This is a genomic window from Lysobacter sp. ESA13C (assembly GCF_019970005.1).
GTDB lineage: Bacteria > Pseudomonadota > Gammaproteobacteria > Xanthomonadales > Xanthomonadaceae > Lysobacter > Lysobacter antibioticus_B.
In genome coordinates, this window is the sequence record NZ_JAHXYK010000008.1 from 1 (window position 1) to 115,343 (window position 115,343).

The 115,343-nt window shown below is 66.8% G+C and carries 100 protein-coding genes, 1 tRNA gene, 1 pseudogene and 1 riboswitch (1 of these 103 running past the window's edge); of the genes and pseudogenes, 64 read left to right on the top strand and 38 right to left on the bottom strand.

Features of this window, described 5'->3' with window-relative positions; genetic code table 11:
* Window positions 1–510, bottom strand: a pseudogene (locus tag LC490_RS16410) (hypothetical protein); the annotation flags it as partial.
* 10 nt (window positions 511–520) lie between these two features.
* Here LC490_RS16410 and LC490_RS16415 point away from each other — a divergent pair.
* From LC490_RS16415 to LC490_RS16445, 7 genes are all read left to right on the top strand, one after another.
* A complete protein-coding gene (locus LC490_RS16415) occupies window positions 521–907 on the top strand; it encodes a hypothetical protein (RefSeq protein ID WP_223620888.1) in 387 nt (128 codons plus the stop codon).
* Window positions 908–988: 81 nt separating this feature from the next.
* Window positions 989–3,244, top strand: a complete 2,256-nt coding sequence (locus tag LC490_RS16420; RefSeq protein ID WP_223620889.1) for a hypothetical protein — start codon at window positions 989–991, stop codon at window positions 3,242–3,244.
* A 48-nt stretch (window positions 3,245–3,292) separates the two neighbouring features.
* Window positions 3,293–3,694, top strand: coding sequence for a hypothetical protein (locus tag LC490_RS16425; protein ID WP_031371090.1), 402 nt, complete (start codon window positions 3,293–3,295; stop codon window positions 3,692–3,694).
* Window positions 3,694–4,428: a hypothetical protein gene (locus tag LC490_RS16430; protein ID WP_223620890.1), complete on the top strand. Its 735-nt coding sequence runs from the start codon at window positions 3,694–3,696 to the stop codon at window positions 4,426–4,428. The genes LC490_RS16425 and LC490_RS16430 overlap by 1 nt, the downstream gene beginning before the upstream one ends.
* 104 nt (window positions 4,429–4,532) lie before the next feature.
* Window positions 4,533–4,856 (top strand): RebB family R body protein, encoded by a 324-nt coding sequence (locus LC490_RS16435; protein ID WP_031371092.1) that lies wholly within the window; start codon window positions 4,533–4,535, stop codon window positions 4,854–4,856.
* A gap of 140 nt (window positions 4,857–4,996) precedes the next feature.
* On the top strand, window positions 4,997–5,332 hold the full coding sequence (locus tag LC490_RS16440; RefSeq protein WP_031371093.1) for a RebB family R body protein: 336 nt from the start codon (window positions 4,997–4,999) through the stop codon (window positions 5,330–5,332).
* Window positions 5,333–5,601: 269 nt separating this feature from the next.
* A complete protein-coding gene (locus LC490_RS16445) occupies window positions 5,602–6,375 on the top strand; it encodes a Crp/Fnr family transcriptional regulator (RefSeq protein WP_081930655.1) in 774 nt (257 codons plus the stop codon).
* Window positions 6,376–6,408: 33 nt separating this feature from the next.
* On the opposite strand, the gene LC490_RS16450 is transcribed toward LC490_RS16445, so the two are convergent.
* Window positions 6,409–7,248 (bottom strand): arylesterase, encoded by an 840-nt coding sequence (locus LC490_RS16450; RefSeq protein ID WP_223620891.1) that lies wholly within the window; start codon window positions 7,246–7,248, stop codon window positions 6,409–6,411.
* 48 nt (window positions 7,249–7,296) lie between these two features.
* Here LC490_RS16450 and LC490_RS16455 point away from each other — a divergent pair, with 48 nt between their 5' ends.
* Window positions 7,297–8,058, top strand: coding sequence for an ABC transporter ATP-binding protein (locus LC490_RS16455; protein ID WP_223620892.1), 762 nt, complete (start codon window positions 7,297–7,299; stop codon window positions 8,056–8,058).
* Window positions 8,059–8,063: 5 nt separating this feature from the next.
* Window positions 8,064–10,568: an FtsX-like permease family protein gene (locus LC490_RS16460; protein WP_223620893.1), complete on the top strand. Its 2,505-nt coding sequence runs from the start codon at window positions 8,064–8,066 to the stop codon at window positions 10,566–10,568.
* 98 nt (window positions 10,569–10,666) lie between these two features.
* Here the strand turns inward: LC490_RS16460 and LC490_RS16465 are convergent, their stop codons facing one another.
* Together LC490_RS16465 and LC490_RS16470 are read right to left on the bottom strand one after the other, a co-directional pair.
* Complete coding sequence (locus tag LC490_RS16465; protein WP_031371098.1) at window positions 10,667–10,924, bottom strand: hypothetical protein; 258 nt, start codon at window positions 10,922–10,924, stop codon at window positions 10,667–10,669.
* A 117-nt stretch (window positions 10,925–11,041) separates the two neighbouring features.
* Window positions 11,042–11,818 (bottom strand): hypothetical protein, encoded by a 777-nt coding sequence (locus LC490_RS16470; RefSeq protein WP_223620894.1) that lies wholly within the window; start codon window positions 11,816–11,818, stop codon window positions 11,042–11,044.
* Between the two features lie 89 nt (window positions 11,819–11,907).
* On the opposite strand from LC490_RS16470, the gene LC490_RS16475 reads away from it, so the two are divergent.
* The 3 genes from LC490_RS16475 to LC490_RS16485 are packed head-to-tail and all read left to right on the top strand — an operon-like array spanning window position 11,908 to window position 14,382.
* Window positions 11,908–12,987, top strand: coding sequence for a class I SAM-dependent methyltransferase (locus tag LC490_RS16475; RefSeq protein ID WP_223620895.1), 1,080 nt, complete (start codon window positions 11,908–11,910; stop codon window positions 12,985–12,987).
* Window positions 12,984–13,685: a pseudouridine synthase gene (locus LC490_RS16480; RefSeq protein ID WP_223620896.1), complete on the top strand. Its 702-nt coding sequence runs from the start codon at window positions 12,984–12,986 to the stop codon at window positions 13,683–13,685. Before LC490_RS16475 ends, LC490_RS16480 begins: the two co-directional genes overlap by 4 nt.
* Window positions 13,678–14,382 carry an HAD family phosphatase gene (locus tag LC490_RS16485; protein ID WP_223620897.1) on the top strand — a complete coding sequence of 235 codons (705 nt, stop codon included), beginning with the start codon at window positions 13,678–13,680 and terminating at the stop codon, window positions 14,380–14,382. Before LC490_RS16480 ends, LC490_RS16485 begins: the two co-directional genes overlap by 8 nt.
* A 293-nt stretch (window positions 14,383–14,675) precedes the next feature.
* Here LC490_RS16485 and LC490_RS16490 read toward each other — a convergent pair whose 3' ends face one another.
* The gene (locus tag LC490_RS16490; RefSeq protein ID WP_223620898.1) at window positions 14,676–15,230 is read right to left on the bottom strand and encodes a DUF1415 domain-containing protein; all 555 of its coding nucleotides are present in this window, start codon (window positions 15,228–15,230) and stop codon (window positions 14,676–14,678) included.
* Window position 15,231: 1 nt separating this feature from the next.
* The gene (locus tag LC490_RS16495) at window positions 15,232–15,714 is read right to left on the bottom strand and encodes a YajQ family cyclic di-GMP-binding protein (RefSeq protein ID WP_031371104.1); all 483 of its coding nucleotides are present in this window, start codon (window positions 15,712–15,714) and stop codon (window positions 15,232–15,234) included.
* A 134-nt stretch (window positions 15,715–15,848) separates the two neighbouring features.
* Between LC490_RS16495 and LC490_RS16500 the strand changes: the two genes are divergently transcribed.
* The 4 genes from LC490_RS16500 (at window position 15,849) to LC490_RS16515 (ending at window position 19,873) form a co-directional block, all read left to right on the top strand.
* Window positions 15,849–16,904, top strand: coding sequence for an NAD(P)-dependent alcohol dehydrogenase (locus LC490_RS16500; protein ID WP_223620899.1), 1,056 nt, complete (start codon window positions 15,849–15,851; stop codon window positions 16,902–16,904).
* Between the two features lie 412 nt (window positions 16,905–17,316).
* Window positions 17,317–17,838, top strand: a complete 522-nt coding sequence (locus tag LC490_RS16505; protein WP_031371106.1) for a hypothetical protein — start codon at window positions 17,317–17,319, stop codon at window positions 17,836–17,838.
* Between the two features lie 206 nt (window positions 17,839–18,044).
* Window positions 18,045–18,929, top strand: a complete 885-nt coding sequence (locus LC490_RS16510; protein ID WP_036148157.1) for a DMT family transporter — start codon at window positions 18,045–18,047, stop codon at window positions 18,927–18,929.
* Window positions 18,930–19,072: 143 nt separating this feature from the next.
* The gene (locus LC490_RS16515; RefSeq protein ID WP_223620900.1) at window positions 19,073–19,873 is read left to right on the top strand and encodes a VOC family protein; all 801 of its coding nucleotides are present in this window, start codon (window positions 19,073–19,075) and stop codon (window positions 19,871–19,873) included.
* Between the two features lie 112 nt (window positions 19,874–19,985).
* On the opposite strand, the gene LC490_RS16520 is transcribed toward LC490_RS16515, so the two are convergent.
* A complete protein-coding gene (locus LC490_RS16520) occupies window positions 19,986–20,618 on the bottom strand; it encodes an OmpW family outer membrane protein (RefSeq protein ID WP_031371109.1) in 633 nt (210 codons plus the stop codon).
* Between the two features lie 192 nt (window positions 20,619–20,810).
* Window positions 20,811–21,197 (bottom strand): hypothetical protein, encoded by a 387-nt coding sequence (locus LC490_RS16525; protein ID WP_223620901.1) that lies wholly within the window; start codon window positions 21,195–21,197, stop codon window positions 20,811–20,813.
* 73 nt (window positions 21,198–21,270) lie between these two features.
* Here LC490_RS16525 and LC490_RS16530 point away from each other — a divergent pair, with 73 nt between their 5' ends.
* From LC490_RS16530 to LC490_RS16550, 5 genes are all read left to right on the top strand, one after another.
* Window positions 21,271–22,053: a DUF2884 family protein gene (locus LC490_RS16530; protein ID WP_223620902.1), complete on the top strand. Its 783-nt coding sequence runs from the start codon at window positions 21,271–21,273 to the stop codon at window positions 22,051–22,053.
* 120 nt (window positions 22,054–22,173) lie between these two features.
* On the top strand, window positions 22,174–23,616 hold the full coding sequence (locus LC490_RS16535; protein WP_268745595.1) for a dihydrolipoyllysine-residue acetyltransferase: 1,443 nt from the start codon (window positions 22,174–22,176) through the stop codon (window positions 23,614–23,616).
* Between the two features lie 242 nt (window positions 23,617–23,858).
* A complete protein-coding gene (locus tag LC490_RS16540; RefSeq protein WP_223620903.1) occupies window positions 23,859–24,542 on the top strand; it encodes a hypothetical protein in 684 nt (227 codons plus the stop codon).
* A gap of 109 nt (window positions 24,543–24,651) precedes the next feature.
* Complete coding sequence (gene lpdA / locus LC490_RS16545) at window positions 24,652–26,475, top strand: dihydrolipoyl dehydrogenase (RefSeq protein ID WP_223620904.1); 1,824 nt, start codon at window positions 24,652–24,654, stop codon at window positions 26,473–26,475.
* Window positions 26,475–26,984 carry a hypothetical protein gene (locus tag LC490_RS16550; RefSeq protein ID WP_223620905.1) on the top strand — a complete coding sequence of 170 codons (510 nt, stop codon included), beginning with the start codon at window positions 26,475–26,477 and terminating at the stop codon, window positions 26,982–26,984. The genes lpdA and LC490_RS16550 overlap by 1 nt, the downstream gene beginning before the upstream one ends.
* Before the next feature lie 204 nt (window positions 26,985–27,188).
* On the opposite strand, the gene LC490_RS16555 is transcribed toward LC490_RS16550, so the two are convergent.
* Both LC490_RS16555 and LC490_RS16560 read right to left on the bottom strand, forming a co-directional pair.
* Window positions 27,189–27,995, bottom strand: coding sequence for a hypothetical protein (locus LC490_RS16555; RefSeq protein WP_031371114.1), 807 nt, complete (start codon window positions 27,993–27,995; stop codon window positions 27,189–27,191).
* 294 nt (window positions 27,996–28,289) lie between these two features.
* Window positions 28,290–28,496, bottom strand: a complete 207-nt coding sequence (locus LC490_RS16560; protein WP_031371115.1) for a DUF2061 domain-containing protein — start codon at window positions 28,494–28,496, stop codon at window positions 28,290–28,292.
* Window positions 28,497–28,818: 322 nt separating this feature from the next.
* Between LC490_RS16560 and LC490_RS16565 the strand changes: the two genes are divergently transcribed.
* From LC490_RS16565 to LC490_RS16605, 9 genes are all read left to right on the top strand, one after another.
* Window positions 28,819–29,187, top strand: a complete 369-nt coding sequence (locus LC490_RS16565) for a hypothetical protein (RefSeq protein WP_031371116.1) — start codon at window positions 28,819–28,821, stop codon at window positions 29,185–29,187.
* Window positions 29,188–29,197: 10 nt separating this feature from the next.
* Complete coding sequence (atpB, locus tag LC490_RS16570) at window positions 29,198–30,034, top strand: F0F1 ATP synthase subunit A (RefSeq protein WP_223620906.1); 837 nt, start codon at window positions 29,198–29,200, stop codon at window positions 30,032–30,034.
* Window positions 30,035–30,110: 76 nt separating this feature from the next.
* Window positions 30,111–30,392: a F0F1 ATP synthase subunit C gene (gene atpE / locus LC490_RS16575; protein ID WP_223620907.1), complete on the top strand. Its 282-nt coding sequence runs from the start codon at window positions 30,111–30,113 to the stop codon at window positions 30,390–30,392.
* Between the two features lie 89 nt (window positions 30,393–30,481).
* Window positions 30,482–30,952, top strand: a complete 471-nt coding sequence (locus LC490_RS16580) for a F0F1 ATP synthase subunit B (RefSeq protein WP_031371119.1) — start codon at window positions 30,482–30,484, stop codon at window positions 30,950–30,952.
* Between the two features lie 17 nt (window positions 30,953–30,969).
* Window positions 30,970–31,497: a F0F1 ATP synthase subunit delta gene (locus LC490_RS16585; protein WP_031371120.1), complete on the top strand. Its 528-nt coding sequence runs from the start codon at window positions 30,970–30,972 to the stop codon at window positions 31,495–31,497.
* A gap of 138 nt (window positions 31,498–31,635) precedes the next feature.
* Entirely contained in the window at window positions 31,636–33,186 is a 1,551-nt protein-coding gene (atpA, locus tag LC490_RS16590) for a F0F1 ATP synthase subunit alpha (protein ID WP_031371121.1), read from the top strand.
* Between the two features lie 110 nt (window positions 33,187–33,296).
* Entirely contained in the window at window positions 33,297–34,160 is an 864-nt protein-coding gene (gene atpG, locus LC490_RS16595; protein ID WP_031371122.1) for a F0F1 ATP synthase subunit gamma, read from the top strand.
* Between the two features lie 68 nt (window positions 34,161–34,228).
* Window positions 34,229–35,659, top strand: a complete 1,431-nt coding sequence (gene atpD / locus LC490_RS16600) for a F0F1 ATP synthase subunit beta (protein ID WP_031371123.1) — start codon at window positions 34,229–34,231, stop codon at window positions 35,657–35,659.
* Window positions 35,660–35,796: 137 nt separating this feature from the next.
* Window positions 35,797–36,222: a F0F1 ATP synthase subunit epsilon gene (locus LC490_RS16605; protein WP_031371124.1), complete on the top strand. Its 426-nt coding sequence runs from the start codon at window positions 35,797–35,799 to the stop codon at window positions 36,220–36,222.
* Window positions 36,223–36,683: 461 nt separating this feature from the next.
* On the opposite strand, the gene LC490_RS16610 is transcribed toward LC490_RS16605, so the two are convergent.
* Complete coding sequence (locus LC490_RS16610; RefSeq protein ID WP_031371125.1) at window positions 36,684–37,067, bottom strand: GtrA family protein; 384 nt, start codon at window positions 37,065–37,067, stop codon at window positions 36,684–36,686.
* A 146-nt stretch (window positions 37,068–37,213) separates the two neighbouring features.
* Here LC490_RS16610 and LC490_RS16615 point away from each other — a divergent pair, with 146 nt between their 5' ends.
* A complete protein-coding gene (locus LC490_RS16615; RefSeq protein WP_223620908.1) occupies window positions 37,214–38,137 on the top strand; it encodes a glycosyltransferase in 924 nt (307 codons plus the stop codon).
* Here LC490_RS16615 and LC490_RS16620 read toward each other — a convergent pair.
* Window positions 38,103–39,704: a glycosyltransferase 87 family protein gene (locus tag LC490_RS16620; protein WP_223620909.1), complete on the bottom strand. Its 1,602-nt coding sequence runs from the start codon at window positions 39,702–39,704 to the stop codon at window positions 38,103–38,105. The genes LC490_RS16615 and LC490_RS16620 overlap by 35 nt on opposite strands.
* Window positions 39,705–39,791: 87 nt before the next feature.
* Between LC490_RS16620 and glmU the strand changes: the two genes are divergently transcribed.
* Complete coding sequence (gene glmU / locus LC490_RS16625) at window positions 39,792–41,156, top strand: bifunctional UDP-N-acetylglucosamine diphosphorylase/glucosamine-1-phosphate N-acetyltransferase GlmU (protein WP_031371128.1); 1,365 nt, start codon at window positions 39,792–39,794, stop codon at window positions 41,154–41,156.
* Between the two features lie 224 nt (window positions 41,157–41,380).
* Here the strand turns inward: glmU and LC490_RS16630 are convergent, their stop codons facing one another.
* The 10 genes from LC490_RS16630 to LC490_RS16675 form a co-directional block, all read right to left on the bottom strand.
* Window positions 41,381–42,166 (bottom strand): hypothetical protein, encoded by a 786-nt coding sequence (locus LC490_RS16630; RefSeq protein ID WP_031371129.1) that lies wholly within the window; start codon window positions 42,164–42,166, stop codon window positions 41,381–41,383.
* Between the two features lie 201 nt (window positions 42,167–42,367).
* Window positions 42,368–42,658, bottom strand: a complete 291-nt coding sequence (locus LC490_RS16635; protein ID WP_223620910.1) for a hypothetical protein — start codon at window positions 42,656–42,658, stop codon at window positions 42,368–42,370.
* Between the two features lie 86 nt (window positions 42,659–42,744).
* Window positions 42,745–44,052: an ATP-binding protein gene (locus tag LC490_RS16640; RefSeq protein ID WP_223620911.1), complete on the bottom strand. Its 1,308-nt coding sequence runs from the start codon at window positions 44,050–44,052 to the stop codon at window positions 42,745–42,747.
* A gap of 9 nt (window positions 44,053–44,061) precedes the next feature.
* Window positions 44,062–45,417: a sigma-54 dependent transcriptional regulator gene (locus tag LC490_RS16645; RefSeq protein ID WP_031371131.1), complete on the bottom strand. Its 1,356-nt coding sequence runs from the start codon at window positions 45,415–45,417 to the stop codon at window positions 44,062–44,064.
* Between the two features lie 271 nt (window positions 45,418–45,688).
* Window positions 45,689–47,566 (bottom strand): DUF885 family protein, encoded by a 1,878-nt coding sequence (locus LC490_RS16650; protein WP_081930658.1) that lies wholly within the window; start codon window positions 47,564–47,566, stop codon window positions 45,689–45,691.
* 149 nt (window positions 47,567–47,715) lie between these two features.
* The gene (locus LC490_RS16655) at window positions 47,716–48,942 is read right to left on the bottom strand and encodes an FtsX-like permease family protein (RefSeq protein WP_223620912.1); all 1,227 of its coding nucleotides are present in this window, start codon (window positions 48,940–48,942) and stop codon (window positions 47,716–47,718) included.
* Between the two features lie 23 nt (window positions 48,943–48,965).
* Window positions 48,966–50,294: an ABC transporter permease gene (locus LC490_RS16660; RefSeq protein WP_223620913.1), complete on the bottom strand. Its 1,329-nt coding sequence runs from the start codon at window positions 50,292–50,294 to the stop codon at window positions 48,966–48,968.
* Window positions 50,295–50,304: 10 nt separating this feature from the next.
* Complete coding sequence (locus LC490_RS16665) at window positions 50,305–51,039, bottom strand: ABC transporter ATP-binding protein (RefSeq protein WP_223620914.1); 735 nt, start codon at window positions 51,037–51,039, stop codon at window positions 50,305–50,307.
* A gap of 25 nt (window positions 51,040–51,064) precedes the next feature.
* Window positions 51,065–51,286, bottom strand: a complete 222-nt coding sequence (locus tag LC490_RS16670) for a hypothetical protein (RefSeq protein ID WP_152566121.1) — start codon at window positions 51,284–51,286, stop codon at window positions 51,065–51,067.
* A gap of 2 nt (window positions 51,287–51,288) precedes the next feature.
* Window positions 51,289–52,572 carry an efflux RND transporter periplasmic adaptor subunit gene (locus LC490_RS16675; protein ID WP_223620915.1) on the bottom strand — a complete coding sequence of 428 codons (1,284 nt, stop codon included), beginning with the start codon at window positions 52,570–52,572 and terminating at the stop codon, window positions 51,289–51,291.
* Between the two features lie 187 nt (window positions 52,573–52,759).
* On the opposite strand from LC490_RS16675, the gene glmS reads away from it, so the two are divergent.
* From glmS to LC490_RS16710, 7 genes are all read left to right on the top strand, one after another.
* Window positions 52,760–54,592: a glutamine--fructose-6-phosphate transaminase (isomerizing) gene (glmS, locus tag LC490_RS16680; protein WP_223620916.1), complete on the top strand. Its 1,833-nt coding sequence runs from the start codon at window positions 52,760–52,762 to the stop codon at window positions 54,590–54,592.
* A gap of 555 nt (window positions 54,593–55,147) precedes the next feature.
* The gene (locus LC490_RS16685) at window positions 55,148–56,749 is read left to right on the top strand and encodes a class I SAM-dependent DNA methyltransferase (protein ID WP_223620917.1); all 1,602 of its coding nucleotides are present in this window, start codon (window positions 55,148–55,150) and stop codon (window positions 56,747–56,749) included.
* On the top strand, window positions 56,739–58,085 hold the full coding sequence (locus LC490_RS16690) for a restriction endonuclease subunit S (RefSeq protein WP_223620918.1): 1,347 nt from the start codon (window positions 56,739–56,741) through the stop codon (window positions 58,083–58,085). The genes LC490_RS16685 and LC490_RS16690 overlap by 11 nt, the downstream gene beginning before the upstream one ends.
* A 258-nt stretch (window positions 58,086–58,343) precedes the next feature.
* Window positions 58,344–60,950, top strand: coding sequence for a DUF4268 domain-containing protein (locus LC490_RS16695; protein WP_223620919.1), 2,607 nt, complete (start codon window positions 58,344–58,346; stop codon window positions 60,948–60,950).
* 37 nt (window positions 60,951–60,987) lie between these two features.
* The gene (dinD, locus tag LC490_RS16700) at window positions 60,988–61,845 is read left to right on the top strand and encodes a DNA damage-inducible protein D (RefSeq protein ID WP_223620920.1); all 858 of its coding nucleotides are present in this window, start codon (window positions 60,988–60,990) and stop codon (window positions 61,843–61,845) included.
* 100 nt (window positions 61,846–61,945) lie between these two features.
* The gene (locus LC490_RS16705; RefSeq protein ID WP_223620921.1) at window positions 61,946–65,065 is read left to right on the top strand and encodes a type I restriction endonuclease subunit R; all 3,120 of its coding nucleotides are present in this window, start codon (window positions 61,946–61,948) and stop codon (window positions 65,063–65,065) included.
* A gap of 307 nt (window positions 65,066–65,372) precedes the next feature.
* Window positions 65,373–66,767 (top strand): aspartate aminotransferase family protein, encoded by a 1,395-nt coding sequence (locus LC490_RS16710; protein WP_223620922.1) that lies wholly within the window; start codon window positions 65,373–65,375, stop codon window positions 66,765–66,767.
* Between the two features lie 106 nt (window positions 66,768–66,873).
* On the opposite strand, the gene LC490_RS16715 is transcribed toward LC490_RS16710, so the two are convergent.
* A complete protein-coding gene (locus LC490_RS16715; protein WP_223620923.1) occupies window positions 66,874–68,184 on the bottom strand; it encodes an iron-containing redox enzyme family protein in 1,311 nt (436 codons plus the stop codon).
* Between the two features lie 719 nt (window positions 68,185–68,903).
* Here LC490_RS16715 and LC490_RS16720 point away from each other — a divergent pair.
* The 8 genes from LC490_RS16720 (at window position 68,904) to LC490_RS16755 (ending at window position 84,776) form a co-directional block, all read left to right on the top strand.
* Window positions 68,904–70,091, top strand: coding sequence for a S1 family peptidase (locus LC490_RS16720; protein ID WP_161786080.1), 1,188 nt, complete (start codon window positions 68,904–68,906; stop codon window positions 70,089–70,091).
* 343 nt (window positions 70,092–70,434) lie between these two features.
* Window positions 70,435–72,879, top strand: coding sequence for a hypothetical protein (locus LC490_RS16725; protein WP_223620924.1), 2,445 nt, complete (start codon window positions 70,435–70,437; stop codon window positions 72,877–72,879).
* A 33-nt stretch (window positions 72,880–72,912) separates the two neighbouring features.
* Window positions 72,913–74,697: a hypothetical protein gene (locus LC490_RS16730; protein WP_223620925.1), complete on the top strand. Its 1,785-nt coding sequence runs from the start codon at window positions 72,913–72,915 to the stop codon at window positions 74,695–74,697.
* Window positions 74,694–75,377 (top strand): hypothetical protein, encoded by a 684-nt coding sequence (locus LC490_RS16735; RefSeq protein ID WP_223620926.1) that lies wholly within the window; start codon window positions 74,694–74,696, stop codon window positions 75,375–75,377. The genes LC490_RS16730 and LC490_RS16735 overlap by 4 nt, the downstream gene beginning before the upstream one ends.
* 455 nt (window positions 75,378–75,832) lie before the next feature.
* Entirely contained in the window at window positions 75,833–77,989 is a 2,157-nt protein-coding gene (locus LC490_RS16740; protein WP_031371145.1) for a hypothetical protein, read from the top strand.
* A 94-nt stretch (window positions 77,990–78,083) separates the two neighbouring features.
* Window positions 78,084–80,363, top strand: coding sequence for a hypothetical protein (locus tag LC490_RS16745; RefSeq protein WP_223620927.1), 2,280 nt, complete (start codon window positions 78,084–78,086; stop codon window positions 80,361–80,363).
* 263 nt (window positions 80,364–80,626) lie between these two features.
* Window positions 80,627–83,809 (top strand): hypothetical protein, encoded by a 3,183-nt coding sequence (locus LC490_RS16750; RefSeq protein ID WP_223620928.1) that lies wholly within the window; start codon window positions 80,627–80,629, stop codon window positions 83,807–83,809.
* Window position 83,810: 1 nt separating this feature from the next.
* Window positions 83,811–84,776: a hypothetical protein gene (locus tag LC490_RS16755; RefSeq protein ID WP_223620929.1), complete on the top strand. Its 966-nt coding sequence runs from the start codon at window positions 83,811–83,813 to the stop codon at window positions 84,774–84,776.
* A gap of 102 nt (window positions 84,777–84,878) precedes the next feature.
* Here LC490_RS16755 and btuB read toward each other — a convergent pair whose 3' ends face one another.
* The 3 genes from btuB to LC490_RS16770 all read right to left on the bottom strand — a co-directional run bounded on the left by btuB (window position 84,879) and on the right by LC490_RS16770 (window position 88,082).
* A complete protein-coding gene (btuB, locus tag LC490_RS16760; RefSeq protein WP_223620930.1) occupies window positions 84,879–86,741 on the bottom strand; it encodes a TonB-dependent vitamin B12 receptor in 1,863 nt (620 codons plus the stop codon).
* Window positions 86,742–86,861: 120 nt separating this feature from the next.
* Window positions 86,862–87,109: riboswitch (cobalamin riboswitch) on the bottom strand.
* Window positions 87,110–87,189: 80 nt separating this feature from the next.
* On the bottom strand, window positions 87,190–87,603 hold the full coding sequence (locus LC490_RS16765; protein ID WP_223620931.1) for a TfoX/Sxy family protein: 414 nt from the start codon (window positions 87,601–87,603) through the stop codon (window positions 87,190–87,192).
* Window positions 87,600–88,082, bottom strand: coding sequence for a GAF domain-containing protein (locus tag LC490_RS16770; RefSeq protein ID WP_031371151.1), 483 nt, complete (start codon window positions 88,080–88,082; stop codon window positions 87,600–87,602). The genes LC490_RS16765 and LC490_RS16770 overlap by 4 nt, the downstream gene beginning before the upstream one ends.
* Before the next feature lie 70 nt (window positions 88,083–88,152).
* Between LC490_RS16770 and bioD the strand changes: the two genes are divergently transcribed.
* A complete protein-coding gene (gene bioD, locus LC490_RS16775; protein ID WP_223620932.1) occupies window positions 88,153–88,884 on the top strand; it encodes a dethiobiotin synthase in 732 nt (243 codons plus the stop codon).
* Window positions 88,885–89,020: 136 nt separating this feature from the next.
* Here the strand turns inward: bioD and LC490_RS16780 are convergent, their stop codons facing one another.
* The 3 genes from LC490_RS16780 to LC490_RS16790 form a co-directional block, all read right to left on the bottom strand.
* Entirely contained in the window at window positions 89,021–89,440 is a 420-nt protein-coding gene (locus LC490_RS16780; RefSeq protein ID WP_031371153.1) for a phasin family protein, read from the bottom strand.
* A 254-nt stretch (window positions 89,441–89,694) separates the two neighbouring features.
* Window positions 89,695–90,048, bottom strand: coding sequence for a 6-carboxytetrahydropterin synthase QueD (gene queD / locus LC490_RS16785; protein ID WP_031371154.1), 354 nt, complete (start codon window positions 90,046–90,048; stop codon window positions 89,695–89,697).
* A 182-nt stretch (window positions 90,049–90,230) separates the two neighbouring features.
* Window positions 90,231–90,307, bottom strand: a tRNA-Met gene (locus LC490_RS16790).
* A gap of 137 nt (window positions 90,308–90,444) precedes the next feature.
* Between LC490_RS16790 and LC490_RS16795 the strand changes: the two genes are divergently transcribed.
* The 3 genes from LC490_RS16795 (at window position 90,445) to bfr (ending at window position 92,190) form a co-directional block, all read left to right on the top strand.
* Window positions 90,445–91,062, top strand: a complete 618-nt coding sequence (locus tag LC490_RS16795) for an RNA pyrophosphohydrolase (protein WP_051884608.1) — start codon at window positions 90,445–90,447, stop codon at window positions 91,060–91,062.
* 190 nt (window positions 91,063–91,252) lie between these two features.
* The gene (locus LC490_RS16800) at window positions 91,253–91,456 is read left to right on the top strand and encodes a (2Fe-2S)-binding protein (protein ID WP_031371156.1); all 204 of its coding nucleotides are present in this window, start codon (window positions 91,253–91,255) and stop codon (window positions 91,454–91,456) included.
* A gap of 260 nt (window positions 91,457–91,716) precedes the next feature.
* Window positions 91,717–92,190, top strand: coding sequence for a bacterioferritin (gene bfr, locus LC490_RS16805; RefSeq protein WP_031371157.1), 474 nt, complete (start codon window positions 91,717–91,719; stop codon window positions 92,188–92,190).
* 229 nt (window positions 92,191–92,419) lie between these two features.
* Here the strand turns inward: bfr and LC490_RS16810 are convergent, their stop codons facing one another.
* Window positions 92,420–93,004: a DUF4126 domain-containing protein gene (locus tag LC490_RS16810; RefSeq protein ID WP_031371158.1), complete on the bottom strand. Its 585-nt coding sequence runs from the start codon at window positions 93,002–93,004 to the stop codon at window positions 92,420–92,422.
* Between the two features lie 70 nt (window positions 93,005–93,074).
* On the opposite strand from LC490_RS16810, the gene LC490_RS16815 reads away from it, so the two are divergent.
* From LC490_RS16815 to LC490_RS16855, 9 genes are all read left to right on the top strand, one after another.
* Window positions 93,075–93,809, top strand: coding sequence for a DUF6776 family protein (locus tag LC490_RS16815; RefSeq protein ID WP_031371159.1), 735 nt, complete (start codon window positions 93,075–93,077; stop codon window positions 93,807–93,809).
* Between the two features lie 3 nt (window positions 93,810–93,812).
* Entirely contained in the window at window positions 93,813–94,238 is a 426-nt protein-coding gene (locus tag LC490_RS16820) for a polymer-forming cytoskeletal protein (protein WP_223620933.1), read from the top strand.
* Window positions 94,239–94,270: 32 nt separating this feature from the next.
* Window positions 94,271–95,083 (top strand): DUF6776 family protein, encoded by an 813-nt coding sequence (locus LC490_RS16825; protein ID WP_223620934.1) that lies wholly within the window; start codon window positions 94,271–94,273, stop codon window positions 95,081–95,083.
* Between the two features lie 58 nt (window positions 95,084–95,141).
* Window positions 95,142–95,516: an iron-sulfur cluster insertion protein ErpA gene (erpA, locus tag LC490_RS16830; protein ID WP_031371162.1), complete on the top strand. Its 375-nt coding sequence runs from the start codon at window positions 95,142–95,144 to the stop codon at window positions 95,514–95,516.
* 83 nt (window positions 95,517–95,599) lie between these two features.
* Window positions 95,600–96,562, top strand: a complete 963-nt coding sequence (gene nudC / locus LC490_RS16835) for an NAD(+) diphosphatase (protein ID WP_223620935.1) — start codon at window positions 95,600–95,602, stop codon at window positions 96,560–96,562.
* 176 nt (window positions 96,563–96,738) lie between these two features.
* Complete coding sequence (ampE, locus tag LC490_RS16840; RefSeq protein WP_223620936.1) at window positions 96,739–97,650, top strand: regulatory signaling modulator protein AmpE; 912 nt, start codon at window positions 96,739–96,741, stop codon at window positions 97,648–97,650.
* A 393-nt stretch (window positions 97,651–98,043) separates the two neighbouring features.
* Complete coding sequence (locus tag LC490_RS16845; RefSeq protein ID WP_318025797.1) at window positions 98,044–98,754, top strand: RNA polymerase sigma factor; 711 nt, start codon at window positions 98,044–98,046, stop codon at window positions 98,752–98,754.
* On the top strand, window positions 98,751–99,761 hold the full coding sequence (locus tag LC490_RS16850) for a FecR domain-containing protein (protein WP_223620937.1): 1,011 nt from the start codon (window positions 98,751–98,753) through the stop codon (window positions 99,759–99,761). Before LC490_RS16845 ends, LC490_RS16850 begins: the two co-directional genes overlap by 4 nt.
* Window positions 99,762–99,856: 95 nt before the next feature.
* Window positions 99,857–102,697 carry a TonB-dependent receptor gene (locus LC490_RS16855; RefSeq protein ID WP_223620938.1) on the top strand — a complete coding sequence of 947 codons (2,841 nt, stop codon included), beginning with the start codon at window positions 99,857–99,859 and terminating at the stop codon, window positions 102,695–102,697.
* 19 nt (window positions 102,698–102,716) lie between these two features.
* Here LC490_RS16855 and LC490_RS16860 read toward each other — a convergent pair whose 3' ends face one another.
* The 3 genes from LC490_RS16860 to LC490_RS16870 all read right to left on the bottom strand — a co-directional run bounded on the left by LC490_RS16860 (window position 102,717) and on the right by LC490_RS16870 (window position 105,539).
* Complete coding sequence (locus tag LC490_RS16860) at window positions 102,717–103,136, bottom strand: DUF2752 domain-containing protein (RefSeq protein WP_031371168.1); 420 nt, start codon at window positions 103,134–103,136, stop codon at window positions 102,717–102,719.
* A 28-nt stretch (window positions 103,137–103,164) separates the two neighbouring features.
* Window positions 103,165–103,503, bottom strand: a complete 339-nt coding sequence (locus LC490_RS16865; RefSeq protein WP_031371169.1) for a CD225/dispanin family protein — start codon at window positions 103,501–103,503, stop codon at window positions 103,165–103,167.
* 137 nt (window positions 103,504–103,640) lie between these two features.
* Window positions 103,641–105,539, bottom strand: coding sequence for an MFS transporter (locus LC490_RS16870; protein ID WP_223620939.1), 1,899 nt, complete (start codon window positions 105,537–105,539; stop codon window positions 103,641–103,643).
* A 536-nt stretch (window positions 105,540–106,075) separates the two neighbouring features.
* Between LC490_RS16870 and LC490_RS16875 the strand changes: the two genes are divergently transcribed.
* Window positions 106,076–107,833, top strand: coding sequence for a CocE/NonD family hydrolase (locus tag LC490_RS16875; protein WP_223620940.1), 1,758 nt, complete (start codon window positions 106,076–106,078; stop codon window positions 107,831–107,833).
* Between the two features lie 231 nt (window positions 107,834–108,064).
* Here the strand turns inward: LC490_RS16875 and LC490_RS16880 are convergent, their stop codons facing one another.
* Window positions 108,065–108,634 carry a mechanosensitive ion channel family protein gene (locus LC490_RS16880; protein ID WP_223621010.1) on the bottom strand — a complete coding sequence of 190 codons (570 nt, stop codon included), beginning with the start codon at window positions 108,632–108,634 and terminating at the stop codon, window positions 108,065–108,067.
* A gap of 99 nt (window positions 108,635–108,733) precedes the next feature.
* Between LC490_RS16880 and LC490_RS16885 the strand changes: the two genes are divergently transcribed.
* Window positions 108,734–109,006 carry a hypothetical protein gene (locus LC490_RS16885; protein ID WP_223620941.1) on the top strand — a complete coding sequence of 91 codons (273 nt, stop codon included), beginning with the start codon at window positions 108,734–108,736 and terminating at the stop codon, window positions 109,004–109,006.
* 52 nt (window positions 109,007–109,058) lie between these two features.
* On the opposite strand, the gene LC490_RS16890 is transcribed toward LC490_RS16885, so the two are convergent.
* On the bottom strand, window positions 109,059–109,310 hold the full coding sequence (locus LC490_RS16890) for a hypothetical protein (protein ID WP_223620942.1): 252 nt from the start codon (window positions 109,308–109,310) through the stop codon (window positions 109,059–109,061).
* A gap of 136 nt (window positions 109,311–109,446) precedes the next feature.
* On the opposite strand from LC490_RS16890, the gene LC490_RS16895 reads away from it, so the two are divergent.
* Window positions 109,447–109,719, top strand: a complete 273-nt coding sequence (locus LC490_RS16895; protein ID WP_031371175.1) for a hypothetical protein — start codon at window positions 109,447–109,449, stop codon at window positions 109,717–109,719.
* A 375-nt stretch (window positions 109,720–110,094) separates the two neighbouring features.
* Window positions 110,095–111,690, top strand: a complete 1,596-nt coding sequence (locus tag LC490_RS16900) for an FAD-dependent monooxygenase (protein ID WP_223620943.1) — start codon at window positions 110,095–110,097, stop codon at window positions 111,688–111,690.
* A 266-nt stretch (window positions 111,691–111,956) separates the two neighbouring features.
* Here LC490_RS16900 and purD read toward each other — a convergent pair whose 3' ends face one another.
* From purD to purH, 3 genes are all read right to left on the bottom strand, one after another.
* The gene (gene purD / locus LC490_RS16905) at window positions 111,957–113,255 is read right to left on the bottom strand and encodes a phosphoribosylamine--glycine ligase (protein WP_223620944.1); all 1,299 of its coding nucleotides are present in this window, start codon (window positions 113,253–113,255) and stop codon (window positions 111,957–111,959) included.
* 278 nt (window positions 113,256–113,533) lie between these two features.
* Window positions 113,534–114,217, bottom strand: a complete 684-nt coding sequence (locus LC490_RS16910; protein WP_223620945.1) for a hypothetical protein — start codon at window positions 114,215–114,217, stop codon at window positions 113,534–113,536.
* 84 nt (window positions 114,218–114,301) lie between these two features.
* Window positions 114,302–115,343, bottom strand: the 3' portion of a protein-coding gene (gene purH, locus LC490_RS16915) for a bifunctional phosphoribosylaminoimidazolecarboxamide formyltransferase/IMP cyclohydrolase (RefSeq protein WP_223620946.1). Its footprint extends 545 nt past the window's final position; only the last 1,042 of its 1,587 coding nucleotides appear in the window; the start codon falls outside the window, past its right edge; it ends in the stop codon at window positions 114,302–114,304.

Genomic DNA, 115,343 nt, shown 5'->3' on the forward strand with positions numbered 1-115,343 from the left:
GCCTGCGCCTGCGGTGTCCGCGGCGCCGGCCGCGCCCGACCCGGCGAATACGCCGGCCGCGACCGCGGCAGCGGCCACCGCTGCGCCGCCGCCGAGCGACGCGCCGACGGCTCCCGCGGCTGCCGCAGATACGCCTGCAACGACGCCCGCAACGACGCCGGCCGACGCGAGCGCAAGTGCGAGTCCGACGACGTCCGCTACGCCGGCTGCGCCTGTCGATCCGAGCGCGCCGGCGGCTACGGCAACGCCCGCCGCTGCCGCACCCGCGGCATCGACGGCACCCGCAGCACCCGCAGCAGCGGGTGCCACGTCGCCGAGCGATGCCGCCGCGACGTCGCCTGCCAGCGCCGCCGCGGCACCGTCCTCGGCCGCTGCCGCGGGCACGCCGCCGTCGACTCCTGCGACTCCTGCGACGCCACCGCCCTCGCCGCTGGCCGCGGCGCGCAGCCTGGCGGTCGCCAAGAGCGTCGATCCGCCGACGCCGGCTCCGCCGCCGACCGACGCGCTCAATCAGCAGATCGTGCAGGCGGTCCAATTCACCAACGCCGAGACCGCGTCGTATGCGCCGTCGCAGATCGCGACCGGGCCGGACATGATGATCAGCCAGGCCGCCGGCCTGGTGGCGCAATCGGCCGCGGCCTATTTCGACGGTGTCAGCAAGATCGCGCTGGCCAGCCAAGGCATCCTGATGCGGCAAATGACCCAGGACCTGGTCGACAACCACCTCGAGAAAGCCGCCGAGGACGCGTTGGGCATTCTCGCCACCGACATCCTCATGGGCGCGGCCGCCGCCGTTGCCGCCGCTGCCGGTGCGATGGAAGCCGAGTCGGCGAGCTTCGCCATCGACCGCATCGATTCAAGCATCGCCAAGTACTCCTCGCTGCTGCAGAACCGCAAGGGCAGTTGACCGCCGCGCCGTCCCGCGCGGGCGTGAACGCACGCCCGCGTCGGCCCGCCGTCGCCGCACCGCACCCACAGGACCCGGGCCATGGCTTATTTCGCCTTGCCGTCGCTGACATTGCCGAGCTATCGCTTCGACTACCACAGCCGTTTCGCCGGCATCCTGCCGGTCGAAGATGCGGCGTCGGTGGCCGGCGACTCGCTGCAATTGCCGGTCGCGTACAAGGTGCAGGGCCGCGACGGCACGGTCGAAGTGCAGGCCACGGTCGCCATCGCCAAGGGCCAGCAACTGTCGTTGGCCGCGGCCTTCGGCGGTGGCGAAGCCGACGACGCCCAGGCCGGTCGCGGCGCGGTGTCCTTGTTTCTCAAGGCGCTGTCGTGGATGGAGGAGAGCAATCCGCTCGCCAGCCTGGCCGCCAGCGGCAACCGCGCGCGCTACGAGCGCGGCGAATGCATCGCCGAGAATCTCTACATCGCCTGCGTCTGCTTGACCCGTTGGTTAGGCCTGAACCTGCGCCGCGGCATCGCCGCCACCGACCCGGTGCTGTACAAGACCGTGCGCGGCGCGCTCGAGGCCCTGGTCAAGGGCGCGAAGCCGAACGCCTCGACGACGCTCGACCAGTTGATGCCGGCCTTGCGTTACTTCAACCGCAAGATCTACAGCGCCGGCCAGTACACGCCGTTCGACGATGCCTGCTGCGCGCGCTCGTTCGCGATCAGACGGCTGCGCGCCGAGCCCGATGGCGAAACACGCTATCTGCAGTGGATGGCGATGAGCCTGCGCTATCTCGAACAGCAGGGCGTCGCCCATGTGCAGACGGCCATCGGCGAGGACGAGATCCGCGCGGCCAATGCTGTCGTCGCGAGCTACAACCGAGCCCGCCAGACCCAGTACAAGCTGCTGGCGCGGACCTCGGCGGTCTACGCCGGCGCGCAGGCGCTCGAACGCGATCTGAGCGCCAGGATCCTGCCCCTGTTCGAAGATCCGAGCCTCGGCGAGGTAATCGGCATCGACCTGCCCGGCAGCGGGAACAGGGGCGGCCACTACGCCGAGTTGTTCGCGTTTCTGACTGCGCAGCAGCAGGTTCAACCGAGCCCGGAGCTGACCCGTTTCTTCGGTGCCGGCGCGGGCGCGCGTGCCTTGCAACTGACCAACCACATCCAGTGTGGAGAAGACGCGGGTCTGTCTTCGGACAATCGCTCGGCGATCGGCTATGCCATGGCCTATTCGTTGCGGTTGCCGGCGACGGGTTTCTATCGCGCCTATTCGGACTATGTCTTCGCCTGCCTGGCCGCGGCCAAAGGGCGCCAGGCCGAGGAGGCGCGCGACAGCGCGGGCACGCCGCCGCATCGGACCTACGACGTCTCGGGATTGTTCGACGAGATGTTCCGCAACGACAGCCTGACCTGCGACGGCCTGACCTTGCGCCGCTACGACGTCGCCAGCGCGCGCACGCGCGAGCGGGTCGACTCCGCCGGCAAACGCAACACGATGGCCTTGTGCGAATCGCTGGATCTGCCGTCGTCGGAGCAGGGCCCGAGCTATTACGAGCTGTTGACGGCGAACGCCAGCCTGCTGGGGTTCCGACTCGGCCACGCCTGCCACTACCGCAGCTTCGTCGCTGCGAAGTACCCCTTCATCGCCTTCGACACCCATCTGGGGGGGCATGCGGTCACCGGCGCTCCGGGATGGTTCGCTTCGATCCAGGGTGGCCTCGACGGCTATGTCGACACCGACCTGCTGCGCGTCGCGAGCGACAGGCTGATGTTCACCGGCCTGCAGGCCCTGAGCGCCGCCCAGATCGCCCAACTCCTGAGCCTGGTGCGCGATGCCGCGACGCTGACCGATCTGTTCGTCGCCGGCAAGCCGGTGATCCAGGAGCAATTGGCCGCGGCGATGGCGCTGATCGCGAGCGTCGCCAACCTCGACCGCGCCTATGCCGCATTCCAGGCCTTGGTCGAAGCCCTGGCCGGCGACAGCGGCGTGCGCAGCGTCTGGTTCGCGGCGCTGTGCCGGGCCCTGAACCTGTTCATCAACTGGCGTTCCTACCTGCTCGGCTCGGATGCGCAAGGCCTCGAACACAGCGATATCCAGGACGAATTCCTGCGCACGATCGTGCTGCTGGCCTACGACCTGGTGCCTTTCGAGGCCTCCGCGTCGAGCCAGGGCAACGTCGGCGCGCAGTTGCAACAACTGGTCGCCAGCGTCTCGGCCGCCTACTGGCAGGCCACGGTCGGCCCACTCGCGGCTTTTGCCGGCACGCGGCAAATCACTGCGTCGATCGCCGGATACAAGGCGCCGGCGTCCGTCGTCACCGTCACGCGCAAGCCCAGCCCGGCCTGATCGGCGACCGCATTGCGTATCGCATCCCTTGTAAGACCGGAGTTCGCAATGGACGAGAATCTGCATTACCTGCTGCACGAGGAACTGGAAGGTCTGTTCGATCTGCCGGCGGTCAAAGCTGCGCAAGCGGCGTCGCAACAGGCGGTGGAGCAGGCCGTATCGGCGGCGCACGCCGCATCGAGCGAGGCGATGGAGCACGCGCTCGCGCCGGCATCGGCGCCGCCGGTGGCGCCGGCGACCGCACCGGTAGCGGATCCGGCGCCGCCGGCTGAGCCGGCCGCGGACGGCGACGAGCTGATCGAGCGCTTCCTGCGCCCGGACGTACTCGAAGCGCTGACGAAACTGGCCGGGGTGTCGCCCGAGCAGGTCCTGACGGCCTTGGCCAAGCTGGTCGGCGTGCAGCCCCAGCAGGTGCTGAGCGCGTTGCTGAAGCAGTTGGGAGCGCGCTGATGTCCGCCGCCCCTCCCGATGCAAGCTTCGCCAGCGCAGCGGCCGTCAACGGCGCCGCGCTCAATGGCGCCTCGAATGGTGCCTCGATGAGCCGAACCGCCGCCGATCCGATCCGCACCGAACTGGACCATCACGTCGGCCTGTTGGCCTTGCACGTGCTCGGCCGCGAACTCAGCGACGGAGAACGCGTGCAGGTGAGCGCGGCGCTGGATGCGATCGACGCCGATTCCAAGGCGCGCGCAGCGGCGCCGGCCGGCGCGCCGACGGTCGGACAGCTCGGCCGTTCGCAGGCCGGCAACCTCATCGAATCCGGCCGTCAGCGCATCGAGGACGTGATCGAGCAAAGCCTGCGCCGTACCCAGGCGACGGTGCGCAAGGATGCGCGCGCCGAGCGCGAAGCCGAGGCGGCGGTGCTCGGCGCGGTCGAGCGCGCCACCTCGCTCGACGATCTGCGTCCGCCCAAGCCGCCGCCGGGCAACGCAGGCGCCGCCGGCGAGCGGCCGATGATCGCGCAGATCGCCGATCAACTCGCGCACCTGGTCCAGCTCGAAGTCGAGGCCTGCTTCGACAAACAGTTCGGGCCGCTCGCCAAACAACTGCAAAGCGTGATCGACGCCGCGAAGGACAACGGCCTGATCCCGAAGACCCAGAATTCCGCGCCATCGGACGAGTCGCGTGCCGATGCGGAAAACAGCGGAAATTCCGCTGCAAAACCCGATCGGGACAACAACTAAAACACGCCGCCAAGGCGCCAGCATCGGCTTCACAACGCGATAGATGACTCGTTCTTCCAACACGTACGGCATCGGCCGTACTTCATCCCTCCAAGGAGTTCAACATGGCTTTCCCTACCGCCGTCAACGATCAAATCACCGATGCCGTCACCCAGTCCAACGTCAAGGTCATCGGCGAGGCGCCTGCCTTCGCGATGGGCTCGATCTACCAGTCGATGGCCCACTCGACCGGCATCCTGTTCGAAAACGCCGTGTCCGCGCAGCAGCAGCAGAACACGCTGGCGCAGGCGGCGGCCAACCAGGGCGTGATGCAGATCTACAGCCTCGACACCACCGCCGCCGCCGGCGCGACCGAAAAGATCGCCCAGACCGGCGTGTCGGACAACCTGACCAGCCTGCTGACCGTGCTGCGCGCGTTCAAGCCGTAATCGGTTCGATTCGCATACCTCGCAGCCGTTCGGGCCTGACCGCGACGGTCAGGCCGCAGATGCCGGTCCGCGCTCGCGCTGAGCCGGGCCGGCATCCGGGCTCATTCGCTTTCCAGTAATCGCCAACCGAGGATTTCTTCATGGCCTTTCCCACCGCAGTCAACAATCAGATCACCGACGCCGTCACCCAGTCCAACGTCAAGGTCATCGGCGAAGCGCCGGCCTTCGCCATGGGCTCGATCTTCCAGGCCGCCGCGCACTCCACCGGCATCCTGTTCGAGAACGCGGTTTCCTCGCAGCAGCAGCAGAATTCGTTGTCGCTGGCCGCCGCCAACCAGGGCGTGATGCAGATCTACAGCGTCGACACCACCGCCGCCGCAGGCGCCACCGAGAAGGTCGCTCAGACCGGCGTGGCGGACAACCTGACCAGCCTGTTGACCGTGCTCACCTCGTTCAAGCCGTCGCCGTACGCGTAATCCGCAAGGGACACGATGCCGGGCCGCTGCTGGCGCCGGCATCGTACCGGCTCCTGCGTGCCGGGTTCGCGCTGGCGGCGCCGCAACGGCGCCGCACCTCCGACACAGCTCGATCGACGGATCTCGCCGCTCGCCGCAGGCTCCGAACGCAGACGATCCACAGGGGGCGTTATGCAACGTGCCATCGGCCGCATGCGCGGCCACCATGATCGCGGCCTCGTCGCCGCCCGGACTTACGCAACCGCCAGCTCGGGCACGCGGCCGCCCGTATGTGCGTGACACTCGAAGACAACATCGCCGTGCGCCGGCGCCGCTGGGGCCTGGATCGCTGCAACCTCCTGCGCGGTTTGCCGGCGACGCTGCTGGAACACATCGCCCGTCATTCCACCGAACTCAACCTCGAAGAAGGCGATGCGCTGTTCTTCAAGAACGATTCCAGCGACTTCCTCGCCTTCGTCATTCACGGGCGGATCTATAAGCTGCTGTACGGTCCCGATGGCCAGGAGCTCATCGTCGACACCATCGAAAGCGGCGAAACGGTCGACGAAACGCCGTTGCTCGACAATCACTCGCATACCTTCACCGCGGTGGCCTACAGTCCGACCCGCGTGCTGTTGCTGTCGCGCCGCCACTTCCCGAGCCTGACCGCGGACCCGGCGGTCATCGAACGCGCCCATGCCTCGTTGTGCATGCGCTTGCGGCAAGCGGTGGAAAGCCTGGAGACGATGTGCCTGCATCGCCTCGAGTCGCGTCTGGCGAGGTATCTGTTGTCGCTGATGCGCTCGCAGACGCGTCCGCGCGAGGACAGTTTCGAGGTCGCCCTGCCGCCGACCCAGAGCATCCTGGCGGCGATGGTTAACGCCAGCCGGCCCAAGTTGAACGCGCAGTTGCAGACCTGGCACCGCAGCGGCCTGGTCAGCCGCAAGCGCAACATCCTGCGGATCAACGATATCGACCAGTTCCGCTGCAAGGCCTATCTCGGACGCGATGCCGAGAAGCCGCACGCACGGGCCCGTTCTACCGCGGCCCGCCACAGCGCCTGAAGCGGACGCCTTCGCGCCCGTTTCGATTCGCAGCTATTTCAACATCGGCCCGAGCCGAGTCCACACGTGATCGCGCAGCTTCGGCTGCGCGCTCGCGATCGGATGCAGGTTGTCGGCCTGGAACGCGGCGCGGTCGAGGGCGATCGGTTCGAGCAGGAACGGTAGCAGGGCGGTGCCGTGCTGGTTCGCCAGTTCGCGGAAGTTGCGCTCGAAGCCCTGGGTGTACTCCTTGCCGAGGTTCGGCGGCATGCGCATGCCGATCAGCAGCACCTGTGCCTTGGCCGCCTTGGCCGCGGCGATCATGCGTTCGAGGTTGGCCCGGCTCTGCGCCAGTTGCAGTCCGCGCAGGCCGTCGTTGGCGCCCAGTTCGATCACCACGACGGCCGGACGGTTGCGCTGCAGTTCGCCGGCGATGCGCGAGGCGCCGCCGGCGGTGGTTTCGCCGCTGATGCTGGCATTGACCACCTTCCAGCCGGGCTTGGTCTTGGCGATGCGCTCGGCGGTCAGCGCCACCCAGCCCTGCGAAGCGGCCAGGCCGTAGCCGGCCGACAGCGAGTCGCCCATGAACAGCACGGTGCGCGCCGCCTTGGCCGCCGGTGCGGCGACCGCAGGCTTGGCCGAGGCTCGTGGGGCGGTCGCCGGTTGCGCCTGCAGCGGCGCCCAAGCGCTCAGCAGCACGGCCGCGGCCAGCAGCGCGGAGCGGGCGCCACGACCAACGGCCCATTGAACGCGGCCCGGCGATGCCGCATATCGTTCTTTCCGGGCCGCGATATCGCCGGCCGGGCCGCAGGCGCGGTCCGGGGCGATGCTGGCGCTCGCGCCGTCGCGATCCCCGAAATCGAAGCCCTCGCGGTTGCAGTTCTTAAAACTCATTTAATAACGTCTCCCGAAGATACGGCGAGGCAAGCAGATAGGACGATCATGGCAGCTTCCAACCTGGCCGATTCGATCATGGCCGATTCCATCGTGAAGGGGCGCGACGGGACGCACGCTGAAGCGGTATCGCGTGCGGCGGTGCCGACCCTCGAGGTCGACCGGCTGAGCAAGCGTGTGGCGTTGCCGTCCGGCGAACTCACGATCCTCGATGGGGTCGGATTTTCGATCGCCAAGGGCGACACGGTCGCGATCGTCGGGGCCTCCGGCTCGGGCAAGAGCACCCTGCTGTCGTTGATGGCGGGCCTGGACTCGCCGAGCAGCGGCACGGTCGTGCTCGACGGTGAACCGATTTCCTCGCTCGACGAGGACGGTCGCGCGCGCGTGCGCAGCGAGAAAGTCGGCTTCGTGTTCCAGAGCTTCCAACTGTTGCCATCGCTGACCGCGTTGGAAAACGTGATGTTGCCGCTGGAACTGCGCGGCGACCGCGATGCCTTCGCGCCGGCGCAAGCGATCCTGGCCAAAGTCGGCCTGGGCCAGCGCCTGGATCATTACCCGCGCCAGTTGTCCGGCGGCGAGCAGCAGCGCGTCGCGCTCGCGCGCGCCTTCGTGACCCGGCCGTCGTTGTTGTTCGCCGATGAGCCCACCGGCAATCTCGACACCCACACCGGCCAGGCGATCATCGAATTGCTGTTCGAACTCAACGCCGATGCCGGCACGACCTTGGTACTGGTGACCCACGACGAGCACTTGGCCGAGCGCTGCCATCGCCGCATCCGCCTCGACAGCGGCCGCCTGGTGCAGGAGTGAGCGGCATGCCCCGCACCGTGTCGTTGGCGTGGCGGCAGCTGCGCCGCGACCTCAAGGCCGGCGACGTGCGCATCCTGCTCGCGGCGCTGGTATTGGCCGTGTTGGCGGTGACCGCGGTCGGCTTCGTCACCGATCGCGCCGAACGCGCGTTGACCATCGAAGCCAATCGCCTGCTCGGCGGCGATGCAGTGATCCGCGCCGATCACCCGATCGAAGGCGCCCTGCGCCGGGCGGCGTCGGTGCCGGCGCTGCGCCGCGCCGAAGCCACCGAACTGCAGACCATGATCCGGGTCGGCGAACGCCTGCAACTCGGCGATCTGCGCGCGCTCGGCGAAGGCTTTCCCTTGCGCGGCAGTTTCCGCATCGTCGATCGCGCCGGTGGCGCCGAACGCGATGCGCAGGGCGTGCCGGCGAAGGGCACGGTGTGGATGAGCCGCGCCGGCGCCGACACGCTCGGCGCGCAGATCGGCCAGAGCATCGCGATCGGCGATTCCAGCCTGCGCCTGGCCGCGCTGGTGGTGCAGGAACCGGATGCCTCGCTCGACTATTTCAACATCGCGCCGAAGGTGTTTCTCAACGCTGGCGATCTGCCCGCGACCGGGCTGGTCCAGCCCGGCAGCCGCATCCGCTATCGCCTCGTCGTCGCCGGTGCGCCCGGTGCGGTCGAGCGTTTCGTCGCCGCGGCCAAGCCCGCGCTGCAACGCGGCCAGCGCCTGGAAACCATTTCCGACGCGCGTCCGGAAGTGCGTTCGGCGCTCGACCGCGCCGGGCGTTTCCTCGGTTTGGCCGCGCTGGTCTCGGTGGTGTTGGCGGCGGTCGCGGTGGCGATGGCCGCACGCCGCCATAGCGAGCGCCATTTGTCCGGCACCGCGGTGATGCGCTGCCTTGGCGCCAGCCAGCGCACCCTGGTCGGCATTCACGTCGGCGAGATGGTGCTGCTGGGTTTGATCGCGAGCGCGATCGGTGTCGCGCTCGCCTTCGGCCTGCAATGGCTGATCGGCGGTTGGCTGGAACAGGCCTTGAAGATGTCGATCCCGGGCGCGGGCTGGTTGCCGGCGGTGCAAGGCTTCGGTGTCGGCATGGTGGTGTTGCTCGCTTTCGGCGCGCCGCCGGTGCTCGCGCTGCGGCGCGTGCCGGCCCTGCGCGTGCTGCGCCGCGATCTCGACCCGACCGAGCCCAGCGCCTGGGTGGTCGCGATCGTCGGCCTGCTCGGCCTCGGCGCCTTGTTGTGGTGGAAGGCCGGTTCGGTCGCGCTCGGCGCGGCCATGCTCGGCGGCATCGCCGCGACTCTGGCGGTGCTCGCTTTGCTGGCCTGGGGTTTGATCGTGGTGGTGCGTCGCCTGCGTTCGCGCTTGCGCGGCAGCCTGCGCTACGGCCTGGCCAACGTCAGCCGCCGCGCCGGCACCAGCATCGCCCAGGTCTCGGCGCTCGGCCTGGGCCTGATGGCCTTGCTGCTGCTGACCTTCGTGCGCACCGATCTGCTCGATCGCTGGCAGCTGTCGTTGTCGGCCGATGCGCCAAACCGCTTCATCATCAACGTGCAGCAGGACCAGATCGCCGACGTGCGCCGTTTCATCGGCGAGCAAGGCCTGCCGGCGCCGACCCTGTTTCCGATGATCCGCGGGCGCCTGGTCGCGCACAACGGCAAGGCCGTCACCGGCGCCGACTATGCCGAGCGCGGCGAGCGCGCCAAGCAATTGGCCGAGCGCGAATTCAATCTGTCGGTTGCCGACAGCCTGCGCTCGGACAACAAGATCGTCGACGGCACGTTCTGGGCCGCGCGAAAGCTCGCCCGGCCAGAGGTTTCGGTCGAAGAAGGTTTCGCCGAGGAGCTGGGCTGGAAGCTCGGCGACCAGGTCGGCTTCGACATCGCCGGGCAGAACTTCCAGGCCACCGTCACCAGCCTGCGTAAGGTCGATTGGGAAAGTTTCCGCCCGAACTTCTTCGTCATCGCTTCGCCCGGTTCGCTCGACGGTTATGCGGCGAGCTACATCACCGCGATGAACGTGCCGGCCGAGCGCACGCGTTTCACCTCGCAGTTGGTCGAACGCTTCCCGAACCTGTCGGTGATCGACATCGACCAGGTGCTCAAGCAAGTGCGCAGCACCGCCGACCAGGTCTCGACCGTGGTCGAGGTGGTGTTCTATTTCTCCCTGGTCGCCGGCGTGCTGGTGTTGATGGCGGCGGTCAGCGCGAGCCAGGACGAACGCTTGCTCGAAGGCGGGGTGATGCGCGTGCTCGGCGGCAGCCGGCGCCAGTTGCGCCTGGCCCAGGCCTCGGAGTTCGCCGCGATCGGTTTGCTGTCGGGTTTGACCGCCGCCATCGCCGCTTCGGTGCTGGCCGGCGTGGTCGCGGTGCAAGTGTTCGATCTGCCTTGGGAATTCGACGCGCGCATGGCCGCGTTCGGCGCCGCCGCCGGCGTGCTGGCGGCCTTGGCGGCCGGCATGTTCGCTACTCGCCGGGTGCTGGACGCACCGCCGTCGGTGACCTTGCGCGAATTGCAGGGCTGAGTTCGGCGAGCCGACCTCACTGAACTTCGGCTTCGATAAGCCCCTCTCCCGCGTGCGGGAGAGGGGCGCGCGCAGCGGTGAGGCTCACCGATCTTGGGTCACTCGCTGACCTGCGGCTCCGCCTGGAACCGGCGCGCATAGCCGCGCTCCTGCGCGACCCGCTCGACCTCACCGTCGGCAAGGTCCGGTGCCGCATACACCGCATAGACCGTATCGTTCTGCCGCAAGCCGACGTGGTGCAAGCGGTAACGCGAGTGGCCGCTGCCGGTGTCGGGCGGGTAATGGCGCGGCGGCGTGCCGTCGTCGAGATCGAGTTCGCTGTTGTCGACGGTGCCGCCGATGAAAAGGGCTCGCATCGTGGGTCGCTCCTTGGGCTGGACGATGTTCCATCCTCGCGGTCGCGGCGTTGCGTGGCGATGAAGCCGCTGTTGCGCAGCCGCAACGACGCCGCAGCGCGAACGCGCCGACGACGATCACTCGCCCGGCGAGAGGTGGCCGGAAAACACCCGGTGCCGCGGGTGCAGGCGCAACCATAAGGTCTGCGCCAGCAACAACACGGCGATCGCCACCGCGCCCCAGGCGGCGATCTGCGCGCCATGCAAGACCGACCCGGATTGTTCGACGTAGACGCCGGCCAGGCCCCATAGCGCGGCGATCGTATAGCCGGCGTTGCCGCGCATGCGCGCGTTCAACAGCAACAGCAGCGCGGCGGCTGCGGCCAGCAGCACCAGGCTCCAGGCCAGCATGTCGTCGGTCGGCAACAGGCGATAGGCGACGATCACCTGGGCAGTGTTCAGGAACGCGGCCAGGCTGAGCCAGCCGGCATGTAAGGAGATCGGGAACTTGGCCCAGGCGATCTGCCCGGGCAGGGGGTGGCTGTCGCGCGACAGCAGCACCGCGCAGCGGGCCAGGCAGGCCAGCGCCAGCCAGATCACCGCCAAGGCCAGCCAGAACCACTGTTGGGAGAAGATCGGCATCCACAGCGCGGTCAGGGTGAAGCCGGCGGCCGCGGCCGGGCGCAGCCGGCGCAGGCTGTCGGCGCCGCGATAGCGCCCGCGCAGCTGCCAGAAGGCGAAGATCAGGTCGCCGAGGAAGATCGGGCCCCAGATCGCGAAGGCGTAGCCGGCCGCGACCAGCAGGGTGGGGTAGCGGTCGGAGATCGTGCCGTTGTCGGGGCCGAACACGCCCTGTTGGGAAAACCAGGCCACCGCGGGCATCAACAGGGCCGCAATCAGGACGGGCAGGCGCATGAGGCATGCATTCCGTTGGATGCGATGCCGCCACCCTAGCGCGGTCGCGCGTAAAATCCGTGCGATGACCGCCATTCAGAATTACCCGCATGCGCGTTGACCGCTCCGACGACGCGCTCGACACCCTCTTCCAGCCCCTCGCCGACGGCGTGCTGCGCTGGCCCGAACAGGGCGGCGCGCTGTTCCTGCACGCGCGCGACGGCATCGGCCTGCGTCAGCAGCCGCGCCCCGGCCTGGTCTGCGAACAGGGCTTCAAGCCCGAAGTCGACGCCTTGCACCGCGCCGGCCTGGACACGGTCGACCTGGACACGCTCGACCCGGCCCGGCGCTTCCCGCTGGTGCTGGTGCTGCCGCCGCGCCAGCGCGACGAGGCACGAGCGCTGTTCGCCCAGGCGATCGCGCGCACCGCACCCGGCGGGCGCGTGCTCGCCTGCATGCGCAACGACGAGGGCGCGCGTTCCGGCGAGACCGACCTGGGGCGCATCGCCGGCCCGGTCGGCAGCCTGTCCAAGCGCAAATGCCGCGCGTTCTGGACCGCACCGCTGGACGGCGCGGCCGATCCTGCCCAGGCCGCGGCCTGGGCGGCGTTCGACGCGCCGCGCGAGATCCTCGGCGGCCGCTTCGTCAGCCGCCCCGGGGTGTTCGCCTGGGACCGCATCGACACCGCATCGGCCTTGCTCGCGGCGCACCTGCCGAGCGATCTGCGCGGCCATGCGGCCGATCTCGGCGCCGGCTACGGCTATCTTTCGGCCGAATTGTTGGCGCGTTGCCCCGGCGTCGTCGCCGTGGACCTGTACGAAGCGCAGGCGCGCGCGCTGGAACTGGCGCGAACCAATCTGTCGCGCGTGGCGACGACGGCCGAGCTCGAGTTCCACTGGCACGACGTCACCGCCGGCCTCGACCGCGGTTACGACGTGATCGTCAGCAACCCGCCGTTCCACGGCCAGGGCCGCGACGAACGCCCCGACCTGGGCCGCCGCTTCATCGCCGTCGCCGCCGAGGCCTTGAACCCCGGTGGTCGCCTGTGGCTGGTGGCGAACCGCCATCTGCCCTACGAATCGGTGCTCGACGAACGCTTCGGCCAGGTTCGCATCGTCGCCCAGCGCGGCGGCTTCAAGGTCGTCGAAGCGATCAAGCATTCGAAGGCTCCGGGCAGGGCGCGCGCATGAAACTGGTCAAGCTGATCGCCAATCTGGGCTATGGCAGCCGCAAGGACGTCACCGCGATGTTCCGCTCGGGCCGCATCACCGATGCGCAGGGCGAGGTGCTGTACGCCGACGACAAGGTCGCCCACGAGGCGATCCGCCTCGACGGCGAGCCGCTCGATCCGCCGGCCGGCCTGACCCTGCTGTTGCACAAGCCGGTCGGTTACACCTGCTCGACCAAGGACCCCGGACGCATCGTCTACGACTTGCTGCCGCCGCGTTTTCGCGCGCGTTCGCCGTTGTTGTCCTCGGTCGGCCGGCTCGACCGCGAGACCAGCGGCCTGCTGTTGTTCACCGACGACGGCGGTCTGCTGCATCGGATCGTGTCGCCGAAGGCGCAGCTGGCCAAGGTCTACGAGGCCACGCTGGCCGCCGATCTGCGCGGCGACGAGGGCGCGATCTTCGCCAGCGGCGAGCTGATGCTGGAGTCGGAACAGACGCCGTTGGCACCGGCCGCGCTCGACGTGGTCGCCCCACGCCAGGCTCGCCTGACTCTGACCGAAGGCCGCTATCACCAGGTGCGGCGCATGTTCGCCGCGGTCGGCAACCACGTCGAAGCCCTGCACCGCAGCCGCATCGGCGGCTTGTCGCTGGGCGATCTGCCGAGCGGGCAATGGCGCCGGCTCGACGCGTCCGATATCGAGACCTTGTTCCGTGGTTGAGTCCGGATTGCCGCCGATCGATTTCGTCCCCGATGCGGTGTTGTTCGACATGGACGGCCTGATGCTGGACAGCGAGCGCGCGATGCTCGAGACCTGGCGCGCCGCCGCGGTGGAGGAGTCGATCGAAGCCGACGACGCGCTGTGGCTGAGCATGGTCGGCATGCACGATCGCGCCAGCCACGCGATGCTCGCCGAGCGCCTCGGCGCCGACACGGCCTTGCGCCTGCGCGACGCCGGCGACCGCCTCTACGACGCGCGCGTCGCCGTCGGCCTGCCGCTCAAGAGCGGTTTGATCGACTTGCTGGACCTGCTCGATGCGCACGGTATCCCGAAGGCGGTCGCGACCTCGACCCGCCGCGAACGCGCGCTGGCGAAGCTGACTTCGAGCGGCCTGATCGAGCGGTTCGCGGTGATCGTCACCGGCAGCGACGTCGAGCATGCGAAGCCGGCGCCGGACATTTATTTGTTGGCTGCACGGCAGCTCGGCGTCGATCCGCGCCGTTGCCTGGTGCTGGAAGATTCCGAGCCCGGCGTGCGCGCTGCGCTCGCCGCCGGCGCAACGCCGATCCAGGTGCCCGACCTGGTTCCGCCGCGTGCGGAATTGCGCGGCCTGGGGCACCGCATTGCCGATTCGCTGGTGCAGGCGCGCACTTTGTTGGATAGGGCGCTGGGTGCGCGCGCGGCGGCTGCGGGCTAAGCGCGGGCTGGTCGGGCTGGCGTAGGGCAAGAGCAACTCCCGCCCTGGCCCCCCTTTGCAAAAGGGGGGAAGTGCTTCCGGGCAGGTGCTCTTCGCCATCGGATGTATCCGTCGCTCGCGGACTTTCAAGCCGATGCGAACGTGCTAGCCGTGGCGAGCGGCCCCGAGTCTGCAACCTGCCAGCGAATCCATACATCAAGTCGCGCTGGCTGTTCCTCCTTTTTGGAAAAGGGGGAAAGGGGGATTTGCTCTGCTCTGCCCGTCGCCCCTGCCGTCCACCGAGCGTTAGCCAATCAACCCGCCATCAGCTTGCGCCAGCCCTCCAGGCCGAGCTTTTCCAAGGTCGCCAGATTGCGTTCGACGATCACGTCCGGATCGGGGAAGGCCGCGACCGCGCGTTCTACGCTGGCTTCGCGCAACAGATGCAAGGTCGGGTAGGGCGAGCGGTTGGTGCAGTTGCCGACGTCGTCGTAGGCGGTGTCGGCGAACTGATAGTCCGGGTGGAAGCTGGCGACCTGGATCTCGCCTTCCAGGTCCAGCGCGGCGACCGCGCCGTCGGCGAGTTCCAGGAAGTCGTTGAAGTCCAGGAACTCGTTCAAGACGTGCGGATGGATCAGCACGGTGGTGTCGATCAGCTCCGGGTCGCTCTGCTCCAGCAGCACCAGCTCCGAGGCCAGCTCTTCCAGCAGGGCTTCGGTCGTCGTGGCCTCGCTGAGGACGAAACGCACCTGGCCCTTGGCCAGCACCGCCTTAGCGAAGGGGCACAGGTTCAGGCCGATCACTGCGCGCTCCAGCCAGCGCCGGGTCGCCGCGATCGGGTCGTCGCCGGACGGGGCCATCGCGCTCATCTCAGTCGCGGAAGTTGTCGAATTGCAGCGGGCGCTCGAATTCGCCGCCCTTGAGCAGTGCCATCACCGCCTGTAGGTCGTCGCGCTTCTTGCCGGTGACGCGCAGCTTGTCGCCGTTGATCTGGGTCTCGACCTTGAGCTTGGCGTCCTTGATGGTCGCGGCGATCTTCTTCGCCAGCTTTTGCTCGATGCCCTGCTGGACGGTGATCTTCTGGCGCGCGCGGGCCAGGTTGGTCTCGACGTCGCCGAATTCCAGGCAACGGGCGTCGATGTTGCGCGCGATCAGGCGCGCACGCAGGATCTGGGTCATCTGCTCGAGCTGGAATTCGCTCGGCGCCGACTGGGTGATGCTCTTGTCGTCGAGGACGAACTCGGCATCGACGCCCTTGAAATCGAAACGGTTGCCGAGTTCGCGGTTGGCTTGGTCGACCGCATTGGTGAGTTCGTGGGTGTCGACTTCGGACACGACGTCGAAGGAAGGCATGGCACACTCGCTGGGGGGAGAACCGGCAAAGGGTAACGCAAGCGCGGGGGCGATATGCACTGTTGCGGCGGGCCGACGCCCCGCTCATCGGGGCGCCGATAAACTCCGTTCACCCGTTTCCAGGATCCGACCTCATGCACAAAACCGCCGCCTACGCCGCCGTCGATGCGCGCACGCCGCTGGCTCCGTTCTCGATCGAGCGCCGCGAGCCGGGCCCGAACGAGGTCCTGATCGACATTCTCTATTGCGGCGTCTGCCATTCCGACATTCACCAGGCCCGCGACGAGTGGGGCGGTTCGGCCTTCCCGATGGTGCCGGGCCACGAAATCGTCGGCCGGGTCGCCCGACTCGGCGCCAACGTCAAGAGCTTCCAGCTCGGCGACGCGGTCGGCGTCGGCTGTTTCGTCGATTCGTGCCGCGAATGCCCGCAGTGCCGGGCCGGCGAGGAGCAGTACTGCGACCAGGGCATGACCGGCACCTACAACTCGCGCGAGCGCGGCACCGGGGCGCCGACCTACGGCGGCTATTCGACCCGCATCACCGTCGACCAGGACTACGTGCTGCGCATTCCCGAGTCGATTCCGCTGGATCGCGCCGCGCCGCTGTTGTGCGCCGGCATCACCACCTACTCGCCGTTGAAGCATTACGGGGTCAAGGCCGGCGACGAAGTCGCGGTCGTCGGCCTCGGCGGCCTGGGCCATATGGCGGTCAAGATCGCGGTGGCGATGGGCGCGCGGGTGACCGTGCTGAGCACCTCCGAGTCCAAGCGCGAGGCGGCGCTGGCGCTGGGAGCGCAGGCCTTCGCCGCCACCCGCGACAAGGCGACCTTCAAGACGCTGTCGCGTTCCTTCGATTTCATCATCGACTCGGTGTCCGGCGATCACGATTACAACGCCTACCTGGGCCTGTTGAAGTTCGACGGCACCATGGTCCTGCTGGGCATTCCGGAAACGCCGTCGACGGTCGCCGCGGGCGCGCTGATCATGCAGCGGCGCAAGCTCGGCGGTTCGCTGATAGGCGGCATCCGCGAAACCCAGGAAATGCTGGATTTCTGCGCCGAACACGGCGTGGCCTCGGACATCGAGCTGATCGACATCGCCCAGATCAACGAGGCCTACGAACGCATGATCAAGGGCGATGTGCGCTACCGCTTCGTCATCGACATCGCCAGTCTGGGCCAGGCGGCCTGAGGCGAGTCCGGGACGGCCGCCGAACCGCGGCCGTCGTTCTCGACTTCGTCGTCCCCAGCACGGCCGCCTTCCCGATTCCGTCATCCCGGGCGCGACTGTTGTCCTCGATTCGGCCCTTCCCGCGCAGGGCGTTTCCTCGATTTCGTCATCCCCGCGAAGGCGGGGATCCAGGGCTCGTCCGAGTAGAGCGCTGAAGTCTCTACGTCTGCGGCCCGGCCAGGGCGCATCGCACCCTGGCGTTCACGGCCGTGCGAGCCGGTGGCTCGCACCCACGTCCGCTCACCCCCGCCTATGCGGGGATGACGGGCAAAAAGTGAGCGCTCCAAGCCTCATGGGGTTACGAGGTGAGGTCGCCATCCCCATGCCGCCTCCTTCGCGCGGCCTTGGCCCGGCCTGCCGCTAAGCTGCGGCCATGCCCCTGTTGCTGCTGATTCCGCTGGCCTTGCTCCTCCTGCTGATGCTGTGGGCGGTGCTGTTGCCGCTCGGGCTGATCCAGCGCTATCGCTACGGCAAGGCCCGGCGCCGGGCCCTGCCGTGGGCGGTGCGGCTGGCGGCGGCCTTGTCGCTGCTGTCGCTGCTGATCTTCTTCGTCAGCGCCTGGCTGGTCGGCTACTGGATCGCCGATGCGCCGCTGTATGCCGCGCTCGGCTGGGGCGCAGGCCTGTTGCTCGGTCTGCTTGGCGTCTGCCTGACCCGCTTCGAGTACGAGGCCCAGAGCCTGTACTACACGCCGAACCGCTGGCTGATCCTGGGCCTGACCCTGGTGGTCGCAGCGCGGATCGTGTTCGGCCTGTGGCAGGCCGCGCATGGCTGGAGCGACCATGCCAGTTGGTTGCCGCGGCAAGGCAGCCTGCTCGCGGTGGGCGGCCTGCTGCTCGGCTACTACCAGGCCTACAGCGTGGGGCTCGGACGCCGGCTGCGTCGGCGCGGCTGATCCTGCTCTGCCGCGGCTGGCTCTGTCGGCGCCGGCCCGGGCGGCATCGTCCCGGTCTCATCGCGTCCGCCGTCGGCCGGATGACGCGCGCAGGCGCGGCGGGCAAGATAGACGGTCCCGCTTCGATCGGCCGACATGTCCTTCTCGTCACACCACCGCTTCCTGTCCTGCGCCCGGCACGCCGCTTGCGCCGGCCAGCGCTCGTCATGAGCGTGGCGCATCCGCATCGCCGTCGCGCGATGGCGACCATGCTGGTCGCGGTGGTGATGTTCTCGATCATGGACGCGCTGCTGAAGCTGCTGTCGGCGCACTACCAACCCTTCCAGGTCGCCGCGCTGCGCGGCGCGTCCTCGCTGCCGTTCGTGCTGACCTGGGCGTTGGCCAGCGGCGGGCTGAAGCCTCTGTTGCGGGTGCGCTGGTCGCTGCATCTGCTGCGCGGCGTGCTCGGCATCGGCATGATGGCGACCTTCGTCTACGGCGTGCATCGGTTGCCGCTGTCGACGACGTATTCGATCTTCTTCATCGCGCCTTTGCTGATCACCGCGCTGTCCGGGCCGATCCTCGGCGAACGGGTCGGGCCGCGGCGCTGGGTCGCGATCGGCATCGGCTTGATCGGCGTATTGGTACTGCTGCGGCCGAGCGGCGAGGGCATGCTGAGTCTGGCCGCGCTGGCGGTGTTGGCCGCGGCGTTGGGCTATGCGGTCAGCGCTATTACCGTGCGCCTGTTGTCGCGCACCGACAGCACCCAGGCGATGATGGTCTGGCTGATGGTGATGTTGACCCTCGGCGCCGGCGCCCTGGCCTTGCCTGCGTGGGCGCCGATCCGCGGCGAAGACCTGTGGCTGATCGCCGGCCTCGGCGTCGCCGGTTCGATCGGGCAATACGCGGTCACCGAAGCCTTCCGCCTCGGCGAGGCCTCGCTGATCGCGCCGCTGGAGTACACGGCCTTGATCTGGGGCGTATTGCTCGACCTCAGCTTGTGGGGCGTATTGCCCGATTCGACGACCTGGATCGGCGCCGCCATCATCGTCGCCAGCGGGCTGTATTTGCTGCGCCGCGAACGCGTCCACGTCGAGGCCGAACATCCCTGAGCGCGGTGCCGTTCTGGCCGAGGCTCACCGAAACTCCTGCTGTCTCACCCAAGGCACCGCAGCGCAGCGCTTTCGCCGCAGCGCGCCATGACGATTTCTTCGCCACGGCGTAGTGTCGAGGGGTAGTCAGGGGGAGAGCCACGATGACCTCGCTCGTCCACGCGCCGGGAGCGCCGTGTTGGTTCGAGTTGGCGACCGACGGCCAGGTCGCGGCCGAGGCGTTCTATTGTGCTTTGTTCGGTTGGACCATCGAACGCACCCCGATGCCGGACAGCAGTCCGTACACGATCTTCAAGCTCGACGGCCACGACGTCGCCGGCGCCTACAGCCTGGTGCCCGGCGCCTGGCCGGGGCCGGACGGCAGCAGCGTGCCGCATTGGGGCGTGTATTTCCGCGCCGCCGACTGCGACACCGTCGCCAAGCGCGCCGTCGCGCTGGGCGGGCGTTTGATCGCCGCGCCGTTCGAGCTCATGGAGCATGTACGCATGGCGGTGTGCAGCGATCCGGAAGGCGTCGCCTTCCTGCTCGCCCAGCAGCGCGCGCATCCCGGCGTCGACCGCCTCGGCGTCGACAACGCCGTGTGCTGGGCCGAACTGGCCACGCGCGACCTCGACCGCGCCGAAGCCTATTACCGGCGCTTGTTCGGTTGGCGCATGCAGGCGCAGCCGGCCGCGGCGAGCGGCTACCGGGTGTTTTCCGACGATCGGCGCAGGCTCGGCGGCCTGATGCAGATGGGACCGGAGTGGGGCGACATGGCACCGCATTGGTCGATCTATCTGCAGGTGCGCGATGTCGATGCCTGCGTCGCGCGCGCGGTGGCGCTCGGCGGCCGCGTCCTGCTGGCGCCGTTCGACGCCGGCGCCGACCGCATCGCGCGCCTGAGCGATCCGAGCGGGGCCGCGTTCTATCTGATCCGCGTGGCCGATCCGCGCGCGTTCGCCTGAGCGCCGGCGACGACGGCGCACTGAACGACGCCAATCGAAATGACAGCGGGCGAAACGACAACGGGCTCCCGAAGGAGCCCGTTGGGTGTTGCGTAACGATGCGATCAGGCGATCAGAAGCGTGCGCCGACGCCGATACCGACGGTCACCGGGTTCAGCTCGGCTTCGCCGACCTTGAGGCCGTTGAGCTTCACGTCCGACTTGCCCTGCATGTAGCGCACGTCGGCGCGGGCGAACCAGGTCGGGGTGATGTTGAGGTCGACGCCGGCGGTCGCCATCGCGCCCTTGGCGTTCTCGACGCCCAGGCGCTGGCCGGCGATCGGGGTTTCGTTGCTGTAGTTGGCTTCGTAGTAGCCCAGGCCCAGGAACGGACGCACGGTGCTGTCGGCGGTACGGAAGTGGTACTGGCCGCTCAGCGCGATGGGCTGCGAATCGACGCTGCCGATCTTGCCGCCGCCGGCGTTGACGCGGTGACCGAACTTGTCGGCCGAACCCCACGCCTCGATGGCGATGTTGTCGTTGATGTAGTAGCTGGCGCTGAGCGTGGCCGCGCCTTCACCGTCGAGATCGGTGCGTACGCCGCCGATCAGCGGGTTCTTGGTCGGCTGGCTGAGCGCGTAACCGCCGACGACGGCGAAGCGCTTGCCGCTCGCGGTGTCGGTGGTGGTGGAATCCTGAGCGAAGGCGGCCGGGGCAAAGGCCATGGCGCCCATCAGGGCAAGGGTCAAATGACGAAAGCGCATCATGGAGATATCTCCTGTTGTTGTGTTGTGTCGATGCCTTGGGGGAGGCGATGCGCAAGATAGCCATGCACGCATGAACCGAACTTGCCGCGCGAACGCGGGTGAAGGAACTTTCACGCGAGCATCGTGTTAGACACGTGTTTTCAAGGGAAAAATGAACAAAATGAACCGCGCGCGACTTGCATGAACCTGCGTTCATCTCGTAATGCATGCACGCGAAAAATCGTCGCTTGCGAGCGCTGTCCATGCACAGGGATTCATCGCAGATCGCACGCGCCACAAGGGTTTCGCGTGTTCGTCGCGACCGATGAACGATGTCGCGCGGCGCTGGCGCGTTCGTTGTCGACGCGGGCGCCGAGCGATCGGATTGCGCAAAGCCGCCGCATCGCCATGCCATGCCTGCTTCTCTGCATGAGCGATCGGCGAACCGGTGCGTTCCATGCCGGGAACGCAATGCACACCCGTATCGGTGCATTTGCGCGGCGATCGGCCTGGATCGGCCTGGATCGGCGCAGAGCAGGCGACCCGTCCGTCGACCCAACCGCCACAGCCGGCAAGGCCAACGGCCATGACGAAGGTCACGCCGCCCATCGGCACGGGCCGGCGCGGCGGCGCTGCGGCATCCTGAACGCACTCCACCGTCGAGGACCCGACGATGCGCCCGTCCCACACGTTCCGACTGACCGCCCTGGCCGCACTGACGCTGGCCTGCGGTTCGAGTTTCGCCTCCAACATCCATGTCGACGCCAGTTGCGAAATCGACAGCGGCTATTTCCTGACCCTCAACGAGCGCAGCCTGATCCTGACCCGCGAGAGCGGCGAGCCGAAGGCCATCGTGATGCGCCAGGGGCGTTTGTTCGTCGACGACCGCTGGATCGCGCTCGACGCCGCCGACGCGCGCCGCCTGGCCGAGTTCGAACGCGGCACCCGCGCGGCCATGCCGGAAGCGCAGCTGATCGGCCGGGAAGCGGCGGGCATCGCCTTCACCGCGCTCGGTGAGGTCGCCGCGGCGTTGGGCAACCATCCCGAGCGCACCCGCGCCCACGTCGAGAAGGCGCGCCAGCAGCTCGACGCCCGTCTGAGCCGGGTGATCACCCCGACCCACTTCAGTGGCAAGGCGCTCGGCGACGGCATCGGCGATGCACTCGGCGACACCCTGCCGACGGTGATCGGTGAGGTCGTCGGCGGTGCGGTCACCGCCGCCTTCAGCGGCGATGTCGGCCGTCTGCAGAAGCTCGACGACCTGGATGCCAGGATCGAAGCCGCGGTGCAGCCGCGCGCCGACGCGCTCGGACGCCGCGCCGAAGGCCTGTGCCGGCAGATGCGCGCGCTCGATGTACTCGAGGACGCACTGGAATACCGCTACCAGGGCCAGCCGCTGGATCTGTTGCAGGTCGAGTCGACGCCGGGCAAGTCGGGCAAATCCGCCAAGCCGTGACCGGCGCACGGCAGTACTGGGGCGTACGCTGGCACCGCCGGTGTGCGTCCCGGTGCTGCTTAGCCCTTTAGTGGGTATTGGCCGGCAACGCGGTTGGCGTGACCGCCTGCAACCGCCACAATAGGGTTTTCGCGCATTGCGGAGCCCCACGAAATGGCTGAGCTGAAGGAAGCACGCGTCCCCGACATCGGCGACTACGACGGCGTACCCGTCATCGAACTGCTGGTCGCGGTCGGCGACACGGTCACCCAGGACCAGGGACTGGTGACGCTGGAATCGGACAAGGCCACGATGGAAGTGCCGGCACCGTTCGCCGGCGTGGTGCGCGAGCTCAAGGTCAAGATCGGCGACCAACTCGCCGAAGGCAGCGTGGTCGCGCTGATCGAACCCACCGAAGGGGAAGCCAAAGCAGCGCCTGCTTCGCCGCAAGAGCCGGCAAAACCCGCCGCGCCCGCAGCTGCGGCACCCGCTCCTGCCAAAGCCGAAGCCCCGGTCGCAGCGAAGGCCGAAGCCCCGGCCGCGCCTGCCGCAACCCCTGCAGCGATCCCCGGCGCCAACGCCGGCACCGACCCCGAAGCGATGCCGCCGCGCACCCCGCCGGTGGCGTTCACCGCCGACGAACTCATGCCCGACAAGGTGCCGTACGCGAGCCCGGCGGTGCGTCTGTTCGCACGCGAGCTCGGCGTCGACCTGGGTCGAGTCAGCGGCAGCGCACGCGGCGGCCGCATCAGCAAGGAAGACGTGCAGTCCTTCGTCAAGGGCGTGATGCAGGGCGGCGGCGCGGTCGCCGCGACCGGCGGCGCGCCGGCCTCGAACGGCGGCGGCCTCAACCTGTTGCCGTGGCCGAAGGTCGACTTCAGCAAGTTCGGCGAGACCGAGACGGTCGCGCTGTCGCGCATCAAGAAGCTTTCCGGCGCCAACCTCGCGCGCAACTGGGCGATGATCCCGCACGTCACCCAGCACGACGATGCCGACATCACCGAGCTCGAAGCGCTGCGCGTCGCGCTCAACAAGGAGAACGAGAAGTCGGGCATGAAGCTGACCATGCTCGCCTTCCTGATGAAGGCCAGCGTGGCCGCGCTGAAGAAGTACCCCGACTTCAACGCCTCGCTCGATGCCTCCGGCGAAAACCTGACCCTCAAGAAGTATTTCCACATCGGCTTCGCCGCCGACACCCCGAACGGCCTGGTGGTTCCGGTGGTGCGCGACTGCGACAAGAAGGGTGTGCTGCAGATCGCCAAGGAAACCGGCGAGCTCGCCGCCAAGGCGCGCGACGGCAAGCTGGGGCCGGCCGACATGAGCGGCGGTTGCTTCTCGATCAGCTCGCTCGGCGGCATCGGCGGCACCTCGTTCACGCCGATCGTCAACGCGCCGGAAGTCGCCATCCTCGGCGTGTCCAAGTCGGCGACCAAGCCGGTCTGGGACGGCAAGCAGTTCGTGCCGCGCCTGCTGCTGCCGCTGTCGCTGTCCTACGACCACCGCGTCATCGACGGCGCCGCCGCCGCGCGCTTCACCGCCTACCTGGCGCAGTTGCTGGCCGATCTGCGCCGCGTGCTGTTGTAAGCGCGGCACGCGTCGGCGATGGCTTCCCGTTTAGGTTCCGTAGTGCGTATCGCGTCGCTGCCGTCATCGGCGGCGGCGCGGAGCAGGCTACCGTGCCAGGCCGCCATGCCGATTTCGCCCGACGCCGGCGATGCCGCCGCGATGCGCTCCGGTCCACGACCGGGACACGTCATTGCGGCCGCGCCGGCCTCGCAAGCTCCACGCCCCGACGCCCGCTGTTCTCCATAGGATTGCCCGCCGTAATGAGCCGCATACCGAACGTCTCCGCTCCACGCCGTCTTGGCCGCATCGGCCTGATCGCCTTGCTGCTGGCCGCTCCGTTGGCTCACGCCGCCGATGGCTGCCAAGTGTCCCTGGGCCGCGGTTGGCCGCCGGCTACCGAAAACCATGGCTCGGCGGTCGAGCAACTGCTCGCGGCCAAGGCCGAGCCCGGCCTGCGCCTGACCTATCTGCCGGCGCGCGGTGTCGAGAGCGGCCTGATGCTGATTCCGGGCGAGAGCGATTGGACCCTGCGCCACGCCACCGCCAGCGAGCGCGTGGCGGCCTGGAGCTCCTCGCGCCGCAGCTCGGCGCTGGAACTGCGGGTGGACCAGGAAGTCGAGAACGAAGAGGCGCCGATGCCGGCGGTCCTGGCCCAGCGCCTGGTCGCGAGCTGGAAGCGCGCGCTGTCCACGCTGGCGCCGGAAGGCAAGGCCGCCGAGTTCCACGAACAGGACCAGTTGATCTTCGTCGTCGACGGCCTGCGCATCAGCGGTGTGCGCCCCGATTGCGGGCCGGGCGAATCGATCATGGAACAGGTCGGCCTGATGACCGAGGCGGCGAACGAAAGCGAGTCCAAGCGCGAGCGCCGCTGGCGCGCGCTGGAAGAATCGCTGGACGAATTGGACAAGCGTCTGGCCGAAGCCGCATCGGCGCCGGCGAGCTGATCCGGCGTACGCGCCGCCCCATGCCAGGCCGTCGCGCTGCGATGGCCGCCCCCACGACGGACGCTTCGAGCGCGCCGTCGGCCCGAGATAGAACAAAGGACGCAGCGTCATGGCCAACAACATCGAAGTGAAGGTTCCCGACATCGGCGGCTACGACGACGTGCCGGTGATCGAATTGCTGGTCGCCGTCGGCGATACGGTGAAGAAAGACCAGGGCCTGGTCACGCTGGAATCGGACAAGGCGACGATGGAAGTGCCCTCGTCGGCCGACGGCGTGGTCAAGTCGATCAGCGTCAAGATCGGCGACAAGGTCTCCGAGGGCGCGGTGATCGCGATCCTCGAAGCCGAAGGCGCAGGCGAGGCGCCGAAGCCGGCCGCGGACAACAGCGCAGCGGCGCCGGCCGAAGCGCCGAAGCCCGCTGCCGCTGCGGCTCCCGCTGCGGCAGCAACGGCAACGGCAAGCAGCGCACCCGCGCCGGCCGCCGCCGCGGCGAGCGGCCGCAAGGCCGACGTCGAATGCCGCATGCTCGTGCTCGGCTCCGGCCCCGGCGGCTACACCGCCGCGTTCCGCGCCGCCGACCTCGGCCTCGACACGGTGCTGGTCGAGCGCTACGCCAGCCTCGGCGGCGTCTGCCTCAACGTCGGCTGCATTCCGTCCAAGGCGCTGCTGCATGCGGCCGCGGTCATCGACGAGGCCGAGCACGCCAGCGATTACGGCGTCAGCTTCGGCAAGCCGAGCATCGACCTGGACGCGTTGCGCAAGTACAAGGAAAAAGTGGTCGGCCAGTTGACCAAGGGCCTGGCCGGCATGGCCAAGCAGCGCAAAGTGCGCGTGGTCTCCGGTACCGGCAGCTTCGTCTCGCCCAACGAGCTGGAAGTGGCGGGCGAGGGCGGCACTCAGTTGATCCGCTTCGAGCAATGCATCATCGCCGCCGGCTCGCAGGCGGTGAAGCTCGGCAATTTCCCGTGGGACGACCAGCGCGTGATGGATTCCACCGACGCGCTGGAGCTGGCCGAGATTCCGCAGAAACTGCTGGTCGTCGGCGGCGGCATCATCGGCCTGGAAATGGCCACGGTGTACCGCGCGCTGGGCAGCGAAGTCACCGTGGTCGAGTTCATGGACCAGCTGATGCCGGGCGCCGATCCCGATCTGGTCAAGCCGCTCGCCGACCGCCTGAAGAAGCAGGGCGTGGCGGTGCATCTGAAGACCAAGGCCGCGGCCACCGAGGCGCTGAAGGAAGGCATCAAGGTGTCCTTCGAAAGCGCCGAGGCCGGCAAGGCCGCCGCGCTCGAGGCGACCGTCTATGACCGCGTGCTGGTCGCGGTGGGCCGCGCGCCGAACGGCGGCAAGATCGGCGCCGACAAGGCCGGCGTCAGCGTCACCGAACGCGGCTTCATTCCGGCCGACCGGCAGATGCGCACCAACGTGCCGCACATCTTCGCCATCGGCGATCTGGTCGGTAACCCGATGCTGGCCCACAAGGCCACCCACGAAGGCAAGCTCGCCGCCGAAGTGGCGGCCGGCGAGAAGAAAGAGTGGGTGGCGCGGGTGATTCCGTCGGTGGCCTACACCGATCCGGAAATCGCCTGGGTCGGCGTCACCGAGAGCGAGGCCAAGGCCAAGGGCCTCAAGGTCGGCATCGGCAAGTTCCCGTGGGCCGCCAGCGGCCGCGCGATCGGCATCGGCCGCACCGAGGGCTTCACCAAGCTGATCTTCGACGAAGCCACCCACCGCATCGTCGGCGGCGGCATCGTCGGCGTGCACGCCGGCGACCTGATCGCCGAGATCGGCCTGGCGATCGAGATGGGCTGCGAGGTCGCGGACATCGGCCACACCATCCACCCGCACCCGACCCTGAGCGAATCGGTCGGCATGGCCGCCGAGGTGTTCGACGGCACCATCACCGATTTGTATATCCCCAAGAAGAAGTAATGCAGCGTTTGCTTGTCGGGATGCTGCTCGCGCTGTCGCCCGCTTGGGCGATGGCGTGCTCTTGCACGAAGGTTAAGGACGGTTTGCAGGGGGTGATCGACCGAGCCCGCGTGGTCGCGGTCGTGCGTGTGGTATCGGCGGAGGTCGTGGCCGCGCCGAACCCGACCCCATGGCGGAAGACCATGGTGGTGGCTAAGTTCGCTGCGGTGCGCAGCCTGAAAGGCGACGTGGCTTCCGTATCGCACTTGGAGGCGAGCAACGGCAGCTGCGGTTTGCCGGTGACCTTGGGCCACGATTATCTGGTGTTCGTATCCGGCTCCGATCGGGTGGGATCGCTGGAGTATTGCGACAACGGCCGTCACCTCGGCGAAGGTTGGGATGGGCGTAAAGACTCGCAATTGGATGCCATCGCCCGTTATGCCAAGGCGGCGACGCCCATTCCCAACGCGGACGATTGGTTGAGAGTGCGGCCACCTCCGTCGCCTTCGTCGTCGTCGGGCTGCGAATAGGCTGGCGCATTCGCAACGACCAGCGTAGTTATTGCCCCAGGGTAGGAGCGGCGCAAGCCGCGACCGCGAACCGGCGGCGACCGGCGCGACCATCATGGGGCTGCGTTGTCGCGGCTTGCGCCGCTCCTGCCTTGGTCGCATCACGGCGTTCCAGATCGCTGCGCGTGCGGCGCGAATGCGCCGCACGCATGAGCAAACGCGGCCTCAGAACGAGAACGTCACGCCGGCCATCGGTCCCTTGAATCGCTGGTCCAGGCCGATGACGCCGTCGTTGCCTGCGCGCCGGGCGTCGATCTTGAACCAGTCGTAGCCGACGAAGGCGCCGATCGCCGGGGTGAAGCGGTATTCGACCAGGGCGTTGGCGCGGCTGATGTCGCCTTCGTAATCGCCGAAATCGCCCCAATCGGCGTCGAGGTACTGGCCCTGGACGACGAAGCGCCAGCGGTCGTTCGGCGACAGGGTCAGGCGCGTGCCGACCACCGGCGCATAGCCGTCTTCGCTGGAACTGGTGCGGTAGTTGTCGGCGCCGGCCTCGGCACGCAGCTTGCCTTCGAGCTTGGCGTACTCCACGCCGATCTGCAGACCCCAGCTCACCGTCTCGGTCTCGACCACGGCGTAGTCGTACATCACGCTGGCCAGTTCGAACTTGGCCTTGGCCTCGGCGAAACTGCCGGCCGGAATGGTGGTGTCGTCGTAGGAAATCGCCTCGCCGAGGGTGGCGCGTTTGCTCTTGTCGTAGCCGAAGTAGTTGAACAGCAGGCGGTTGCGCTCGCTGAAGCGGAACACGCCCTCGATGCGCGGCACGGTTTCGCGGCTGCCGAAATCGAAGTCCTGGCTGAATCGGTAGGGTTCGCCGCGGAAGGTGGTGCCGGCGCTGAGTTCGCCGCTGCCTTCGACCGACATGGCGCCCAAACGTACGGTGAAGCGATCGTCTTCGGCATGCGCGGATTGCGCGAACAAAGCGCTCGTCGCGGCCAACGCGAGCGTCAGTGGCAAAAGTTTCGGGTTCACGGGATCACTCCGTTGCGGGGGAAGCGCAGTACGGTTTGATGTACTGGCGGGTCCATGAATGCCGCGCAAGAAGTGCAGTGACGGTGAAAAAAAGCGGTGCCGACCGTTGCGGCAAAGTCGCAATGCCTCGAACGTGACCCTTGCCGCAAAAAGGCGAAGCCCCGGCGGGTCATGCCGGGGCTTCGGGGGAGCCCGCCGCTGCTTTGCCATTGACGAGGAGAGAGAGGCGGCGGGCGTTCACAGATACTGACCGGTGCTTTCGCGAAAGGTTCCGAACTTCGTCAAAGATTTCGATCAAGTCGCCAGGGCGCCCGGCGAAGCCGCGGCGCGGCGGCGTTCGATCCGCTTCCAGATCTTCTCGTGAAAGTGGAAGGCCACCGTGTTGCAGGCCGGTTCGACCAGGGCCAGCGCGCCGCCGACCCAGACGCTGCCGGTCATCAGGTAGCCGACGAGGAACGCGACCGAGAAATGCACGCAGGCAAAGCTGAGGGTCTTGCTCATGCGGATGACCTAAATGAGAATTGTTCTCAACAATACGCCTTCGCCCTGAAAAATCAAATCGACCTTTATGCTCGTTACGATAGATCCAGGCTATCGAGATGAGGCTCCGCGCCGGGCGCTTTACCTCCCGGGTAATTCAACGGCCGCGCAGTGCGGGCCATAGTCGCGGCCATGAAGTTCTCCGCCGCCGCCATAGATGCCGTGTACTACCGGGCGCTCCGCACAGGTATGACCGACGGCGGTTGCCGCAACTGCGCCCGCGTTCTATACTTTTGCGGCTCTACCGGGCGCTTTGCGCCAACCCCATACCGACGAGTCCCGCGTGCACGATCCTTTGTCCGCAGGTCGCCGGTTGGCGTCGCGCGCGATTGCCTGGCAATTCGGCGCGATGGCGCTGGCTGCGCTGGCCTTCTACCCCTTCGGTGCGTCCCACGCATTGGCGGCGGCGGTCGGCGGCGGCGCGACGGTCGCTGGCAGCCTCGTGGCCGCCAGGATGGCATTGGGGGGAGGCGTGCAACCGGCCGGGATGGTAGTGGGTCGGTTGTTGGCCGGAGTCATATTCAAATGGGTGGTGGTACTGGCGGTGCTCGGGCTCGGAATGGCCTGGTGGCGTCTACCTCCGCTTCCAATGCTGGTGGGGCTGCTGGCGGCGACGCTGGCCTTCGTACTGGCCAATCTTTTGAAACGATAAGGTGTCTTTCGTGAGTGAACAGACCGGTTCGGGCGGCCTGAACGAATACATCAAGCACCATTTGACCCACAACACCAGTGAGGTCTTTGGCAGTGAAGCGTTGTCGAAGTTCAATTTCGACTCGTGGATCGTCGCTTTGGTGCTCGGCCTGCTCTTCATCCTGTGGTTCGGTCTGGCGGCACGCAAGGCCACCGCGGGCGTCCCGAGCAAGGGCCAGGCTTTCGTCGAGATCATTCTCGAGTTCATCGACGGCCAGGTGAAGGACACCTTCCACGGCGACCGCCGTTCGGTGACCCCGCTGGCGCTGACCATCTTCATGTGGGTCGTGTTCATGAACACGATGGACCTGCTGCCGCTCGACCTGTTCGGTTGGCTGGTCCATGTCACCGCCGGTCCGGAAGCGGCGCACCACACGTATTTCCGCGCCGTTCCGACCGCCGACCTCAATACCACGTTCGCGATCTCGGTCTCGGTGTTCTTCATCCTGATCGGCCACGCGGTTTCGGCCAAAGGCGTCGGCGGCTTCGGCAAGGAACTGGTCACCGCGCCGTTCCACGCGCACGGTCCGATGAAGCTCGCGCTGGTGCCGGTCAACCTGGTCATGAACATCATCGAGTGGCTGGTCAAGCCGGTTTCGCTCGCGATGCGACTGTTCGGCAACATGTACGGCGGCGAGCTGGTGTTCATGCTCATCGCCGGTCTGATGGGAAGCATCTACACCATCGTGCCCGGCGTGCTCGCCAACGCGGCCTGGGCGATCTTCCACATCCTGATCATCCTGTTGCAGGCCTTCATTTTCATGATCCTCACGGTCGTCTACATCGCCGGCGCCCGCGAAAGTCATTGATCCATCGCTCGACGCGCACCATCCCTCATTCGTTTTCCCTTCACCGTTTAGCACTACCTCTACCAGGAGAAGCACCATGGAGTTCATCGCCAACGTTCAGGGTCTGACCGCCATCGCGATCGGCATCATCATCGGCCTCGGCGCGCTCGGCGCTTGCCTGGGCATCGCGATCATGGGTTCGAAGTTCCTCGAATCCGCCGCACGTCAGCCGGAGCTGGTCCCGATGCTGCAGGGCCGCATGTTCCTGCTCGCCGGCCTGATCGACGCCGCGTTCATCATCGGCCTCGCCGTTGCCCTGTTCTTCGCGTTCACCAACCCGCTGATCGAAGCCGTCAAGCTCGCTGGCGCCGCTGGCTGATCAGGCAGAATCGTGCCCCGTCCGGGGCACGATTCGGCAACCCGGGCCGGCGCTAGCCGGCCCAACGTAAGCAACGTCGAGGACCCGTCATGAATCCCAACATGACTTTCTTCGGTCAGATGCTCTCCTTCGCGATCCTCGTATGGTTCACGATGAAGTTCATTTGGCCGCCGCTGAACGCAGCGATCGAAGAGCGCCAGAAGAAAATCGCCGAAGGTCTTGCGGCTGCCGAACGCAGCCAGAAAGACCTTGCGCAGGCGCAGGAAAGCGTCGACGCGGCGCTGCGTGAAGCCCGTACCAAGGCCAACGAGATCATCGATCAGGCGCATCAGCGCGCCAATCAGATCATCGACCAGGCCAAGACCGACGCCGTCGTCGAAGGCACGCGCCTGAAAGCGCTGGCCGACGCCGAAATCGCCGCGGCCACCGATCGCGCTCGCGAGGATCTGCGCAAGCAGGTGTCCACGCTGGCCGTGAGCGGCGCCGAAAAGCTGCTCAAGCGCGAAATCGACGCCAACGCCCATAAGGCGCTGCTCGACGAGCTGGCCGCAGAAATCTGATCGGATAGCCCAACGCGATGAGCCAGAACCTTACCCTCGCACGTCCGTACGCCCGCGCCGCTTTTGCGGCCGCGAACGACGCCGGCCGCTCCGCCGAATGGTCCCAGGCGCTCGCCTTCGCGGCGCGCGTCGCCGGCGATCCGCAGGTGCAGGGGCTGCTCGGTCATCCGCAGCTGACCCTGGCCGACGCGGTCGGCCTGGTCGCGATCGACGGCGCGGACGAAGCCTTCCAGCGCTTTCTCGCGCTGTTGGCCGACAACCGCCGTCTGGCGCTGCTGCCGGAGATCTCCGGTCAGTTCGAGGAGCTGCGCGCCGAAGCCGACCGCGTGGTCAAGGCCAAGGTCACCTCCGCCAGCGATCTGCCCGCGGCCGAACTCGAATCGATCACGGCCGCGCTGGTGAAGCGCTTCGGCCGCAAGGTCGAAGTCGAGACGGCCGTCGACGCGTCGCTGATCGGCGGCGCGGTGATCGATGCCGGCGACGTGGTGATCGATGGCTCGCTCAAGGGCAAGCTCGCGCGCCTGCAGACGGCGCTGGCCGGTTAAGCCGGGAATAGAGAATAGGGAATAGAGAATCGTCGAAGCAGTAGCTCTTCCGATTCCCGATTCCCCATTCCCGACTCCCGAACCAAAAGAAAGCACCCGCGCGTCGCCCCATCGCGATGCAGGACCAAGGAAACGACAATGGCAAGCACCCAGCTCAACCCGTCCGAAATCAGCGAACTGATCAAGACCCGCATCGAGAAGGTCAAGCTGGCCGCCGAAGCGCGCAATGAAGGCACGGTCACCTCGGTGTCCGACGGCATCGTGCGCATCCACGGCCTGGCCGACGTGATGCAGGGCGAAATGATCGAACTGCCGAACAACACCTTCGCCCTGGCGTTGAACCTGGAGCGCGACTCGGTCGGCGCCGTGGTGCTGGGCGATTACGAACACCTGCGCGAAGGCGACATCGCCAAGACCACCGCACGCATCCTGGAAGTGCCGGTCGGCCGCGAACTGCTCGGCCGCGTGGTCAACGCCCTCGGCGAGCCGATCGACGGCAAGGGCCCGATCGCCGCGACCATGACCGCTCCGGTGGAGCGCGTGGCCCCGGGCGTGATCTGGCGCAAGTCGGTCGACCAGCCGGTGCAGACCGGCTACAAGACCGTCGACGCGATGATCCCGATCGGCCGCGGCCAGCGTGAGCTGATCATCGGCGACCGCCAGACCGGCAAGACCGCCCTGGCGATCGACGCGATCATCAACCAGAAGGGCACCGGCATTAAGTGCGTGTACGTCGCTATCGGCCAGAAGGCCAGCTCGGTCGCCAACGTCGTGCGCAAGCTCGAAGAGAACGGCGCGCTCGCCCACACCATCGTGGTCGCCGCGACCGCGTCCGAATCGGCCGCGATGCAGTACATCAGCGCCTACTCGGGCTGCACCATGGGCGAGTACTTCCTCGACCGCGGCGAAGACGCGCTGATCGTGTACGACGATCTGTCCAAGCAGGCCGTCGCCTACCGCCAGATCTCGCTGCTGCTCAAGCGCCCGCCGGGCCGCGAAGCCTACCCGGGCGACGTGTTCTACCTGCACAGCCGCCTGCTCGAGCGCGCCGCGCGCGTGTCGACCGACTACGTCGAGAAGTTCACCAACGGCGAAGTGAAGGGCAAGACCGGTTCGCTGACCGCGCTGCCGATCATCGAAACCCAGGCCGGCGACGTCTCGGCGTTCGTTCCGACCAACGTGATCTCGATCACCGACGGCCAGATCTTCCTGGAAACCGACCTGTTCAACGCCGGCATCCGCCCGGCCGTGAACGCCGGTATCTCGGTGTCGCGCGTCGGCGGCGCGGCCCAGACCAAGATCGTCAAGAAGCTGTCTGGCGGCATCCGTATCGCCCTGGCCCAGTACCGCGAGCTGGCTGCGTTCGCGCAGTTCGCTTCCGACCTCGACGAAGCCACCCGCAAGCAGCTCGAGCGCGGTCAGCGCGTCACCGAGCTGATGAAGCAGAAGCAGTACGCGCCGATGTCGATCGCCCTGCAGTCGCTGTCGATCTACGCGGTCGACAAGGGCCACATGGACGACGTGCCGGTGACCAAGATCGGTGCGTTCGAAGAGGCGCTGCACGCGCACTTCACCAACACCGCCGGCGAGCTGGTCAAGAAGATCAACGACAGCGGCGACTGGAACGACGAAATCGAAGGCGCCTTCAAGAAGGGCATCGAAGAGTTCAAGCGGACCGGGACCTGGTGAGTAAGGCCGGGGTTCGCGATTAGGGATTCGGGATTCGGCGCAGCCGATCCCGATCCCCGTTTCAGCGAATCCCGAACCCCGAACCCCCAATCCCACGAGCGGAGCGAGCAATGGCCGGCGGCAGAGAAATCAAAACCAAGATCAAGAGCGTGCAGAACACCCGCAAGGTGACGCGCGCGCTCGAAATGGTCTCGGCTTCCAAGATCCGCAAGGCGCAGGATCGGATGAAGACCTCGCGCCCGTACGCGCGCGTGATCAAGCAAGTGATCGGTCACCTGGCCCAGGCCAACACCGATTACAAGCATCCGTACATGGTCGAGCGCAAGGATCCCAAGCGCGTCGGCTATGTGATCGTGTCGTCCGACCGCGGCCTGGCCGGCGGCCTCAACAACAACCTGTTCCGCAAGCTGCTCGGCGAAATCCGCAAGTGGCAGGAGCAGGGCGTCGAGGTCGACGTGGTCACCATCGGCCAGAAGGCGTCGGTGTTCTTCCGCCGCATCAAGGTCAACATGCTCGCTTCGGTCACCCATCTGGGCGACAAGCCGCACCTGGAGCAGCTGGTCGGCGTGATCAAGGTCATGCTCGACGCCTACAGCGCCGGCAACATCGATCGCGTGTTCCTGAGCTACAACGACTTCGTCAACACGATGACCCAGCGCGCGGCGTTCGATCAGCTGCTGCCGCTGCCGGCGCCGGAAACGCAGGTCGCCAAGCACGACTGGGACTACATCTACGAACCCGATGCGCAGACCGTGCTCGATCACGTGCTGACGCGCTACATCGAGTCGCTGGTGTACCAGGCGGTGTTGGAGAACGTGGCTTCCGAGCATGCCGCGCGCATGGTCGCGATGAAGTCGGCGAGCGACAACGCTAGCAAGCTGATCGGCACCCTGAACCTGGTCTACAACAAGGCCCGTCAGGCGGCGATCACCCAGGAAATCTCCGAAATCGTCGGCGGCGCCGCGGCGGTCTAAACCATCCGGTGGGCGCGGCCTAGGCCAGCGACCACGAGCAGCATTTGAAAGTTACTGAGGAATCAAAGATGAGCAGCAGCCAGGGCAAGATCGTTCAGATCATCGGTGCGGTCGTCGACGTCGAGTTCGCACGCGAGTCGGTGCCGCGCGTGTACGACGCGCTGAAGGTCGAGAACACCGCCATCACGCTCGAAGTGCAGCAGCAGCTCGGCGACGGCATCGTGCGCGCGATCGCGCTCGGTTCCACCGACGGCCTCAAGCGCAATCTGATCGCCATCAACACCGGCAAGGGCGTTTCGGTGCCGGTCGGCGTGGGCACCCTGGGCCGCATCATGAACGTGCTCGGCGAGCCGATCGACGAAGCCGGTCCGGTCGAAGCCACCGAGCATTGGGAAATCCACCGCGCGGCTCCCGATTACGCCGACCAGTCCTCGGGCAACGAGCTGCTGGAAACCGGCATCAAGGTCATCGACCTGATGTGCCCGTTCGCCAAGGGCGGCAAGGTCGGCCTGTTCGGCGGCGCCGGCGTGGGCAAGACGGTCAACATGCTCGAGCTGATCAACAACATCGCCACCGAGCACTCGGGTCTGTCGGTGTTCGCAGGCGTCGGCGAGCGTACCCGCGAAGGCAACGACTTCTACCACGAGATGGCCGAAGCCGGCGTCATCCAGCTCGAGAGCCTGAAGGACTCGAAGGTCGCGATGGTGTACGGCCAGATGAACGAGCCGCCGGGCAACCGTCTGCGCGTCGCCCTGACCGGCCTGACCATGGCCGAGTACTTCCGCGACGAGAAGGACGAGAACGGCAAGGGCCGCGACGTCCTGTTCTTCGTCGACAACATCTATCGCTATACGCTGGCCGGTACCGAAGTGTCGGCGCTGCTCGGCCGTATGCCGTCGGCGGTGGGTTACCAGCCGACCCTGGCCGAGGAAATGGGCGTCCTGCAGGAGCGCATCACCTCGACCAAGACCGGTTCGATCACCTCGATCCAGGCCGTGTACGTGCCCGCGGACGACCTGACCGACCCGTCGCCGGCCACCACCTTCGCCCACCTCGACGCCACCGTCGTGTTGAGCCGTAACATCGCATCCCTGGGTATCTACCCGGCGGTCGATCCGCTCGACTCGACCTCGCGTCAGCTCGACCCGAACGTGATCGGCGCCGAGCACTACGACACCGCGCGCCGCGTCCAGGCCACCTTGCAGAAGTACAAGGAGCTCAAGGACATCATCGCGATCCTCGGCATGGACGAGCTGTCGGAAGAAGACAAGCAGGCCGTGTCGCGCGCGCGCAAGATCGAGCGTTTCTTCTCGCAGCCCTTCCACGTCGCCGAAGTGTTCACCGGCGCGCCCGGCAAGTACGTGTCGCTGAAGGACACGATCCGCGGCTTCAAGGGCATCGTCGAAGGCGAGTACGACCACCTGCCGGAGCAGGCGTTCTACATGGTCGGCGGCATCGAGGAAGCGGTCGAGAAGGCCAAGAAGATGGGCGTGGGCTGAGACGCCTGACGGCGTCTCGGGATTTGGGAGTCGGGATTCGGGAATCGTAAGAGCGGAACGTCGGCCGTTGCTTCGGCTTTAGACGACTCCCCATTCCCCATTCTCGATTCCCGTCGAACGAGCAAAGCGAGAAAGATATGGCCACTACGTTCCGTTGCGACATCGTCAGCGCCGAGGAAGAGATCTTCCACGGCGAGGCGACGCTGCTCGTCGCCACCGGCGAGATCGGCGAACTCGGTATCGCACCGCGCCACGCGCCGCTGATCACGCGCTTGAAGCCGGGCAAGGTCGTGGTGACCCTGCCGAACGGCGAGCAGCTGGATTTCGCGGTCTCCGGCGGCATCCTGGAAGTGCAGCCGCAGGTCGTGACCGTGCTGGCCGACACCGCGATCCGCGCCCAGGACATCGACGAAGCCGCCGTGCGCGCCGCCAAGGAAGAGGCCGAGCGCATGCTCGCCAACCGCGGCCCGCAGATGGACGTCGCCGAAGCGCAGTCCAAGCTCGCCGAGGCGATGGCGCAGCTGCAGGCGCTGGAGCGTCTGCGCAAGAACATCAAGCACTGAGTCTTGCTTCGCGATTGCGCAGCAGGTCATCGCTGCAACGAAAACGCCGGCCTCGCGCCGGCGTTTTTCGTTTCGGGATCGAGTGGCGGCGATGTGCTTGGGTACTTTCGGACCGTCGTCCTGCGAAGGCGGTCTCTACTTCGGAGCCGAACATCCAGAGACTTCAGAGTCATGTCTGGGTGAAGCCCTGGATCCCCGCTTTCGCAGGGATGACGACGGGATAGAGATGTAGCGCTAGCACCTACCGTCATTCCCGCGAAGGCGGGAATCCAGAGACTTCAGAACTGTACTGCGATGGGGCCCTGGATCCCCGCCTGCGCGGGGATGACGGTAGCAGACAGGCGCGGTTCGCCGCCGTCGCTGCGGCGCCACCGAACTCAGCGATGGCCTCTCAACGTCGGTTCGTCAGCGGCGGTTCTTCAGCTCCGGCCCCTCAGCGTCTGCCTCTCAACGCCTTCCTCTCAACGCCTATACACCCAGTGGCGAGAGACCAGGAAGCCGACGCCGCCGAGAAACACTTCGATGACCGGCTTGGCGAGCCAGGTCCATTGCAGGCCGGCGTGGCTGTCCACCGTGCTGACCGCCCAGGTGCTGACGATGGTGGTTCCGATCCAGAGCATGACGAAGCGCCCGAACTGGCGCCGGCCGACCCGGGTGTCTTCGCTGGCGAAGGTGAAACGGCCGTTGAGCCAGAAGCCGATCAGGGCGCCGCTGATGCGGCCGGCCAGGTTCGCGGCTTCGACCGGCATGCCGAGGTGGCTGAGGCCGACCATGACGCCCCAGTCGATCAGGTACTGCAGCGCGCCGAAGATCAGGTAATTGCGGCCCTGGCGGGTCAGGCTCATGCGCCGGCCTCGGCCGCGAGGGCGGGGACGATCTCGGCGGGGGCGAGCTCGACGGAAGCGGGCGGGGCGGCGGTCATGCGCGCATTCTAGCCAAGCGACCCTGTACCATCGCGCCCATCACCAGCCGGCACGACGGGAGCGGCGGTTTGCGCAGCGCAGTACTCATCCCCTGCTACAACGAAGCCCGCACGGTGGCCAAGGTCGTCGCCGACTTCCGTCGCGTCCTGCCCGACGCCGAGGTCTGGGTGTTCGACAACGCCAGCACCGACGACACCGCGGCGATCGCGCGCGCCGCCGGCGCCCGGGTCCATCGCGTGCCTGCGAAGGGCAAGGGCAACGTGGTGCGGGCGATGTTCCGCGAGGTCGAGGCCGACGTCTATCTGATGGTCGACGGCGACGATACCTACCCGGCCGATCGCGCCGCGATGCTGATCGAGGACATCGTCGAGGGCCGCGCCGACATGGTCGTCGGCACGCGCCTGGAAAGCCACGACAGCGGTTCGTTCCGGCGCTTTCATGGCTTCGGCAATCGCCTGGTGCGCTGGAGCATCGGCCGTCTGTTCGGACAGCCGGTGCGCGACGTGCTGTCGGGCTATCGCGCCTTCTCGCGCCGTTTCGTCAAATCGATGCCGGTGCTGTCGCGCGGTTTCGAGATCGAGACCGAGATGACCGTGTTCGCGATGGCCCACGCCTTCGTACTCAGCGAACGCACCGTGCCCTACGGCGTGCGCCCGGAAGGCAGCGAGTCCAAGCTCAATACCTTCCGCGACGGCTTCCGCGTGATGCGCACGATCGGTTTCCTGTTCAAGGATCTGCGGCCGCTGCTGTTCTTTGGCGTCGCCGCCTTGATCGCGGGGGGGGCGAGTCTGGGCTTCGGCGCCTTCGTCGTCCACGAATACACTCTCAGCGGCGCGGTCACTCATCCCTCGACCGCGGTGCTCGCCGCGGCCCTGGCCCTGACCGCGTTCATCCTGCTCGCGACCGGGCTGATCCTCGACACCGTCAACCGGCGCTCGAACGAGATCCTGCGCCTGATCACCGACCAGGTGGTGCGCTACAGATCGGAGTGAACGGCGTCCGCGCGAGCGGGCACAGTTCGATCTCGGCCAGGCTGTCGGCGACGCGCCGGCAGGCGCCATCCACGCGCAAGCCGTACAGGCTCATGCGTTCGGCCGCGACCGTGTCGACTTCGACCGGGCGCAACAGCCACAGCGGCCCGCCATGGCCGGCGATCCGGCTTTCCACGCGCGCCTGCAGCCGGGTGCACTGTTGCGGGTCCATGAAGTTGTTGCGTATCGCCAGCGCCGGCACGCCGCGCGGCAGGAACGCGACCGCATGCCCGATCGGCGTCTCGGTGCTGGTCACTACCAGGCTGTCGGGGGGCAACGCGGGAAACTCGACCGAGATCATCGGGCTGCGGAACGGGTCGCGTCCCCAACCCGGATGCTTGGTCGGTGCGATGACCAACAGCGCGCCGATCACCAGCGCGGTGCGCGACCAACGTCGCGCGAATGCGACCGAGATCACGCCGACGATGAGCACCGAGAACAACAGTTCGAGCGGATAGAGATAGCGGTAGATGCTGTAGACGCCGAGCCAAAAGCAGTAGCCGACCAGGACGAAGGCCAGCAGCGGCCAGTACGGCGCGGTGGCTTCCCGTTGATCGGAACCATCGGCAGCGACAGACGATGCGCTCGTCGCCTCGGCGCCGCGCTTGCCGCGCAGCCACGGCCAAACCGCGAGTGCGCACAAGCCGAGCAGCAAGCGCGCGTCGGCGAGCGAGGCTTCGGAGAAATCGTTGCTCTTGCGCAGCAGGCGCACCGGCACGTTCAGCGCATCGAGCGCGGTCTTCGGCAGGAAGCGCAGGTCGCGGCGCTCGCTGAACAGCGCATCGGGCGAATGGAACCAATGATTAAAATAGGGGAACAGCGGATTGCCGTGATGCTCCCATAGGTACCAACCCCACGGCCCCCAGCTCAGGGCCGCGCCGACCGCGCCGCCGATCGCCAGCGCGATCAGGCGCGCCGGCAGTTGCTTCAGCGGCCCCGCGCACAGGGCCATGGCGATGAAGCCCAGGCAGTACATCACGGCGGTGAGCTTGAGGCCGGCGGCGATGCCGGCCAGCAGGCCGACCGGCAGCCAGGTCGCCCAGGCGTCGCGGCGCCGGAACGAATCGACCGCCCACCACAAGGCCGCCAGCACGAAGGCGCCGACGATGTGATCGTTGAAGGTCGCCGCGGTGCCGGGATACACCGCCGCACCGGTGATCGCGACCAGGCCCGCCATCCAGGTGCGGAGCCGGCCGCGCTGCGCCGGCATCAGCGCGTCGAGCAGGCGCAGGCCGAACAGCAGGGCGATGAAGCTCGGCAGGGCCAGCCACAGCATGATCAGCCAGCCGCTGGCGCCGCCCCGAACCAACAGGGCGAAGGGCAGGTCGGCGATCGGGTTGTGCCAGGTCTGCATCTGCGCCGCGGCGATGTCGTAGCCCAGGCGTCCGTCGAGCCAGGCCAGCGGCGTATACAAATGATAGTTACGCAGGTCCCAGTTTGCGTCCTGGCGTTGCACCAGCGCCGCGAGCAAGGTGAAGAACAGGGCGGCCAGGGCGGTCGGTCGCCAGGAAACGCGCTCAGCGGGCATGCAGAATCCTCGTCAAGGCAGTTGCTAAGATTCGGCCCGGACGCGGAGTGCGCGTCGAGGAACCCGAAATCCATGGCTCACGATTCGATGAATCAATTGCATATCGTCATCCTCGCCGCGGGCGAGGGCAAGCGGATGAAGTCGGCCACCGCCAAGGTGCTGCAGAAGATCGCCGGCCGGCCGATGCTGGCGCACGTGATCGAGACCGCGCGGGCGCTGCGTCCGGCCGGCATCCACGTGGTCTACGGCCATGGCGGCGAACAGGTGCGTGCGGCCTTCGAAGGCCAGGACGACCTGCATTGGGCCGAGCAGCAGCAGCGCCTCGGCACCGGTCATGCGGTGCAGCAGGCGATGCCCGGCGTGCCGCAGGATGCGCGAGTGCTGGTGCTGTACGGCGACGTCGCCCTGATCACCCCCGAGACCCTGCAGCGTCTGCTCGCCGCACCGGGCCGCATCTCGGTGCTGGTCGCCGATCTGGACGACCCGACCGGCTACGGCCGCATCGTCCGCGATCCCGAAGGCCGTGTCGGCCGCATCGTCGAGCACAAGGATGCCGACGAGGAACAGCGGGAGATCCGCACCGTCAACACCGGCATCCTCGTCGCCGACGGCGAGCCGCTGCGCCGCTGGCTCGACCGTCTCGGCAACGACAACGCGCAGGGCGAGTATTACCTGACCGACGTGTTCGCCGCGGCCGCGTCCGAATACAGCCCGGCCGAGATGGTGCATGTCGCCGACCCGATCGAAGTCGAAGGCGCCAACGACGCCTGGCAGCTCGCGCAACTCGAGCGCGCCTACCAGTGGCGCGCGGCGCGCGCGGTCTGCCTGCAGGGCGCGCGCCTGGCCGATCCCTCGCGTTTCGATCTGCGCGGCGAAGTCCGGGTGGGCCAGGACGTCGAGATCGACGTCGACGTGATCCTGGAGGGCAAGGTCGAACTGGGCGACGGCGTGCGCATCGGACCGTTCTGCCGGCTCAAGGACGTCAAGCTCGGCGCCGGCACCCTGGTGCGCGCGCATTGCGATCTCGACGGCGTGGTGGTGGAGGGCGCGGCCCAGATCGGTCCCTATGCGCGTTTGCGTCCGGGCACCGTGCTCGCCGACGGCGCTCACGTCGGCAACTTCGTCGAAACCAAGAACCTCACCTTGGGTGTCGGCAGCAAGGCCAATCACCTGACCTACCTCGGCGACGCGCTGATCGGCGCGGGCGTCAACGTCGGCGCGGGCACCATCACCTGCAACTACGACGGCGTCAACAAGTCGACCACCACGATCGAGGACGGTGCCTTCATCGGTTCCAATACGTCGCTGGTGGCGCCGGTCACCGTCGGCAAGGACGCGACGATCGCCGCCGGCTCGGTGATCACGCGCCTGGCGCCGCCGGGAGAACTGACCGTGGCGCGCGCGCGCCAGTCGACGGTGGAAGGCTGGAAGCGGCCGGTCAAGAAGAAGTAAGCGGTCGCAAACGCAGCGCGGCGCGCTTTGTGGCGCGCCGCGATGCCGGCAATTGCGCGAAAGCGGGGTGCGGTGACTTCAGAGATCTGTCTGGATTAAGCCCTGGATCCCCGCCTGCGCGGGGATGACGGCAGGTGGATTTTGCGGCGGCTTTCCAAGCCGTCATCCCCGCGAAGGCGGGGATCCAGAGACTTCAGCGCCATGTCACGCCGCTGCGGTATCGATCAGGGAACGTATTCCACCGACTCGGTGGCGCCGATCTGCGCCTTGGCGATTTCGGTGTAGTACTGCGCGGCTGCGGTCCTGTCGAGGAACGCGTTCGGCGCCCAGATCATCACGCCCTGGTAGCCGCCGTTGGCGACGTTCTGGGCGATGGTGTGCGCCTGCGACGCCGAGCTGAACTCCGGCGAGATGCCGAGGAACAGGCTGGACTTGCTCATGCCGTAGCCGACGTACGGCGTCAGATAGCTGACGCTGCCGCCGTAGGTCATTTCATAGCCTTCGGTCAGCTGGTTGGCGGCGTTGTTGGGCGAGCGGAAGTACTGCGAGTCGGACCACAGCGCCTTGCTCAGGGTCTTGCCGGAAAAGTACGGGTTGCTGCGGATCGCCTTGAGCACCGAATAGAACGAGCTCGCGCTGCCCGAACAACTGGAGTATTCGTCGTCGACGTTGATGCCGTCGAGGCCGTACTTCACCACGTCGGTCACCATCGCGTTGCCGAGGCGGGTCGCAGTCTTGGCGGTCATGTTGCACGACCAGCCCGCGTTCTGATGGTTGCCCAGATAAGAGATCTGGACCTTGATCCCGGCGTCCTGCAATTGGCGGACGGCGTCGATATTGTCCTTCAGGATCGCGCTCATCTCCGTGTTGTAGTACAGCACGGGCGTGTTGGGCGTGCTGCCGTTGATGTTGGCGGCGAACAACACGAGATCGGAGAAGAACGGCTGGCCGGTGCTCTTGACCCGGTAGTGACCGACGTCCTTCACGTCCTGCGGCGATGGATTGTTCAAAAATACGACGTTGCGCGCGCAAGCTCCGAAGCTTGCGAGAAATGCGATTAGACCGGCAGAAAGAAGCGTAGATTTGCTAAGCATTGGCGAATCTCCTGTTCGGTTGTTTGGAATATTCTTCGGTTTTTACGGGCGCACGCGTCCTGCGTCGTTCGGGTTTCAGGCGCGTCCTGTCTAGAAACGAACGCGAGGGCCGCTCCCCTACATCGATCTTATGCGTCGGCTCGAACGCGAACCGTGAGCGAAGCGATATCGCGAACTTCCTCCGCCATGCGAGGCGTGCGCGAGGATGCGATTGCCGAGGGCCGGGATGAACGCCCAGCCGGCGTCGATCGCATCGATGCGGCTTCGGTCGATGTTCGCGACAGGATCGTCGATGCCGGGATGACTGCGGTCACGATCTTCGGTTGCGCCGCTTCGATGAAGCAGGTGCGCGGCGAAGCCGAGGGCGGCAGCGATGTGGATTGCGAAGCGGGCAGAGTCGATCCGCAACAGGGTCGGTTGCGTGCCTGGACGGAGTGCGATTGCGGACGCCGGCCGCAAGACTGCCTTCGGCCGATATCGCCGCTACCCGCGGCTCAAGAATCGGGCAACACCATCGACACGCACAAGCCGCCGCCTTCGCGATTGAGCAGGGCGATGCGGCCGCCGTGCGCCTCGGCGATCTCGCGCGCCAGGGCCAGGCCCAGGCCGGTGCCGTTGCGCTTGGTCGAGTAGAACGGCAACAAGGCGTTGGACAGCACGGCGTCGTTCATGCCGCTGCCGCGGTCGAGCACGTCGATGCGCCAGGCATCCTGCACGCGGCGCAGTTGCAGGCGTACTTCCTCGGGCTTGGAGCCGGATTCGTGGGCGTTCTTGAGCAGGTTGATCAGGCTCTGTTCGAGTTGCGCGGCGTCGACCCGCGCGATCGCTTCGCCCTGCACGCCGTCGTAGGCGAAATCGACCTGGCTGCGCAGTTGCTCGACGAAGCGCGACCACTCGATCGGCTGCAGGCGCGGCGAGGGCAGCTTGGCGAAGCGCGCGTAGTCGCGGATGAAGCCTTCGAGATGGCGCGCGCGTTCTTCGATCGTGGTCAACGCGGTCGGCAGACGCTCGTACTGGCCGCGGCGCAATAGCTCGGCGCCGGAGTGGGCGAGCGAGGCGATCGGCGCCAGCGAGTTGTTGAGCTCGTGGCTGATCACCCGGATCACCTTCTTCCAGGTCTGCACTTCCTGGCGCCGCAGCTCGGCGGTGAGCTGACGCAGCAGCACCAGTTCGTGGGCGCGGCCGTTGAGACGGAAGATGCGGCGCGAGAGGTGATAGATCTCTTCGTTCTCGATATCCCCGACCGAGAACATGCCGTCGCCGCCGCGCTCGAAGGCTTCCTGCATCGGCGTGGGCGCGCGCGACAACAGGTCGGCGAAACTCTGGCCCTCCAGGCGCCGGCCTTCGCCGAGCATTTTGCGCGCGGCGAGATTGCCGTGGACGATGCGTCGGGTCGGGTCGACCAGCATCATCGCTACCGGGGTGTTCTGGATCATGGTGTCGAGCAGCAGCTCGCGTTGCACCAGGCTCAGGCGTTGTTCGCGCAAGGCATCGCCGAGGCGATTGTGGCTGGCGACCAGGTCGCCGAGATCGCCCTGGCCGGTCCAGTTGAAGCTGATCGAATAGTCGCCGTCGCGATAGCTGGCGACCGAGCCGGCGAGGGCGCGGAACAACGAGTTCATCGGCGCGAAGGCACGATGGACGTGATAGATCAGCAGCGGCGCCAGCACCGCTACCACGATGGCGAGGGCAAGCCAGCGGTTGGCGAGGTAGTCCGACAGCCACAGGGTCAGCGCCGCGCCGCCTGCGAGGTAGGCCAGGGCAATGACGCTGAAGACCAGACTCAGGGGAAGGCGGCGCATGATCGGACCTCAGTCGCGCTTGATGCCGAGCCGTTCGAGGCGGCGGTACAAGGCCTGCCGCGACAGGCCGAGTTCGCCGGCGGCTTGTGCGAGCACGCCGCCGGCGCGTTCGAGCGCGGCCTCGATGGCGATGCGGTCGGGCTCTTCGCCGCCGTTGGCCGCACTCGGCGGCGGCGCGACCGGCAGGCCGAGGTCGGCCGCGCCGATGCTGTCGCTGCGCGCGAGCAGGGCGGCGCGCTGCAAGGTGTTGCGCAGTTCGCGTACGTTGCCGGGCCAGGCATGCGCGTACAACGCGCTCTCGGCCCCTTCGCTAAGGCGCTTGCCTTGGGCGAGCGCGTTGTCGCGCAGGAAATGCCGCGCCAACGGCAGCACGTCGTCGCGGCGTTCGGCCAGCGGCGGAATATCGATCTGGATGGTGTTGAGGCGGTAGTACAGGTCTTCGCGGAAGCGGCCGTCGCGGATCATCGTCGGCAGGTCGGCGTTGGTGGCGCTGATCACCCGTACCTTGACCTGGCGCTCGCGGTTCGAGCCGAGCCGTTCGAAGCGCCCGGTTTCGAGCACGCGCAACAACTTCATTTGCCCCGCCGGCGGCAGGTTGCCGATTTCGTCGAGGAACAAGGTGCCGCCGTCGGCCGCCTCGAATTTGCCTTCGCGCATCTTGTTGGCGCCGGTGTAGGCGCCGGCATCGGCGCCGAACAGCTCGGCTTCGATCAGTTCGGTCGGCAGCGCGCCGCAGTTCAGGGTCACGAAGGGGCCGGACTTGACCGAGGAATTGGCCTGGATGATCTCGGCGATCTTTTCCTTGCCGGCGCCGTTGGGGCCGGTGATGAGCACGGGCACGTCGGCGCGCGCGACCTGGCCGGCGAGCTCGATCACCCGCGCCAGTTGTTCGGAACCGAACACCACCCCACGCAGGTCGTAGCGCGCTTCGAGATCGCGTTGCAGCTTGCGCCGCTGTTCGTGCAGGCGCGACACCTCGCGGGTGCTGGCGCCGAGTTCGAGCAGGTTCTCGACGCTGGCGAGCAACTTCTGGTCGTCCCATGGCTTGGCCAGGTAATCGGCAGCGCCGGCCTTGGCCAGGTCGACGGCGATGTCCAGGTGCGTCCACGCGGTCAGCAGGATGATCGGCAGGTCCGGATGGCGCGCGCGGATCGCGCGGAACAGCGCCACGCCTTCCTCGCCCGAGGTGGTGTCGGCAGTGAAGTTCATGTCCTGCAGGACCAGGCCGATGTCCTCGCGGGTCAGCAGTTCCAGGCCCTCCTCCGGCGACTGAGCGGTGACCACGCGGATCTCGCGCAGGCCGAACAGCAGGTCGAGCGCGGTGCCGACCGCCGGATTGTCGTCGATGACCAGGACCGTGCGCATCAGGAATCCGTGTGGTTCGGGAGCGGGCGCCGGATCGCGGCGACTCGTTGTCGAGGCAGTATACGGCGCGGGCTCGGCGGTGCAGGTCGGGCCGGCGAGGAACGGCCGGCGGCGTCGATGTTCGGCATGCGCCGATCGCGACAGCCCTTGGAAACGCCAAGTCCGCGAGCCGCGGATCGCCCCGGCTCCTCTCGCATGGCCGCGAGAGGAGCGGGGCCGGCCGTCGTCCGTCTGGGACGGGGTTCGCTTGCAGATGTTTACCGCGCGATGCTTACTTCGCGACCTTGGCCGGCGCCGCATCGGCCGGCACCGAGGCGATCCAGCGATCGATCCGTGTTTCCAGTTCGCGTAACGGCAAGGCGCCGCCGCCGAGGATCTGGTCGTGGAAGGCGCGGACGTCGAAGCGCGCGCCGAGCTTGGATTCGGCGCGGGCGCGCAACTCGCGGATCTTCAACTGCCCCATCTTGTAGGCCAGGGCCTGGCCCGGCCAGGCGATGTAGCGATCGGCTTCGGCCTGGATGATCGGGTCTTCCATATCGGAGTGGTCGCGCATCCATTGCACCATCTGCTCGCGGCTCCAGCGCTGGTGATGCACACCGGTATCGAGCACGAGACGGTTGGCGCGGATCAGTTCCTGCGAGAGGCGGCCGAAGTCGCTGTACGGATCCTGGTAGAGGCCGACTTCCTTGCCGAGATCCTCCGAGTACAGCCCCCAGCCCTCGATGTAGGCGAGCTGGCCGGTCAGGGTGCGGAACTTCGGCAAGGCCGGCAGGCCACGCGCGACCGACAATTGCAGGTGATGACCGGGCACGCCTTCGTGGTAGGCGATGGCCTCGACCGTGGTCAGCAGGCGCTTGTCGGGCTCGCCGGTGTTGACCGTGATCAGACCGGGGCGCTTGCCGTCCGGCGTGCCGGGCATGTACTGCGCCGACGAGGCTTCTTTTTCGCGCCAGGTTTCCACCGCCTGCACCTGCACCGCGGTGGTCGGCAAGGTGCCGAACAGGTCGGGCAAGCGCTTTTCCATGGTCGCGATGTACTGGCGATACAACTCGAGAATCTGTTCGCGCGATTGGGCGTGGCGGGCAGGATCGGCCGCTATCGCCTTGCGCGCGGTCTTCAGATCGGCATAGCCCAGGCGCCGGGCGATCTCGGTTTGGGCGCGTTCGATGCGTTCGACTTCGCTCAGGCCGAGGCGATGGATCTGCTCGGGCGTCATCGACGAGGAGGTGAACTGTTCGATCGCATAGCGGTACAGGCCATCGCCGTTCGGCACCGACCAGATGCCGTATTGCTCGCGGCCTTGCGGCGCGTATTCCTTGGCGACGAACTCGGCGAGGCGGCGATAGGCCGGTCGTATTTGCTGGTCGACGACTTCGAGGATCTGCTTGCGCAGGCGCTCGCGTTCGGCCGCCGGCACGCTGTCGGGAAACTTCTTCAGCGACGCGGCGAATACGCTGTCCTCGCCGGCGACGTCGGCGATGCCGTTGCATTGCGCGGCGACCTTGTCGAGCAGGTAGCGCGGCTGCATCAGGCCGTCCTTGGCGCCCTGGCGGGCGACCTCGGTGACCTGGTCGAGGATGCGCGGAATCCCGCGCAGACGGACGAGGTAGTCGTCGTACTGCTGGGTGTCGTTGAACGGGAACGCCTTGACCATGATGGTCAGGAACAGATGGGTGCCGTTGAACTGGTCCAGCGGCATCTGGTTGGTCTTGAGCTCGTAGCCCTGGATGTCGTTTTCGAGCCAGCGCACCAGCAGACGGTGATTGAGCAGATCGCTGTCGGCGAAGCCGGTGCTGTCGACCGCCTGGAGGCGGGCGAGCAAGCGGCGGGTCGCTTCGTTGTGGCGCTTGGCGCCGGCGAGGGAGAAATCGCTCCAGGCGGCGTTGTAGCGATAGTCGCCGAAGAAACTGGCCTGCTCCGGCAACTCGCGCATCAGGCCTTCCCAGTGCTCGTCGACCAGGGCGTTGAACTGGCGCGTGCGGGCGGCGACGTCGTTGGCCGCGGCCGGCGCGACGGTCGCGGCCCGGGCGGTCGCGGTGTTGCCGGCGGCATGAGCGGCGGGCAGGCAGATCGCGCCGACGAGCGCGGCCGACAGCGCGGCGATACGGAACGCGGAGCGCGAGCGGCGATAGGGGTACGCAAGAGTCATGGTGGGCTCCGTGGTGGCGAATGACGTTGGGGCGGGAAGCGAAGTCCCGGTCCCGTCCGGTGCCCGGACGGGGTTGATATCTACAGATACGGCCAAGGGCGGATCGGTGGCACGGCCGAGCGATTTTATTTTCCTGGCGGTGCGAGCGATCAGGCCGATCGCGTCGCCAGCGCCGGCGGCACCATCGCCGCGCGCCGGGCCGGGCCGTACACCGCGAGTTGCCCGAGCAGCCACAGGCACAGCGCGCCTAGCGGCAGATAAAACCCGGGCAGGCGCGGCAGTTCGTAATAGCGCATCAGGGCCAGGTTGATCGCGAACGCCAGCGCCATGCCCAGGCCGATGCCGATGCTCGTCAGCAGGAAGTTCTCGGTCTGGAAATAGCGCAGGATCTGGCCGCGAGTGGCGCCGAGCGCGCGGCGCACGCCGATCTGCTTGGTCCGTTGCTGCACCCAGAAGCTGGCCAGGCCGACGATGCCTAGCGCGGTCACGATCAGCAGGGCGATGCAGACCGCAGCGAGCAGCCAGACCATCGAGCGGTCGGTCTGATGGAACTTGTCGCTCATGTTTTCCAGGGTGTCGTTGTCGACGTCGAGGATGCGCACCGGGCCGTTCTTGCCCAGCGCTTCGGCGGCGCTCTTGAGCACTTCCTGGCGCCGCGACGGATCGGTACGGATCAGGTAGATGCCGCTGTTGTAGTCCACCTGGATCGGGAAGATCACCGAGTAGTCGGCGCTGGCCGGGCCGAAATGCTCGGTCGGGCGCAGCAGGTGTTCGACCACGCCAACCACGTGGGTCGGCGAGTCGCCCCAACCGTAGAACACCTTGCCGATCGGGTCCTGGCCGGGGAACAGCGCGTCGGCCAGCGAGCGGGTGACGATCGCCGAAGCGATCGGATAGTCCGAACCCGGCTCGCGGATCTTGCGGTAACTGAGCACTTCGTCGGCGTTGAAATCGCGGCCGGCGACCAGTTTGAGCCCCATGGTCTTGAGAAACTGCTCGTCGCCGAGATAGGTCGTGGCGTTGGCCGTCGGCACCGGTTGCCCGCGCTTGAGCTCCAGCCCGGTGTTCCACGACGAACTGCCGTAGCGTACCTGGTTGGTCACGGTCGCTGCCTTGACCCCTGGCAGCGAGCGCAGCACGGCCAGGTCCGACTGGGTCAACGAATCGGCGCCGTTTTTCTCGTTGATGCCGCTGATCGAGAACCGGATCAGTTCGTTCTCGACCATGCCACTGGGGCGCTGCATGCGGGCGATGCGGTTTTCGATCAGGAACACCGCATTGCAGATGATCGCGCAGGTCAAGGCGACTTCGAACACGATCAGCGCGGCGGCGGTCTTGTGCCGGCGCAGGGTGGACAGGATGGGGCGGATATCCATGGCGAGCCTCGACGGAAGATGGATCACTGACTCTTGAGCTGGATGGCCGGCGTCACCTGGCAGGCGCGCCAGGCCGGCAACAACCCGGCGAGCACGCTGGCGACGACGGCCAAAAGGAAGGTGACGAGCAACATGGTCGGGTCGAGGCGGGCGAGGGCGGCATAGCTGACCGGCTGCTGGCGCACCGCCCACAGGCCCAGTTGCGCCAAGAGCAGGCCGAGCAGGCCGCCGGCCAGGCCGACGGTGCCGGCTTCGACCAGGCATTGGGCGAAGATCGCCGTGCGGGTCGCGCCAAGCGCGCGGCGTACGCCGATCTCGCTGGAGCGGCGCAAGAACTTGGCCAGCAGCAGGCCGACCGTGTTGAGCAGGCAGACCAGCAGGAAGCCGAAGGCGAGCCAGGTCTGCAGGCGCACGTCGGCGGGCACGACGCGTTTGAAATCCAGCCACTGCATCAGGTCGTCGAGCTTCGGCGCGGTCGGGCGCTCGAAGCGCCCGGCGCTGCGTTGCTGGGCGACGTAATTCTGCAGGTACTGGCGATAGGCGGCGGCTTTTTCCGGCGTGGCCAATTCGACCCAGTACTGCACCCAGGCGCACTTGGCGTTGATGCTGCGGTTGCCTTCCTCGTCGACGTTGTTGTCGCCCCAGCAATCGATGTTGCCTTGCGAGCTCATGCGCAGGTCGCGGCTGGTGGAGAACGGCAGGAACAACGCCTCGGGTTCGCCGAAGCCTCCCGGGCCGGACAGCTCGTAGAAGGTCGGCTGCGGATGCCAGTCGCCGATCACGCCGACGATGCGGAATTCGCTCTTGTCGATCCACAGCGATTTGCCGACGCTGTTGCCGCCGCCGAACAGTTTCTCGTTGAGGGTATTGCTGATCACGGCGACGCGGGCGCGGCGCGCATCGTCTTCGCCCGGCCACGGGCCGCCGTACTGGAACGGCACGCCGAACATGGCGAAGAAGTCGGCCGAGGTGTAGCGCGAGATCTGGCGGAACGGCGGCAGGCCGTCGCGGCGCGGCTCGATGGCGACGTCGCCTCCGCTCATCAGCGCCTGGCGGTCGCCGCGCTTCTCGCGCAGCAGCGCCTCGGCATCGAAGCGGCTCATGTCCTCGTGCGGCTCGTCGCCGGGCGTGTAGCCGGCCATCGGGCGCGGATCCATGCGCGGATGGAACAGGTGCTCGCTCCTGCCCGGCAGCGGATCGCCGGACAGCACGTAGAACACGGTCAGGGTGGTCATCGCCGCGCCGATGCCGAGCGCGATGGCGACCACCATCAGCGCGGTCAGCACCTTGTTGCGCTTGAAGCTGCGCAGGGCGAGCTGGACGTAGTAGCCGAACTGGCTGTTTCCGGTCATGGCGACGGTCTCAGGCGAGGGTGGCGTCGGTATCGACGGAGGCCGTCGGCATCGGGGCGCGGATCAGGCTCGGCTCGGCCTTGAGGTCGGTGGCCATGCCGTCGACGATGTGGACGTTGCGCTGCGCGCGTGCGGCGAGTTCGGGGTCGTGGGTCACCATGATGATGGTCGTGCCCTGGGCGTTGATCTCTTCCAGCAACTCCATCACCCCGCGCGCCATCTGCGAGTCGAGGTTGCCGGTGGGTTCGTCGGCGAGCAGCAGGCGCGGCGTGCCGGCGAGCGCGCGGGCGATCGCCGCGCGCTGTTGCTGGCCGCCGGACAGTTCGGCCGGGTAGTGCTTCATGCGCGAGCCCAGGCCGACCTGGGTCAGGGCCTGCTCGATGCGCTGGCGGCGCTCGGCGGCCGGCATCCGCCGATAGCGCAGCGGCACGTCGCAGTTGTCGAACAGGTTGAGGTCGGGAATCAGGTTGAAGCTCTGGAAGATGAAGCCGATCTTCTGGTTGCGCAGGCGCGAACGCGCATCGTCGGACAGGCCGCGCACGTCCTCGCCGTCGAGCCGGTACTCGCCGCCGCTGAAGGTCTCCAGCAGGCCGGCGATGTTGAGGAAGGTGGTCTTGCCCGAGCCCGAGGGGCCGGTCACCGCGACGAATTCGCCGTCCCGTACGTGCAGGTCCAGCGAGCGCAGGGCGTGGGTTTCGACGAGTTCGGTGCGGTAGACCTTGGTGACCTGGCGCATGTCGAGCATGACGTGTTTCCTTTGGCGGTGGGCTTTAGCGGATCGCGAACATCGGCAGCGCGCACGCGGCCAGGTAACGATGGATGCGGATCGGGCGGCGCGGTGCGGCTTGGTTGGCGCTGCGCGCGTCGCCGGCATCGCGGGCCTGATCGAAATCGATCAGCTGATGCAGGCGCAGCGGCACGGCGTCGGTCAGCTCTTGCGAGCTCCACTGCGGGGCGAACGGGAAGTCGGTGGCGTGGTGTTGGGTTTGCATGATCATTCTCCACTGATGCGGACGGTTTCGGCGTTTTCGAACTGGTCGCTGCCGGAGACGACGACACGCTCGCCCGGTTGCAGACCTTCGAGGATTTCCACGGCGTTGAGGCTGCTTACGCCGGTACGGATGCTGCGGCGGGTGGCGACGCCGTTGGCGACGACATAGGCGCTGTTGCCGCCGGCCTGCTCCAGGAACGGGCCGCGCTCGACCATCAGCGCGTCGCGGCGGGTGTCCAGGACGATGCGCGCGCTCAGGCGCTGGCTCTGGCGCAGGCCCGGCGGCTGCTTGCCGGTGAAACGCAGGCGGCTGACGACTTCGCCGTTGACGACTTCGGGCGAAACCGCGGAGATCTGCGCCGCGAACGGTTGGCCGTTGCCGCTGGTGACCTGCGCCGGAATGCCGATCGCCAGGTCGCGGGCGAAACTTTCCGGCACCTTGATCTCGACTTCGAACACGCTCAGGTCGACCACGCTCAACACCGGATCGTTGATCGCGACGTTGGCGCGCTGGGCGACCTGGACCTGGCCGACCTGACCGTCGAACGGCGCGCGCAGGGTCAGCGCTTCGACCTGGCGTTGCGCCTCGACCGCGATCGCGCGTTGGCGATCGGCGAGCAAGCGCTTGTTGCGGGTGTCCAGCGCGGCGCTGCGGCCCTGCCGGCCGAGGTCGCCCTGGGCGTGGCTCAGGCCGATGTCGGACTTTTTCAGGTCGTCCTGGGCCTTGGCGACGTCGACCTTGGCCACCGCGCCGCCTTCGAAGGCGCGCTGATAGCGTTCAAGATCGCGCAGGGCGGCGACGCGGGCAATCTGCGCCTGGTCGAGTTCCTTGCGTGCGGTCGAACGCGCCAGTTCGGCGTCGAGCTCGGCGCGGCTGGCCTCGGCTTCCAGGCTGGCCAGGGTGGCCTGTTCCTGGGCGAGCTTGCTGCGCAGTTCCGGACTGTCGATCTCGGCCAGCACCTGGCCTTTGCGGACCACGTCGCCGGCGACCACCTTCAGGTCGACCGAACCGCCGGCGATCGCATACAGGATCGGGCTGTTGGCGGCGATCACCCGGCCGTCGGCGGCGATGTCGCGGACCAGTTCGCCGCGCTTGACCTCGGCGATGCGCAAACGCTCGGCGTCGACCGAACGGCCACCCGCGCTCCAGCCCGACAGCAGCCACGCGCCCGCGCCCAGAGCGAGCACGCCGGCGCCGGCGCCGAGCAGCCAGCGGCGACGGTGCCGACCCTGCACGGTGGCGGTGGCGACTCGGTGGTCCTGCGCAGAAGTGTCGCGGATGCTCATTTCGGTGGGACTCGGGCTTGGCGGTTTATCCATAACCCAAGCACAACGCGTGCCAACTGCAAGCTATTGTTTTTTAAGGGCGGGCGCCGCCGTCCGGGTGTCCGTCCGGACGGACAGTGCGTCCGCCGGACGTGTCCGCGACGGGGCGCGGATAGAATGCGGACATCCCCCAAGGAGTTGCCCCAGCATGTGCGGAATCGTAGGTGCGATCGCAGATCGTGACGTGGTACCGGTTTTGATCGATGGCTTGAAGCGACTGGAATACCGTGGCTATGACTCGGCCGGCATCGCCGTGTTCGACGGCGCCGACCTGCGCCGCGTGCGCCGGACCGGCCGCGTCGGCGAAATGGAAGCGGCCGCCCAGGCCGAAGGCTTCAACGCCTCGGTGGGCATCGGTCACACCCGTTGGGCGACCCACGGCGGCGTCACCGAAGCCAATGCGCATCCGCACATCAGCTTCGGCGAACTGGCCGTGGTCCATAACGGCATCATCGAAAACCACGACGAGCAGCGCGAGCGTTTGCGCGCGGCCGGTTACAGCTTCGAGTCGCAGACCGACACCGAAGTCATCGCCCATCTGATCCACTTCCACCAGTCGCAGGGGGGCGACTTGTTGGCGGCGGTGCAGAATGCGGTGCGCGAGTTGGTAGGCGCCTATGCCATCGCCGTGGTCAGCAAGCGCGAACCCGATCGCATGATCGCGGCGCGCATGGGCTGCCCGCTGCTGATCGGCCTGGGCGAAGGCGAGAACTTCGTCGCCAGCGACGTCTCGGCGATCCTGCAGGCCACGCGCCGGGTGATCTTCCTGGAAGAAGGCGACACCGCCGACATCACCCGCGCCCAAGTGCGCGTGTTCGACGGCACCGGCGCGGCGATCGAGCGCGAGGTGCACGTTTCCGATGTGTCGCTGGCCTCGCTGGAACTCGGCCCCTACCGCCACTTCATGCAGAAGGAAATCCACGAACAGCCGCGCGCCATCGCCGACACCATCGAGGCGGTGATGGACGACGGCAAGTTCTCGCCGGAGTTGTTCGGCGCCCAGGCCGAGTCGGTGTTCGCCGGCGTCGAGGGCGTGCAGATTCTCGCCTGCGGCACCAGCTATTACGCAGGCATGACCGCGCGCTACTGGATCGAAGCCATCGCCGGCCTGCCGTGCCAGGTCGAGATCGCCAGCGAATACCGCTACCGCGCCGCGGTCGCCAATCCCAAGCAACTCATCGTGACGATTTCGCAGTCCGGCGAAACCCTCGACACGATGGAAGCGTTGAAGTACGCCAAGTCGCTCGGCCACGACAAGACCCTGTCGATCTGCAACGTGCCGGAAAGCGCGATCCCGCGGGCGAGCCAACTGGTGTACTACACCCGCGCCGGCGCCGAGATCGGCGTGGCCTCGACCAAGGCCTTCACCACCCAGCTGGTGGCGCTGTTCATCCTCACCGCGACCCTCGCCAAGCAGCACGGCAAGCTCTCGGCCGAGCAGGAAGCCGAGTTTATCGATGCGCTGCGCCACCTGCCGGGCAGCATCCAACACGCGCTCAACCTGGAACCGCAGATCACCGCCTGGGCCGACCGCTTCGCGCCGAAGCAGCACGCGCTGTTCCTCGGTCGCGGCGTGCATTACCCGATCGCCCTGGAAGGCGCGCTCAAGCTCAAGGAAATCTCCTACATCCACGCCGAGGCCTATCCGGCCGGCGAGCTCAAGCACGGCCCGCTGGCGCTGGTCGATGCCGACATGCCGGTGGTGGTGATCGCGCCGAAGGACAGCCTGTTGGAGAAGGTGAAGTCCAACATCCAGGAAGTGCGCGCGCGCGGCGGCGAGATGTTCGTGTTCGCCGACCTCGACAGCCACTTCGGCGAATCCGAGGCGGTGCACGTGATCCGCACCCCGCGCCACGTCGGCGTGCTGTCGCCGGTGGTGCACGCGATTCCGGTGCAGTTGCTCGCTTACCACGCCGCTCTCGCGCGCGGCACCGACGTCGACAAGCCGCGCAACCTGGCCAAGGCGGTCACGGTCGAGTAAGCGCGTCGTCGTCGCGCAGCGCCTAGTGTTTGATAATAGTTGGCCCAACACGTTAATAGTTGGGCCGATTGGCACGGAGGGACCAACTAATAGTTGGTCCCAACTCCTAAGCCCAACCCAAGGTTGGATTTCCTGGATCGTGCGGAAGCTTGGGCGGACACAATGATGTTGTGCTGATCACAAGGCGGAAGTGTAGGAAAAGCCGGGGTTGTCCCCCAGGCGTCCCGAACGCGGGCCTGGGGGCACCCAGCCAGTCCGCGGGTGCGGCGGGCACTGCGGGTGCCGAAGGCGACCTACGTGGATTCGCAGTACTCTTGCGTTCTGATAACGAACAGGAGCTGCTCGCTTCAATCACATCGGGAGCCTCGATACCGATGATCTCTCTGGCAGCGTTGAAGAGCTTGCCAATCCCGACTCTGGACGCCGGCGTCGATGCTAGAGCCGTCTACGCCTTGGACCGCCAGGCTGAAATACAAGAACTGATCGACTCGCTCCTACGCGAGCAGTCCGAGCTCACCGAATCCCTCTGGGCGGACCCCCTTGAAGACTGATTCTATGACCAACGAAGAATTCAAACGCACCCTCTGGGACGCTGCCGACAAGCTGCGCGGCTCGGTGGCGGCGGCGCAGTACAAGTACCCCGTGCTCGGGATGGTGTTCCTGAAGTACGTGTCGGACATGTACGACGCGCAGTCGTTGGTGATCCGCAATCGCATCGCCGAGCCGGACAGCCCGATCTACATCGAGGATGCGGCCACACGCAAGGAAAGCGAGGACGTGTTCGTCGGCGACAAGACGTTCTACGACATGGACAACATCTTCTGGATTCCGCCCGACGCGCACTACAGCGTGCTGCTGGCACAGGCCACCGCACCGGATCTGGCGCAGCGCCTCGACAAGGCCATGGGCGCGATCGAAGCGGATAACCCGCGACTCAAGGGCGTGCTATACCGCGAATTCTCGCGGCTGGAGCTGGAGCCTGGCAAGCTCGGCGAGCTGATGGGCCTCGTCGCGCGGCTGAAGTTCGACCCGAAGAAGCACGATAGCCGCGACGTATTCGGCGAGGTGTACGAGTACTTCCTCGGCCAGTTCGCGATCAAGGAAGGCGCGCGGGCCGGCGAGTTCTACACGCCCAAGAGCGTGGTCAACCTGCTGGTGGAAATCCTCGCACCGTTCAAGGGCACCATATATGACCCGGCCTGCGGCTCGGGTGGCATGTTCGTGCAGTCGGCGCGCTTCAAGGACGCGCACCAGAAGCAACTGAAGAAAAAGGGCGATCTCGCCATCTACGGCCAGGAGCTGATGGCTGCCACCCGCCGCCTGTGTCTGATGAACCTCGCGGTGCACGGCCTCGACGGCGACCTTGGCGCCAGCTACGGCGACACCTTCGCCAACGACCAGCACAAGACCCTGCGCGCAGACTACGTGCTGGCCAACCCCCCGTTCAACATCTCCGACTGGGGCGGCGACAAGCTTGCCGACGACCCGCGCTGGGTGCACGGCATCCCACCGAAGGGCAACGCCAACTTCGCCTGGCTGCAGCACATGCTGGCGCGCCTGTCCGCGCGCGGCCGTGCCGGCATCGTGCTGGCCAACGGCTCGATGAGTTCGCAGCAGAGCGGCGAGGGCGAGATCCGCCGCGCCATGGTGCAGGCCGACGTGGTCGAGTGTATGGTCGCGCTACCGGGACAGCTGTTCTCCAACACGCAGATCCCCGCGTGCCTGTGGTTTCTGTCGAAGGACAAGAGCACGGGCGGTAACGGCAAGGTGGACCGGCGCCGGCAGGTCCTCTTCATCGACGCGCGCAAGGCGGCGAGCGGACGCATCAACCGCACCCAGATCGAATTCACCGACGAGGACCTGCAGCGCGTGGCGCAGGTCTATCACCGTTGGCGCGGCAGCGATTTTAGTGCAGGCGGCGAATACGCTGACGTGCCGGGCTTCTGCTACAGCGCCTCGCTCGCTGATGTGGAGAAGCACGGCTTCGTGCTGACGCCAGGTCGTTATGTAGGCGCGCAGGCGGAAGAGGATGACGATGAAGTCTTCAACGAGAAGATGGAACGGCTGACTGCGCAGTTAGCCGAGCAGATGACGCTGGGAAAGCAATTGGATACTGCTATCAGGGAGAAATTAGGAGCGCTCGGATATGGTCTCTAAGTGGCCAGAGTGCCGGCTCGAAGAACTTGCGGAGCCGAAGGGCGGATCGATTGCGATTGGGCCATTCGGATCGCGGCTCAAAGCAGAGTCCTATGTCAACGATGGCGTCGCGGTGATCCGAGGGACGAATCTCGGCCCCGGAACTCCGCTTGTCGGCGAATTTGTGTACATAACACCCGAAAAGGCATCTGAACTCGGCAACGCCAATCTGAAGGCTAGCGATCTTGTGTTTCCGCATCGCGGAGCAATCGGCGAGGTCGGCATCGTGCCGAATGATGGTCGCCCTTACGTTCTGTCAACGAGCCTGATGAAGATATCACTCGACCAGGCGAGAGCGATTCCTGAGTTCTACTACCTTTTTTTTAAAAGCTCTCGTGGTCAGGCCGAGCTTCTGAAGAATGCGTCGCAGGTAGGAACACCAGGCATTGCGACACCGCTGAAGTCTCTCAGACAGTGCGTGGTTCCATGTCCGACTATGGAGGAGCAGTTTGATGCTGTTGATGCACTGCTCAGTATTGATAGCCGCATCAAGAATCTTCGCCAAACTAACGCTATCCTCGAAGCCATCGCCCAAGCCCTGTTCAAGTCCTGGTTCGTGGACTTCGACCCCGTGCGCGCCAAGGCCGAAGGCCGCGAGCCGGAAGGTATGGACGCCGCCACCACCGCCCTGTTCCCCAGCGAGTTCGAGGATTCCGAACTCGGCCCGATTCCGAAGGGCTGGCGCGTGGATGAGATCGGTCGCGTGGTTGCTTGCGTTGGAGGCGCCACGCCGAGCACCAAGGAGGAGAGCTTCTGGATCGATGGAACGCACCACTGGGCGACCCCTAAAGATCTTTCGGGTCTGCAAGCCCCGATCCTGACTACCACGGAGCGGCTTATTACAGATACGGCTGTCGCCCGTATCAGCAGCGCTCTGTTGCCTGCCGGAACTTTGCTTATGTCGTCACGGGCGCCGATCGGATATCTCGCCATCGCCGCTGTTCCAACTGCAATCAATCAAGGATTCATCGCGATGCCACCTGGAGGTCAGTTGCCGCCCAGCTATCTGTTGTTCTGGGCGCGATTGAACATGGAATTGATCAAGCAGAAGGGGAACGGATCAACTTTCATGGAGATCAGCAAGGCCGCTTTTCGCCCAATCAAGGTATGCGTGCCAAGCCCCCAAGCAATTGCTGCGTTCGAGATAATCACGGGACCGCTGCTCAAACGAATCGAGTTGAACGAATACCACGCGGCCGCGCTAACCCAAGCCCGCGACACCCTCCTCCCCCGCCTCATCTCCGGCAAGCTCCGACTGCCCGAGGCCGAGCGTGAGACCGAGGCCGCCCTCGCATGAGTTATGCCTGTTCGATCTGTGCCAGTCCGCTGCAGCCGATGTTTCGCTATCCGCATTGCGTCTGCGAAACCTGCGCCAGCCGCGCGGCCAGCGCCGACGGCCGTCCGCTGGCGCCCGGCAATGTAAGCCTCAGCGGTGGATTCATCGCCCAGTGCGCCGACACGGGCGGAGCTTACGAAAGCACGCCTGCTGGATCGACGGCATCCCCTGCCGCGCCGACGAACGCCGCTTCGGCGGCATCGTAATAGAGGTAGTTGCATGAAGGCCAGCATCCATACCCTCGGCCAGGTGCTGTACTCGCCAAGCCAGTACGTGATCCCGGTATTCCAGCGCAATTACCGCTGGGAGCTGCCGCAGTGGCAGCGGTTGTGGGACAGCCTGGAGGAGATTCAGCAGCCCGAGAAGACCAGTAATCACTTCATGGGGTTCCTGGTCTACGTGGTCGGTGGCACGCCGCAGCCGGGACAGAATACGCGCTTCCACCTGATCGATGGCCAGCAACGCCTGACCACGCTGTCACTGCTGTTGGCGGCGATCCGCAACGTGGCACGGCGGCGCGGCGACGACGAGTTGGCGCAGGAGCTGCACGACGATTACCTGGTGCACCCGCGCAAGAAGGGCGATCAGCATTACCGCCTGCTGCCCAAAGAGCACGACCAGGACGCCTTCGTCGCACTGGTGTCCGGCAAGGCGGCGTTGCCCGGGCGCATGGCGCAGGCGGTGGCATTCTTCGAGCGCGTGCTGGACAACAAGGCGGAAACGCAGGCCGACACCCTACGCCGTGTGTTCGAGGTGGTGTGCCAGCGCCTGGATTTCATGGGCGCCACACTGGAGAGCGAGAACGCGTACAGCATCTTCAAGAGCCTCAATTCCACCGGCGTGCCGCTGAGCCAGGCCGACCTGATCCGCAACTTCGTGTTCATGCATGTGCATCCGGATGTGCAGGACGAGTTCGACACGGAGCTGTGGCGTCCGCTGGAAGCAGGCTTCACCGCTGTCGACGGGCGGCTGGACGAGGACAGTTTCGCCCGCTTCTTCCGCGACCTGCTGATGTCGGAAGGTCAGTACGTGCCGCCGAAGCTGACCTTCGCCACCTTCGAGGCGCGACACGAGGACACCGGGTTCGATCCGCTGGCGTTGACCCGTGTTCTCACCCAACGATCCGCCCAGTACCTGGCCATCGCCAGCCGCGCCGCCGACCGCGACCCAGGCGTAACCCGGGCACTGGCGCGCCTCAACCGCCTGGACAGTTCCACCACCTGGCCGCTGCTGCTGTGGCTGTTCGCGCAGCGCGATGCCGGAGCGCTGGACGCCGCAGGGCTGGCGCGCGCCGTGGACATGCTGTGCGGCTTCATCCTGCGCCGCTTCGTCGCGGGCGAGACCTCGCGCGGTTACGGCGAGATGTTCGTGCGAGCGATCCGCGACACGTCGGGCGATAACACGGGCGAACCGGTAGCGGCGCTGGAGCAGTTCCTGCTGCAGCGCGGCTGGCCGGACGACGCGCGTTTCATCGAGGCTTTCACCCGCTTCCCGCTGTACAAGCGTGGTTACGCCCGCGAGGTGCTGGAAGCGCTGGAGCTGGCGCGGGGACACAAGGAGCAGGGTTCGCTCGCACAGGCGCAGATCGAGCACGTCCTGCCGCAGACCCTCAGCGACGAGTGGGCCGATGCACTGGGCGAAGAAGCGGAGCGCGTGCATGGCGAATGGCTGCACCGCCCCGGCAACCTGACCTTGTCGGCGTACAACCAGGAAGTCGGAAATCAACCGTTCGCGATAAAGCGCGCGCGCTTCATCCAGTCCAATGTCGTGCTGACCCGCGAGGTGGCCGATAACGCGCATTGGGGCGAGGCCGAGATCCGCGAGCGCGGCGAGCGCATGGCCAGGGAAGCAACGCAGCTGTGGCAAGGACCGAAGGAACCGTATGCTGCCGAGGCCGAGTCCGCGCAGGACCGGGAAGGACGGCAAGTGCGGCTGGCGTTCTGGACTGGCCTCGCCGCACACCTGGCGGCGGCGCACCCCGAGTTGCCGGAGGTGGAACCGGAGCCCAAGCGTATCCTGCGCTTCAAGGCCCGCGTGCCGCAGGTGCGCGTCGGGCTTCGCTTCAAGGTGCAGGACGGGTCGGTGGCCTTGATGCTCCGCTTCAAGCCCAAGGCGCGATCGCTGTGGCAAATGCTGCGCGACGGGCCAGACCTTCCCAACGGCTGGGTCGGCCAGGAGTGGGACTTCGATGCCGATGAAGCGGGCGACGCTGTCATGACGCTGGAATGTGCTGCCGCCAGCAAGGACAGCGGCTACTGGCCCGCGCTGTACGACTGGTTGGGTTCCAAGCTGGCGCTGGTGCATGCGCAGGCACTGCCATGGCTGCGCGAATCGATCGGCGCGAACGCAGACGATGACGATGAAGCCGATGACGACAGCAAGGTGCTGTCGCCCACGCGGCAACGGCAGCTCGCATTCTGGAAACAGCTGGTGGCGCGCGTGTCGGCGCAGTCCGACGTGGTGCGTCCGCAGAAGCCTGCACCGCAGAGCTGGATCAACATTTCGATCGGCCGCGCTGGCTTTGGCGTCATCCCGACCGTTAACCAGCAGGCGGGTCGGCTGGGTGTCGAAATCATGGTGGCCGGCAAGCAGCCCAAGCTGCATTTCAAGCAGCTGCTGGCGCGGAAGGACGAAATCGAACAGCAGCTCGGCTTCGCGCTGGAGTGGCTGGAGCTGCCCGATGCCCATCAATGCCGCATTGTGTCGTGGCGCAACGACAGTCCGCTGCAGGACGATGCGCGCTGGGACGAGTTCGCCGAGTGGATGGCCGATCGGATCATCCGCATGGACGCAGCGTTCAGGCCGCTGGTCAGGGCGTTGCCTTGAAGGCCATCTTTTAGGCCATCAGTCACAAGGAGTGGACATGAAGAAGGAACTGATTACCCGCTTGCATCGCAGCTTCGAGGACGCCGCCCACGAACAGGACGGCGTGGAGTTCTGGCTGGCGCGCGAGCTGCAGGAACTGCTGGGTTACGCCACGTGGCGGCGCTTCGAGGAAGTCATCGAACGGGCCAAGATCGCGTGCGCCAATGCGGGGCAGCCGGTGGCGGACCATTTTGCCGACGTCGGCAAAATGGTCGACGTTGGGTCCGGGGCGTCCCGGGAAATCGCCGACCTGGCGCTGACCCGCTACGCCTGTTACCTGATCGCCCAGAACGGCGATCCGCGCAAGGCAGAGATCGCCTTCGCCATGACCTACTTCGCGGTGCAGACCCGCAAGCAGGAACTGATCGAGCAGCGTATCGCCGAGCAGGAGCGACTGCAGGCGCGCGACAAGCTGACCCTGTCGCAGAAGGAACTGGCCGGCGTGCTGTTCGAACGCGGCATCGATGGACAGGGATTTGCGCGCATCCAGAGCAAGGGTGATGCCGCGCTGTTTGGCGGGCTCAGCACGCAGGACATGAAGAATCGGCTGGCGGTGCCGGGCAGCCGCCCGTTGGCGGACTTCCTGCCCACCATCACCATCAAGGCCAAGGACTTCGCCAACGAGGTCACCAACCTGCAGGTGAAGCAGCAGGACCTGCGCGACGAGCCAAGCATCACCCGCGAGCACGTCAGCAACAACCAGGACGTGCGCAGGATCCTCACCGATCGTAATATCCGGCCGGAGGCGTTGCCGGCGGACGAGGACGTAAAAAAAGTCGAGCGTCGGCTCAAGTCGGATGAGAAAAAGTTGCCGCGGGCTGGAGTCGGCAAGGGGAAGCGGAAACCGAAGGGCTGATCGCCATGCGATAGCCAGCTTGTCCATGGCGACATGGCGGATCCATACGATAGGCGGCGTTGAACATGGAGGGTTCACGAACTGCCAGCGAGGGGAAGGGATGAAGGAGAACCATCTGGAAGAGGTCTGCCTGGACTGGCTGCAGGGGCTGGGTTGGACCCGCATGCACGGCGAGGCGCTCGCGCCCGGGGGCAGCGAAGCGGCGCGCGAGCGCTGGTCGGAGGTGGTGCTGGCGCCGCGCCTGCGTGAAGCGGTGACACGCCTCAATCCCGGACTGGCGGGCGCGGAGATCGATGTGGCTGTCGCGCGGCTGTCCGGCTACGGCGCACAGTCGCTGGTCGACGGCAATCGGGAGCTGTACGACTGGCTGCGCAATGGCGTGCCGGTCGAACGCACGGAACGCGATGGGCGCCGTTCGGTCCTGCGGGTGCGGGTGATCGATTTCGAGGACGGGCAGAACGAGTTGCTCGCCGTGCAGCAGTTCACGATACAGGGGCAGAAGCTGCGGCGGCCGGACATCGTATTGTTCGTCAACGGGCTGCCGCTGGTGGTGATCGAGCTGAAGAACCCGGCCGATCTCAATGCGGATTTCGAATCTGCCTACAACCAGATCCAAACCTACAAGGCGGACATCCCGCAGCTGTTCTGGTTCAACCTGTTCAATGTCATTTCTGATGGAACGGTTGCGCGCTACGGCTCTGTCAGCGCGGACCTTCCGCGACATTCACGTTGGCGTTTGCTGGACGGGAAAAAGGTCGGCAAGGCGCAGCTCGAACTCGAAGTACTGATGCGTGGCCTGCTGGAGCCGCGCACGCTGCTGGATTTCCTTCGCGGCTTCGTCGCCTATGGCGGAGCCGATGGTGGCGCTAGCTTCAAGATCATTGCGCAATGGCACCAGTATCACGGCGTGCAGCGGGCCGTGGAGCGGGCCGTAGATGCGCTGGTGCATCGCAAGGATGGCAAGGGCGGGGTGATCTGGTTTACCCAGGGATCGGGCAAGTCGCTATTGGCGCTGTTCTATGTCATGGCATTGCGCGACCGTGCGGAGTTTGGCAACCCGACCGTAGTTCTGGTGACCGACCGCAACGACCTAGACGGGCAGCTGTTTGAAACCTTCGCCGACAGTGCATGGTCGCTGCGCGCCACGCCGCAGCAGGCAGACAGCCGTGAGGATTTACGGGACAAACTGACGCAGGTTCAGGCCGGCGGCATCTTCTTCACCACGATCAACAAGTTCGCTCCTCGCGCGGGCGAGGGGGGCATCCCGGTCTTGTGCGACCGCTCGAATGTCATCGTCATCGCGGACGAGGCGCACCGCACTCAATACGGATTCACTGCACAACTGGACATCGTCAGCGGGCAGACCAAGTACGGCCTCGCGAAATACATGCGCGATGCGCTGCCCAATGCGATCTACCTGGGCATGACTGGCACACCTGTCAGCCTGGACGATCGGGATACAGAAGCGGTGTTCGGTACCTATGTCGACGTGTACGACATGATCGCTGCGCAGGAGGACGAAGCCGTCGTTCCCGTCAGCTACGAGTCGCGGATCATCGAGTTGCGCTTCAACGAAGCCGAGAAGCAGGCGCTCATGGATGAGTTCCTCGAGGTCACCGAGGACGAGGACGCCAGCGAGCAGGGACGCACCGCCAGTCGCCACACGCGCCTGGAGGCATTGGCGATGGCGGAGGGCCGGCTCGCTACACTCGCGGCCGATCTGGTGTTGCACTGGGAAGCACGCACGCAATCACTCGCGGGAAAAGCGATGATCGTGGCGATTTCGCGCGAGGCGGCGATCCGCCTGTACGACGAAATCGTGAAGCTTCGGCCCGACTGGCATGATGCGGACATCAACAAGGGCCGCATCAAGATCGTGATGACCGGCAGTTCGTCCGATCCGCTGCACTTCCAGCCGCACCGCACCGACAAGGCGCAGCGCAAACTGCTTGAGAAGCGCTTCAAGGACGCCGACGATTCGCTCGAGCTGGTGATCGTGCGCGACATGTGGCTGACCGGCTTCGATGCGCCACCGGTGCATTCGCTGTACGTCGACAAGCCGATGCAGGGTCATGGGCTGATGCAGGCGATCGCGCGCACCAACCGCATCTGGAAAGGAAAGCCGGGTGGCCTGATCGTCGATTACATCGGTATCGGCGAGGAGCTGAAAAAGGCGATCAGGCAGTACACGCGGGACGCGGGCAGCGAGCGCGAGCCGGTGGATACATCAGGCCAGGCGTTGGCGATCCTGTTGGATACGCTCGACGTCGTCCGTCGTGAGTTCTTCCATGGCTTCGACTACGCGGGATTCGCTGATCCGAAGCACGCGCTGGCGCTGCTGGGCCCGGCGATGGAGCACGTTCTGCAGATCGATCCCGAACCGGATGAGAAGGGCCGCAATCGTGGCGTTCGCGCGTACCTCGACCAAGTAGCCAAACTGACAAAGGCGCAGGCACTCGCGGGTACGCGCGCCGAAGCCATGGCGCTGCGTGAGGAGATCGCCTTCTTCCAGGCAGTGCGCGTGTGCCTGATCAAACTGACGCGAGCGGGTGAAGGCCGTTCGAGGTTGGAGAAGGAAGCGGCGTTGCGGCAGCTTGTCGCCAAGGGCGTGCTGGTCGAAGGCGTCAACGACATCTTCGGCACGCTTGGCCTTGGCAAACCGGACATCTCTCTGCTGGACGAGAAGTTTCTGGCGCAGATCCGCGAAATGCCCACGAAGAATCTCGCCGCGGAGCTGCTGGAGCGGCTCATTGCCGATCAGGTGCGTGCGCGAGGCATGCGTAACGCCATGCAAGGTAAGGAGTTCACCGAGCGGCTGGAGGAAGCCATCGGGCGCTATCAGAACCGGGCCATCACCACGGTGGAAGTCATTGAGGAACTGATAAAGCTAGCGAAGGAGATCAATGCTGCGCGACCGCCGCACGGCTTAAGCGAAGAGGAGTATGCGTTCTATCAGGCGCTCATCGACAACGAGTCTGCCGTTCGCGAGCTGGGAGATCCGCTGCTTCGAGCCTTGGCGCAGGAGTTGACCGACAAGTTGCGTAGGTCAGCCACCATCAATTGGCAAAACCGGCCTTCATCTCGAGCCAAGATGATGGCAATGGTGAAGGTACTTCTCGCAAAGTACCGATATCCACCCGACAAGCAACCCGAAGCCACGGAGAAGCTCATGGCTCAAGCCGAGTTGCTGGCTGACACTTGGGCACTGGAAGCGGCCTAGCCGTGAGAGGGGGCGGAATGAGGCAGATCTTGAGTCAGTCGTGGGTTGATGTTCGCAGCAAGTAAAACTTGACCCGAGTAGGAAAAAAATTGGGGGCTGGGCGCTGCGTCTCGTCGTAGGCCTGGCTCGTGCCACGGGATCTCCGCTTCTGTGCGAGCTGGCGGAGGAGACTTCCCTCGGCTCCTGGAAGCTGTTGAAGTAGTGAGGCGCGGCACTGGCGGGGCCGTGCCCGGGCGCACGATAGTGGTCGCCGGGCGATGCGAACCGTCAACCGAGCGCTGTCCCCGCCATCGGAGTCGAGACCGAGATGACCGATACCGAGATCCAGACCGAACAGATTGCGACTGCCGCGGCGACGTCTGCCGCTGGAAAATCTGCGGCCTACCGGAACGACCGCGCCCATGTCGTGCATTCGTGGTCGGCGCAAGCTTCCCTGGATCCGGTGGTGGTTGCCGGAGGCAGCGGTTCGCGCTTCTGGGACGAGACCGGCAGGACGTGGCTGGATTTCTCCAGCCAATTGGTCAACGTCAATCTCGGCCACCAGCACCCCAAGCTGATCGCCGCGATCCAGGCTCAGGCCGAGCGTCTTTGCACGCTCGCGCCCTATCACGCGAACGAAGCCACGGCCGAAGCGGCGCGATTGATCGCGCAAGCGGCACCCGGCGATCTCGACAAGGTGTTCTTCACCAGCGGCGGCGCCGAAGCGGTGGAGAACGCGGTGCGCATCGCCAGGCATCACACCGGTCGCATCAAGGTCCTGTCGGCGTATCGCAGCTATCACGGCGCCACCGCCGGCGCGATATCGCTGACCGGCGATCCGCGCCGTTGGGGCGCCGAACCCGGCATGCCCGGGACGGTCAAGTTCTGGGGGCCGTACGCGTATCGCTCGGCCTTCCATTCCGACTCCGAGGCGCAGGAGTGCGAGCGCGCGCTGGCGCACCTGGCCGATGTGCTCATGGTCGAGGGCCCGCATACCGTGGCGGCCGTCGTACTGGAGTCCGTCGTCGGCGGCAACGGCGTCCTGGTTCCGCCGGACGGCTACCTGCGCGGCGTACGCGAGCTGTGCGACCGGCACGGCATCGTCATGGTGGCCGACGAAGTCATGGCGGGGTTCGGGCGCTGCGGCGAGTGGTTCGCGATCGATCGCTGGGGCGTGGTCCCGGACCTGATCACCTTCGCCAAGGGCGTCAACTGCGGTTATGTCCCTCTGGGCGGCGTGATCATCAGCGAGCGTATCGCCCAGACCTTCGCTCACCGCGTATTCCCGGGAGGCCTGACCTATTCGGGCCACCCCTTGGCCTGTGCGGCCGCCGTCGCCTGTCTGAACGTGTATCGGGAGGAAGGCATCATCGAGCGCGTTCGCCGCCTCGGCGAGGAGTTGGTGCGGCCCGAGCTGGAAGCACTCAAGAGCCGGCATCCGTCCATCGGCGAGGTGCGAGGCCTCGGCATGTTCTGGGCCTTGGAGCTGGTGCGCGATCCGGTCAGCCGCGAGCCGCTGGTTCCGTACAACGCGGCCGGCGCCGACAACCGGCCCATGGCCGAGTTCGCAGCGGCGTGCAAGGACAAGGGGCTGTGGCCTTTCGTCCACTTCAACCGAGTGCACATCGCTCCGCCGCTCAACATCGGCGAAGCCGATCTGCGGACGGGGTTGGTCATCATCGACGATGCATTGCACGTCGCCGACCGTTATCTGGCCCAATAACCGAGCCTTGGCCAAGCCGCTCCTCGCTTCGTGCAGCGCCTGAATCAGAGGCGTCCTGCCGCAGTGAAAGGAAGCCCGAAGATACCGGGCTTCCTTCCATGCCGCATCAGGCGGTGGCGGCTTTCTCCACCAGCGCATCCAGGCCGAAGATGTCGCGGGTGCTGTCGGAGAAGATCACCGAGAACACTTCATCATGGTTGCGGAAGGCCTTGAACTCGAGCGAGTTGCCGCTCGGGTCGCTCAGGAACATGGTCGCGTGTTCGCCGGGCAGGTCGCGCATGCGCACGTGCGGCGGATCGATGAACGCATGCCCCCGCGACTTGATGCGGTCGGCCAACGAACTCCAATCCTTCCAGTCGAGGTTCACTCCGAAGTGCGGCACCCGTACGGTCTCGCCGTAGAACGCAGACCCGAACGAGGTCGCGGCGCCCTCGCTGCCGCCCGGCGTCTGGTGGATGACCAGGTGATGGCCGTAGAAGTCGAGGTCGATCAGATTCCTGGTCGACCGGCCCTGTTTCGCGCCGAGCACCTCGCAATAGAACTGGCGGGCTTGTTCCAGGTCGTGCACGCCGATGGCCAGATGGAATTGACGGATGGCGCCGCCGCCGCGGTCGCCGGCCGGTCCGAGAATGATTTCGCCGACCGCGGCGCGTTCGGCGGCGTCATGGCCGTCGGGCATCGTCGCTGCGTCCTGGATGTTCTGCCAGAACGAGGTCCAGGCCGCCATGCTGTCGCAGAAACCGTCCTGCAGCGCCTCGACGCTGCCGTTGTCCATGGACGCGATCTCGTCGCTGATGAGCTTGCGCAGGTTCTCGCGATGGACGATGTCGTGCTCGCCGACGTGCAGCTCCCAGAACTTCCAGGCGATCGTGCCCTGGTGTTGTCGGATGTACGGGTTGCGCAGCAAATGCTGGTACAGGCGAGCGAGATAGATCTGGCAGACGCACTCGCCGCCCATGCCGCGCAAGCCGATGCCGTAGGCCGTGCTGTAGGCGGGGTCGATCAGATTGGAACGGGTCTGGTCCAACAACGCGATGTTGCCGGCCAGCGCCATGCTGTCCAGCGGCGGATGAGCGATCCCGAGGCTGCCCAGGAACTCGTCGTACAACTCCGGATGCGCTTGGGTGTGGTCGCCTTCGCCCAACTCGTCGAGGAGAATGTCGGCGAGGAAACTGCGCATCCGTCCGGGCTGCAGCCTGGCGATCAACAGCGCGATGTCGGTGATGTAATAAACGGTGAAGTAGCGGTACTGCGCCAGCAGCGAGAACAGGCGATCCGGGCTGGCGGTTTCGACGAAGGAGAACATGTCCTTCGCCTGTTCGACGGTTGCATCCTGCAGAGCGTCGGCGAGTTTCCAGAACTGGTCGATGTCGACGACCTTGGTCGAACACGGCTGTGGTGGCGAAACAGTCTTCATCTTTTGGTCCGTCCTGTGATGACGAGAGTGGATGACTTGGATTGCCCGGGCTGCGCCGATCCCCGTGTTCGCCGTGGCCCGCTCGATCGCGTGCCTGCGGTGTGGGGCCGCCGTGCACGCGCTTTGCTTCGATAGCCTTCGCCTGTGCCAGAAGGCCGCTCGTGATCGCGATGCAAGTCACGCGATTGGCCGGAACTGATGCGAGGCAGGTCACGTTATCAATCCGTCGCAGCACGTTCTGCGACGCCGGGAGCGTTCGATGAGGGCGCGGCAAGCCAGCCGAACGGCTGCGGTGCCGGGAGTCGTCGACACCGGACTGGTCGTCTATCGAAGCGTCAGCCTGTCGCAGTAGCTGTGACCCGCGACGCCGCCCGTTGTCGGGTGAGCTGAACAGGGGCGATGCGTTTCGACGAAGCGTTTCGACCCGGCCGGGGCCGCGCCGGGCGTGGAGCAGGCGCGATCGCCGCGATACGCAGAGTCTTCGGAGCAGCGCACGCAGCGCTATGCGGGCCCCGCGTCTGCAGCGACTGCGGCGCAGCCGTCGTTTTCCGGGTTTGTGATGCGGTGGCTAACGCCGCTGTGACCTGCGCAACTGCATCGCTCGCGCGGATGGGGTTAGCTGGGCGCGTCCGTCGAATGTACTCATCCGACGACATTCGCGACGGACCGCGACCGCGCCTAATCGCGCGGCTGGATGTTTCACACCAAAGGAGATGGGTATGTCGATCGTTCGAGACTGGCTGGACCGGACCGGTGCCGGCGTTGTGGTGTCGACCTTGCTTTGCTGCGTCGCGTTTACCGCCGGGGCATCGCAGATGAAGGTCAATTCGCAGATGCTAGGCGCCGCTCAGCGCGATCTGGATTTATCCGCAACCCAGGCCGCCCGCTGGCTGCAGTTGCAAGGCCAGGCGCCGGCGACGGCGGCGATTGCGCAGCGGCGCCTCGGCGCGCATTACGCGGGCACTTGGATCGAGCACGGGGATAACGATGAGGTGCGATTGGTCGTCGCTTCGTCCGATCCGCGCGCCCGGCTTACGCTCGAGGGCGTGCAACTGCGCAAGGTGCGTTACAGCCTGGTCGAATTGGAAGCGGCGAAAGCGCGGCTCGATCGCAGCGCGCGGGCGCGAGTGCCCGGCATCAGCCGGCCGCTCGACGGCGTGCACGCCTGGCATGTCGACCCGGCCAGCAACTCGGTGCTGATCAGCGTGGCGCCGGAGCAGATGGAGCGTGCGATCGATTTCGTAGCCCACAGCGGCGCCGGCAGCGGTTTGCTGCGTTTCACCGCCATGGAGGGCGTGCCGCAACCGACTGCGTCGGTCTACGCCGGCCGCGCTTACCAGAAGGGCGGCGGGTCTTCGTGCTCGGTCGGCTTCGCGGTGCGGCAAGGCGCGACCAAGGGCTTCGTCACCGCCGGCCATTGCGGCACGGTCGGCGAATCGATCTGGCTCGATGGCGCGCCAGCCGGTCACATCGCGGCGTCGGAGTTTCCCGGCGCCGACCGGGCCTGGGTGGCTCTCGGCGCGCAGCACGACGTGTTGCCGTGGGTGAGCAATTACGCCGGTGCATATTTCTACGTGCGCGGCAGTAACGAGGCCTTCCATGGCGCGATCGTCTGCCGGTCGGGTTGGAAGACCGGCTATCAATGCGGTTTCATCACCGCCAAGAACGTCACCGTGAACACGACCGGTGGCACCGTCTATGGCCTGACCCAGACCAATGCCTGCGCCGGTTACGGCGACTCCGGCGGCGGTTGGATCGACGTTTACGAGCACGCTCAGGGCGTGACCTCGGCGTCCAACATTCTCCCCGGTTTCGACCACAATTGCGGCCAGTTCACCGCGACGACCTGGTTCCAGCCGGTGAATCCGATTCTCGAGCTGTACGGGCTCAGCCTGGTCACGCTGTAGGCGGGTACTCGCAGTTCGCCGCCGCGCGCCGCGGCGCCATCGCAAGTCGTCGCAAGTCGCGACAGGAAACGGGAGCGCCTGGCGCTCCCGTTTTCTTTTTGCGCCCGCATCCGTATCGCTGCGCCGATCGGGCCATTGGATTAGCCGTCGCCAGGCGCGTCGCCGGTGCTGAATGCGCGATGCGCCGAATCCGTTTCATCCATGCAACGTCCTACGCCGCGCGGGCGTCGCGTTGTATTGCAGGTGATGGGCGCCGTGGGCGCACTCAATCGATACCCAGGACCCGACGAGGCCGGAACGCCTCGCCGGACAGCGTTCCGACGCTGATTTCAAGGAGAACCGCATGCCCCCGGGCCGTCTGCTCAATCTCAACCAGATCGTCGCCGGCGTGCGTCCGGCCGTCGCGGTCGCCCCCGCCAAGTCCATCAAGATCGCCATGCCCGTCGCGGCGCCCGCGGTGGTGGCGCCTGCCGTGATAGCACCTGCCGTGTTGGCGCCCGCAGCGCCCGCCGAAGTCGTCGCGCGTCCAGCGGTCATGCCGGCGATGCGGATCAACCCGGCGATGCTGCGCGCGCAACCGGCGATCATCGCTCAACTCGAAGGTCGGACGGTGCGGCCGCGCTTGAACGATCTGCGCCCGGGCTTGTTTCCGATCAAGGCCGATGCCGGTTTCGTACGTTCGCAGTCGCCGCATCCGATCAGCCCGAGCGCGACGCCCGACGACCGCTGTCTGTTCGAGGATCCGCATAACCCGCAGCAGCGCTATTGGCTGCCGCGCTATCGCGTGCGCAACGAGGGCGGCCGCTACGAGATCAAGGTCGCGCAGGCCCAGGACGGCCTGTGGGCGGTCAGCGTGGCGATGGAAACCTATCCGGCCGCCGAGATCGGCGACGCCGCGCGCAGTGCGCAGATGCTGCCGGTCGCGCGCGGTGCGGTGATCAGCTACCGCGCCGCCGGCACCGCAATCGAGCAACGCCTCCCGGTCGGCGAGTTGATCGACGACCCGCGCGGCGGCTGCGTGGCGATGCTGCGCCTGAGCCTGGCCGAACGCGATGCCTTGCTGCGTGCGTTCATGTCGAGCGAGTCGCAGGCGCGCCTGCTGATCTCGCGCGGCTACACCGTGGCGGTGCCGTTGCCGGCCAGCCCGGCGCCGGATGCGCCCAAGCGCCAGTTGATGATGATCAAGGGCCAGATGCTGCTGTCGCGGGCGCCGCAGGCGAGCGCGTCGGCGGCGGCCTTGTCGCGCGCGTCGGCGGCGAGCCTGCGGGTGACTCCGGCGGCGATGGTCAAGCCGGCGATGGGCAAACCCGAGATGAGCAAGCCGGCGATGATGGCGCGCGGCGCGGCGATGCCGGGCATGCGCATGCACATCAAGCGCCGCGGTTTCGACGGCGAGCCGATCATCGTCCAGCCCGAGCCGGAGCCGCTACCGCAGCCCGAGCCGCAACCCGAGCCGGCGCCGGAGCCGCGCTACGACGTTTCCAACCAGTCGCAGGACTGGGCGATCCCGCTGTTCTTCGAGCCGGTGCTGCATCCCTATCTGTATCCGTCAGGCGCCCAGCCCGGCCCGGCGGCGCCGCGTTGGGTGGTGCATTCGCTGCGCTATCCGGCCGGCGGCGGCCGCAGCCATGCCTATTTCCAGGACATGAGCGACCCGGCGCGCATCTATTACCTGCCGGATGCTTTCAAGCTCGCGCGCCGCAGCGAAGCGCCCCATGCGCCGTCGCTGGCGTTCCGCATCGACCAGGGCGCGGACGCCGACGACGCCAAGGTCGATCTGACCTGCGAAGTGCGCCCGGTCACCGACGGCGAGCGCCTGCTCGCCGCGCGCCGCGAACTGGCCAGCAAGGTGCCGGCCAGCGCCGACAACCCGCAGCGAGAGTTCGACCTGCGCCTGCTGCGCGCCAGCTCGACTTTGCAGTTGGCGCTGATGCGCGACGGCGCGATCCGCTTCGAGACGGTGCCGGCCGCGATCGACTGGGACAACGGTTTCACCGTCAACGAGCGTTTCGAGTTCGACGACTTCCAGGAAGTGTTCGCGGTGCTGATGTCGCTGTCGAACTCCAACCTGTTGCAAGGCAGCGTGGTGGTGTCGACCGGCATCAACGAGAACGTGATGGTGCCGGTCAAGCTCAACTTCGCCGACATGGAAGGCGAGCTGTTCCAGTCGATCGAAACTCCCGACCCGCAGACCGGCGCGGTGGCGGTGCGCTTGCTCAACGCCACCGAGAGCAAGTTGCGCATCGCCCGCCTGCCGACCTGGATCACGCGCGGCGAAGGCCTGGTCGAAGGTCGCATCGAAGGCCTGGACCTGAGCCAGCCGGTCGAGATCGCCCCGGAGCAGGGCGTCGATTTCGTGGTCCAGCCGGCCGCCGCCCTGAGCGGCAGCGCGCCGGCCGATGCGATTTTCAACACCGCCTCGGTGCGCAGCATTCCCGACGGCGAGGCGATCATGAAATACACCCTGGACGAGACCATCGACCAGCAAACGGTGCGTCCGGTGCGGCTCATGACCACGCCCGAGGTCTTGCTCAACGCCGGCCACGCCGCGGGCGAGATCGCCAGCATCATCGTCGAGTTCCGCGGCAACAAACGCGCCGTGCTCGACGCCGCCAACCTCGCCGTCGACGTCGACGTGCCGGTGCCGTTGATGGACATCCTGTTGCGCCGCGACAGCGAAGGCTTTTACGAGTACCGGCAGACGGTGATGTACAAATCGGGCCAGAGCCTGCCGAGCACGCCCTGGTGCCGCACCGACGAACCCGCCGTGTTGATCGCGGGGGCTTGAGCGATGTCGTTCTCGGGCCGCCCCGATTGGCGCATGCCGATGCAAGTCGGCGAACGTATCGCATTCGCCGCCTACGAGCGCCCCGGCGCGTTCCAGTTGCCGCCGGTGCTGCTCGCGGCGCACGGCGCCGGCAGCGAGCCGCCGATGAGGCTCGACATCTTCCAGCAGGATCGCGGCAGTGCCGGGCTGGAGCGCTTCTCGATCCTGTCGATCGCCTTCGCCGCCGAGTTTGGTCTCGACGAGGCCCGCCGCGCCGTTTTCGATGCCGGCCAGAATCTCGCCTTGTCGGCGTTGCCGAACGAAGGCGGCTGGTTGCGCCTGAGTGCGGTGGAGGCATTGGATCTGCCGCCGTCGCTCGGCGAGTTGTTGCCGCTCGACAGTGCCAGCCTGGGGTCGACGGGGCTGGCGGTACGCCTGGACAGCGCCGCCACCGATCTGTTCGTCGCCGCCTTGCAGCGCGGCCTGCTCGCGGTCGGCGGGCAGGCCTGGCTGCGCGTGCGCGGCGTCGCCGATCGCCTGCCGCTGACGGTGAACTTCGATCCGGCCGCGTTGTTGGCGGCGGTCAGGACCCTAGGCGGCGGCACCACCACATTGGACCTGGCGCTGTTGCGGCAGCGCTTGATCGAGGCGCCGCAGAGCATGGGCCTCGGCCTCGCGGCGAGCTCCGGCGATCTGCTCAAGGAGCCGCTCGCCGATGCGCTGATCGATCGCCTCGTCGTGCGCTATGCCAACCTGCTGCCGTCGCCGGCCGACGCCGCCACCGGCGTGCGCGTGGTCTTCGATGCCGCGGCGATGGCGACCGGTTCGGTGCGCTGGAATCTGTCCGAGCCGGTGCTGGCGCCGCGCCTGTTCGCGGTCGAAGCCGACCCGCTCGGCCCGCTGCGCACTTTGCCGGCGGCGAGCCTGCACGACACGGTGGTGCGCCGTCACGACGTGCGCAGCCTGAGCAGCGGCTGGCGTGCGATCACGGTGCGGCCGAACTTGCCGGAGCGGCGTATCGGCATCGTCCAGGCGCAGGTCGACGTGCAAGTGCCGGCCAAGCCGCCGGCGCGCATGTTCACGATCAAGGCCTCGGCGCGACTCGCAGCGGCGGATCGCCCGACCACCCTGGACCTGCGCCTGTCGCCGAAGGAAGAGCTCAATTACGCCTGGCAGGCTACGGCCCTGCTGCTGTCGGACGGGCGCGCCGAAACCATCAAGGGCCCGCTGCGCACCTCGAGCCGCGAGCATCTGTTGGTCGCGCCGGACGACTTCGGCCTGCGTTTCGTGCCGGTCGAGGCCGAGCCGGTGTTCGTCGAGCAGGCCGACATCGAAGTCGAGTGCAAAGGCCTGCGCAAAGGCAAGCCGTGGTCGGCGCGCGCGAACCTGGACCGCGGCTCGGCCAGCTTCGCCTTCGCCATTCCGGCCGACGTCGAGCAGGCGACCATCCGCGCCAACGCGCGTGCGCGCAGCGACGGCACCCAGCGGGCGATGGCGCCGGTCGACGCCGAAGCTTTGCGCCTGGATGCCTTCAGCTTCGAAGGCAGCGGCTCGCGCGAGCTGGCCCTGCATTGCGAATTCGACGACGACGCGCCGCAGCGGGTGATCGAAATCGCGCCCGAAGACGCCGTCGACCAGCCTGCACGACGCAGGCAGGTGAGATTCACCCGCAGCGCGCCGCAGGCGCAGTGGATCTGGCTGTCGCTGTCGCCGTTCCGTTCCGGCTATCGCTGGCGCTGGTCGGCGCAGTCGCCCTGGTCCGAGGTGCTGCAACCCGACACGCCGCTGCAGTTGCACAGCAGCGACGCCCCAAGGACGACGATCGGAGAACGCACATGAGTGCCGGCGACAGCAGCGACAATTACGAAGACATTCTCGGCGTGTGGGTGGCGCCGGCCGACGAAGCGGCGACCTGGCATTACCGCGCCCGTTCGCCGGGACTGGCCAGCGGCGCCGACGGCCGGCCGCAGTTCAATCTGATGAGCGTCGGCAGCGTGGTCATGCTGGCCCTGACCAGCGCCTGGGGCGTGTCGGCGGCGACCTTGGATGCGATCCGGGTCGAACTGGCGGGGCGCGCGCAACTGCCGCTGGAGCGGGTGACGCTTCGGCAGGCGCCGGTGACGGTCGACGGCGCAAGCCTGATGCTCGGCGACGGCCAAGGCGCTTATATCGCGCTGGCCCACAGCAAATCGTCTGGCGTGCCGCCTTACCACGCCGCCTTCAACGTCATGCTCGACGGCGAGCAGGCGGCGAAGGTGCGCAAGGCACTGCAAGGCGAGCACGGTTGGATGGCGGTGCGCTACGCCGTCACCGATGCCGCGCCGATGCGGCGCAGTGCGTCGGCCTATCAGAGCGAATCGGTCGAGGTCGATCTGTCGTTGCGCTCGCGCCAGGGCGATGAGGCGATGAGCGCCGGCTTATACCGGCAAAGCCAGGTCGACACCGACGACGGCGGCGATGCCGACGGAACACAGCAGTACACGGCCGATGCCGCCGATTGGGGTCTGCCGCGTAGCTAGAGTTGCGGGTCGGTCGCCGTCGTGCGCGGCGGCCGGCCCGGTTGGATCGTCTCGCGACCGCGAACGCGCTGGCATACGCCGTTCGCGGAGCGGTTCGGGTCCGTGGGTGACGCGCATTGCGTCGGCGGCGATGCCGCCAGGGAAAAACGACGAGAGCCGCGCGCGATGTCGAATCGCGTCGATGCCCTTCGCCTTCGATACACCGATTCGCGCCCGCAAGCGCGCATCGATGGGGGCGCGTGCGCGCTCGAAACGTCGCTGAAAACAGTTGGAAAAAAGTGTGATCGTTGTCCGGTGCGAAGCGTCGTCGGCGTTTGAATCATTCGTACCGAACTACGTTGCGTCGCGAAGCACGGTCGTGACATCGCACGGAAAGGGCACGCAGGACAGTCGCGGAACAGGCAGGCGCGCAACAGGAACGCGCGCATTTCAGACATCGGATAAGGAGCAGGTCCATGCTTAAGATCGACAACGTAGATACGCTTCACGACCATGTGGTCTATGGCGACGACGCCAACGACTTCACCTATTACATCATGCCGAACGCGCCGAACTTCGCGAAGATGGCCAGCGGCGGTCTGGCGCTGCGCTTCGTCGAGTACGGCCAGATCCGCGAGGACGGGGGCAAGAAGTTCGGCGGTTTCATCGCCTTCGACACCGAGCTGTCGGTTCCCGCCGACGTGCAGACCAAGATCGCCGCCGAGCTGCAGAAGAAGCTCGCCGAGAAGTACAAGGGCAAGACGCCACCCAAGGTGGCGATCGCGCCGGTGACCTGGACCGACGGCACCGTCGAGCTGCTGCTGACCGAGGGCGGCGCCCTGGTCGAGAAGATCCGCGGCGCCGGCAAGCCTTCGATCTACGGCAAGAACGTGGCCTCGTTCATGGTCGAGCTGTCTGAGCTGGGCACGGCGATTTTCAAGGAAACCCTGAGCACCGGTTCGGCTTCGGCGGTGCAGGTCGTCTACAAGATGAACCTATACATGCGACTGCCGGAAATGAAAGCCTGGGGCACCTGGAACGCCTCGGAGTTCTACAGTTTCGTACAGACCATCGACACCGAAGACAACTGGTACAGCGAGGACAGCTACACCGAGGCGGTCAGCTCCAGCCGCTGGAAGAACGATGTCACCAAGAGCCACTTCGAGTTCGTGCAGGCGCCGAACCTCAGTGCAGAGGACAACGCCAAGCTCGAGGCCGACATCCGCGCGATCATCAACAAGCAACTGGAAGCGGCGGTGCAGCGCAACCTGCTCAAGGAAATCGCCGAGGTCGACCCGAACACCAAGGAGCTGCAGGAAGGCCAGGACATCGAGGACATCCGTCGCAGCATCAACAAGACCCAGATGGCCAACGTGCGGGTGGAGTGGAGCGAGGCCAAGGCGGTCATCGTCAACCGCAACCCGCAGGGCATGTTGCCGACCATCACCTCGCTCAAGGACGACAAGAACAAGCCGCTGAAGTGGGAGGACTACTACTCCAAGATCAACCTGGACGAGTTCCTCAAGACCGTGCAGGTGGTGATGCGGGTCAACGCAGACTTCGCCAACCTGCCGATCCACAGCGTCGAGGTCAAGATCCGCTACCCCTATGGCCCGAACAAGAAGGTGCAGGAATTCGTCTTCACCAAGCCCGACGACGTGGCCAAGTTCGAGGCCTTCGTGCACGAGGGTAAGCGCGACTTCACTTATCAGGTGACGGTCAACTACAAGGGCGCGACGTTCAAGCAGGTGTCGGAGGAGATCAAGACCGACGACACCAACCTGACCATCAACGTCGACGACCTCGGCGTGCTCGCGCTCGACATCGGCCCCGGCGATATCGACTTCGCCCAGGTGCCGCGCACTCAGGTCACGGTGCGCTACAAGGGCGGCAAGCAGCCGGTCGAAGCCAAGTTCAACATGACCAAGGACACGCCGACCTTCCAGCTGCGCAAGATCATTGGTGCGCCGCGCACCAACGACATCGACCTGGAGTTCCTGTACACGCTCGCCGACGGCCGCCAGGTCAAGAAGACGGCGAAGCAGCAGGCCAAGGAGCTGTACGTCGACGACCCGTTCTCGGCATCGAAGACCATCAGCTTCCGCGCCGCCGGCGATCTGGCCGGGGAAATCGCTTCGATCACCGTCGATGCCAGCTATACCGATACCGTCAACAAGTACGCGCAGAAGAGCATCGTCACGTTGTCGAGCGAGATGACTTCGTTCGACTGGACCTTCCCGGTCGTCGACGAAGCCCTGGGCGAGGTCAAGTACTCGGTCACCACCTTGTTCGCCGACGGCACCAGCAAGGAAGAGGCCGAAAAGGTCGCGACGCGCTCGACCATCCTGGTCGGCAAGAAGCTCGAAGCGCTGGAAGTGGCGGTGGTGCCGGACTTGCTCAATTGGGATGAGCTGAAGATGGTCAGCGTGGCCTTGTCGCACGGGCCCAAGCGCATCGACCTGCGCTTCAAGCCCGGCGACGAGGAGAAGAGCTGGAAGTTGCCGCTCAACGACGGCGACGCGCCGGAGTACAAGGCCACGGTCACCTACTTCCTCAGCGACGGCAAACGCAAGGTGGTGGGCCCGGAGACCAAGACCGACCTGACGGTCTTCCTCGAGCTTCCGGCCGCCTGATCGCACGCAGCCCGGCCACACGCTGGCCGGGCCCTGCGACGGCCGACGCGTCACCCGAACGTTCCATCACGCCTGACTCGGAAGGAGTCCGATCATGCTTCTCCTCGACAGCCGCACTCGCGAGATCAACGGCATCTCGGTCTTCCCCGACCATGCCGATCCCGAGCAGTGGTACTACATGCCGACCACGCCGCACCTGACCACGGTGCGCGACAACACCCTCGGCATGGACGTGCCGCAGTTTCTCCTGATCGGTTTCCGCGGCGACGCGGGCACCGGCGGGTTCCTCAATTTCGACTGCAACATCGGCGCCAGCCAGAAACAGCTCGACGATCTCGCCCGCGAGATCGCCAACAGCGAGAACCTGCGCAACAAGCCGCGCATCGCGCCGGTGCCGCTGGAAGACGGCACGGTGAAGCTGCTGATGCTGGGCAAGGCCAGCGGCGACGTCGCGCCCACGCCCGGCGCCGGCCCGCAGTTCGTGCTCAAGATCGACCAGTCGGCGAAACCGGCCCTGTACGGCTCCAACCAGGCCGCGTTCTCGGTGCGCCTGGACCAGGACGGCTACACGGTCATGGGGCAGTGCCTGGAAGGCGAGATCCTGCCGGTGGCGGTGATCTACTCGTTGGATTTCCTCGGCCTGCGCCCGGCCTACAACATCAGCCTGAAGGTCGATTGGGAGCGGGTCCAGAAGCACATGGACGAAAGCTTCTCCGGCGGCAACATGTTCTTCTCCACCGAGATCGGCAAGGCGGTCGACGAATTGGTCGATAACCGCGCGATCGTGCTGGAGGCCGACACCTTCGTCGCCGAGGGCGACGACACCCGCGGCATCATCGACCGCCGCGACGCCGCCCTGGCACAGGTGCGCAACATGATCACCGACGCCTTCTTCCAGGTCAGCCTGCCGCCGTGGACGCCGGAGAAGAAATCCGACTTCGAGCGCGGCCTGGATGCGATCGGCAAGTTCGCCGCGCAGTCTTCGGCCCAGGCAGCCGGCGGGCCGATCGGCGCGCTGATGCCGAGCTTCAGCTACAAGCGCATGGACTACAAGCGCGTCGACAAGAAGAAGCTCAACGTCAACTTCTCCGAACGCGTCGCGATCAAGCGTTCGATCTATCCGCAGGGCCATCTGGCGGCCTTGTTCAAGACCATCCGCGAGGGCAGCGTGCCGCGCGAGCGCCTGGTCAAGCAGATCAGTCTGGACAACGACTTCTTCAAGAAGCGCAGGGTCAAGGTGATTTCGCGCGCCGACCTGGCCGCCGACGACATCGGCAGCATCAACGTGCGCGTGCGTTATGGCGACAAGCCTATGAACGCCTTGCTCGGCGCGAACGTCGGCGAGGCCAGTTTCGAGTGGCTGAGCCAGCTCGAACGCGGCTCGATGAAACGCGACGTGCAGGTCGAGTACGAAGTCAGCTTCAAGGGCGTGGACGCGGCCGAACGGCCGACCAAGCTCAAGTCCAAGCCGCAGATCTACGACGTCGAGAACATCGAGATCATCCCGCGCGACCTGTACACGATCAACACCGTGCCGGTGCTGGCCGAGAACTTCCCGTGGGAGCGCTACAGCTCGATCGATGTGTTCCTGCGCTACCGCGACCCGGCCAACAAGATCAACCAGAGCGACCTGGTGCGGCTGACCAAGGATGCCCCGGGCGGCAGCTGGAAGATGTTCATGCTCGACCCGGCCAAGGTCAACTACGAGGTGCGCACCGTGTTCCATGCCATCGCCGGCGGCGATGTGGTGCGCGACTGGACCACCCAGGACGAGCCGCAAGTAACGGTACGCAACCCGTTCCCGACCCGGCGCGTGGTGCAGGTGGTGCCGAACTTCAACTGGAGCGAGGTGCAGGAGGCCTTCGTCGACCTGCGTTACGTCGATCGCGCCAACGACCTGCTGGAGGAAAAGCAGATGTCGTTCCAGGAAGGCTCCGCCGCGCAGACCTTCGCCGTGGACCTGCGCAACCCCGAGGTCAAGGGCGTGTTCTACAGCGTCAGCATCCTCTACAAGGACGGCCGCGACATCGAGGAAATCCCCGAGTCGGTGACCAACGGCAACCGGGTGATGCTGAAGTCCGGCATGAAGGGCCGGCGCATCGTCACGGTCAAGCCGCCGGCCGATTTCGCCAAGCGCAAGATGCGCCGCACCAAGGTGTCGCTGCGTTTCGAGGACTTCGCCGGCGGCCTGTCGTTCGCCGAGGACTTCGAGTTCGACAGCGCCCAGGCCACCGGCGAGTTCGAGTACGACTACCTCGACCCGGCGCGCATGCGCTACGAGTACAAGGCCAGTTATCTGCTCGAAAACGGCACCAACAAGACCACCAACTGGGCCGCGACCGACGCGACCGATCTGGTGTTGAAGATGCCTTGAGGTTCGCGGTGGCTGTCCGTCCCCGCGGAGGCGGGGATCCGGTGGCGATGGAGTCGTTGGATTCGATCTCTATGCATGTCCGCTCGTCGCGGCGCGCCCGAGGTCGGCGACGACTTCGCGGTCTCGGGCTGCGGCGCGCAGCGAACGCGCCAGGTCGCCGCACCGCCGCGGGTTACGCCCCGCGGCGGTGAGGTCCCCACGTACAAGGATCGTTCCGCCGCGCGCATGCCGCCGCGAGGAACTCTCGAATTCTGGAGTTCGTCATGCTCAGCCTCGAAAAGCCGATCACCGTCGACGGCATTACCGTGTTCCGCGATCACGCCGACAAGAACCAATTCTGGGTCTTACCGGGTCCGCCGCAGTTGGCCGTGCGCGCGGCCGACAAGCGCAAGGAATTCAGTTTCCTCAAGTACCGCGTCGCCGACGCCACCGCGGCCGACAAAGGCGGCGGTTTCGTGATGTTCGTGACCACCCTGCAGCTGTCGCCGCAGATGGAATCGAAGATCATGGGCCGGCTCAATTCCGAACCCGGCGTGTCGCCGCCGGTGCGCCTGACCACCGCGACCTTCGAGGAAGGCTCGGTGCAGTGCATCGCCTTGAACGTGCAGGGCAGCGGCGGCACCTCGGCGCAACCTGCAGCGCCCGGCACCTTCAACGCGGTCGAGCACATCCTCGGCGCATCGGTGCCGTCGATGGACGCGGCCAACCGCGCTGCCTTCAGCCTCAGCCTGTCGGCCGAGGGCGCGACGATACTGGAGCAGGCGCTCAGCGACGGCATGACCCCGATCGGGGTGATCTACGACCTCAAGTACCTGGCGATGCGGCCGGCCTTGCGGGTCACCATCACCGCCGACTTCGAGCGCATCTTCAATCATTTCAGCGCCAGCCTCGAAGGCCAATACGCCTGGTTCAAGGCCGGCATCGACGCGGCGTTCGAGTCGCTGGTGCAGAACGGCGTCATCGACATCCAGGTCGAAGCCTTCACCGACGCCGAAGACCGCCGCGACCAGGAAAAGTGGGCGCTGGATTTCTTCAAGGACGATCTGCTGAGCAAGTGGTTCGAGCCGACCCTGACTCCGGGGCAATTGGCGACCGATGCGGCGCGTGCCGGCCCGGGCACGGGAACCGGCAGCAATACCGGTGGCACCGGCGGCACGGGTGGCGGTACCGGCGGCACTGGCGGTGGTACGGGAGGAACCGGTGGAGGCACCGGTGGCACCGGCGGCGGTACAGGAGGTACCGGCGGGGGAGGAACCGGTGGCGGTACGGGCGGCACTGGTGGCGGCACTGGCGGTACGGGCGGCGGAACGGGTGGAACCGGCGGCGGCACCGGTGGTTCAGGTGGCGGCACCGGAGGAACCGGAGGTACAGGCGGCACTGGCGGTGGTACGGGCGGTGGTACGGGTGGTACCGCGCCCGGTGGCGGCTTCAACGGCACCAGCGGCACTACGACCGGCACCGGCGGCGGCACCGGCGGCACAGCGCCGACCGCGCCGCAGATCCAGCCGGCCGCGCTCGCGGTCGAATTGCAGGAACCCACGCCCTTGCCCGCGGGACAGTCGGTCACCCACACGCCGGCCGCGAACGGCTTAGCCGAAACCATCACCGTGACCGGCGCCGGCGCGGTGGTGAAAGTCGAGAGCCAAGTGGTGACGCCGGATGCGCAGGGGCGCATCTCCGTCACCGTCAATCCCGACTCGAGCAAACTCATCGAAGTCGAATGGCCGGCGGCGACGCAGGAGCAGACCTTCGGCCTGTTCTTCGACTTCGACAAGCCGGCCGCTGCCGGCTGGCGGCTCAATCCGCCGTCGCAGCAATACCGCGCCTATGTGGAAAACACCACGACCGATCCGCGCTACCGCGATGCTTCCGGCACCTTGCGCATCGAGGGCGACGGCAACTGGAGCGGCCCCGAACGCGGCGCCGCACGCCTGGAGGCCTGGGTGCGCAGCCTGCCCGCGCCGCGTAACGTGCGTCTGGAAGCGTACGCCAGCCACGAGCACGTGAGCGGCGCGAACGAAACGCAGCGCAATGCGCACAACCAGGCGCTGTCGCAGCGGCGGCTGGAAGTCGCTGCCGCGGTGGTGCGCCGCGGCGGCGGCAACTTCACCATCACCCCGGCCAACGCGCACGGCGACAGCCCGGCCAGCGGACGTCCGGGCTCGCATTCGGCGATGGGCGGCGACCCGGACAATCGCGTCGTCCATGTCATCGGCCGGGTCGCCGGCACCACGCCGAGCCGCTGGCGCGGACGTCTGGCCCGGCCGGCTTCGATCACGCCACAACCGCAACCGCAGCCCCAGCCGCAACCGCAACCCCAGCCTCAGCCTCAGCCGCAACCGCAACCGCAACCGACGGTGCCGACGCCGCCGACCGCGATGAGCCTGTCGCTGAAGCTCAAGTTCGTGCGCCAGGAAGAGCGCAAGAAACTGACCCTGCGCTACAACCGCGCTGAGGCCACGCGCCGCACGTATGCCCCGCAAGGCTTCTTCGGCTTGATGCTCGGCGATCTCAGCGACAAGTCGAAGTACTTCAAGGAAATCGACCTCGACGATCCGTTCTTCCGCCAGTTCGCGGTCGAAGCCAGCATGCCGATCGCGTTCGAGCCGATCAATTTGTTGTCGGCGCAGGTGGCGCTGGATTACGGCGACAAGAGCAAGCCGCGCGATCACAAGCATGCCGACTTCGTGTTCGGGCCGGGCGAAACCGGGGTCAAGCGCTTCGAGGTGTTCATGAACGCCACGCGCGACATCGACTACGACGCGTCGTATCAGTACCACTTCGACCCGCAGTCCGACTGGGCCGCCGACCGAACCTCGTACACGATCCCGGCCGCCTCGACCGAAGACCGGACCATGTTCGTGAACCCCTACGAGCACGTCGAGTTCCGCCATATCGAAGCGATCCCGGGCGATATCGACTGGGACGTGGTCGACTCGATCGACGTCAAGCTGCAGGCGCGCGGTTACTCGCAGCCCGAGCCGAAGACCACCTTGAAGCTGACCAAGGAGTCCGGCCCCAAGACCTGGCGCCTGCGCGGCGCCAAGCCAGGCCCGGCCAACCGCGGCGTGACCTATCAGCTGGTGCAGCGGCGCAAGGGCGTGGCCAATCCGGACCCGGCGACGCCGCCGGTCGAGCTCGACGTGCCGCAGCTGATCGTCCACGACAGCTTCGAGGATGCCTTGCAGCTCGAGTTCATCCCGGTGTTCGACCCGGCGATGGTCAAGCGCGTCTATATCGACGTGAAGTACGAGGACGGCGCCTACAAGCGCAACGAACGCATCGAGATGGCCGGCAGCCAGACCGACCCGGTCAAGCTGCGCATCGCCCTGAAGAACAAGGACCTGCGCAATTATCGGCGGCGCTTCACCTTCGTCGGCATGCAAGGACAGTTCGATCAGCGCGCCTGGGTCGCCGAGACCGAAGAACTGGTCGCGGTGCAGTGACATGCGCAGCGATACCGTCATCGACACGCGCGGCGATACCGGAGCGGCCTGGCTCGCGCCGTTGCAGCAAAGCCTCGGTGCCGACATCGCCGGCCCGGTCGCCGCCACCTTGCGGCGACTCGGCACGGTGCTGCCGGCGCAGGCCGCCGCCGCCGCTGGCCTGCTGGGCGGCGTACTCGCGCCGCTCGGCCGTTCGGTCTGGCCGGAAGTGGCCGGCAGTTTCAGCAGCCTGACCAATACCGGCATGCCGGTCGAATTCTCCTGGAGCTCGCGCGAGCCGGTGGTGCGGTGGGCGACCGAAGTCGCCGCGCCGGAAGTGGCCGATCGCGAGCGGCTCCTGCTTGCGGCACAGGCCTTGGATTGGCAAGGCGATTTGGGACCTTGGCTGGACCTGCAGCGCGAAGGTGCGATGAGCTTCGGGGCGTGGGCGGCGGCGCGCCATGGAGAAGGCACGGCGACCAAGCTCTACGTCGACCTGCCCGATGGGCGTTTACCCGCGGCCTGGCGCGACAAGCATGTGTTGTTCCGTTCGAACCTGATGAGCTGGCGTCTGAGCGGAGTGAACTGCGACGGCAGCGTCGAGTTCTACGCGCGCGCACAGGAACTCGATTGGCGTGCCTTGCAAGGGATGGCAGGTGCGGTGCTCGGCGACAGCGCCGCGATGATGGCCATGCTTGCCCGGGTCGTGCCAGGTTCGGAGTTGCCGCGGCCGAGCGGTATCAGCCTGTCGTTCTCGGCCGACGGTTCGCCGCGTGCGTTGAGTTGGTTCGTCGTGGCCAAGGCGATGTTCCGCGACGATGCCGAAGTGACGGCCAAGCTGCGCAGTCTCGCCGACGGCGTGCCGGCGCAGCTTTACGAGGCCTTGGCGGCCGGGCCGGAGGACAGGCGCTGGCGCCACGGCATGATCGGCGTGGTCGCCGACATCGCCGGCCGCAGTTGGGTGCAATGCGGGCTGCGGCCGACCTGAGCCTGCGTTCGTCGGTCGTGGGTGTTTCTGCGCCAAAAACAAAAAGCCCGGCGATGCCGGGCTTTTTGTCGACGCTCGACGATCCGCAGATCGGTCGACCGCTCAGTTGACCGGTGCGTAGCGCAGGGTCAGGAACCACTCGCGGCCGGGCTGATTGAAGTACGAAGAGGTTTCGTACTCGCGGTCGAACACGTTGGCCACGCGCGCCTGCAGACTCAGCGCGGGGGTGATCGCGTACTCGGCGCGCAGGTCGAGGGTGCCGTAGCCGCCCAGGCGGGTGCTGTTGGCGACGTCGTCGTAGCGCGAACCCGAGCCGACCGCGGTCGCACCGAAGCGGAACTTGCCGAAGCTGCGGTCCAGGTCGATGCGGGCGCTGTGCTTGGCGCGGCGCGGCAGGTCGTTGCCGCGGTAGAAGCCGACGCGGTTCTCGGTGTCCAGGACGCTGGCGCTCGCCGCCAAGGTCCATTGCGCGAACGTGGTGTCGATGCCGATCTCGGCGCCGCGCATGCGCGCGCGGTCGATGTTGTTGGGCAGGTTGATCGACGAGTCGTAGGTAATCAGATCGTCGGCGCGGGTGTCGAAGCCGTCGATGCGGGCGTTGAAACGCTCGCCGCGATAGGCCAGGCCGAGCTCCCAGGTCTTGGACTCTTCCGGGCGCAGGGTCGCGTTGCCGAAGAACGGGTAATACAGCTCGTTGAAGGTCGGCGCCTTGAACGCGGTGCCGTAGCCGACGGTGACGCGCCAGCGCTCGGCGAAGTTCAGGCCCCAGGCCGCGCCGCCGGTGGTGTGGCCGCCGAACTGTTCGTTGTCGTCGCGGCGCAGGCTGGCCTCGAACGACTGCGCGCCGAAGCGGCCCTGGTACTGGACGAAGCCGGCCTTGTTGTCGCGCTCGCTTTCGTCGTACACGGTGTCGCTGTCGACGCGGTCGCGCAGCCAATCGAAGCCCGCGGTCAGCACGTGGCCTTCGGCCAGGGTGAAGTCGCCCTGCAAGGTCGCACTGTCGCGATCGGTCTTGAAGAACCCCATTGGCACTTCGCCGAGGAAATTATCCGAGCTGTCGACGTTGCGGCCGGCCAGCAACTGCAGGTGGATGGTTTCCGACGGACGCCATTGCAGCTTGCCGCCGATCACCTGCTGCACGGTCTCGGAGCGGTTGACGAAGCTGCCGTCGTAATCGTTCTCGCCTTCCGCGCGCAGCGCCTGGCCTTCGATGCTCCACTGTTCGTTGAACTCGAGGCCGCCGCGCAGCGACAGGGCGTGGTTTTCGTAACCGTCGCGGTCGGGCTCGTCGGTGAAGCAGCCGGCGAACACCGGGAAGCCGGCGCCGCGGCAGGCGTTGATGCCCTCGGTCTTGCGGAAGCTGTAGTCGGCGCCGAACCAGCCGCGCTCGCTGCGACCGCCGAAGCCGGTGCCGAATTCGAGGCTGTCGTTGCTGCCGCCGCCGACGTGCACGCGCGGGGCGAAGCCCTGCTTCTCGCGGCGGGTGAACACCTGGATCACGCCGCCAATGGCGTCGGCGCCGTACAGGCTCGAACGCGGGCCGCGCACGATCTCGATGCGGTCGATCAGTGCCAGCGGCAGGTCTTGCAGCGCGGCCAGGCCCGAGGTCGGCGAGCCGACGCGGATGCCGTCGACCAGCACCAACACGTGGTCGGACTCGCTGCCGCGCAGGAACAGGGTGGTGAGCTTGCCGGCGCCGCCCTGGTTGGAAATGCTGATGCCGGCGCGGCCGCGCAGCAGGTCGTTGAGGTCGCGCGCCTGGCTGCGCTGGATGGTCTCGCGGTCGAGCACGTCGACCGGGGTCAGGGTGTCGTTGACGCTGACCGCGGTGCGGTTGGCGGTGACCACCACCTCGTCGAGGTCGGTGGCGTCGCCGGCCGGAGCGGCGAGGGCGGCGGTGGGCAGCGCCAGCGCACAGGCGATGGCAAGCGACAGATTCAGGGCGTACGTGTTCGGGGCGGACATGGGTAAAGCTCCAGCGCGCGCACCCGGAGGCGCGCGACGACGACGGCGGAAGGCGGTTGCGAGGAGGCAGCGGGCCGTGCAGACAGCCGGATAGCAGCCGCCGCGACGCCCTCCGCATCGCAACCTGTGGCGCCTCAAGGCCGGTCTCCGGACTCGCAAGCGCAGCGCCGACGCGGGGTCGGGCTGCCGATCGCGGCGCCTTCCCGTGCCGAGCACAGTGGCGGTTGCCGCGATCTGTCTTGCTTACCGTTGCGGGGGCAGTGCCGGACTGGCGCCGATCCTCCCGCAGGAGAGGGCGCGTCACCGGCTTCCCGTTTCAACCCGGCGATGGAGAAAGCCGCCGGGTCACCTTGAAGCGGTGCGCAGTCTACGCGAAGCCGGCGCCCGGGGCCAAAGCCGCGGGCGGGCGGAGCGGCCGGCCGGAGGGGGCGCAGCGGCGCCGACGGGCTCAGTCGCGCCCGTCGTCCTCGTCGTGGCCGCCGGGGCGGTCGTCGTCGTCCAGGCCGTTGCCGTCCAGACCGCCGCCCTCGAATGCGTCGTGGCGTTCTTCGGCGTGCACGGTGGTGTGCACCGGCGCGGCGGCCGGCTTGTTGCGCGGCGGCGGCAGCAGCGCGGTCGCGGCTTCGGCGGCCTGGATCAGCTGTTGTCGGCGTTCGTCGCTGATCTCCTGCCAATGGCAGTCCAGCAGCGCGCCTTCGATCGCGTACAGCAGGTTGAGCGTCGGCTTGAAGCCGGCGCGCTTGACGCGCATGAAGGCCTCGACCGTGCCGATCGCGGAGATGTCCTCGTGCGTGCGCAGGCCGACCTGGCGCAGCCAGGCCGCGCTCTTGGGGCCGATGTTGCGCATCTTCGGCGCGGTCATGCCAGCGCCTCCACGTACACGCGCGCCAGCGCTTCCAGGCCGGCCTGGTCGTCGGCATCGAAACGGTCCGGAACCGGGCTGTCGAGGTCGAACACGCCGATCAGGGAATCGCCGTGGACCAGCGGCACCACCACTTCCGAACGCGAGGCGGCATCGCAGGCGATGTGGCCGGGGAAGGCGTGCACGTCGGCGACGCGTTGGGTCTGGCGGGTCGAGGCGGCCGCGCCGCACACGCCCTTGTCGAGCGGAATGCGCACGCACGCCGGCAAGCCCTGGAACGGGCCGACCACGAGTTCTTCGCCGTCGTAGAAATAGAAGCCGACCCAGTTGAGTTCCGGCAGGGCATGGCTGACCAACGCCGACAGGTTGGCGGCATTGGCGATACGGTCGCGTTCGCCGTCGAGCAAACCGCGCGCCTGGGCGAGCAGCTGCGCGTATTGCTCGGGCTTGTCGCCCGATAGTGCGGAGGTTTTAAACATCATCGGAGTGTAACAGCGGCATCCGCCGCCACTACCATGGTGGACTCCACGCCCCAGGGAAAAGCGCGAGATGAGTCACACCCAGCCCCCGGTGGAGGCCGGCTCCCGACCAACGGCCGCGTCCGCGGTGTTTCCGCGCGGCGTGTTCGTCACCGGCACCGACACCGGCATCGGCAAGTCGGTGGCCAGCGCGAGCTTGTTGCACGCCTTGCGCGCGCGCGGGCTGCGCGCGGTCGGCATGAAGCCGGTGGCGAGCGGTTGCGAACGCACGCCCGAGGGTTGGCGCAACGAGGACGCCTTGCTGTTGCAAGCGGCCAGTGCGCCGAGACCGCACTACGACGACGTCAATCCCTACGCCTTGCCGCAGCCGTTGGCGCCGGAACTCGCCGCCGCGCAGGCCGGCGTCGAGATCGCGCTCGCGACGATCCTCGCCGCGCATGCGCGCTTGGCGGCGCAGTCGGACACGGTGGTGGTCGAAGGCGTCGGCGGTTGGGCCGCGCCGATCAGCGCCACGCTCGACCAGATCGACCTGGTGCGCGCGCTGGACCTGCCGGTGGTGTTGGTGGTCGGCCTGCGCCTGGGCGCGATCAATCACGCGCGTTTGAGTGCGCGCGCGATCCAGGCCGACGGCGCCCGCCTGGTCGGCTGGATCGCCAACGACATCGACCCGCAGATGGCGCGCGCCGACGACAACTTCGAGATCCTGTGCCGGCGTCTGCCGGTGCCGTGCTGGGGGCGTCTGCCGTATCTCGCTTCGCCCGATCCGCAGGCCCTGGCGGGGCGCTTGCAGCCGTTGTCCTAGCGCGGCGATCGCTCTGCAGTCCGCCTGCGATCCGTGGCGACGGCGAAGGCCGAATCGCGGGCAACAAAAAACCCGGCAGCCGAAGCTGCCGGGTTTTTCGTATCCGCCATGACGGCCGGAGAGAGAGACGGTGCGCTTACTTGGTCGCGGCAGCAGCCGGAGCCGTCGCCTTCGCCGCGGCCTTGGCGGCCTTCTCGACGTTGGCCTGGGTGGCCTTGGCAGCGGTTTCGATCTGCGACTTGGCCAACTCGGCGATCGCTTCGTTGGTCTTCACGGTGCGGCCGAAAGCTTCCTGGCCGGTGCTGACAGCGCGCTCGACGTTTTCGCGAGCGATCTGCGCGCCCTTCGGCCACAGGGTCTTGAAGGCTTCCAGGTCGCGGGCTTCGGCGGCTTCACCGAAGAAAGCGAAAGTGGCGTTGACGCGGTCTTCGATGGCAGCGACCTGCAGGCCGAACACGGCCTCGGCGTTGTCGAGGGCCAGACGGTTGACCTGAGCGGCCGTGTCCGCGAACTGGCGCGTAGCGGCGGCGAACTGTTCGTTGAATTGCTGGTACATGGCTGAGCTCCTGAAAGGTCCAGACGGAGAACGACTGGATTGTGCGGTGCAGCATAGGCGGGGTTTTGTTGCGATGCAACATCGAGCCGACGAGCGGTCGAAAGCCGTTCAGAAAGCCTGCCTGTTCAGGTAGTTAGCGACCAAGCAGCCGTTCAGGCAAAGCCTAATCCGGGGCCATGACCACGGCGTTTCCGGCGTCTGACAAGGCGCCGGCCGGGCCGATGATCGGGAGGGGAAGGGCGAGTGCCCCTGGCTCAGCCGCGGTAGCGGCAGCCGGCGGTGCAGGTCTCGTGGACCACGATTTCGCTCAACAGCGGCAGCACCGGCTTGAGCTGGTCCCAGATCCACACCGCGAGGCGTTCGCTGGTCGGGTTTTCCAGGCCGGGGATGTCGTTGAGGTAGTGATGATCGAGGCGGTCGTAAGTCGGCTGGAACGCCTTCTTGACGTCGGCATAGTCCATCACCCAGCCGGTGTGCTCGCCCAGTTCGCCGGTCAGGTGCACCTCGATGCGGAACGAATGCCCGTGCAAACGCGCGCATTTATGGCCTTCCGGCACGTTCGGCAGCCGGTGGGCGGCTTCGAGAGTGAAGACCTTGAAGATGTTCACAGCAGTCATAGTGCGGTACCGGGTCGGGCGGTGGCGCGTCGCGCGATGGCGCGGCGTGGCGCGTGATCTGGGGCGACGTAATCTGGAACGATCGGGAATCCTGGGCCGGCGCGCATCCTGGCGACGGATACGAAAAAGCCCGCTGCGCTGGCGGGCCTGGGTCTTGCTGCGCGGCGATTCTATGGTGGCTATGGGTGGACTCGAACCACCGACCCCAGCATTATGAGTGCTGTGCTCTAACCGGCTGAGCTACATAGCCACGGGGAACCGCGAATTCTTCATGCCGGACGGGCTCTTGTCAATCGTCTGAGCGCATCGCGACCGACTTGTTTACCCGACTTGTCGTCCCGGCCACCCCGTGGCAGAGTCGGACACAGTGAATTTGGAGTCCGCATCGTGATCGATCCGGACGGCTACAGGCCCAATGTCGGCATCGTGTTGATGCACCCGGACGGCCGCTTGTTCTGGGCCCGCCGCGTGCATCGCGATGGCTGGCAATTCCCGCAGGGCGGGATGAATACCGACGAGACGCCGCTCGAGGCGATGTATCGCGAGTTGCGCGAGGAAACCGGTCTGCTCCCGCAACATGTCGAAGTGCTCGGCGCCACCCCGGGCTGGCTGCGCTATCGCCTGCCGCGGCGGGCGATCCGCCGCAACGACCGCCTGGTCTGCATCGGCCAAAAACAAGTGTGGTTCCTGCTGCGCCTGACCGGCGAGGAGTCGGACCTGCGCCTGGATCTGACCGACAAGCCCGAGTTCGATCACTGGCGCTGGGTCGATTTCTGGTACCCGGTCGAGCACGTGGTGATGTTCAAGCGCGGCGTCTATGCCAGCGCCCTGCGCCATCTGGCCCCGTTCGCGCGTCTGGTCGCCGGCCAGCAGGCCGTGCCCGCGCCCGGTCCGGATGCCCGGTCGCACGAGGCCTACCTGTCGGGCTGCAACCACCCGCGGTCGCGGGCCTGCGGCGGGCCCGGCAATCCGGTGCGCGGCAGCGGCTCCGAATCGGGCAGCTGAACCTCCCGGACCGGGCGGGCGGCCGAGCCCGACTGACCCGGCTGACCCGGCTAGGCCTACCGCCGGAACCGTCCGGCCGGGGCCGCACGGCATCCCAACACTTGGTTGCTTTCTGTTAATTGACAATCATTCGCATCCATGGCGGAATGGCCCTGCAGCCATCCGGCTGCATGACCGACAGCCCACGCCCGTGTACGTCTGCATCTGCAACGGAGTCACCGACCGCGACATTCGCCAGGCCGCCGAAGCCGGTTGCCGCAGCGTGCCCGAGCTGACCATGCGCACCGGTGCCGGCGCCAATTGCGGCAGTTGCCTGGAGCTGGCCACCTCGCTGCTCGAACAGGCCCGCAACGTGCGCGAGCTGCCGCTGGACGTGCTGCAACAAGCCGCCTGAGCCGCATTGCCTGCAGGCCGATCCGGCCCGCCGTTCGTCCGTACCATCCCGCCGATCCGCTCACACCGCGCCGCCCTGGCGCTGGGCTGGACCTGTCCGTTCCTGGCGTGTCGCGTCACCGGCTCGGACGATCGCCGCGACCGTTCGTCGACGGCCCCGAACGACAGTGATTCTCGACTCCCGTTGCGCACGATTCGCGTTCCGTCATGGCGTTCGCGAAAGGGCTAAAGTGCCGCCCATTGCAACGTCGGAGCACGGCCATGAAAGGCGATCCCAAGGTCATCGAATATCTCAACAAGGCGCTCTACAACGAGCTGACCGCGATCAACCAGTACTTCCTGCACGCCAAGATGCTGAAGAACTGGGGCCTGAAAGAATTGGCCGAACACGAGTACCACGAGTCCATCGACGAGATGAAGCATGCCGACAAGCTGTCGGACCGCATCCTCTTCCTCGACGGCCTGCCGAACTTCCAGGCCCTGGGTAAGCTGCGCATCGGCGAAAACCCGCGCGAACTGCTGGCTTGCGACCTCGCGCTCGAACTCGAAGCGATCCCGCTGCTGCGCGAAGCGATCAAGTACTGCGAGACGGTTAGCGACTACGTCAGCCGCAAGCTGTTCGCCGACATCCTCGATTCCGAGGAAGAACATGTCGATTGGATCGAGACTCAGCTCGCCCTGATCGAGCGTCTCGGCGAGCAGAACTATCTGCTGACCAAGATCGAGGAAGGCTGAGAGCGTTTAGTAACGAGTGGCGAGGAGCGAAGAGTGAGGAACGAATAAAGCGTTCGCTGCCGCTGCACCGTTCCAGCAGCTATCCAGCCAGCCGCGCGCAAGGCGCGCCGCCAGCCAGACAACAGAAAGCCGCCGGCTTGCGCCGGCGGCTTTTTTTGTGGGCGATCATGGCGGGGCCGCGTTAGCGCGCTTTGTCTTTGCCTTCGTCCCCACTCACTCCTCACTCCTCTCAACTCATTTCCAGCTCTTTCGGTTTGCGCCGGAACAGCTTGCGCCAGATCCACCACAGCACCGTCGCGATCAGCACGCTGATCAGCACGACGATGCCGAGGGTCACCCAGGGGTAAGCGAAGACCAGGGCGAGGCCGCCGAGCACCGCGGCGTCCTCGGTGACCGAGGCGGTCCAGTTGCTGATCGGCTCGGGCGAGGTGTTGAGCAGGGCACGCGAGCCGGACTTCAGCAGGTGGCTGGTCAGGGCCACGCCGGCGCCGGCGGCGAGCGCGCCCGCGCCGAGCTCGCCGTCGGGCGACATGGTTGCCGCGGCCAGGAAGGCGCCGACCGGCACCCGCAACAGGGTATGCAGCAGGTCCCAGCCCGAATCGACGCCGGGGATCTTGTCGGCGAAGAACTCGCCGGCGGCGAGCAGGCCGCAGACCCCGAGCACCCACGGCGACTGGGTCGCCTGCAGGGCCTGCGGCAGGTCCAGCCAGCCTAGCCAGCCGGCCAGGCCGACGCCGAACACGGTCAGGTAGACCCGAACCCCCGACAGCCAGGCGAGAACTACGCCAACTGCGAACAGGTGCGCATCGGACATCGTGGCATTCCCGTTAAGATTTAAGGTTGAGTATAGGTAAAGCCGGCGGTGTGAGCCGTCGTCGTCGAGCATGGCCAAAGTACCGCCGCCCCGTTTCGTCATCGTCCAGCAGCAGCCCGACAAGCGTCCTTATATCTGGAGCGCCGTGGGCGTGGCGTGGTTGGTGTCGCTGCTGGTGGCCTGGTTCTGGTCGCAGTCGCTGGCCGCGCCGCGGCTGCCCAAGCTGGTCGCCGAGTTGGAAACCACCCAGCGCGAGCTGCGCGACCGCCAGAACCAGCTCGACCGGCTGGCCCAGCGCGAAGCCACCCTGCAGCGCTCCGACCAGATCAGCCGCGCCGCCAACAAGCAGGTGCAGGGCTCGCTGGCCCAGCGCGATGCCGAGATCTCCGACCTGCGCGCCGACATCGCCTTCTACGAGCGCCTGGTCGGCGCGACCGCGCCGGCCAAGGGCCTCAACGTGCATTCGGTCGAGTTCCAGCCCGAGACCGGCGGCACCTGGCGTTACCAGATCGTGCTGACCCAGAACCTCAACCGGGGCGCGGTCAGCAACGGCGGCCTGCAGTTCCAGGTCGAGGGGGTGCGAGGGGGCAAGCTCGCATCGATCGGTTGGGACGAGTTGCACCAGAAGCCCAAGGCACCGATCCAGGACTATTCATTCCGTTACTTCCAGCAACTCGGTGGCAGCGTCATGTTGCCGGCCGGATTCACCCCGCAACGCGTGCGCGTCTCGCTGCGTGGGGAGAATGCGGCGATCGAGCAGCATTTCGCCTGGAAGAGCGGCGTTACCGTAACCGGGGAAACTTAAGCGATGTTCAAGACCAACAAACCGACCCAGATCCGCGAAGGCCAGGTCGACACCATGATCGGGCCGCAGGTGGTGATTCGGGGCGACCTGCATTTCAGCGGCGGGCTGTACATCGAAGGCCGGGTGATCGGCAAGCTGGTGGCCCAGGAAGGCCAGCCGGCCAGCCTGACCCTGGCCGAGAACGGCAGCATCGAGGGCGAGGTGCGGGCGCCGATCGTCGTGCTCAACGGCGAGCTCAACGGCGACGTCTACGCCAGCGAGCGGGTGGAACTCGCCGCCAAGGCCCGGGTCCAAGGCAACGTCCACTACAAGGTCGTCGAGATGACGGCCGGTTCGATGCTCACCGGCCGTTTGATTCATGTCGATGCGCATACCGCCGCGTTGGCCGCGCCTGAAGCCCTGATTACCGCGGATGCCCTGATGGATTGAGGGGCCCCGCCCCAACCCCCAAGACGGAACGGATGAGCGACGAACCTTCCAAGCCCGTTCCGTCTCCCGCCGACCCGGCCCCGAGTCCGGCTCCGGCTGCGGCCGGACCCGCCACGCCCGACGCCGCGAAGCCCACCCATGGGCATCGCGGCCGGCTGTTGGCCGGGCTGGCCCTCGCCGTGGCCCTGGCCTTCGGCGGCTGGGGCCTATGGGGCGCGATCACCGGTTCCGACGAGCCGGTGCCGCCGCCCACGGCGGGGGCCGCGACGATGACGCCGCGGCAGATGCAGGCCGAACTGGAAGGCCTGCGCCAGCGCGTCACCACGCTCGGCCGCTCCGACGGCATCAGCCGCCAGGCCAATCGCGACCTGCAGAGCGCCCTGGCCGAGCGCGACGAGGAAATCGCCGGCCTGCGCGCCGACGTCGCCTTCTACGAACGCCTGGTCGGCGCCACCGGGCAGCGCCGCGGCCTGACCGTGCATGCGCTGAAGATGCAGCCGCAGCAAGGCGCACCGTCGGCCTGGCACTTCACCACCACCCTGACCCAGAACCTCAATCGCGGCGCCGTCAGCGCCGGCCGCGTCACCCTCGCGCTCGAGGGCACCCGCGCCGGCAAGCTCGAAAAACTGCTCTGGGCCGACCTGCGCCAGCAGCCCGAGGCGCCCGGCACGCCGTATTCGTTCAAGTACTTCGAGCAAGTCGAGGGCGACGTGTTCCTGCCGCCCGGCCTGACCCCGGTGCGGGTAACAGTGCGCCTGACCCCGCAGAAGGGCGCGGTGATCGAACAATCCTTCAGCTGGGCCGACGCCACCCGCGACAACGGCGGCACCGGTGCAGGCGGCTGATCCGCAGTGTTCGCCCGGTGCGCTTGAATGCGCGCCGCGCGGCCCTCATCCTTTCACCATGGAAACCACCCTTCTTTCCGCCGCGCCGGGCTATCAATCGCTGGAGCGGCCTCTGCAATTCTCGTCTTCGGCCGCGAACAAGGTTCGCGAACTGATCGCCGAGGAAGGCAACGACGCCCTCAAGCTGCGCGTTTACATCCAGGGCGGCGGCTGCTCGGGCTTCCAGTACGGCTTCGAGTTCGACGAGCAGCAGGGCGAGGACGACCTCGCCGTGCAGACCGACGGCGTGACCCTGCTGGTGGATCCGTTGAGCCTGCAATACCTGATGGGCGCCGAAGTCGACTACACCGAGAGCCTGCACGGTTCGCAGTTCGTGATCCGCAATCCGAACGCCAAGACCACCTGCGGCTGCGGGTCGTCGTTCGGCGTTTGAGCGGCGCCGCGATGCACCGGGCTGCGTTTCGCGCGGCCTGGCCTTTGCACCGCCTTTCCTGAAACAGCCTTCTGGGGCGCTGGATGAGACCGTTTGCATTCGTGGAAGCCGATTCGGCCTGGCGCGCGTCGCTGGACCGCGCCGACCATCTGCGCGACCAAGCCGATGCCTTGACCGCCCTGTGGCCGCAGGCGCGGGTGATCGTGCTCGACAACGCCGGCAGCGCTCTGGCCAACGCCGACGGCAGTTTGTGTGCGCCCTTGGGCCCGGAACTCACCGACGGCCCCGGCGGCGTCGGCGCGTCGATCTTCCTGGGGCTGGCGCCGGACGGGCAGGGTTGGTTCGCGCTCGATGCCGAACTGGTCGCGTTCGAGGCGCCGCGCCGGGTCGACCTGCGCAGCGCCGCCGCGCATTGGCCGATGCTCGAAGCCAGCGTGTTCGCCCAGGCCCGCGCCCTGCAGCACTGGCGCAGCCGCAATCGCCACTGCGGCGTGTGCGGCGGCGAGATCGCCTTCTCGCGCGCCGGCTGGCTCGGCCGTTGCGGCCAATGCGGCAGCGAACACTACCCGCGCACCGACCCGGCAGTGATCGTCGCGGTCAGCGACGGCAAGCGTTTGTTGCTCGGCCGTCAGACCGGTTGGCCGGCGCGGCGCTATTCGGTGATCGCCGGCTTCGTCGAACCCGGCGAATCGCTGGAGCAGACCGTCGCCCGCGAAGTGCTGGAAGAAACCGGCGTGCGCGTGCGCAGCTGCCGTTACCTGGGCTCGCAGCCGTGGCCGTTCCCGGGTGCGCTGATGCTCGGCTTCGCTGCGCTGGCCGAAGCCGACGAACCGCAGGTCGGCGACGAACTCGAAGAAGCGCGCTGGTTCACCCTCGAGGAAATCCGTGCCGCGTCCGCGCGCGGCGAACGCGCTGCGGCGTCGGCGCCAGGCGAGCGCGATGCCGCACTCGAGGACGACGGCCCGCTGTTGTCGCCGAGCATCTCGATCTCGCGCTGGCTGATCGACCAATGGCGCCTGGCCGCCGAGGCGGACGCCGGGCGTTGATCTCGGCAAGGGATGCGTTCGCGAAAGACGCCGCCCGCGCGCTCGCGACATGCGCGGCGGTACGGAGCCGATGCATCGCCGTTACGGTCGCCCACAGTCGCGGTGTCGCGCGGTCGCGCTAGAATCCCAGGCAGATCGGACCGGGATTTTTTCGCCATGCCAGGAGCGTTGCCGCAATGTCAGTCACGCTGATCGCCGCCGTCGTCGCACTCGTGCTCGGCCATCTTGCTCAGTCGCTGGCCGCGTCGGTGCGTCACTACGGCTGGTACAGCGACTGGCTGCGCTGGATCGACAGCCGCTTTCCGGAAGACAGTTTCTGGCGCGGACGCTGGGGCCTGGTCATGGCCGTGGTGCCGCCGCTGCTTGCGGTGACCCTGTTCCAACTGGCCCTCGACGAACCCTTGATCGGGCTCGGCGGGCTGCTGTTCGGCATCATCGTGCTGTTCTACGCCTGGGGCCCGCGCGACCTCGACCAGGACGTCGAGGCCCTGGCCTCGGCGCGCGACCTCAACAGCCGGCGCGAAGCCGCGGCGCGGTTCTGGCCCGAAGGCGGCACGCCCTCGCTCGACGGCGGCTCCCTGGTCGAGGCGGTGTTCCGCAACGCCCTGCGGCGCTGGTTCGGCGTGTTGTTCTGGTTCCTCCTGCTCGGCCCGGTCGGCGCGCTCGGTTACCGCCTGGTGGCCTTGGCCGCCGAAGGCGAGGCCTCGCGCCATCTGCCCGGCGAAACCCTGGTCGGCGCGCGCACTGCCTTGGCGCTGTTGGATTGGCCGGTGGCCCAGTTGTTGACCCTGGCGCTGGCCCTGGTCGGCAATTTCGACACCGTGCTCGGCGCCTGGCGCGAATCGGGCGGGGCGCGTTTCAGTCTCGACAACCGCTTCCTCGGCGCCGTCGCCCGCGCCAGCGTGAAGTGCGAGCTGGCCGAAGAAGCCGCCGACTACGTCGACGAATCCGGCGTGGCGAGCACCGCCGTCGCCCTGGCCGCGTCCGAGGCGCCCGAGCTGCGCGACGCGATGAGCCTGGTCTGGCGCAGCCTGCTGGTCTGGCTGGCGGTGCTGGCGCTGTTCGTGATCGCCGGTTTCGTCGCCTGAGGCGAGCCCCGCCGGTTTGCCGTTTGAGACCGTTTAGCCGAAACCGACGCCCCCGCATGGATGGGGGTAGGGGGGCGCCGCTCGGCCTGCGTTTGTACGGACAGGTTTCCAGGAATCCTGCGAGCCGCGCGAGTAGCGCGTTCCCCCCCGGCCGGGCCGGCGGGCCGAACGCCGGTCCTGCCTTGGGGGCGGACGGACCCGCGCGCCGCCGGCGCATTGGCGACCGGCCGCGCTGCTCAGCGCGGTTGCGACAAACAGCACGGTTCCGGCGACAGAGCGATGCAATACCCGTTACGCGACACAGGAGTCCGGTGGTCACGATCTGAACCCCTGTAAGGCGAGCGGTCCCGCATCGCGCCTGCGCGCCCTCACGTTTGCGGAGGACTCGATCTGGTGAATCGCTTCACGTCCATCATCCACGCCGGTTTCGCGCCTGGCATCGCCGCGCACGACGGCCAGGGCTTCGTTCACCCGGCCGACGCGCCTGGGCTAGTATCGAAGCAATTTCCTGGAGCGTGGACGAAGGTGGACGTGGGTCAGGATTCTCCAGCGGCGAACCAACCCGCTTCGACGCGTCAGGACGATGATCACTTCATCGTGTTCCTGCGCGAGCATCGCGAGCCGTTGATCGCGTTTCTGCGCAAATCCGCGGCGACGCACGAGGATGCGCAGGACATCGCCCAGGAAACGATGATGCGCATGCTGCGTTATCGCGACCAGCCGGCCGAAGCGCTGAAGATCCTGATGTACCGCATCGCGATCAACGCGCTCAACGACCGCGGGCGGCGCCAGAAAACCCGGCATGCGCCCGAGCACGTCAGCCTCGACGAGGACTATCACGCGCTGCCTTCGCAGGAACCCACGCACGATCAGCGCGTGGCGACCGAGCAGGAATTGGCGCTGGTGCGTGCAGCGATCATGCAATTACCGATGCGCAGTCGACAGATCTATCTACTCAATCGCATCAACGGCATGAGTTACACACAGATCGCGCGTCATTGCGGTATTTCTGTAAAGGCAGTGGAGAAGAATATCGGCCGGGCGCTCGCGCTTTTGCGCGCACGCATGAAGGACAGCGGCTTCGAGACCTTACAAGCACCATGAAGACATCAACTTCCGCATCGATGGATCCGAACACGGCGCTTTCCGGCGAAGGCCGCGCCGAAGCGTGGGTCGCGCGGCTCGCGTCGCCCGAGTGCACGGCGCAGGAACGCGCCGAGTTCGATCGCTGGCTCGACGAGTCGCCGCAACACGTCGATGAGTACGTGCAGGCCGAGCGCACCCATCAACTGGCCGCGGCCTTGGCCAACGACGAGATGCTGCAGGCGGCCGCGCGCATCGCCTGGCGCACCATCGGGCGCGAAGCGACGCGTTCGCGCTGGTGGGCGCCGACCGCGCTGGCCGCGTCCTTGCTGGTCGCGACCGTGGTCGGCGTGACCTGGCTGCGCACTGCGCCGGCGCCGGTCGCCGACGAACGCCATGCCACCGCGGTCGGCGAGCAGCGTTCGCTGCGCCTGGCCGACGGCACCCGGGTATTGCTCGACACCGATTCGGCGATCGTCGCGCGCTTCAGCGAGCGCGGCCGCGAAGTCGTGCTCGACCGCGGCCGGGTCCGGTTCGAGGTCGCCGCCGATCCGGCGCGTCCGTTCCTGGTCAAGGCGGGTCGCGGCGAGATCCGCGACATCGGCACCACCTTCCAGGTCGAGAAGACCGATGCCGTGGTCAGCGTCGGCCTGATCGAGGGCTCGGTGATCGTCTCCGGCGGCGTCGCCCAGGCTTCGAGCACCCTGCAACCCGGCCAGCAGCTCAGCTACGACGACAGCGGCCGCCTCGGCGCCGCCGAACCCCTGGACATCAAGGCCGCCCAGGCCTGGCCGGCCGGCAACCTGGTGTTCAAGAACCGCCGCCTGGACGCCCTGCTGCTGGAAATGAACCGGTATTCGGCCACCAAGCTGCGCCTGGCCGAGCCCGGCCTGGGCGCGATCCCGGTCAGCGGCGTGTTCCACATCGGCGACCAGGCCTCGCTGCTGGAGGTCCTGGAACGCGGTTGGTCGCTGAAGGGCGAACCGAACGACGACGGCGACATCGTCCTGCGCCGCAAATCCGGCTGACCCGGCCTCTGTGGGCCGCGTCGATGCTATGGTTGGACAGCGCCGTCAACAGGGGGCGCCGAGTTCCGCTCTGGTCTGATCGATGCGGTTGGTGGATGGTCAAGATTTCCTATGCGTTCATCGTTTCCGTCGCGCTGACATTCGCGCCTGAAGTCGGGGCCCATCAGGCTCCCAAAGGCGATTTCACTGCAGATGGCTACCGCATCCAGGCCGGCGCGCTGGATGATGCACTCAATGCCTTCGCGGCCCAAAGCCGCGTACAGATCCTCTATTCCCCGTCGTTGGTCGCGAACCGCCGCAGCAGCGGCCTGAACGCCCATGTCTCGGCGCGCGACGCGCTGGCCCGTTTGCTGCAGGGCACCGGCCTCACGGCGGTAGCCGTAAACGCCAATACCTACTTGCTGCAGGTCGTGCCGCGCCCGCGACCGGTCGCGGCGCCTCGTGCGACCGTGCGGCGGGACACCTCCGGTCCGGGTTCGCCGACCCAGCTCGACACCGTGCACGTCACCGGCACGCGCATCCCGCGTTCGGCCTTCCAGACCTCGACCCCGCTGACCATCATCACCCGCGAGCAGATCCGCTCGAGCGGGCACCAGACCCTGTTCGACCTGTTGCGGCTGATGCCTGGCATGACCGGCCACCACCCGCGCGACGTCGCCACCGCCGGCGGCGCCTCGCAGGTGCCCTCGGCCGCGGCGGCCTCGTCGAGCCTGTACTCGCTGGGCCCGCGTGCGACCTTGTTCCTGGTGGACGGCCGGCGCATCGCGAACTACGGCCTGGTCTCCACCGACATGGGCGCACTCAGCGATCTCAACGGCATCCCGTTGAGCATGATCGACCGCATCGAGATCCTGCACGGCGGCGCCTCGGCCATTTACGGCGCCGACGCGATGGCCGGCGTGGTCAACATCATCCTCAAGAAGGACTACAGCGGCGGCGAAGTCACCGCCAATTTCGGCGTGTCCGAGCGCGGCGACGCCGAGCAGCAGCGCTTGTCGGTCAATCTCGGCCTGCAGACCCGCGGCGGCGGCAACGTCTTCCTCAGCGCCGATCACTTCACCCGCAACCCCCTGGTCGGCAGCCAGCGCGACTGGAGTACGGTCAATCAGGAAGACACCGGGTTGCAGGATGCGCGTATTCCGTTCGGCTACTACTTCGGCAATTACTACATTCCCATCAAGGGTTGCGAAGACCTCGACGTCGGCAGCGAGGGCCAGGCCTGCAGCCTCGACCGCGCCCGCTACGTCAGCCTGCAGCCGGGCATCACCAGCAACGCCTTCTACGGCCACTACCGCCAGCCGGTCGGCAGCCACAGCGAAATCTACGCCGACGTGCGCGCGACCCGGGTGGTCCTGGAGATGCAGAACGCGCCGTTCTTCGGCCTGGTGAACCTGCCCGACGACAGCCCCGACGCGTTCGCGCCGATGCCGATCCTGCCCCTGGCCTACGCTTTCTCCGAGGTCGGGCCGGTGCGCAACCGCACCACCACCACCACCCGCGACTCGACCCTGGGTTTCCGCGGCTACCGCGGGCGCTGGGAGTGGGATGTCAGCCTGGCCCAGCGCCGCAACAAAGTGCTTAACCGCATCGACGGCCTGATCGACGAGCCCAAGCTCGAAGAAGCGGTCGAGGCGGAAAAATTCAGCTTCACCAAGAAAGGCAACACCGAAGAAGTGATCGAGGAAATCTCGCCGCAGAACACCCTCGGCGGCGAAGTCATCCTCGACAGCGTGGTCGCCAACTTCGACGGCCCGTTGTTCGCGATGCCCGCCGGCGACGCCACCGTCGCGGTCGGCGCCGAGGCGCGCCGCGAACGCCTGCGCAGCCGCCCCGGCGGGGCGTTCATGCGCGGCGAGGTGGCCTTGGCGCAGAAGATGGATGCGCGCAATTCGCACCGCTACGACTCCGCGCTGTACGCCGAGATGAACCTGCCGCTGCACGAGAGCCTGTCGATCGACGCCGCCTGGCGCGTCGACCACAACGGCGGCCATGGCAGCCGGGTCTCGCCGAAGGCGGGGTTCAAATGGTCGCCGCTGCAAAGCCTGACCTTGCGCGGCTCGGTCGGCGAAGGCTATCGCGCACCGACCCTGTTCGAGATGCGCCGACCGATGACTTTCGGCGACACCGCGATCGTGCCGTGGAACTCGGCCACCGACCCCTGCCTGATCCAACTCAGCGAAACCAGTTGCCAGGTCGACAAGCACGCCACCGTCAATTCCAAGCTCAAGCCGGAAACCTCGCACAGCCGCACGCTCGGCATGATCTGGTCGCCGACCGACGCTTTCAGCCTGAGCGTCAACCACTACCGCATCCGCCGCAACAACGAGATCCTGGTGATCAACTCGCTGCAGCGGCCGGAGTTGTACCCCGAAGCCCTGGTGCGCGATTCCGACGGTTACCTGATCGGCGTCGACATGTACCTCGACAACGTCGGCAGCACCGACGTGCGCGGTTGGGAGTTCGATGCCGACTATCGCTTCGAGACCGCGCGCCTGGGCAAGTTCGCGCTGCGCCTCAACGGCCACTACCTCGATCACCTGATCCGGCGCTCGCACCCGAAAGTCGACGCGCTCGACTATGCCGGCTACACCACGCCGAACCGCAGTGCGCTCGGCAGCGTGCAGTGGAGCTACCGCAACTGGATCACGACCCTCAACCTGCGCTACATGGGGCCGGCCAAGGTCGATTTCGGCGACCCCACCAAGAGCTGTTACAAGACCTGGCAGGTCAGCGGCAAATGCCGCACGCCGAGCGCGACGGTGACCGATCTCAACATCGCCTACGGCGGCTTCGAGCACTGGCTGCTGAGCCTCAACGTCAGCAATCTGAGCGACCACACGCCGGTCAATTACGACGAAAGCCCGGGCGGTTACAGCATCGTCGACGACGATCCGGTCGGGCGCTATTACCTGGTCAGCGCGACGTATCGTTTTTGAGCGGCCAGGCGGCGCGCGATCAGCCCGGTGCGAGCCAGGCGAACGGCCACCACGGCAGGTTGCGCAGCAACCAGAAGCCCAACAGCAGGCCGATCCAGAATTTCGCGCTGATCAGCGTGGCGACGACGGCCTTCGGCAGCGGCAGCCGATAACCGAAGCCCTGCAGCGCCAGCAAGGGCACCGCGATCATCAACAAGGGCAGCAGCGGGTTCATCGCCATCATCTGGGCGAAGTCGCCGTGCACCAGCGCGTGCAAGGCGCGGGTCATGCCGCAGCCGGGGCAGTACAGGCCGGTGAACTCGTAGAACAGACAACCCGGCAGCGGGCTGCCTGCGGCGCTGGGATCGAAGCGCCGTAATACCCATACGCCGGCGGCCGCCGCGGCCGTGGAGGCTGCGGCGGTCGCGGCGAGCGCGAGATGGCGCGATCCGGGTTTCATGGTGTCGCTGCGGCGCTGCCTGAAGCGATCAGCGCGTCTGCATGCGCTGGAATTCCTGCAGCGCATCGCCGTACAGGAAGGAGGCGCCGTTGATGAAGAACGACACGATCATCCAGATCAGGCCGAGCACGGCCAGGCCGGTGCAGACCCAGGTCCAGATCTTCGCGTTCTCCGAAGCGCGGCGCGCGCCGGCTTCGTCGCCGGAAGCGAACTTGCCGTTGACCTGGCTGCCGTAGACGATCGCGACGATGCCGGGGATCGAGCCGACCATGCAGCACAGGCAGAACGTCAGCACGGTGACCGTGATCGACCAGGCGAGGTAATTCGGATACGGCGAAACCGGTGCTCCGGCGGACGGCTGATTCATGAGATCCCCTTTCTCGAACGATGGATGCCGCGACGCGGCGGTCGGGGCATCCTATCAGCGCGCCTTGCGGCCCGGCACTCCCGGCCGGGCGTTCGCGGCCCGATCTCCAGCCCGATATACCGCTGGACCGGCGGCGCTCAGGCGCGGTCGCCGCGCAGCGCGCGCACCTGGGCTTCCAGCGACTCGGCGCTGACCGTTTCTGCCTGCAACGGCGGATCGGCGACCACTTCGACATGGGCGCGGAAACGCCGCGGCACCCGCATCCGCGCCAGACGACCGCCTTCGGCGCGCGCATTGCGCCGGCTCCACATGCTCGACCACATGCCGCGCAGCGCCATCGGGATCACCGGCACCGGCCGCTTGTCGAGGATGTGTTCGACGCCGGACTTGAATTTGGCGATCTCGCCGTCCTTGGTCAGGGCGCCCTCGGGGAAGATGCCGACCAGTTGGCCGTCGTCGAGCGCGGTCTCGATTTCCTCGAACGCGCGCCGCATCACCTCCGGGTTTTCCTTCGCGCCGGCGATCGGGATCGCCTTGGCGGTGCGGAAAATCCAGCTCATCACCGGGATGTTGAAGATCTTGTAGTACATGACGAAGCGCACCGGCCGCGGGATGCTCGCGCTGAGGATCAACGCGTCCATGTAGCTGACGTGGTTGCACACCACCAGCGCCGCGCCTTCGTCGGGAATGCGTTCGGTGCCCGACACCCGCAACCGGTACAGGGTGCGCACCAGCACCCAGCTCAGGAAGCGCATCAGGAACTCGGGCACGATCGTGAAGATGTAGATCGCGACCACCGCATTGGCGATCGCCAGGGCCAGGAAGATCTGCGGGATGGTCCAGTGGAAGAACTTCTGCACGATCACGCCGAGCGCGGCGGCCAGGACGATGAAGGCCGCGTTCTGGATGTTCATGCCGGCGATCACGCGCGACAGCTCGTTCTTCGGCGTGCGGTTCTGGATCAGCGCGAACAACGGCACGACGAAGAAACCGGCGAACACGCCGATGCCGACCAGGTCCATCATGATCCGCCAAGCGCCTGGCTGGGCGACGAAGCCGGCGACTTCCAGGCCGGTGACCGTGGCCGGACCGCTGCGGGCGAAGAACAGGTCGACCATGAAGGCGCTCATGCCGAACGCGCCGAGCGGCACCAGGCCGATCTCGACGGTGCGCGCCGACAGCCGTTCGCACAGCATCGAGCCCACGCCGGTGCCGACCGAGAACAGCGCCAGGGCGAAGATGTACAGCGTCTCGGCGCCGCCGAGGTTGTCGACGGCGTAGGTCGGCAACTGCGAGGTCAGCACCGTGCCGACGAACCAGAACCACGACACCCCGAGCACGGAGTTGCGCACTGCCGGCTGGCGCCGGGTCATGCGCAGCACCTTGACCGACTCGGGGATCGGGTTCCAGTTGATCTTGAGCCCCGGCTCGCCGGCGTCGGCGCGCGGGATCAGGCGGCTGACGATGTTGCCGGTGATCGCCAGGGCGACGATGGCGCTGGCCGCGACCACCGGGCCGTGGCTGCCGGCGAGCTTGAAGATCAGGCCGCCGAAGATCATCCCGACCAGGATCGAGATCGAGGTGCCCATCTCGACCAGGCCGTTGCCGCCGGTGAGTTCCTCGGGCTTGAGCACCGAGGGCAGGATCGAATACTTGACCGGGCCGAACAGCGTCGACTGCAGGCCGGTGCCGAACAGCGCGATCAACAGCAGCGGCAGGTTCTGGGTCAGGAACCCGACCGCGGCCAGCGACATGATCGCGATCTCCATGGTCGTGGTGATGCGGATCAGCTTGTGCTTCTCGAGCTTCTCGGCGATCTGGCCCGCGGTCGCCGAAAACAGGAAATAGGGCAGGATGAACAACGCCGGCGCGAGATTGGTATAGAGCGTGCGTTGCTCGGGACTGACGCCGAGATAGAACAACAGGCCGATGATCGCCTGCCGATAGACGTTGTCGTTGAAGGCGCCCAGGGCCTGGGTCAGGAAGAACGGCAGGAAGCGCCGTTGGGTGAGCAACGCGAACTGGTTGTGCGCCATGCCGTCCTGCTTGTCCGATCAAACCCGCACGTCGATGTGCGGCTCGCGCGAAGGATTCGCCGGGCGAGCCTAACAAACCCATCCCCGCGCCGTGTAGCGGGAATGGGCGGAGTAGCGGAAAAGTAGACTCCGAAGCTACGCCCACAAGCCGCAACGCCTCTGCCCAGGCGATAGCGCCATGCGGCGATGCCTGCTCCCCTCGACCGGCCTCTGTCGGCCCTTCGAACCCGTCTTGCCGTTCCCCAAGAGCCCGTGTTCCCGTTCCCCCGCGAACCCATGCTGCTGTTCCCCCTTTGAAAAAGGGGGCAGGGGGGATTTGCCTTTGCTCTTCAACGCCACAAAACAACAACGGCTCAACCGCCCGCTCCCCAGGCACAGGCGGGCTTTCCGCGCCCCGGTCGCCGAACTGCCATGAGTCCAGTCCCTCCACACGAATCGCATTAGTGGTTTTCCGTCCTCCCGCTGAGGGTTTTGCCGGGTGCCGGACGCCGGCGGCAATGTCGACATTGGTCGCATCCGTCGTAGGAGCCCGGTCCATGCACGTCCGCCATCGCCGCTTCATTGCCGTCCTGCTCGCCGCACTCGCCATTCCGGCGGTATCCGCCCTGGATCTCGGCACCCTGCCTGTCGACACGCCGCAGGTGACGCCGTCGGCGTCCGTGTCGAGCTACCTGCACGACGTGTCGCAGCCGATTCCCGGGGTGAGCTGGATGACCGGCATCACCGAGCATCACCGCATCACCATGGCCGACGGCGTGGAACTCGATGCCTGGATCGTGCGCCCGAACGTGGCCGGTCCGGTGCCGCTAGTGCTCGAACTCACCCCGTATTACGGCGGTGGCGATCCGACCGTGACCAGACCGGTCAGCAGCGCCGCCAACCAGCCGTTGAACATCGCCATCGCCGAGCCGTTTCAGGAGCTGATCAAGCGCGGCTACGCCTTCGGCATCCTGTCGATGCGCGGCACCGGCGCATCCGGCGGCTGCTTCAGCATCGGCGGGCCGCAGGAGGCCAAGGACATGGCGACCGCGATCGAGTACTTCGCCGCCCAGCCCTGGTCGAACCAGGCGGTCGGCGCGATGGGCGTGAGCTACGACGGCACCGCGCCGCAGGACCTGTGGGTGGAAGCGCCGCCGCACCTCAAGACGATCGTGCCGATCAGCGGCCTTTCCGACATGTACAAGTACAACTACGTCAACGGCGTGACGATCGAAAGCACCCGAGGTTTCAACACCTACTACTGGCTGCTCGACGGCATGGTCCCGGCCGGCCTGGAAGGCGGCAGCCAGCTGCTCGATCCGGTCACCGCGCCCGACGCGGTGACCGGCGAGGTCTGCAAGGAGCGCATCGACGTGACCGCCGAAGGCTTCACGTCCCTCGTCGCCGGCGACAAGACCCCGTACTGGCAGGCGCGCGACCATCTCGCCGCACTCAAGGCCGACCCCTCGAAGAAGCGCGCCAGCGTGTTCTACATCCATGGCCTGCAGGACTGGAACGTCAAGCCGCACAACATGGAGGGCTGGATCGAAGCCTTGCAGGGCAGCAACGTGCCGTTCAAGGCCTGGCTCGGCCAATGGGATCACGCCTGGCCGGACCGCAGCGACTGGATCACGGTGATGACGGCGTGGTTCGACCAGTTCCTCAAGAATCGCAACACCGGCATTCTCGATGCGCCCAGGGTGCAAGTGAAAGACGACGCCGGGAAGTGGCGCCACGAGCCGCGGTGGCCCGCGACCGGCAAGAAGGTGACGCTGTACCCGCAGGTGACCGGAACGCTCGGTACCAGCCAGAGCGTGGGCTTTGCGGACTACAACGACTATTTCGGTCAGGACGTCAACGAAACGACGCCGCTGCCCGACGATCGCGTCGCGTTCGTCACCGCACCGCTGACCAACGACTTGCACCTGTCCGGCATGCCGCGTTTCGAAGGTATCGTCGCCTCCACCGGCGCGCGCGCCAACCTGATGCTGACCCTCGCCGAACAATTGCCGGACGGCACGCTGCGTCCGTTCAACTTCGCCTCGCTCAGCCTGAATCACGCCGAGAGCCTGGCCCACGGCAAGCCGAGCGTGGCCGGCGAACCGCAATACGTCGGGGTGAACTTCTATCCGCAGGAAGACGTGGTGCATGCCGGCAACCGGCTGGTGCTGCTCGCTGCGGGCGACCTGATGTTCTATGGGCAACCGGGCCCGGCGATGGCGCCGTTGGCTACGGGCTCGCAGATCATCCTCGACCTGGCGACCAGCAAGCTGGTGCTGCCGAACGACACGACCTTGAGTTACGAAATGCCCTGAGCTGCGGCGCCCTTTTCAAAACGGGACAACAGCAAACTGCCGCCTATCCCCTCCACAGTCTCAAGGCGCCGCTTTCGCCGTTCCCCCTTTGAAAAAGGGGGCCGGGGGGATTTGCTTTTGCGCTGACGCAAAGCGATAGCAAAAGCTCGAATCCCCGCGTCTGCCGCGCAGACACCGTCTACTTTCCTAACGGGGGGCAACAACGGCCGCTGTCGCTTAGCACCCGCCCGCTCAACGCCCCGCCGCATCCTGCCAGTCCGCCGAACCTTCGGGCCGCTCCCGTGCGATCCGCGACCACGCCGGCTCCTGCCGCCAGCGCCGCGTAGTGCGCTGGAAAAACTGGCTGTTGGGCACCTGCAGCACCGAGTCCTCGCCGTCGGCGTGGACCTCCTGCAAGGTGGTGTAGATGAAGTTGATGTCGACGACCCGCCCGCGCAACCCCGGCTTGTCGCCGTTTTCCAGCACCTCGATATAGTCGTACAAGCGGAACGGCCGGGTGGTCAGGATCAGGAACGCGCAGAAAATATTCGACAACACGCTCCACGCGGCGAAGAACGCCACCGCGCCGACCGCGACGAAGCCGGTCAGCGTCGTCCACACCACCGAGCCGGAAATACCGAGCCGGTTGAGGAACAGCAGCAGCGCGGTGATGTAGATCAAGGTGCTCAGCACCCGTCGCAGCCCCAGCCCGAACGCCGGCGCGATGTCGTAGCGGGCGCAGACCCGCCGCACCAACTGCCGCAGCAGCGTGGTCAGCAGCCAGGCCCCGACCAGGATCGCCAGAGCCTCGCCCAGCTTCATGGCGATATAGGCGCCTTGTGCGATCGTCGGCGACATGGCGGCGGTGTCCTTGGCGTACGGGATGGGCCGGCAGTGTAAGAGGACATTGGTTAGCGCGTCGTGCGCAGCTTGTCGATCTCGGTCGTGCTGGAAAACGCCGAACCTGCAGAGCACACCCAATGGACCCGCGACACCGGACTCGCCCAGGTCCCTCGCGTCCGTCGTCCGCTGCTCGAACAGCAAGTCGCCGATATCGTGGTCCTCCTGAAGTATCTGGTTGCAGATCGGGGCATCGACCTGGAACAGACCGTGGCCGACAAGCTGCGCGGCGATGCCGAGCGCTATCGCGTCGCCAAGCCCCGGGGGACGATGAAGAAATACAACGAGCTCTGATCTGAAGCGACATCGCCACGGAAGCGAGCTCGGCATGCTCAGCTGCCGAGCGTCATCCGGAGACGTAACCGTCGGCCCAGCCCTGAACGTCTTCATCCAACTCGTATTCAGTGATGTGGAACCCTTCAACGGTCTCGCTCCCAGCTGCAACAATGCTGGGAAAATCACGAAAGCCGAGTTGCTTGTTGAAGCGTGCAACGGCTTCGCGAGCATGGGAGTCTGAGTTGTACACACCCAATAGCTTCACGTCTTCATCGCCGCCTGGGACGACATGAAGATGATGGAGAATGAATACTTTGCTCATGGGATAAGCCCCGGTGGCTATGTCATCGTGAGGTGAAGATTATGCCGCCGAGCATGCGCGAAACTGGCTGGCATCTCGCCCCCAGCCAGCCTCGCCCGGCTACGCTGGGGCGGTACCTTGGGAATAGGAGGTCGCCATGTCTGCGGATACCAAGACACCGTTGGATCAGGTCAATGCGGCGCTGAACCAGCTCAAGGAAATGCGTCATTACGCCAAGAACTACGTCGAGCAGTTGACCGCGCAGTGGCTGCTGTTCGACGGCGAGTTGAAGAAGCTCAAGCAGGCGGAAAACATCGAGGAACTGATGACGCGACAGGGCGAGTTGTACGACGCCCTGGAGAAGGAGATCGCCGAATTGGAGGTCGTGGTGGTGGCCTTGCAGCCGGCGCCCGAGGAGGGGGCTGCGTAGCGGTTTCTCTCTCGCCTTGGTGTGAGGCGGACGGCGCGAAATCGGGCCTTGGCTTGCGCGGCCTCGATGTTTGGCGATGAACTCGATGTCTCGCCGCGTCCCTTGATCGCGGCTTGCGCCGTTCCTGCTCCTGTGTCGCTGGTCGTCGGTGAGTGACGGCGAGGCGGGCGGTTCTGCCGTGTGTCTCGGTCGCGGCTCACGCCGCTCCTACAAGGGGCGGGGGCGCTTTCGGGAGTGAGGGAGCTTCGTCCCTGTCAATATCTTAGTCGACTGGGGGCTTGCGGCAAGCCCCCGGGCGTGGTGCTCAATCGCCCGCCGTAGCGAGGCTACGGAACCGGGAGACGGGCTATGAGCATGTGGTTATCGAAGTGGGCCGTGCGGGAGCGCGGGAATCGTGGTGGCGCGAGTGATACGGCGACGGATAGCCGCCATCCAGCGCCGCGTGCGAATCAGGGGCGCGACGCGCGCGCGGCGAGTCGGCATGCGGTGGTCATCGCCGGTGGCGGGCCGACCGGCTTGATGTTGGCGGGCGAGTTGGCTTTGGCCGGTGTCGACGTGGTCGTGGTCGAGCGGCGCGCGAGCCGGGAGCTGGCCGGGTCGCGCGCGGGCGGGCTGCACGCGCGCACGCTCGAAGTGCTGGATCAGCGCGGCATCGTCGATCGGTTCCTTGCCGAAGGGCAGGTGGCGCAGGTCGCCGGCTTCGCCGGGATGATGCTGGATCTGGGCGGCTTTCCGACCCGCCATCCCTATGGGCTCGGGCTGTGGCAGAACCATATCGAACGCATTCTCGCCGACTGGGTCGACGAGCTCGGCGTGAACATCCATCGCGGATACGAGGTGGTGGGCTTGGTGCAAGACGAGGCCGGCGTCGAGGTCGCGCTGTCCGACGGTACGAGCTTGCGTGCGCAGTATCTGGTCGGCTGCGATGGCGGGCGCAGCCGGGTGCGCAAGGCGGCCGGCATCGATTTTCCAGGTTGGGACGCGACCACCAGCCATCTGATCGCCGAGGTCGAGATGGCGCAGACGCCGCCGTTGGGTATCCATCGCAGCGGCTTCGGCATCCATTCCTTCGGCCGGGTCGAGTACGAGATCCGCAACGGCGAAGTGATCTACGGCGACACCGGGCCGGTGCGGGTGATGCTGACCGAGGCGCAAGTCGGGGCCGGCGTCGAACCGACGCTGGAGGATTTGCGTGCGGCCTTGATCGCGGTGTGCGGGACCGACTACGGCGTGCACAGCCCGACCTGGATCTCGCGCTTCACCGATGCGACGCGGCAGGCCGCGACGTATCGCGAGCGGCGCGTGTTGTTGGCCGGCGACGCCGCGCACGTGCATGCGCCGGATGGCGGGCAAGGTCTGCAACTCGGCGTGCAAGATGCGGTGAACCTGGGCTGGAAGTTGGCGCAGGTGGCCAAGGGGGTATCGCCGGACAGTCTGCTCGACAGCTATCACGCCGAGCGCCATCCGGTCGCGGCGCGAGTGCTGCGTACGACGATGGCGTCGATCGCGTTGCGGCGCGGCGACGAGCGTACGACGGCCTTGCGCGAGACCGTCGCGGAGTTGCTCGGGGCGGAGGAGTCGCGCCAGCGGTTTGCGGCGATGTTGTCGGGATTGGGGATTCGTTACGAGCTCGGCGACGGGCATCCGCTGCTCGGGCGGCGCATGCCGGATCTGGACTTGCTCGTCGGCGATCAGTCGATGCGGGTGTATGCCTTGTTGCGCGAGGCCCGGCCGGTGCTGCTCGATTTCGGTGCATCTGATGCCGTCGATATCGGGTCTTGGGCGGACCGGGTGCGCGCGGTTGACGCTCGGTACGACGGAGCTTGGGAGCTGCCGGCGTTGGGTGCGGTGACGGCGCCGGCGGCGGTGTTGATCCGGCCGGACGGGTACGTGGTGTGGGTGGGTGATGGGAGCGATGCCGGGTTGAGCACGGCGTTGAGCGAATGGTTCGGTGGAGCGAATACGGCGTAGCGGTCGTGGTTTATATCGACGGCGACGGCTTTGAGGTTTCTGCGTATTCCGTGGTCGCGGCTCACGCCGCTCCTACAGGAGCCGGGTCGATGGCGTCGCGAGATCGGAGCATGGCGGTCGCGGCTTGCGTCGCTCCTACCCTGGGCTGCGTTGCCTTGTAGGAGCGAGGTGAGTCGCGACCGAACTGCCGGGGGCGGAGAAACGGCCGGGAGAGGAGGCTCTTCCGGCCGTTTCGGTTTATGCGCAGCGATGGATGAAACTTGGCTTCAGCCCTTCGCCGCCTGTTCGCGTTCGATCGCGCGCCAGCCGATGTCGTTGCGGTGGAACTCGCCGTCCCAGCGGATCTTGGCGAGGGCGGCATAGGCCTCGCGCTGGGCCTGGGCGACGTCGTCGCCGAGGGCGCAGACGCACAGCACGCGGCCGCCGGCGGTCAGCACCTCGCCGTTGGGGCCGAGTTTGGTGCCGGCCTGGAACACTTTGGCGTGCGGCGGCTGCGGCGCGGTCAGGCCGTGGATGACGTCGCCGGCCTGCGGGGTTTCCGGGTAGTTCGCCGCGGCCATGACCACGCCGAGCGAGGGGCGCGGGCTCCACTGCGCCTGCACGCTATCGAGCTTGCCGTCGAGCGCGGCTTCGACCAAGTCGAGCAAGTCAGAATCCAGGCGCAGCATCACCGGCTGGGTTTCCGGGTCGCCGAAGCGTACGTTGAATTCGATGACCTTGGGCGCACCGGCCTGGTCGATCATCAGGCCCGCATAGAGGAAGCCGGTGAACGGCACGCCGTCGGCGATCATGCCGTCGACGGTCGGCATCACCACTTCGCGCATCACCCGCGCGTGCACTTCCGGCGTGACCACCGGTGCCGGCGAGTAAGCGCCCATGCCTCCGGTATTGGGGCCGGTGTCGCCGTCGCCGACGCGCTTGTGGTCTTGCGAGGTCGCCATCGGCAGTGCGTGCTTACCGTCGACCATCGAGATGAAGCTGGCTTCTTCGCCGTCGAGGAATTCCTCGATCACCACGCGCGCGCCGGCGGCACCGAAGGCGTTGCCGGACAGCATGTCGACGACGGCGGCTTCGGCTTCTTCCAAAGTCATGGCGACGATGACGCCCTTGCCGGCGGCCAGGCCGTCAGCCTTGACCACGATCGGCGCGCCTTTCTCGCGCAGATAGGCGAGGGCGGCGTCGACCTCGGTGTGCACCGCGTAGTACGCGGTCGGGATGCCGTGGCGGGCGAGGAAGTCCTTGGCGAAGGCCTTGCTGCCTTCGAGCTGGGCGGCCGCGGCGGTCGGCCCGAAGATGCGGCGGCCGTCGGCGCGGAAGCGGTCGACCACGCCGGCGACCAGCGGGGCTTCGGGGCCGACCACGGTCAGCGCCACGCCTTCGTCGGCGGCGAGCTTGAGCAGGCCGTCGATGTCGGTGGCGGCGACAGCGACGTTGCGGCACTTCTCCTCGTGCGCGGTGCCGGCATTGCCGGGCGCGACCAGCACCTCGTCGATGCGCGGCGACTGGGCCAGCTTCCAGGCCAGCGCGTGCTCGCGTCCGCCGGAACCGATAACGAGGATCTTCATGCGTGCTCCAGCGGGGGTAAGGACATCAGCCGCCCATTTTACGCGCTGGCAGGGGGCGGGGCGACCGCTGTACGGCAAGCCTGGCGCAGCGAGGCTCCGGGTAGGAGCGGCGCAAGCCGCGACCTCCGGCCGGAGAGGTGGTTCAGCAGGAGAGGTGTCGCTTCGGAGAAGTGTGTTGCGCTGGAGGGGCCGGGCTTCGAGTGGTCGCGGCTTGCGCCGCTCCTACCCCAAAGCTGGCGATCGCCGCGGTCGGAGTGCGACCCGAAGCGCAGCAGGCATTACTGGATCAGCGCCTCGGCGCGGATCACCCCGTCCTCGCGCATCTTCGCCATGGCCAGGTCGGCCAGGCTGTCCCACAGCGGCGGCGGCAACCGGTTCTGGCGCAGGTGCCAGAGCAGGGCGAGGGATTGATAGCGGCCCTCGCGCCAGGTCAGGGTCGCGCGCCACGCCGGCTGCAGGGTCTGCGGGTCGAGCAGTTCGACGCGGTAGGTCTGTTCGGCGATTTCGCGGCCGTCGCGCTTCATGCCGTCGAGCGACACCCGCAGCACCGGCGCGCCGACCTCGCGGATCGCCTGGGTGGTACGGGCCTGGTGCTGCATCGCCGCGGCGCGGGCGCTGGCTTGTGCGACCTGGCCGAAGCGTTCTTCGTCGCTGCGCGCAGACAAGGCCTGGGTTCGGTAACCCAACTCGCTTAGGCGCCGCTCGAGCGCGCGTGCGAGCCGTGCGGTCGAGTCGCGGCGCAAGCCGGCGTCGAGGTTCAGAGACACGTCCGGCTCGACCAGCAGCACGGTCACCGCGCGTCCGGCGGCGCGGTAGTCGCCGAGGGTCTCGCTGTCGACCGCTTGCCGGCGCGAATACTGCCAGCCGGCCCAGCCGGCGATGACCACGCACAGCATCGCCAGCACGAGCAGCTTGCGTGCGATCGAACGGCCCAGCGTGTGTCGCGGCGGCGGTCGGTTCATGGCGGAGAGGGCGCCGCCAGTGGCGGGCAGCGATAAGTCGGGAGTTCGCAAGCGGCGCGGATGCAACGCATCCGCGCCGTTCGATCAATGACGGAAGTGGCGCACGCCGGTGAAGACCATCGCCAGGCCGTGCTCGTCGGCGGCGGCGACGACTTCGTTGTCGCGCATCGAACCGCCCGGCTGGATCACCGCCTTGATCCCGGCGGCCGCGGCGGCGTCGATGCCGTCGCGGAACGGGAAGAAGGCGTCGGAGGCCATCACCGAACCGGGCACGATCAAACCGGCTTCCTCGGCCTTGAGCGCGGCGATCTTGGCGCTGACGACGCGGCTCATCTGGCCGGCGCCGATGCCGATGCTGCGGTGGTCGCGCGCATAGACGATGGCGTTGGACTTGACGAACTTGGCGATGCGCCAGGCGAACAACAGGTCGGCGAGTTGGGCGTCGGTCGGGGCGAGCTTGCTGACCACCTTGAGCTCGTCGCGGCCGACTTCGCGCAGATCGCTGCTCTGGATCAGCAGGCCCGAGCCGATGCGCTTGACGTCGTGCCGGTTGCGGCCGTCGCCGTGCGGGATGCGCAGCACGCGCACGTTGGCCTTCTTCTTGGCGTAGTCGAGCACGCCGTCTTCATAGTCGGGTGCGATCAGCACCTCGACGAACTGGCGGTCGAGGATGACCTTGGCGGTCGCCGCATCGAGCTTGGTGTTGAAGGCGATGATGCCGCCGAAGGCCGAGGTCGGGTCGGTGGCATAGGCCAGTTCGTAGGCATCGCCGCAGGCCACGCCTTCGGCCACGCCACAGGGGTTCGCGTGCTTGACGATGACGCAGGCCGGGCGCTCGAACTGACGCACGCATTCCCAGGCCGCATCGGCGTCGGCGAGATTGTTGAAGCTCAGCTCCTTGCCCTGCAGCTGAGTGAAGGTGGCCAGCGTGCCCGCGACCGGATGCAGGTCGCGGTAGAACGCGCCCTGCTGGTGCGGGTTTTCGCCGTAGCGCAGGTCCATGACCTTGACGAAATTGGCGTTGTGCTGAGCCGGGAAGGTCTGCGCGCTGCCGTCCTCGGCGATGGCCGAGAGGTGGTTGCTGATCGCGGCGTCGTACTGGGCGACGCGATTGAACGCGGCCACC

Coding starts and splice junctions, on each gene's coding strand:
- LC490_RS16420 (WP_223620889.1), top strand. CDS start 989: ATGGCTTATTTCGCCTTGCCGTCGCTGACATTGCCGAGCTATCGCTTC.
- LC490_RS16425 (WP_031371090.1), top strand. CDS start 3,293: ATGGACGAGAATCTGCATTACCTGCTGCACGAGGAACTGGAAGGTCTG.
- LC490_RS16430 (WP_223620890.1), top strand. CDS start 3,694: ATGTCCGCCGCCCCTCCCGATGCAAGCTTCGCCAGCGCAGCGGCCGTC.
- LC490_RS16435 (WP_031371092.1), top strand. CDS start 4,533: ATGGCTTTCCCTACCGCCGTCAACGATCAAATCACCGATGCCGTCACC.
- LC490_RS16440 (WP_031371093.1), top strand. CDS start 4,997: ATGGCCTTTCCCACCGCAGTCAACAATCAGATCACCGACGCCGTCACC.
- LC490_RS16445 (WP_081930655.1), top strand. CDS start 5,602: ATGTGCGTGACACTCGAAGACAACATCGCCGTGCGCCGGCGCCGCTGG.
- LC490_RS16450 (WP_223620891.1), bottom strand. CDS start 7,248: ATGAGTTTTAAGAACTGCAACCGCGAGGGCTTCGATTTCGGGGATCGC.
- LC490_RS16455 (WP_223620892.1), top strand. CDS start 7,297: ATGGCAGCTTCCAACCTGGCCGATTCGATCATGGCCGATTCCATCGTG.
- LC490_RS16460 (WP_223620893.1), top strand. CDS start 8,064: ATGCCCCGCACCGTGTCGTTGGCGTGGCGGCAGCTGCGCCGCGACCTC.
- LC490_RS16465 (WP_031371098.1), bottom strand. CDS start 10,924: ATGCGAGCCCTTTTCATCGGCGGCACCGTCGACAACAGCGAACTCGAT.
- LC490_RS16470 (WP_223620894.1), bottom strand. CDS start 11,818: ATGCGCCTGCCCGTCCTGATTGCGGCCCTGTTGATGCCCGCGGTGGCC.
- LC490_RS16475 (WP_223620895.1), top strand. CDS start 11,908: ATGCGCGTTGACCGCTCCGACGACGCGCTCGACACCCTCTTCCAGCCC.
- LC490_RS16480 (WP_223620896.1), top strand. CDS start 12,984: ATGAAACTGGTCAAGCTGATCGCCAATCTGGGCTATGGCAGCCGCAAG.
- LC490_RS16490 (WP_223620898.1), bottom strand. CDS start 15,230: ATGAGCGCGATGGCCCCGTCCGGCGACGACCCGATCGCGGCGACCCGG.
- LC490_RS16495 (WP_031371104.1), bottom strand. CDS start 15,714: ATGCCTTCCTTCGACGTCGTGTCCGAAGTCGACACCCACGAACTCACC.
- LC490_RS16500 (WP_223620899.1), top strand. CDS start 15,849: ATGCACAAAACCGCCGCCTACGCCGCCGTCGATGCGCGCACGCCGCTG.
- LC490_RS16505 (WP_031371106.1), top strand. CDS start 17,317: ATGCCCCTGTTGCTGCTGATTCCGCTGGCCTTGCTCCTCCTGCTGATG.
- LC490_RS16510 (WP_036148157.1), top strand. CDS start 18,045: ATGAGCGTGGCGCATCCGCATCGCCGTCGCGCGATGGCGACCATGCTG.
- LC490_RS16515 (WP_223620900.1), top strand. CDS start 19,073: ATGACCTCGCTCGTCCACGCGCCGGGAGCGCCGTGTTGGTTCGAGTTG.
- LC490_RS16520 (WP_031371109.1), bottom strand. CDS start 20,618: ATGATGCGCTTTCGTCATTTGACCCTTGCCCTGATGGGCGCCATGGCC.
- LC490_RS16530 (WP_223620902.1), top strand. CDS start 21,271: ATGCGCCCGTCCCACACGTTCCGACTGACCGCCCTGGCCGCACTGACG.
- LC490_RS16540 (WP_223620903.1), top strand. CDS start 23,859: ATGAGCCGCATACCGAACGTCTCCGCTCCACGCCGTCTTGGCCGCATC.
- lpdA (WP_223620904.1), top strand. CDS start 24,652: ATGGCCAACAACATCGAAGTGAAGGTTCCCGACATCGGCGGCTACGAC.
- LC490_RS16550 (WP_223620905.1), top strand. CDS start 26,475: ATGCAGCGTTTGCTTGTCGGGATGCTGCTCGCGCTGTCGCCCGCTTGG.
- LC490_RS16560 (WP_031371115.1), bottom strand. CDS start 28,496: ATGAGCAAGACCCTCAGCTTTGCCTGCGTGCATTTCTCGGTCGCGTTC.
- atpE (WP_223620907.1), top strand. CDS start 30,111: ATGGAGTTCATCGCCAACGTTCAGGGTCTGACCGCCATCGCGATCGGC.
- LC490_RS16580 (WP_031371119.1), top strand. CDS start 30,482: ATGAATCCCAACATGACTTTCTTCGGTCAGATGCTCTCCTTCGCGATC.
- LC490_RS16585 (WP_031371120.1), top strand. CDS start 30,970: ATGAGCCAGAACCTTACCCTCGCACGTCCGTACGCCCGCGCCGCTTTT.
- atpA (WP_031371121.1), top strand. CDS start 31,636: ATGGCAAGCACCCAGCTCAACCCGTCCGAAATCAGCGAACTGATCAAG.
- atpG (WP_031371122.1), top strand. CDS start 33,297: ATGGCCGGCGGCAGAGAAATCAAAACCAAGATCAAGAGCGTGCAGAAC.
- atpD (WP_031371123.1), top strand. CDS start 34,229: ATGAGCAGCAGCCAGGGCAAGATCGTTCAGATCATCGGTGCGGTCGTC.
- LC490_RS16605 (WP_031371124.1), top strand. CDS start 35,797: ATGGCCACTACGTTCCGTTGCGACATCGTCAGCGCCGAGGAAGAGATC.
- LC490_RS16610 (WP_031371125.1), bottom strand. CDS start 37,067: ATGAGCCTGACCCGCCAGGGCCGCAATTACCTGATCTTCGGCGCGCTG.
- LC490_RS16620 (WP_223620909.1), bottom strand. CDS start 39,704: ATGCCCGCTGAGCGCGTTTCCTGGCGACCGACCGCCCTGGCCGCCCTG.
- glmU (WP_031371128.1), top strand. CDS start 39,792: ATGAATCAATTGCATATCGTCATCCTCGCCGCGGGCGAGGGCAAGCGG.
- LC490_RS16640 (WP_223620911.1), bottom strand. CDS start 44,052: ATGCGCCGCCTTCCCCTGAGTCTGGTCTTCAGCGTCATTGCCCTGGCC.
- LC490_RS16645 (WP_031371131.1), bottom strand. CDS start 45,417: ATGCGCACGGTCCTGGTCATCGACGACAATCCGGCGGTCGGCACCGCG.
- LC490_RS16650 (WP_081930658.1), bottom strand. CDS start 47,566: ATGACTCTTGCGTACCCCTATCGCCGCTCGCGCTCCGCGTTCCGTATC.
- LC490_RS16655 (WP_223620912.1), bottom strand. CDS start 48,942: ATGGATATCCGCCCCATCCTGTCCACCCTGCGCCGGCACAAGACCGCC.
- LC490_RS16660 (WP_223620913.1), bottom strand. CDS start 50,294: ATGACCGGAAACAGCCAGTTCGGCTACTACGTCCAGCTCGCCCTGCGC.
- LC490_RS16665 (WP_223620914.1), bottom strand. CDS start 51,039: ATGCTCGACATGCGCCAGGTCACCAAGGTCTACCGCACCGAACTCGTC.
- LC490_RS16670 (WP_152566121.1), bottom strand. CDS start 51,286: ATGCAAACCCAACACCACGCCACCGACTTCCCGTTCGCCCCGCAGTGG.
- LC490_RS16675 (WP_223620915.1), bottom strand. CDS start 52,572: ATGAGCATCCGCGACACTTCTGCGCAGGACCACCGAGTCGCCACCGCC.
- glmS (WP_223620916.1), top strand. CDS start 52,760: ATGTGCGGAATCGTAGGTGCGATCGCAGATCGTGACGTGGTACCGGTT.
- LC490_RS16685 (WP_223620917.1), top strand. CDS start 55,148: ATGACCAACGAAGAATTCAAACGCACCCTCTGGGACGCTGCCGACAAG.
- LC490_RS16690 (WP_223620918.1), top strand. CDS start 56,739: ATGGTCTCTAAGTGGCCAGAGTGCCGGCTCGAAGAACTTGCGGAGCCG.
- LC490_RS16695 (WP_223620919.1), top strand. CDS start 58,344: ATGAAGGCCAGCATCCATACCCTCGGCCAGGTGCTGTACTCGCCAAGC.
- dinD (WP_223620920.1), top strand. CDS start 60,988: ATGAAGAAGGAACTGATTACCCGCTTGCATCGCAGCTTCGAGGACGCC.
- LC490_RS16705 (WP_223620921.1), top strand. CDS start 61,946: ATGAAGGAGAACCATCTGGAAGAGGTCTGCCTGGACTGGCTGCAGGGG.
- LC490_RS16710 (WP_223620922.1), top strand. CDS start 65,373: ATGACCGATACCGAGATCCAGACCGAACAGATTGCGACTGCCGCGGCG.
- LC490_RS16715 (WP_223620923.1), bottom strand. CDS start 68,184: ATGAAGACTGTTTCGCCACCACAGCCGTGTTCGACCAAGGTCGTCGAC.
- LC490_RS16720 (WP_161786080.1), top strand. CDS start 68,904: ATGTCGATCGTTCGAGACTGGCTGGACCGGACCGGTGCCGGCGTTGTG.
- LC490_RS16725 (WP_223620924.1), top strand. CDS start 70,435: ATGCCCCCGGGCCGTCTGCTCAATCTCAACCAGATCGTCGCCGGCGTG.
- LC490_RS16730 (WP_223620925.1), top strand. CDS start 72,913: ATGCCGATGCAAGTCGGCGAACGTATCGCATTCGCCGCCTACGAGCGC.
- LC490_RS16735 (WP_223620926.1), top strand. CDS start 74,694: ATGAGTGCCGGCGACAGCAGCGACAATTACGAAGACATTCTCGGCGTG.
- LC490_RS16740 (WP_031371145.1), top strand. CDS start 75,833: ATGCTTAAGATCGACAACGTAGATACGCTTCACGACCATGTGGTCTAT.
- LC490_RS16745 (WP_223620927.1), top strand. CDS start 78,084: ATGCTTCTCCTCGACAGCCGCACTCGCGAGATCAACGGCATCTCGGTC.
- LC490_RS16750 (WP_223620928.1), top strand. CDS start 80,627: ATGCTCAGCCTCGAAAAGCCGATCACCGTCGACGGCATTACCGTGTTC.
- LC490_RS16755 (WP_223620929.1), top strand. CDS start 83,811: ATGCGCAGCGATACCGTCATCGACACGCGCGGCGATACCGGAGCGGCC.
- btuB (WP_223620930.1), bottom strand. CDS start 86,741: ATGTCCGCCCCGAACACGTACGCCCTGAATCTGTCGCTTGCCATCGCC.
- LC490_RS16765 (WP_223620931.1), bottom strand. CDS start 87,603: ATGACCGCGCCGAAGATGCGCAACATCGGCCCCAAGAGCGCGGCCTGG.
- LC490_RS16770 (WP_031371151.1), bottom strand. CDS start 88,082: ATGTTTAAAACCTCCGCACTATCGGGCGACAAGCCCGAGCAATACGCG.
- bioD (WP_223620932.1), top strand. CDS start 88,153: ATGAGTCACACCCAGCCCCCGGTGGAGGCCGGCTCCCGACCAACGGCC.
- LC490_RS16780 (WP_031371153.1), bottom strand. CDS start 89,440: ATGTACCAGCAATTCAACGAACAGTTCGCCGCCGCTACGCGCCAGTTC.
- bfr (WP_031371157.1), top strand. CDS start 91,717: ATGAAAGGCGATCCCAAGGTCATCGAATATCTCAACAAGGCGCTCTAC.
- LC490_RS16810 (WP_031371158.1), bottom strand. CDS start 93,004: ATGTCCGATGCGCACCTGTTCGCAGTTGGCGTAGTTCTCGCCTGGCTG.
- LC490_RS16815 (WP_031371159.1), top strand. CDS start 93,075: ATGGCCAAAGTACCGCCGCCCCGTTTCGTCATCGTCCAGCAGCAGCCC.
- LC490_RS16820 (WP_223620933.1), top strand. CDS start 93,813: ATGTTCAAGACCAACAAACCGACCCAGATCCGCGAAGGCCAGGTCGAC.
- LC490_RS16825 (WP_223620934.1), top strand. CDS start 94,271: ATGAGCGACGAACCTTCCAAGCCCGTTCCGTCTCCCGCCGACCCGGCC.
- erpA (WP_031371162.1), top strand. CDS start 95,142: ATGGAAACCACCCTTCTTTCCGCCGCGCCGGGCTATCAATCGCTGGAG.
- nudC (WP_223620935.1), top strand. CDS start 95,600: ATGAGACCGTTTGCATTCGTGGAAGCCGATTCGGCCTGGCGCGCGTCG.
- ampE (WP_223620936.1), top strand. CDS start 96,739: ATGTCAGTCACGCTGATCGCCGCCGTCGTCGCACTCGTGCTCGGCCAT.
- LC490_RS16850 (WP_223620937.1), top strand. CDS start 98,751: ATGAAGACATCAACTTCCGCATCGATGGATCCGAACACGGCGCTTTCC.
- LC490_RS16855 (WP_223620938.1), top strand. CDS start 99,857: ATGGTCAAGATTTCCTATGCGTTCATCGTTTCCGTCGCGCTGACATTC.
- LC490_RS16860 (WP_031371168.1), bottom strand. CDS start 103,136: ATGAAACCCGGATCGCGCCATCTCGCGCTCGCCGCGACCGCCGCAGCC.
- LC490_RS16865 (WP_031371169.1), bottom strand. CDS start 103,503: ATGAATCAGCCGTCCGCCGGAGCACCGGTTTCGCCGTATCCGAATTAC.
- LC490_RS16870 (WP_223620939.1), bottom strand. CDS start 105,539: ATGGCGCACAACCAGTTCGCGTTGCTCACCCAACGGCGCTTCCTGCCG.
- LC490_RS16875 (WP_223620940.1), top strand. CDS start 106,076: ATGCACGTCCGCCATCGCCGCTTCATTGCCGTCCTGCTCGCCGCACTC.
- LC490_RS16880 (WP_223621010.1), bottom strand. CDS start 108,634: ATGAAGCTGGGCGAGGCTCTGGCGATCCTGGTCGGGGCCTGGCTGCTG.
- LC490_RS16890 (WP_223620942.1), bottom strand. CDS start 109,310: ATGAGCAAAGTATTCATTCTCCATCATCTTCATGTCGTCCCAGGCGGC.
- LC490_RS16895 (WP_031371175.1), top strand. CDS start 109,447: ATGTCTGCGGATACCAAGACACCGTTGGATCAGGTCAATGCGGCGCTG.
- purD (WP_223620944.1), bottom strand. CDS start 113,255: ATGAAGATCCTCGTTATCGGTTCCGGCGGACGCGAGCACGCGCTGGCC.
- LC490_RS16910 (WP_223620945.1), bottom strand. CDS start 114,217: ATGAACCGACCGCCGCCGCGACACACGCTGGGCCGTTCGATCGCACGC.